Raw genomic sequence first — 115,343 nt, forward strand, 5'->3', positions numbered from 1 at the left:
ACGCTTATGGGCGCGCACTCAAGTGGATGCCTTGGTTGATATGCTTAATAGTTGTATTAGTGAGCTGTTAAACTTAGCCGACAACAACAAACAACATATATTACCCGGTTATACCCACCTGCAACGTGCGCAACCGATTCGTTTTGCTCATTGGTGTATGGCGTATGTGGAAATGCTTAAACGAGATGTGTCGCGCCTAGAAGATGCCAGAGTGCGGTTGAATCAATCGCCATTAGGTTGCGGGGCTTTAGCGGGTACCGCCTACGATATAGATCGTCATGAACTGGCGCAAGATCTTGGCTTTGATGGCCCGTGTATGAATTCGTTAGACGCGGTATCAGATAGAGACTATGTGCTTGATTTACTGTTTGCCGCATCCACAGGCATGATGCATTTATCACGCTTTGCTGAGGATTTAATCTTTTTTAATTCTGGCGAAGCCAATTTTATCACCTTAGGCGATCAGGTAACCTCAGGTAGCTCATTGATGCCACAAAAGAAAAACCCCGACGCATTAGAGCTGATTCGCGGTAAATGTGGCCGAGTGTATGGCGCATTGCAAGGACTGCTGGTGACGCTAAAAGGGCTTCCTCTCGCCTACAACAAAGATATGCAAGAGGACAAACAAGGCTTGTTTGATGCCCTGCAACAGTGGTTCTCTTGCTTAGAGATGACCTGTGAAGTGGCGAACTCCATTGAAGTGAACGCCGCTGAGTGTCTGCGTGCGGCGCGCGGTGGTTATGCTAATGCCACCGAGCTTGCTGACTATTTAGTGGGTAAAGGCATGCCGTTTCGCACCGCTCATGATATTACCGGTGCCGTAGTGTTGTACGCTATCAGTCAAAATGAACCTCTAGAAAACCTGCGTTTAGATGAACTAAGACAATTTTCAGAGCTTATCGACAATGATATTTATCCGGTACTGGAGTTAGAGCATCTCGTTAACAAACGCAGTATTCTTGGTGGTACTGGCATTGAACCGGTGAGTAAAATTATTGAGCAAAATCGTCAGCAACTTGGCTCGACCGATTACCAAGTTCGAGATGCCAAACTCACGGATTTACGGGCGATAGCTAACTTAGTTAACTACTTTAGTGATCGCGAAGAGAATTTGCCGCGTAGTGAAGACGACCTTATTCGCTCTATACGCGACTTTGCCGTTGTTGAAGTCGACAATAAAGTTGTCGCTTGTGCATCGCTATATGTATACAGCACCGGTCTTGCTGAAATCCGCTCGCTAGGTGTTAATAACAACTACCAAGGTAAAGGCTATGGCATTAAGCTATGCGAATTCTTGCTTGATCGTGCTAAGTCCTTGTCATTGTTGAAAGTATTTGTATTAACTCGTAAGCCGAAATTTTTTGAGAAAATCGCCTTTCGGTTAAGTGATAAGGAAACCTTGCCGGAAAAAGTAATGAAAGACTGCGAATTGTGTCCCCGTCAGCATTGTTGTGATGAAGTCGCACTCAAGTACGACTTAAGTGAGCATCAATCGGCGCAGCAGCTTTTTAAAACCATAGAGGTTGCCAACATAAGCTAAGGTAACCATTTTTGTAGGTAGTTATGTAACCAATAATAAATGCTCGCGTATGGTAGTTCCTCTAGGCCCATCATTAGATGGGCTTTTTTTGTACATGGATGTACTTATGCTACCGGGCTAATGCTGTTGTATGAGGATGGTGTTAGGTAGTGATTGTCATGGGTGTAGTTATGTTACTGGACTAATGCTGTTGTATGAGGATGGTGTTAGGTAGTGATTGTCATGGATGCACTTATGCTACTGGGCAAATGCTGTTGTATGAGGATGGTGTTAGGTAGTGATTGTACATGGATGTACTTATGCTACCGAGCTAATGCTGTTGTATGAGGATGGTGTTAGGTAGTGATTGTCATGGATGCACTTATGCTACTGGGCTAATGCTGTTGTATGAGGATGGTGTTAGGTAGTGATTGTACATGGATGTACTTATGCTACCGAGCTAATGCTGTTGTATGAGGATGGTGGTAGGTAGTGATTGTCATGGATGTACTTATGCTACCGGGCTAATGCTGTTGTATGAGGATGGTGTTAGGTAGTGATTGTCATGGATGCACTTATGCTACTGGGCTTATGTTATTAGGTGAAGCTAGACAATCTATAGCAAACACTATTCAAAACGACCTATCACAAATACTTACCCGGTAACGTATTGGTAATGCCGTACAAATACTATACACTGATTTTTGTGTGTAAATTGAGCAATAACAGGGTGCAGATAAGCTATGTCGAGCGATAACAACAAATTAGCAACCAAAGGCAGCATTCGCCTTATCGAAAAAATCGGTAAAAAGATCCCCGATCCTATAGTTATCTTCATCTGGTTTTTGGCGCTGTCGTTTATCCTCACTATCTTTATCGGTGGCTTAGAGTTTCAAACCGTCAGTGGCAGTGGCGAACAGGTTACCCATACCATCAAAAACATGGGCGAGGCAGAGCATACCCGCTGGCTATTTGACAATGCCTTACTAAAAAACTGGTTAGCATTTGGCAACGGTGTACTGGCAGTTATTTTAGTGGTGATGCTCGGTGTTGGGGTTGCTGAACAGTCGGGTTTGTTAACTGCCATTATTAAAAAACTCGGCACCCATTTAAAAGAAAGCTATTTAGCGCCTGCATTGGTTTTTCTTGGCATTATGAGCTCCATTGCCACCGACGCGGGCTACTTGGTATTGATCCCTTTAGCCGGCTTGTTATACGCAGGTCTTGGCAAAAATCCCCTCATTGGTATGGCGGCGGCCTTTGCCGGTGTTTCCGCAGGCTTTAGTGCCAACCTTATCCCGGCGACGCCTGTTGATGTCATTATTGGCGTTAATGCGCAAATTTTTGCCGAAGCGCAAGGTGTACCATTTGAGTCGCGCGATGGTAGAGCGTTAACCCCAGCAACCATGCATTATTACTTTATTTTTGCATCGACATTTCTATTGGTGGTGCTTGGTGCCTGGGTTACTAAACGCTTTGTCGCACCGCGTTTAGAGCAAATGTCGTATCAGCTGCCTGAAGAAATCGACTTGTCAGACTTTGCGGTGTCTGAAAAAGAGCAAAAAGGCTTAAAAGCGGCATTTTGGGGCTTGGTGATAGCCATTGCCATTGTTGTTGGCCTCGCATTAGGGCCTCTTGCGCCATACGTTGATGAGTCTGGGCGCACCATAACGCCATACCTGAATAATGTGATTTTATTGATATCTATGGTGTTCATTATTGTTGGTGTAGCTTTTGGTTATGCCACCGGTAAATTTCGTCACTTGATTGATGTTGTGCAAGCCATGGTGGCGCAAATGAATACCATGGGTTATATCCTAGTGTTGACCTTCTTTAGCTACAACTTTCTTGGCTTGCTGAGCTACTCGGGACTCGGCACCTACATTACCTACTTGGGTGCAACGTTTTTAGAAAATATGGGCCTGCAGCAATTCCCCATTTTGCTTATTGTTGGCTTTATTTTTACAACCGCGTTAATCAACATCTTTGTTGGTGGTTTAACTTCAAAGTGGATGCTATTAGGGCCTATTTTTGTGCCTATGCTGTATCAAGTTAACTCACAAATGACGCCAGATTTGGTTGCCGCAGCGTATCGCGTGGCAGATTCTTCGACCAACATTATTACCCCTATGATGGCTTACGCAGGGGTTATTTTAGCTTTTATGCGTAAATATAAACCGGATCTTACCTTTGGTGATGTGATCATTATGATGATGCCGTACTCGATAGCGTTTTTATTGGTATGGACGACGTTGTTAGTGGCATTTTTCTTGTTTGGTATCCCGCTGGGTTTTTAAGTCGAAGAAACTGTTCGTTTCAACGGTAAGCATGGATTTTAATTGCATGCGAAATATTGGCAATAAATGATGCTTTTTGGTTCTTGTTGTTTGTTGCTAGGTGTAGATAATAAGGGCTTATTTTTAGGTAAACCAGAGAGCAGCCATTTATGCCGGAATCAACAACATCAGCCAAGTTGTTAGCCATATTAACTAAGCATGGCAAAGGTGAGCTTGTTGCCCCAATATTAGCGAGTGTTGGATACCGGGTTGTCACCGAGAGCGGTTTTGATACCGACTCACTCGGTACCTTTTCTGGCGAGGTTGAACGTACGTTGTCGCCGTTAGACTGTGCTAAACAAAAGGCTCGATTGGCGTGTGAGTTAAGCGGCGTCGCTATTGGCTTGGGGAGTGAAGGCAGCTTTGGCAAAGGCCCGTTTCCAGGCATGAATAATTGGAACAGCGAGCTTTTGGTATTGCACGATGCGACCACGGGCATAGACATTGTCGCCAACGCAGAAGGACCTGTATTTTTGCCTAAGTATGTAGGCAGTGATTTACAGGCATTAGAACAAACATTCAAGCAAGGTGACAAACAACAAGCTTGGATATTATCTTTTGCCGATACCATTATTAAAGGCTTAACCAGTTGGCAGCAGATCATAGCACACCTGCCAGATGATTATTCGTCTACTGTTATGACCTTGCAGCCTGACTTACGAGCAATGCATTGCCCACAGCGACAACAATATATTATGCAAGCGGCAGAGCAATTGGCTGAGCGTTTACAAGCCAATTGCCCACAATGTGATAAGGCCAATTTTTGGTATCATCAATACGTAAAAGGACTTGAGTGCAGCGCCTGTGGTAATGCCACTGAGCTTAATAAGGCGCACATTCGTAAGTGTCAGCACTGCGATTATCAACAAACCGAAACAACAACGACTGAGCTGGCTGATCCTTATTACTGCCAGCAGTGTAATCCATGAAAACAGAATTATTAAATGCGAATAATGCCGCTGATGTAACTCGAGCGGTTGAACTGTTACGTGCCGGCGAACTTGTCGCCGTACCAACAGAAACGGTATACGGTCTCGCTGCCGATGCCAGCAATCCAGAGGCGGTGAAAAAAATATTTGCGGCTAAGCAACGCCCGAGTGATCATCCACTTATTGTTCATATCGGTGATATTGAACAGTTATCGCACTGGGCTGAGGATATACCCGATTGGGTTTATCCATTAGCTGAGCAGTTTTGGCCTGGGCCGCTGACCATGATTTTTAAACGTCTGGCAACGGTAAGTCCGGTAATTAATGGTGGCTTACCGAGTGTTGGCATTCGTATGCCAAATCACCCTGCACTATTACAACTACTACAACAAGCGAATATGGCCGTTGCCGCACCATCGGCAAACCCTTATCAAAAGCTGAGCCCAACGACAGCGCAGCAAGTGTTAGCTGGGCTTGACGGAAAAATAGCTGCAGTACTTGATGGTGGCCCATGTGGCGTTGGTACCGAATCAACCATTTTAAAAGTGGAAAACCAGCAGGCGCAGATATTACGCAGTGGTCCTATTAACGCTGTTGATTTACAACCATTCTTTGAGCAGCCGATTGAGATGCCTCGCGTCCATTCAGAAGCGGTATCAGGCAATAAAAAAGTGCATTACCAACCAAATGCTAAGGTGATTTTGTGCCAACCAGAGCAGTTACAGCAACTGAATAACGAGGACGGTCAAAATGCTGCAGCGCTGGTGTATTCGTCTTATCAACAATTGTCATGTGAGCACATCGTAAAATTACCTGCTGATGATGCAGGTTACCGAAAAGCCTTGTATGGCACCTTACATGATCTTGATAAGCTTGGGGTGTCGAAAATTTATGTCGAAATGCCACCGCAGCAATTACAGTGGTTGGATATATTAGATAGATTGAGCCGCGCTGCGGCTAAATAGCTAAAAGTCTCTCGCTTAATAAAAAGTCTTGTTAGAATTTTCTAACAAGACTTTTTTTGATCTATTAGTCTTATTATGAGTTGAGAATTTGGGCTAGCTGGGGATCTATGGTAATTAAAGTATGTAGATTTATTTATCCAAGTGATTTATCGACAGAGCACAGAGTAATGTGAAGCTTACTTGATATAAGCTGTATTGTTAGTTTTATAACAGCGTTATGTTATTCCGCTACCGTGTTTGTCGAGCCTTTGCATTCTCGCTGAGTCAGCAAAAATTTAATGGGATTGGTATTATCATGAAATAGTTTATAGGCATTGTAGCGATTTGATTTTAATGCCAAGAGCGCTTTTCATGATTACATTTTTTGCAGTGGCTATTATTAATTGGATCTTGGGATAAAGGAGCAAACATGAGTGAACAACTATTGTTTTTACTGCCAGCATGTATTGTTACGGTAGCGCTAGTGTATGTGATAATAAAACATAAGCGCTAACTGAGATTATGTTTTGATATCTAGAAAGGAGTTGTTTTGATGGATTGGGTGATTAGTCTGATTATATTTGCCGTATTTTTAATGTATCAGGTGGTGCGGATTCGTTACGAATGCCGCAGAGATAAATTAACACTGGCACAGTGGTGGAGAAAACCTCTCCCTAAAGAAGATGAGATATTTAAAGCATGAATACTACCTCTTTACTGATGATAATAACCGTTTCAACGATAACGTTTTATGTGGCGGTGTATTATCTTATAAAGTCGATACTTATGCGTAAATATATGAACTAATTCGCGCTACCAAGGTGAGGATTTTGAGCAAGCTCTTATTAACGCTGTAAAGTTTATCGGTAACCGTGCTTTCATTGCTCGCCATCGCTGCAGTTAATCTTGCTGATATCATCGTATTGCAGTGTATCGAGACGGACCGTAAAAGGCTCTTGGTTCTCATCTACAGGTTCAATACGTAACGTATGGTTTATCTTATCGACACAATATATAGCATCACCTGCTAGCGACTCTGACCAACGTTCAACAAACTCGCCTTGTAAATTAAAACGCCATAACGATAGTTGACTATATTGCGCCCCTTGGGTGATATGTGTCATGACAGTAAAACCTTGGTTATTGAGATAATATTGTTCGCTAATGTCATTAAGGCTGTGAAGTAACTCATCGTAAAGTTGGTTTTCGTTAAGACATTCTATATCTTGTTTACAGGCGGGAAACGTTAGTTTTGCAGGCAAGTTTGCGATAAAGTCACTCACCAGTTGCCCCGGCGTTTTTATATCATCAATACTTGATGTCATATCGCTTTTACTTTCATAATCAGGTGCTTTTTGATCATTGTCATTCGCAGATTGCTGCTTGACTAGCAGTTGGTATGCCAGCCCTAAAGCAACCACCATCAGTAGTAAAAAAACGGGTTTTATAGGCTTGTTTGGTTTGCTCATATTTATTTTCTTTTTGTCATTCAATACCATTGCACTGTAGCATAAAGACATTACAATGGATGTATCCGGTGATTTAATTGGCAACTTGCGATCGGTATATAAAATCAGCTAAAGCGTTAATATCAAAAGCTTTAATACTAAAGCCTAAACTTTGAAGCACCTACATTGATACGTTAACGTGCGTTGCCTTAGCTTTTAACCTAATTAGTTAATCCACTAAGGAGCACTTATGACCCAATCTAAACAAAAACAAAAACCTCTTCAGCAATGTATCAAAGACCAAGATCCCATTTGCGTTAACTGCCGATATTATGTGAACTTAGTCGGCGTTGGTTTTGGCATTCGTTGTAATCAGCCGCAAAACAGAGGTGATGCGACTATGCCGCCAACGATCCCGTCGAGGTGTCATAGTTGTCAGTATTTTCAGGTGCGCTAACGGGTTGTTGTTTGAGGTTGCATCTTTTATGTCACGATTTATCGGGTGCAATCAACTTAGCTAATGGTAATTAATTGTTGCGATGCTATCTGTTTATCGCCGGTTGGCCGTTTATGAAATTTATTCGCACTGATTGGTGCTATCGAGGATAGTAAGTTCCATAGTCGTTATTTGGCCGGCGCGAAAACGGGAAAGCATGTACTTTGTTTAGTTCAGATAAGCTATTATTTAACCAATAAATCGTTGAATTAATTTGAGATTACGGCGCCATTTTTCGAATACCTGTAGCAGGTTAAACGATAAGCAAACTTAAACCTTTAGCAACTAAAAACAGAGCATCACGTCCCGAACCTGCGCCAACATCAAGCACCATACCATTCAGATGGAATATGTCGTCTAAGCCAGCCTTTATGTACCGGCTAAAACGTTACACTATTTATTGCTACAGATAGTATATCTTGTGTGTTTTGAGAAGCAGGTAATCTTGTTTATGAATTATAAACACTTTCAAAAAATCTAACTTGAACTTTATCCTTTAGCATTATTATCCTGTTGAAAATATCAACAGGGTTTAATAGAACGTGAGTCACTCGACCCATAATCTCATCTTCATTTATAAAGCCAATAACACGAGAATCATCACTAGCAAATCTATTGTCACCCATAACAAAATATTTGCCATCAGGCACTATGACCTCATCCATATTAGCGTACTTGTTGTCGATCCTATTTTGGTAATTCTCTGAGAGACTTTTTTTATCAAGATAGATGACATTGTTTATTCTGCTTCCGCCATTTTCCAGCGGAAAAGTCTCCTCGTAAACGCCAAACTTAACCTTTCTTGTTACTGGGATCTGACCAGACATTGCAATGTCAAGCTCAGTGTACTTCAACTGCAAGGGCTTTCCATTAATGTATAAGACTGCGTTTTTGACTGAGATGGTGTCGCCTCCTACACCAACAATTCTTTTTACTAAAAGTATATCTCTATCGAAAACAACTATATCTCCTCGTAGCGGCTTGTCCTTTTCATTGTACGCTAGCTTATTAAGTCCGATGTAATCCCATTCAACCAACGTTGGGTTCATTGAGCCAGATGGAACTAAATACCAGTTGTAGACAAAAGTTCTTGTCAGTAAAAAAAGAAGAATGAAAATGTAAAATCTTAAATCATCTAAGATATGGGTTAGTACAACACTTTTAATGTGATACCAGGATAGTTTCGAGCTATCAATCCTAAAAAATGAAGAAACTTTTGAAATGCTCAATGCAGATTTTTCCTTGTTATCCGACAACGATTGAATCCTTAATGGCTATCAGGGCAAAGTTTACTCTACAGGTAAATTATTAAAAAGTTTAGTCATAACTAGCATGGCAAAATTGTTTCCGCCCGTGGACACTGCGACGCACTAGTAAAGCGTTTATGGCGAACCTATAAACAAAATTGGCAAACGATTTGTGAAGCCATCAACACACACATTCCGTCTAACCCGCCAATATTGGTAAATGGTGGCACCAGTTGTTGGGTTAAAGGGCCAGATAATCTTGATTGCCGAGAGTTACAACAGCTCGCCAAACAGCATGGAATTTTAATTGAGTTGGGCGATATCGCCTTTGCTGACCCGCAACAAGGTAAAAATTACTTTCGGCTTGGTTTTACCGCCATTGACGAGCAAAGAATTAGCCAAGGTGTTGCTAAAATTGGTGAGATTATTAAGCAGCTTTGCGATTAACTAGTAGTTTCATTCGACTAAAAAAATAGGCTAAAAAAACCTCGTCAAGAGTGGTGACTTACACAACTCACTTTCTGCAAATGGCATTCATTTCTGCACAGGTGAAAAAATATCAACCATAGCGATCTTCGCTAGGCCAAGCGCCACCTGGGTTGTACAAAAATCATCCGAACATAGAGTAACCTTGTCTTGGTGGGGTTGTGCGTTAAATGTACAAACCGATTAAATTTTCAATAGTCCATTTGTGTGATCGGATATGTCCATTTGAGTCTTTACTTTAAACAATTGTTTGATTATGTTGAAGTTGTACAAAAAACAAACTTCGAAGAGGGATAAATCATGTACAACGAAATGTTTAAAGATCTTAATGAGCAATTACAGGCTGGCCTTAAGCCATGGTTACAACTTAACACTGCGGTACTAGAGCAAGTAGAAAGCTTAACTAACGCACAATTAGATTCAGCTAAATTTTACGCTGATCTGAGCATTGCACAGTTAAAGCAACTAACTGCAGTTCAATCGCCAGCTGAGTTATCACAACTAGGTGCTAAGCAAGTTGAACTAGCAAAAGAAGTTCAATCTCGTGTTAAAGCGGATGCTGAAAAATTGGTTGATATTAACAAAAACCTAAAAGAAGCATGTGAGTCTGTGACAAAAGCAGCTGTTTAATCTAAGTGCGAGGAGCTAATGACTAGCTCTTCGCTTTTATGATTCATTTTACGCAAGGGACGAACCATGAATACCTCGCCATTTTCACAGATTTTCGATTCAATGTGTCAGATCAATGAGAAGATGCTTGAGTCAATCTCTAAGTCACAACAGGATACATTCAGTACCTTATTTCAGCAGCAGTCGAACGATGTGTCTGAAGCGGTTTCGAAGCAAGTACAAGATCCGTTTAATTTAATTAACCAACAAATGAAATGGTGGCAAGAGCAAGTTGGTATTTTTCAGAACACCATGTTGCGTGCGTCAGATTCTTCACAGCAGCCACTTATTACTCCTGAAAAGGGTGATCGTCGCTTTAGTAGCGATGAATGGGAATCGCACCCTTGGTTTGATTTTATTAAGCAGTCTTACTTGGCGACCAGTAAAAATATCATGGAGTGGATTGAGCAACTTCCAGATGTTGACGAAGACAAAAAAAATCGAATGCGCTTTTTTGCTCGTCAAAACTTAAGTGCCATGGCACCAAGTAACTTTTTGTCGTGCAACCCTGAATTATTAAAGCTTACTCAAGAAAGTAATGGTCAGAATTTGGTGGATGGCCTGCAACGCATGGCTGATGATTTAAAAAAGAGTGCGACCACCTTAAACGTTAGCATGACCGACAAGAGCGCTTACGAGCTAGGTAAAGACATTGCCGCAACACCGGGCAAAGTTGTTTATAAAAACCACTTATTTGAACTAATCCAATACAAGCCAACCACCAAACAAGTGGCTAAGCGCCCAACTTTGATTGTGCCGCCGTTTGTGAACAAATACTACATCATGGATTTAACGCAAAAGAATTCCATGGTGAAATACCTCGTAGATCAAGGCCAAACCGTGTTTATGATCTCTTGGTTAAATCCATCAATAGAAAATGGCAGCGATATCGACTTTGAAGATTACGTAGTTGATGGTGTGATTGAAGCGTTAACTGCCGTTGAAAGTGCTTGCGGTGAGCGAGAAGTAAACGGCGTTGGTTACTGTATTGGTGGTACAACATTGGTTGCAACTATGGCTTATATGGCTGCACGCCGTATGAAAAAGCGCATTCAATCGGCAACATTGTTCACCACCATTTTAGACTTCAGCCACCCAGGTGAGCTTGGTAACTTTATCAACGAGCCTATGGTATCGGCGATTGAAGCACAAAACAGCGCTAACGGCATTATGGATGGTCGTCAGCTGGCGGTATCGTTTAGCCTATTGCGTGAAAATAATCTGTACTGGAATTACTACGTAGACGGTTACTTAAAAGGTAAGAGCCCAGTTGCGCACGAATTACTTTACTGGAACTGTGACAATACGCACGTTGCGGGTAAAGCGCATTCAACCATGCTACGTCATTTTTACTTACAAAACGAACTGATCCAATCGGGTACCTTTAAAGTTCGTGGTACGCCAATTTCGCTAGAAAAAGTCAATGCGCCAACTTACTTTGTATCGACCATGGAAGATCACATTGCTCTTTGGGAAGGTAACTACAAAGGCATGTTAAAGTTAGGTGGCGAGAAAACCTTCGTGTTAGGTCAGTCAGGCCATATTGCCGGTATTATTAATCCGCCAGGTGGTAAGTATGGTCACTACACTGGTGAGCTTAAAGACGAGCCAAGCGAGTGGTTAGAAAATGCGAGCTTAAATGAAGGCAGCTTCTGGCCAAGTTGGGTTAAATGGATGAGCGATTTAGCGCCTGCGACCACTAAGCCAGTAGCGGCACGTCAATTAGATGAAAAACTAGTCGATGCACCAGGTGAATATGTTCGCCAACGCATTAATCCACTGACTGGTGGTATTGATCATGCAGATGAACTACAGGAGAAAAGCGCATGAGTTTTCAAGTAGGGCAAACCGCTGAAGTCACCAAAAGCTTTGATAAGCTTTCGGTAGAGAGTTTTGCAAAACTGTCGGAAGACTTTAACCCAGTGCATTTAGACGAGGACTTTGCCAAACAAACCCAGTTTGGCGGGACAATTGTCCATGGCATGTTGTTATCAAGCTTAATTTCAGGCTTGTTAGGTTACAAAATGCCAGGTTCTGGTGCGATTTACCTAGGTCAAGAGCTTAAGTTTAAGCGTCCTGTGTATGTTGGTGATGAAGTAACGGCGAAAGTGGAAATTACCCATATTCGCGAAGACAAGCCAATTGCCAAAATTGCCACGCAAGTGTTGGATAAAGACGGCAAGTTGTGTGTTGATGGCGAAGCAGTAGTTATGCTACCAGTTTAAGCAAACAGGTAATGTTTACATGATAAAAGCGGTAAGCGTAAGCTTGCCGCTTTTTGCGTTTAGGGAGCAAACTGTGGCTAATGAGCCAATATTTTTTAGCTATCAGTTTTAATGACTTAGGCCTTTATCAGTAATCGCAAAACAAATGTTTTTTGTCAGTAACATAAAAATATATAGCCGAGTCGTTATCGCTTATACCGCTATAATGTGCTGTCTTAATTTTAAAACAGCCATGTCACAGCTATGAACAATCGCTAATGCGCGACTATTATTTGTTTGACGGCTTTGATTTAACGTAATCGTTTTCAAAACAACTTATTGGTTGGCAATGTCAACAAACCCTAGGGCAGGCATGAATGCGCGCATTTTTATCTTTATACCTTTCTAATTTATTTTTAGTCGGTGGCTCTGGCTTACTCACGACTTATTTGGCTGTCGTATTAGCTCGCGCCGAGGTATCTACCGGTCTTATTGGTTTGCTCTCCTCAATGAACTACCTTGGCCTGTTAATTGGCGCCAAAATTGGTTATATCCTCATTAAAAACGTTGGCCATATTCGTACGTTCGCGGCGAGCACTGCCATCGTTACCACCTGTGTGGCTTTTCACGGCTTATTTGATAACGTCTATTTTTGGTTAGTGTTACGTCTTATTGTTGGTATTGCGATGATGTGTAATTACATGGTTCTTGAAAGCTGGTTAAATGAACAAGCCAGCCCAGAGCACCGTGGCCGCATTTTTTCTGTGTATATGATCACCTCATATTTGGGGATGATGCTTGGCCAAGCATCACTGTCTTACTACCCTGAACTAGGCTTAGAGCCGTTGCTATTGATTTGTATCGCTTTAACGATAGGTATCGTGCCATTAAACATTTCCAGGCGTATTCATCCCAAACCCCTTAAGCCAATAACGGTGAGTTTTTTCTACTTTGTGAAAAAAGCGCCACAAGCACTGGTTGCGGTATTTTTTGCGGGCATTATTAGCGGTAGCTTTTATGGTTTAGCGCCGGTGTTTACGCAGCTCGCAGGCTTTAGTGGTGAGCAAGTGGCACTGTATATGTTCGTCACCGTACTTGCTGGATTTTTGGCGCAGTGGCCAATGGGCGTACTGTCTGACAAAGTCGCCAGAAGTCGCCTTTTACGCGCCAATGCGATATTTATTAGTGTGATTGCCGCCGCCATTTACTTGCTCTCCCAAAACGATATTTACTCGTTTGTATTAACCTTCGCTTATGGCTTATTTATTTTTACCTTGTACCCGCTTTGCGCAGCGCTAGCCAATTCACGTGTAGATGACGAAGACCGAGTCGGTGTGGCTTCAGCATTACTCGTTGCCTTTGGTGTAGGCGCTTCATTTGGCTCAGGTGCTATTGCAAAAATTATGGATGTATTTGGCTATGCGGCACTTTACGGCTCAATCGCCTTGCTTGCTATCGTCATGTTCCTATTACTTACGGTAATTAACGCCAAACAAAAACGCGAAAAACCAAGCGACAACGACTACATGGTGGCAGCATCCGATGTAAATGCATCACCTATGGTATCTGCACTTGACCCGCGTATTGAAGAAGACGTTGCCCAAGAGCAACTAATGGTTACCGAGGAAGAAGAGCTAGCAACCGAGCTTGACCTAGAGGAACAAGAACTTGAGGGGCAGAAGCGATGATGGGTTATTAAATTCTCGTTCGCTTCAACTAAAAAAGCCCCTTAATAACAGGGCTTTCCAATAGCTACTAATAGAAATTATTCTATATTCTGGATCTATTTGGGAATGTTTCCCTCTAGCCCTTATGTAGCCTAGCTTTCCTCGATTTCTCAAAATTCGTCAGTACAATTTCGAGTACAACTCTTCGTTTTATCTGCGCTTTCGAGTTAGTAATAGTAAAACTATATTCTTTATGTTTTAGCATGTCCAATTCTCGGTTCATGTATAGTGTTCTATCAAAGTTAGCATTCGCATTTTTTGGCCAAAGTAATGTAGACACTTTTATTATTTTAATTTCTAGTACTGTTAACGGCTTTTGGCTTTTTAACGATTAATTAGATGCTTAATTTGGAAAGATTGATACAATCTACGTTCGATATACTTAATTAATACACTTATGATTTATTTGGATACTGCCGCATCATACCCGCTGCTACCTGAGGTTAAGGAATGTTTAGCTTTAGCTTTTGATACTGAATATGCGAATTCAGCTTCCAATCATATGCTCGGTGAACAAGTTAATCGGCATATTAATAAAGTGCGAGAGCAGTTAGCGAATGAAATCGGAGCTTATCCTAGTGAGATCGTTTTCACTAGTGGAGCCACCGAATCTAACAATATCGCTTTTAAGAGTCTTCTTTTAGGGCGGGAGCTAAGTACGAAGAAAAAACATATCGTAACCACAAAAATCGAACACAAATGTATATTTGCCATAACGGAATATTTAGCGCGAGAAGGATTTGAGGTTTCTTATGTACAGCCTAATAAAGACGGAATAGTAACCGTTGAGTCAGTAAAAGAAGCATTAAGACCAGATACTGCACTTGTTTCTGTAATGCATGTAAATAACGAATTAGGCACGATAAACCCTATAGAGCAAATTGGAGCATTGTGTTTTGAGCACAGTATTCTATTTCATTCAGATGCTGCTCAAAGCTTCAAGAAGGTCAATATTGATGTTGATGATCTTAATGTTGATATTATGTCATTTTCTGCTCATAAAATTGGTGGCCCTAAAGGGATTGGTGCGGTTTATATCAGGGATCTTAGACAGAAGAATCTAGAACCAGTTATACACGGCGCAGGACAAGAAGAAGGAGTTCGGGGAGGAACTGTTCCTGCTCCTTTGATACTAGGTTTTGGTAAGGCAATAGAAAAATTTAGCTCATATTACGCCGAATTTGAATCCCTAAAAGCAAAGGAAGTACTCTTAAATAAATTGAAAGAGTTAGGTATTAATCATGTGGTTAACGGTTTGAACACTGTACCACACTGTATTTCTATAACATTTCCAGATACGGATACTGAAACATTAGTAAGAGACAATGTACATAAGCTTTGCCTTGCCCAAGGATCTGCTTGCTCATCAAAAGAGATTGAGCCATCCCATGTTTTAACTTCTATAGGTTTAACCAGGACTCTTGCAGATAAAACATTTAGAATTAGTTTTCCACTCGATATCGATGATAAAAAAATAGAATGGTTGTGTTCTGAATTAAAACGACTAAGTTAGTTATAAATACTTTTACTTATTGAAATCTTATTGATCAATTTTGCGGTTTATCAATTTATATTCTGAGATATTAATTGTTTTAATGTTTTGTTCGTTTTTCAATAAACAAGCAAGATCACGAATCAGCATTCTTTCTATTGAAACTCTATAAGGTTCTAATGAGTCAGGTAATACATTGTATTTATAATGAGTCCATGTCGTTTGGCTAGCGTTGTGAGCGTTAAATCTCTTAACCATATCTCTAGCTTCGCCGACATAAATGAGCTTGTTGACGTCATCTAGAAGCATGTAAATAACATTGTAAGCACCGATTTCAAACTTATAATCAGCCCATTGTCTCCAATCTTGTTTGTGAATACTCAAAGTATCTTTATCTAGTTTATCCGCACTAATTTTTTTTAACGGTGCTGAATTAATGAGCTGTTGAAATAGATTTGGGAACTGAGGAGTTAACGGGTAATGCGCTTTTAATATGAATTTTCTATTTTGAAAGTCGAACTCAATGTCTAAAAACTCCCAAAATGAAATTTTTCTTCTACTGCTCTATGATTTAGGCTCTCTGACAACTCTGCTTCAAGACTTCGCATCAAAGTCATTGGATAGGTTTTTCTAAGCTCAGTTGTTAATTCATCATTAAAGTATAAGCGGAACTGATAACCGTCGGGTCTTTTTACTTTAGCAACTTGGCCTGAATAAATTACTTTATTAAAAATAACGTCAACCTCTGCTTCAGGGGCACCTTTAGAGCGAACATTCTCAAATGACTTATCAATATTCCAAAACTTCTTTAACCATTTGGGAATAGGCGTCCAACCATGTTTTATCAAAGTTGAATCGACCTTCTTTCTCCACATAGGGAAATCAACTTGAGAACGTTCGAGCATTAGTTAATTCCTTTTACTTATAGCAAGTGACACAAGCACCACCACCTTCAACTTCGTCATAAATTTCGTCCATTCGCTCTGTATCAGATATCTTTACTTTTGCTCTAAGTAAGTTTGCACGTCGATTTAATTTTTTCTCTAGACGTTTGACTCTTAACTCATGGTTTTCGATGATTTCTATTCGTCGTTCTTCAGTTTCAAGCGTGGATAGAGGGGTGCCTTTACCTAGCCAGTAAAACGTACCATCTCCTTTATCTTCTTCTGCTTTTTTCTCATATGACTTTGCTTCTTCGAATGCTTGAGGATAAATTTCTTTTAGCCTTAGCCATTCGATTTTTTGTTGGTAGAAGCAGAAGGTGCAACCACTTCTGGATCTCCAGCCATAATATCCCGGTTTACCTTCATCTTTAGCTTCTACTATTTTTAATAAAGTTTCGGGAGTTAAGTTTGGCTGAAGCTCTGTAGAATGATTCGCTTGATTCACTGAACGTTTTTCTAAAAGTTGAACCATTAAGGCCATCTTATCTTCTTCTGAGGGCTCTACAGGCTCTCCTGTTGCGGAATTAATGAATAATTTACGGTACTCGATAACTTCTTCTTCATTACCTAGCAGGTCGGCTTTTCTCAATATTTCAAATATATCATCTCTATCTAGCCCATCGTCTCTGAATGGCATCTTAATTGTCAGGTATTCGGACGTAACGGTGTTAGTTAAAAAGCCATCGCGAGCTGGCTCATCAGCCCTAATACCTACATAGGATACCACTTTAGTATAGCCTTCTTTTTCCATTTTCATCTGAATCCATTTTTCGAATGGAACCAACTTCATCTGGATAGTACACCACCGCGCTTGAGGCGAAGGTAAGTAGTTTTTATGCTGCCTTAAGTGATAATCAAAATCTTTTTTCTCTCGATTTGAACTAAAAACTTCCTCATAAGGATCAATAATTTTTCCGACGTAACCTTCGAGTCGATTCACAAAATCGATAACCTCTGGCAACTCTTTACCTGTGTCAGTGAAGTAATATTGTATGTCCAATTCGGGATAATTGTCCCGCATATACATCGCGAGGGCAGCACTATCTTTACCGCCAGACAGTCCCAATACGTGTAAAGTTTTTTCCATGATATGTCTTTACGCCTCCATTAGTTCATCTAACATAGTCATTAAGATGGCTTTCTTTTCTTTTATTTCTAATGAACTAAGTTTGCTATCAATTTCATTAAACTGTTTGTTAAAATCTTTTTTGACATTTTTATAATCAATATCGCCAAAATCAGATAAATAAAGGTCTTTCTTAAATCGCTCAATAATTTCTATTAACTCAGAATTGGCCTTAGAGATTGCATTATCATCCCAGTTTCTTTCGGATTTCCCCGACAATAGTGAAATGATCGCAGAAACCCAATTATTTGAACTAGCGAACTCAGATAACCTTAAAGCAAATGTTTGAACCTTTGAGTGAGTCGTAAAAGTAGCGACCTTTTTACAGTTTTTAACTAAATGCTGATTGAATGCGATATATTCTTTAATTCTGCTCTCAAATTTTAACAGCTCTTTTTCATGAGCTTTTTTGAGTTGCTCAAAAATATTACTGAAATCGTCAGATTTAATGTCTGAAAGCTTTGTATTCTTTCCAAATATCGCTGGTAACTTATTAAATAAGTAATCATTAGGGTCTGAAGCTACTTTTGTTTCATCTTTGAACTTCAACAGCACTTTATCTAATGTTCTTGTGTTTCTCGTCCAAGGAGAAAGTTCGGCATAAAATGCTACCAATGTTTGGGCGATAATCAGTGGAGTTCTGTCTTTTTCGGGTAACTCCAAAGCGGAAGATATCTCATTTAGATAGCCGGTTGTAGAGAGATCTAATTTAACTACCTGAACTCCAATCAAGTGCGGTTGCTTGAATAGTTTCATAGCGAACTCTTCATCAGCTCCATCTATGAAGGTAGGCTTGCTCGTAACTCCGTTATAGTCATAAAAAGCTAAGTGGTGATCATTTGCTTGAAGAAATGCTAAAAGCCAAACAGGAATGACTCCTTTAGAAATTCCAAATGGTTCCTTTTGCCATAGTTCAAATATATCAGAAACCTTAACGATGCCATTTTTTTCAGTTATATAACTTAGGGTTGTCTCAAACAGTTCTAGTAAACGTGATTGTTTATCCGAAGGCATAACAAATTTATAAAGGCCATTATTTTCCAGATCTGGCACATGCAAACCAAAATTGCTTAATGCTGAAAAGTACAAGCCTTTTTCAGCAGGAAAAGTTTTTTCAGGTAACGCTAAATTAGGTTCATCTGCATTCTCAGACATAGCCCTAAGTAGCTTTTTAAGTGCAGCATTCGCACTGCCGGATGGCTTATTTTTATTAATTAACTCATTAATAATGATTGGCGACTTGTTGAATATTTTATTTGCAACCAAAGATGCGATTGAAGAGACTGGTTGCTTTGTAAGCTTGTTATTTAAATATGACCAATCAGCATTAGCAAAGGCTCTGTCTAATTCATGAGATAGCTGCTGCTTAAAAGCAATAATCCTAGAATCAAGCTCTTTCAACGCTATTTTATCTCGTACTACAGAAGCTTCTTCTTTTTTCGCTTTTTCCAGAGCTATTAATTCGATAGAGATATCTTTTAATCGATTAATTGTCGAATACTTGCCAATAACTACACACTTATTTGAAGCTGCTTCTTTGACTAGTTCATCGTACGCTTTATCAGTTACTGCTAGTACAAAGTTTAAGAATAGTTTTCCATGTCTTGGGGTTAAGTTAATTGATGTCAGTAACTTATTATCAACTTTATTAATTAATAATTTGTTAGCCCATCTCATCGCGCCCGTTTTATGATAATGAGATGTTGCTAATACGCTATCGGTTAAGTTACACACCGTTGTCCAATCAATACCTGACTCTAGCTTTTCTTTTTGCTGCTTAATCAACATATTAATATCAATATCACTACCTTCAAAAATGAAGTAACCATTGTGAGCTGGACGGAATATTATTACTGTCCACGATTCAAGCTCTTTTATTGCTTTAGTGATAGCGGCCTTTTTGAAACCCTTCTGCTCGAAGTAATTTTCTAAAAACTCTTTGGTAGAATGAAAGTGTTGATTGAAACCAAACAATGTTAGTAACGCTACAACTCTTGCGATAGACGCGTGTAATTTATTACCTTGCTTTACTGCTCTATCGACTGCATCACAACTTTCTAGCCACGCCTTACTATCTGATGACGTAACAATTACATGATAGAGATTATGGTGTAAGTAATTCCAAAGGGTGTCTACGGTGTATAGTTGATAACCTTTGCTTTCTTTTGTGTAGTACTCAGAAAGAAACTCTCTGAAACCATACTTTTCATGTGATGCTAAAAATCCAAATAGGCTACGCTCGTTCTGTGAAAACCTTCGCTTGGAAATAGGACCTAAGAGTAAACTAACCAAAGGATCCAGCGGTAGTGTTTTATATAAATCTGAGGTGTTTCTAGTCTTGCTTTTGAAAGAGTTATTTACAATGCTCACTAAACTTTTGCTTTGCTTTGCTAATACTTCGTCAAGCAACATAGAAGACTTGCTTATAGCATCTCCTAACAAGAACAATGATTCATCTACAGATGGGTTATAGCCAAGATCTCTATACCGACCTTGCACTTTAGCCCAGTCTTCTTGCAACTTAGATTCTTTATTTTTAGCATACTCTGTAAAGGACTGATGCAGGAAACCAATAATTACGATGTTGTTATCAGATTGTTGAGCGATATCCGCAAGAAGCTGGAAAATATATAGATCTTTATTATTACTTGCACAGAAATCTAGGGCCTTGCCCATTTCGTCTAATAATATTAATACACCATCTTCTTGTACTTTTTTTGAGTTTAAATATTCTTTTAAAAGTTCTAGGCATTCAATATCAGAATAATTTTTAATCTGTTCTTTGTTTATTGTGATACCGAGTGATGTTGCTACAGTGTAAAGTATTGAATGTGCGGGAGATTCCATAGCACATACATGTTTGATAGTTTTCCAGCCCTTAGTAATCTTAAAACGGTTAGGAAATTGCGATCTTAGACCTTCAGCACTATCTAAGGAATCTTCAGCATATTCCCTTTCATCTTTATTTGTAGACAATAATAAAGATAAAAATAATGCTACTGTAGATTTACCTGAGCCATAAGGACCGGTAATAGTATAAGCTCTTTGTTCGCTACCTGAGAAGTCTCGGCTAATAGTTTCAAGGACGTTTATAGCCGTGCCGTGAAGAATGAAGTTATCAATGAATTTTTTACTATCTTCTAACTGACTATCGATTCGAGTAGAGCTTTTATATTTTTGTTTAACTTCTACTAATAACTTAGTCATTTTTTGATCCTTCGTAATAACTGTCTAAAACGCTTTGCTCTTGATTTAGATAAGAACTTTCGACGGAAACTTGTCTTAATCCCATCGAATCGATCCAAGATATGTTTCCTGCTGAGTAATCTTGGGCTTCATCTAACTTCTTACCAAGTCCCTGTTCTGAAAGCCTAAAGATTCTTCCTGGAGATAAAGGGTCCAGAAGCAAAGATTTAAAATTTACTTTTGAAACTTTAGATACTTTTGATTCTTTTTGAACAAACTTAAGTAGAGCGTAAATAAATATTTCAATAGGCAGATCTGACTTGCTATTAAGGTCACTTAGGTAGTAGTTCTTTCCACTTTCTTGAATAAGAGATAGCTCGGATAGAGGAGAGTTGAACTGCTCTTCATCTCCTGATTTAGTGACATGTTTTTTGCTGTAGGAATTGAGAAAAGTATCAATATCCTTTTGAATAGTTGAATCGTTGATCGAGCTATCACTAGGTGTAAGCTTAGGTATGTCATCTGACATATGAGCTAGCAACACTTGTTTTTCGAAGTACTCACCATTGAAAATATTGAAAAAATATCTATAAGCAGTCATTTCTTTATCATTAAAACAAAGCCAGAAATGAATAAGCCAAATAGAGCCTATATGCTCTAAATAGGGGTCTTTTCCAGTCTCATCGTCAAAGAGGTAATTGCCATTTACCGAAGTAATATAATCAATGCTTGATTGTGCTCTTTTACTATTTAGTAATCCAGCTGATTCGGCCCAATAGCGAATAGCATTAACCATGTTTTTACCCACACCAAGCTCAATAATTGCTTGTTGTGTTTCTTCTTCCTTGCTTGTTTGTAATTTTCCACCTGAATTCAAGTGGTTAACAGCCTTGTATAGCCATCCATATCGTAGGGGAAAGGTATCATGACCTGTAAATTTAGCTTTCATTGCAACTCACTATCTCTGGAGGAATCATCCAGAGATAATACTATAGTGAAGGCTTAATGTAATAAAGAGTTTTTTTGTTGATATATGTATAAATAACCAGTATTAATGGCGTGCTTTTAAAGATACATTAGAGTATTGGCTGGAGCTGAATTTTTGCTCATTCAGCTCGTCCAAATTAGATTAGTAATAGTTAGTTGCTATTGCCTCTATTAAAACTTTTATAACTTACATGTTATGTAATAGGAATTCAAATGGCTTGGAAAGTTAATGCATGGATAAAATACCTTGAGGGTTATTGCCAAGGAAAGAATCAAATTCAAGATGAATACGTTAGAAAGGTTGCAGCCAGCCTTGGTTTAGAGGGACCTTTAAATATCGACTTCAAATGGCAAGGTCAAATAATTCAGCAATTTAACTCCAAGGATAGTCAGGGCGTTATTATTCTTACAGGAACAGCCGGAGACGGTAAAACTAAACTATGTAGGGATATTGTTAAGCAAATTGACGGTGACTTATTTAATGAAGACGACTGGAATGCTCGTAGCTATTTTTGTAATGAAGACAGAACAATTGTAAAGGACTTTTCTGAGTTACAAAGTGAAAAATTTGAAGTCATTGAACAATTAATCGATGTACTTACTGCAGGTAAAGCTTCTAAGCCAATATTGATAGCAGTTAATGATGGGATTTTAGTTGAAGAAATTGACAATTACATAAGCCGTGCAAGGAGCGAGGAAGTCAAAAAAACAGCAAGTTTACTAAAAGAAATTATTGAAGATAAAATTAATCTAGGTTTCAGCGACTGTAACCGACAAGAACTTATAAAGTTAATTAACTTATCTAAGTTAAATGCCAAAGATAACTTTTCACTAATTATAAATGAAATAGTAGGACATGCGGGGTGGGAAGGTTGTAACGACTGTGACGGCAAAAAAAATAACCAATGCCCGATTTACTCCAAATATCAACTTCTTAAAACGAGTAAAACCGTACGTGAAAACCTCAGCAATATTATTCTTTTACTTCAGTTGAATAATGAGCACTTTACAATTAGAGAGCTTTTGAACTTAGCGACTAACACTATTTTATCTGCGATACCAAAACCTAAATCGTTGAAAACTTGTTCGGAAGATCTTAATCACTCTGTTTTTAATTGTCTTAGAGTATCCAAAGTTAACAATATAAACGACTACTTTTCGGATACTAGTATTGAAGTTGGCTTTTGGGGTATGAACCTTGGTCCACATAAAATGCTGAACTATAGGCCCTATTCTGAAATTAACAAATTGATGTTTGGGGAGCTTTCTACTAACTATTGGGATAACTATTTAAAGGAAGAGTCGGAACGAGCATTAAAACTTCCACTCGATGCCTTCAATGATATTGTCAATGCTAAGGCGACCAAGAAAGCTCAGGTCGAACCTGAATTATGGTCGGCTGTCATAAGGCGTTCACGGATGCAAGCTTATTGCTATCAGAGTCAGGATCCGAAAGCTTTTTTGCTTCAAAAATATCGTAGTTTTGGTTATTACAAAGATAGAATCTTTGAAAAGTTGCAGCTATCTACTAGGTGTGAAGATTTTGATGTTATCTCGCTAATTATATTAGCACTTAATAGAGTTTTTCATGGTCGCTATATCAATGAACAATCAGGCAAAGACAGATTGTATATTCCAGAAAATGGGCAAGGATCAATAACACCAATTTCAATTTTTCATGCTGACGAAATTAGAGACCGCGATATATACATAAGTAAAGTCACAGGCGATTTTCAGTTAGATGGAGCACGTATTGAACCCGAAGTAGTTTTCGTAATAGATCGGCAAACCTCTTTAAAGTTAAACCTCACAGTAGAGCTATTTGACTTTTTGTATGAAGTAGCAGCAGGGGCTCCACCCAATACAACTAATCCACGACTTTACAAAAAACTACTGATATTTAGATCAAAACTAGCCACGCAAATTCATAAGATAAGCAGAACTTCTATAAATAGGCTTGAAACATATACCATCAAAGATGGTGACTTTAAACCATCAACATTAAAGGTGAATCATGGATAGTTTACATAATTACTCGCCTGAATTGATAAACAAATATGGTGTGAAGCATATCCCAATAATCGAAAATATATGGGGGCATAGATTTAGAAGTGATCAAACGCCCGCACTTCTTTTTTTCGAGTTGCTATGCGTCATTGAAAGCCAATTACAAGCTAAGAAGCATGGATTAATTGAAAATATCTTTTCGCCTTCTAATACAACTTTATACTTTAAACATAGGCAGTTTTTTAAATTAAGAATTTTGTTATATCAAAATGAAATTCTAGAAACCTTGGAAAGTTCAGATCTGACAGATAGTGAAAAATGGGAAAAACAGTTTGAATACTTAACTTCCATTAAAAATGACTTATTTAGCTTTAATGAAGAGGATATTAATCATATTCGTGTTAATTTTTCTTCTTTTGAGAGCTTTTATAACGCTATTAAAATTTTATGCTCGTTAACTTTTGATCCTTTGTCGAAGAAAAGATGGTCTTCAAAGTTCATATACCCAATTTCGATTGACTATGTTTGGTGTGATTTTGATAACAAGAACGGAACAGAAGATCGTCGATTTTTCGCACGAGGAGGAGAGCTTGTATACCTAATGCTTTGTAGAGCAGGGGATGATACAAAAGCTCGGTTAGAGTCTTGCTTTGAAGAGTGGTTAGGAGAGGGAGAAAATGCTTTTACCAAATTAGCGAATCTTCTTGTAAGAAAAGAAGAGAGGATTCCTCTGTCTGAGCAGAAAAGAAAAGAGTTGGGCTTTTTACCGTATACAGCATTAGATATCTTCGATAATTTCGGGCGCGATATCTCAGGTATTATGTCTTTAGATCTTGAAAAACTTGACAAAATTAAGGTAATGATCGATATGGTCGGGTTTCATGTTGGCAATTATATTTACTCGATCGGTGATACGTATAGTAATCAATCTAACCCAAAAGAACTTAGACGACCTTTTTATATTGTAGAGGTTATGTCTAAAGTGACGAACAGTATCCGTAAAACTTCTATTCAATCAATTTCTACTCAAAGGAATAATCTTAAACGCTCACTAGCTCTAGTAAAGGACAACATCTTTAGGCTCTACGAAGATTATTTAAATACTGATGATTTATCTGAGCCTGAAAGACTTAAGCTTATTAAAGAGGAGCTCTCTGCAGCAGAGTCCTATTTAGCAAATCATATATCCAATTACCCCAATATATGCTTTAGGGAGATAGGGTTGTTATCCAAAAAGAATACAAGAAGTTACAGGTACGTGTTAACAGAAGATTTTTTACATTCTCTTGTAGTCACTATTTTGGGAAATGATAAGAGACTAGAATTTAAAACTTTTATCAATGAACTTAAAAGCAGATACTTTATCTTTGTCGATATCCCTCCAAATAACTCATTCGAGTTGATCCAGCGAGACTTAAATCGAAACGTAAAAAATTTAGCGAGTTTATTGTATCAAATGGGCATGCTAAGACATTTATCTGATGCGTGCAGCTATGTCATTAATCCGTACAAGGAGGACTCGGTTTGAGATCATTAGCACAATACTTTTATGCAATTATAAAAAAAGATTATATAAATTGGAAAAAAAATAATCAACGTGATGGGGTGCCAGGAAGGTTGATATTTAAAGAGTTTGACTCCCGGCTTGTCAATGAAATTATCAGCAATTTGATAAATTTGAATGAATTTGAGCTAAAGCCATTGGGATCTGAAGAAGGCTTCATAATTGCAGTAGAAAATCACGAACACTATTCGAGTGTAGCTCGACAAAAGTATGATTTCTCTGAGCTAGCTCACGAAAGAAACCGTGAGGGGAATTACTATTGTTTAATGTTTATAGCTGAAATCAAGCCTACTCTCGAACAAGTCACAGGGATCGATCAAAGCATTGTATTCGAGCGCACTGAACTAAAAGAGTGGATCAAAATAGCGAAAGATCAGCATAAGAATTCCATCGCATTTTTAGAGCAATATGTTGAAGGTCTTTCTAAATTTGTTTTTGAGTTAACTAATCCTAACTGGAATAACAGACCCTTTATTGAAATTGATAAAATAGATGCATTTATAAAAGCTGTTATCGATTCCACTATCACTGATGGGCTTTTTTATGATGCATTAGGACGTAATTGTACTCATCTTGGGGGAATAAATCGCTTAAATGAGTTTACGGTATTGAAAGATGCTAACGGGGCATATCGCAAAGTATTTCGTAGTACGGTAAGCAAAACACTGTTTAAAGATATAGATTGGTGGCGAGCGATTCACAGGGATAAAGAAATAGATATTGACGAGATAAGAGCAAATATTAGACATATAAAAGATTCAACGAATGATTATGATGATTTTTGTAATGTAGTTAAAAACTATTTTGAATCCTATTTTTCTGGAGACGAAAATTCGGCGATAAAATATAAAAATGAGTTACAAAGTAATTTTGACTCGATGAATCCATACTCATCTGTTCTCCAAGCTAAGAGCGCTAAACCTAAGTTTAAATTGGGTGAAAGTACTAAATCGTTTTTGATTGATAGCGATGTATCGGTAAGCGAAGAAGAACTTGAGTTATTAGAATTAATTGATATTGGAAAGCCTAAACCCGATATAAATGAACTAAGAAAATTTTATTTTAATTTCACTAAAGAAATATCAATTAACTCAGCTCTTGATAAGGCATGGTTGAAACAGATAACAACATCTAAAACAACTGTTTGCAGAAATCTGATAGAAGGGCTTCTGACAGTTCTCTCCAAGTCTATATTAATTAATGGCATAGATAGCGATATTATCGAACTAAAGCTTTCAAAAGACAGAACGAAAAACAGCTTATTGCGTAAAAACTGGTTAGCACTTCAATACTTCAATCATGAGTATAAAGACTTAAACGAGTTTTGGAGCTTATTTGGTGATAACTTTAAACTTGATTTAGGCAAACCATTCGTTAAATTATTTGATACTCCTCCGGATAAAAAAGATCAGAAAGAGAGAGATGGTAAAGCGGCGAATGAACTTTCATTTCGTGTTTTAAGACGTTCTGCTTCGTGTGAGAAAACAATAATTGATAGTTGGGAGTTAAAATGGATTTTCAACCCACATGGATTTGAATCTTCTAAATATATAGATTTTCCAAAAGTAGAAGACAGAAAAGGCTTTTTTCATAAGCACCAGCTATCTCTTGATCCTCTATTTTTGAAGCGCTCGGAGAGTACTCCAACAATAGATAATGTCCATATGTTTTTAGCTGTAGCTTCTAGTTTAAAAAAGGGGTGCGTAGTTAAGAAACTAGACAAAGAAGTCGACTTGTTTAGTAAAACACTCGACGAGTTACAAGCCCATAGTTATATTTCTGCGCAAGAGTTAGATAATGTTAAAGGCTTATACGCTAGTTTTGTTGAAGGTTGGATAAATTCTTTAAAATCAGTTTTAGACAGCCCTCTATGCTCAGATCTAACTTCATTTGGAAAGCAATTAGAAGAACTGATTCAATCAATTTTAAGACTAAATATATCAAAAGAAAAAACAGGAGATCTTTTATACGAGCTACTTTCGGCCCATACGATAAATGTTACAGAGAATAAAAATTATTCTGTATATTTACCTTGGTCACCGTACAGTCTATTAATGCAATCTCAAAGAAATTCTATGTTAATAGGGATAGCTGACAGGTTTAGACAAAAGAGGCTAGGGGTAGGTAACAAAAACGATGGTGTACTTGCTAAGGTATTGACAGAGCTATTCGAAAGTCATGGTAAGAGCTTTTATTTCCAAAAAATGCGAGATAATAATTATATCGATTTAATATGCACTAACGTTAATGCTGGTTATTTTGAATATGGAAATATTAGTAGCTCTAAAAATGCAATTAAAGAAACAGAAATTAAGTCTGTGGTTAATGCGACTACTACTAAATTCTTAGAGACTTATCCAAATGAAAGACACCATCTCCAGGTTCTTTGTATCGGCTTATTATCTTATGAACATATTCTAACTGTATACGAGGAATTACTGAGGTTAATTGAAAACCAAGAAGAGCAATTATGGATATCTTTAGGTGTTACGTGTGATGATAGAAACGCTTTAGATACGATATACCAGACTATTTGTGAAAGCTTTGAAAATAATAAAATTGATTCGAACATCACTATACGTGTAGTCAATAAGCTAGATGATATTGAGGATGGTGAAATTGATATTATCTACAATTTTGATCCCTTATTTGCGCATAATAAAGTGGCAAGCTCATCCCCTAAATACAACTATCAAGAACTAGGTGTCTTTAATTGGGAGTATTTAGCTTCTAGGAAAGTTCCTTCAGATCCTATTTCCAAAAAAGTATTATTTTCTCTCAATAATCATGTTCAGGATCGTATAGGTTCAGTTTTTCATTCTGCTATGATGCATGTAAAAGGGCTGCAACCGGAAGATTCACTTTGTAGGGAAGTTAGTAACTCAGGTTTAACTGAAGAAATATCTAAAGGCTTAAGTAAATGTAACTGGTTAGTTATTTATGATTACTTGCTAAATAAGGAAACGCTCTCAGCATGTCAGCGTATTGATACGGATAATAGTCGAAGGGTTTTACGTTATATTCAAGGAGAGGGAAGCAAACGCTCATTGGCAATTGTTACAGATAAGGAAACTCATCATATAACAAGAAGTTTAGCTAATGATATAGAATCCTGGAGCCTTGTTCATCCCGACCAATTATACGCTCTAGTTGATAAGGTATTTAATTTAGCGAATTCGTTTAGTGGAGATACTCTTCTCCGCTCTGTTGGCAATGGAAATTTTTCGCATGATATTGTAGGGACAGCAGGTGCAACTTTCTTACTAGATAAGTTATTTGAGGGCGATGAAAAAATATCCCCAATATTTTGGATTCACTTAGATGACTATATGAGTTGGTTTAAGTCATCAATAGAAGATGATGTATTCAAATCCATAGGACAAGTTGTAAATTATATTTCAGATTTACTAGGTATCTACATATCAGTTGATCAAAATAAAAAAGCAACTATTAATATTTTAATTAGTGAATCAAAGTTAACTCGAGGCTCTGATGAGCAGTCAGAGAAATCACGTAAGCAAGTAAAGTCTACTGTTGAATTGTTACAGTCAATGTTTTATTCGTCCGAAAATATTGACTTTGTTTATTGGATGAATAAATTTTATGAGTTTATCATCGGGCGCTTTAGATTCTCTCCAAATCAATTCAATTTTTATGAGTTAATTTCTCAGAACAAGCTCCGTATAAATGTTAATGTGTATGGGATCTCAGTTGTTTTTCATCACAATAATGATACTCAACCAACAGAGAGCATTGAGCTTTATAATAAAGACTATTTAACGCAGCTTAGTATTAGCTCTACAGATACTAGATCTATTTTTAGAGCTATGATTGATCCTAACTTTGATTTAGACATATTTGAAAGTTTAAATTTTATCCCATTGAGGCTCAATAGAAGAAAGGAAATCGGTCCGAAAGATATTGATATAGGTAGAGAGGTTGATGAAGCTGCAATTATAAATAAGCCGGGTGCTAATGGCGTGCTTGGTTCGGCTCATAGTTCCGGTGAGCACGAATCCGAGCAATTATCAGATCCTGATACTGATTGTCTTAAACCTCAACCCGAATCCCAACCAGCTGAAACCTCTGCTGCTCAGAATAACTCCCTGAAATCAGCATTAGACATAACTCAGTCATGTGTGCATCTTCTGAAAAAAAATAGCGAAGAAAAAGAACATAGTCTCGACATCGATCAAGTTAAAGGAGGGATTCGGGAAATATTTTCTCATGAAAATTTACCATCAGTATTTAAAGAGTGTACGCTTACACCAAACTCAATAGTTGTGAAATTGCAAGGTAGCGTCAATCTTATCCCTGCTAAGGTTATGAAACTAAAGGATAGCTTTTTATCTGTGGTAGGGCTTTCTCTTCGACAAGTTTATCCAGATCCTGGCGTGTTAGTTTTAGTATTTGATCGCAAAGAGCGTGAAAAGGTTTATTTTGGAGATCTTTTGGAGGCTTCACTTGAGGAACGAACGAAGACGATTGAGAGTGATTTTAATAATAAAGTTCTTTTAGGATTAAATGAGTTTAGTAATAAAAACGTATTCTTTAAACTTGATGGTGCTAGTCCGCACGCATTAATTGGAGGACAAACGAAGTCAGGTAAATCTATATTGATGAATAACATGATTGTAGATTTATTAATGACTAACTCTCCTAGTCACTTAAAGTTAAGGCTGTTTGATCCAAAGCAAGTCGAATTTATTGCCTATACTAAAGCCCCTCATTTAGCACATCCTGTCGTACTAGATAAAGATACGGCAGTGTCACGGCTTCAAGAACTAGAAGAATTAATGAATGAGAGATATCGATGCCTAATGACACTAGGGGTTAGAGACTTTGAGGCTCACAATAGAAAATACCCTGATAATCAAATGTCACGCGAAGTCGTTTTTTTTGATGAATTGGCAGATTGGATATTAGATAAGGATTTTAAAGAACAAGCGAAGGATATCATAGTTAAACTATCATCCAAAGGCCGCGCGGCTGGTATTCATTTGATTTTAGCAACTCAAAGACCGAGCGCGGATGTAGTTTTCCCTTTACTTCGGGCTAATTTGGACACCAAAATTGCTCTTAAAGTTGATAGGGATCAAAATTCAGAAATTATCTTGGGTGAGCCAGGAGCCGAGAACTTATTAGGTTATGGTCATGGTATAGTTAAGACAGAGGGTGAGACTCATTTTATTCAAGTTGGATTTACTGAATCATCGGTATTTGATGATTTAGTTGACAAAGTAATTGCGTATTGGTCTTAGGAGATCACTATATAGTTTAAACAGTTCGCTCCAGCCCCTGTGAGAGTTTGCTTTAATTTCACAGGGGTTTATTTCAATGACTAATGGCCAAGTAAAGTTGATTTATGACTTATAGAATCTATAGCCTTTGATTTTGTATTGATTTGATAAAATATCTGCCAAGAAGAGGCTGTTCATTACGGAGTACAAGTCGGCGGCCAACCCTAGCCTCTCAAAAATTTTAGATAATTTTTGATTAAAGTTTTTTTGTTTTTTAAAGTCGTCAAAACTGTCATCGATGTATTCAATTTTATTAAGTAACAAAGGTCGCTTGGCTTCATTGATATAATCAAAAAAATCAACATCTTGATCTACCATTTTAATTTTTACTCTTTCTTTCAACTGAGGTAGCGGTGTGTCATCAAAGCCTGTATATCCAAGCAAAGTCAATTTACCTGAGGTGATATGAATTTTTATTAACTGAATATCATCTAGATCCCCATAAAGCTGAAGTCCGGCATATGTATATATCCGCAATAGTGGAGACAATAAATCCAAAAACGTCTTATGAAAGGTTAAAGAGTGAAGTTGCCCATTTTCAAAGTTTAACTTTGATGCAGGGAGGTAATCATTGGCTTTCATGCATTCTTTCGAAATTTTAGCAACATCAGATATAGAAAATAAAAGAGCTTTAGCTTCATTTTGTGCCGTAGTGTAATTATTAAAGAAAACCTTAATATCTCTTTTTAGATCTTCTGGTTGCTGTGTATAAGGCTTTCTTTTTCCAAATAGCTCTAGAGCGAAATATAGGGTTAAATCCTCTTTACGCATCTTCGCCGATGTTTCAAATTCACTTACGTCATACCAATCACATACAAGTTGAAAAGCTTTCTTATTTGAGCCAATTATTTCATTGATTTCTTTAGTCTTAGAAAATTCACCTTTGGTAGGACATCTACCGTAAGCTAAACAAGTCAGCCAGAATGACTCTAATAGGTCTGAGTTCTTTGTAAACAATAACCTTTTTATCTCTGCATTCGCTGGGGAAGGAGCCGTCTTTTGCTGCCACTGATAATGCCGTTTATTCCTATTTTGGAGGAAGTGCTGTTCTAGCTCCTTATCTCTAAATACATAATATATACCAGGCGAGGCAGCTACCGCCTCAGCATCTAATATGCTCTCGATATATGCTTTTAATTCGGCTTGATTAAAATATTTTTGAAACGTATTCCTTGAGGTAATAACACCGTCTTTATAAGGTGTGAACTGAGATAAGTATGATTCATTAGCCAACATTGCTGATATAACTAGCATCTTATCAGTTAGCTCCCAGGCGCCATGAATAGCCTCTATACGCTCATCCTGATCTTCAATAACATTGATAACATATCCAATGTTAACAATGTCACTAAGTAGCTTATCTGTGTCAGGCCTGAAGTTCGGGTCCCAGCCAATGGCATCTAAACCATGAGCTTCAAGTTCTCTCAGGTCATCCCCTCGACCACAGCCGTAATCAAAAATTGAGTAGTCTCCATTTAGAAAACCATGTTTAGCTAAGTTTTTCATTGGAGCTGATAGTTCGTGCCTAACTAGTGCTGTTTTATGGCGATCTATTTTTTTATTATCAATGTCAATTTGAACAGCTGAGGATCTGAAAAGCCTTCCATCCACTAGTTCATAGCCATGTTTTGCTATTATTCTTTCCCATGAATTTTTAAAGCCTATAACTCGGCTATTTTCATAAAGGCCAGCGGCTTCACCTTCTTCAGTAATCATTTTGAAGGTTTCAAATGCTTCATGCTCCTCAGGGACCATGGTTTCTTTTCTATGGAGTATTGGAGGATTGTCAGTGTCAGAATAGTCAGTCACGCGATGTTTAAGTTTTGATAAATCAATATTCACACTCTTTGTTAGGCAAGGGTATGAATCTTCGAAGAAGCTAGGGTAGTTTAATAGAGAGATTCGAAAATCATTTTTAAATACTTTTACTAAATTCCAATCATTATCATCAATCTTTAAAGCCTTCGCGATGTTTTGGATAACTTTTACTAATACTTGTGGAGTATCTTTGAATGCATCCTTATGAAAATAAATAGAATCAGGTAGTTTCTTTCCGACTTTTATTTGTGCTACTAATTCAGAAAATAGTTTTGCATCCATCACAATAAATCCTTTATAAGTTTAATAGCTTCATCACCATAAGCTTTTCGGCTAGGAATTCTTTTACCATCTTTTGTTAAAGACATTAATTGTAGGTGGCGATGCATTTCGTGACTTACGCTTACATGAATAGGTCTATCTTTTCCATAATAGTAGATTCTGTCGAATTCTAAATTGTTGACAATAAAGTCAACCACACGGTCCATATTCTTTTCGTAGCCGGTTACGTAAAAATCACTAGCTACTCCTCCTCGCTTGCATATTACTTTGTGCTTAGCGTTATGTTCATGACTTGAATGTTGATCTATCGAGGGAGAAGTCCCTACAGGATTATTCTTTTGTATAAAAGTATTTAATTTGCCTGATACAAATCCGTACGTGATAAATATAGTGCCAAGCTCTTTTTCAATGGGTATTAAAATACACTTCAATAATGTAGCTATAGCTTCTACAGATAGACTTGTTTCTGGAAAGTTACTTAACTCAAAATCATGTTTTTTCTCATACCAGTTGATAACACGTTTTGCCAAGTCATGCTTTTTAACAAGAGTAATATCATCGACCTTATAAAGGAATCTGCTCCCTTTTTTTACGAATTCTAGATTCCCCTTTACGCGCTCATGCATTAAATGACAGTCGCTTATGCCAAGTAGGTCTTTTATTTCTGTCGTTGTAAGATACATTGATATTACTTTTGGAGTCTAGATTCATGCTTAATAAATTAGAATATTAGGCTATTTTAGTTGGGTTAGGTATAAGTACTTGAATAATATTCCGATTTTAAAGTCTGTTTTTTATAGAAAAACTGGTAATCATTGGGAACGAAATTTATTTTGGCGTGATATTACTGAAACAGGTAAGCGACTTATAGTTGATACTGAGTTAGATAATTTAATTTACGAGGATTTCAAAACAGATAGATATCTTATATCTAGTTTCTTGGATGCTAAAAATATTTGGCACAAATTCGATAGTACAGCAACAACTTTGAATTTCAATTCATTGATATCAGGTGATAGCTCCATAAGTTTCAGTAATAGCGGGTGGATGACAACATCTAGAGAATTTACACTGCTTGTGTTTTATCAATTTCTCGGTCAACTTGAATGTTTAGCAGCGTTCAGAGAGTTTATTTTTAGGGAGAGGTATGACTATCATGAAGACTGTTGTAATTGTGGCTTTCCGATTATTATCCCCGGTAATATAGAATTAGAACTTCTTGAACATATTGCTCGACGTTAAATTCACAATTTAACTTGACCACTACACTTTATGGTTAGACAAACGAGGACAATATCTTTTAAGCACCTTGTTGAGAGGCGTCTGAAAGTCTTTTAACGACTGATCAAAATAACCAACTAGACTGAACTATTTAACTTTTGTATATATTTTTTGATACAGGAAAATAAAGATTACCTATCGTCATAGGTATGGTGTCATAGGTATGGTTACACCGTCCTCTCTTTCGAAACGCTATAAACGGTTGTTCTGCTGCATCCAAGCCTTTTAGCTATAGCATGTTTTGAGACACCAGTATTAAGCAGCATAATTATTTCTTCCCGCAATTTCATGTTCTTTTGTCTGCCTAAGTGCCTGCCCTCTGCTTTTGCTTTTTCTTGGCCTTCTTTTCTGCGTTGGTTAATACGTTTGCGCTCTAGCTCTGCAAATGTAGACATGACCGTAAAAATAACGTGACCAAGGTCACTATTGATATCAACGTCGCCTAAATCTAGAAGTTTAAGGCCAATACCATTGTCTTTGAGCTGCTTTGCTATGGTGAGGGCATCTATTGTATTTCTTGTTAGGCGATCGGTCTTGGTAACAATGATAGTGTCACCTTCGCGAGCAAAGCTCATCAACTCGTTTAACTTGGGTCTATTTAGTGATTTACCCGATACTTTTTCAGAAAATATTTTTTCACAGCCAAGACTTGTGAGGTAGTCGATTTGAATTTGTAAGTCTTGATCAGTCGTGCTAACTCGAGCATAGCCTAATTTCATTATTTTATCCCCTTGTGTACAAAATGTTTGGTGCAGTTGTGTGTACAGTACAGAAATGCTTATATATAACTTTTTGAACAACCTTATAGTACTTTTTTGATCTGTCCAGAAAGGTACACCTTTTTGAACACTTCGGGTGGGCTTAAATATTATTTGACTTAATGGTTGGCAGTGTTCGCAAAAACTGGAGAAGAAAAAGCCCTGCGTGCGCAGGGCTTTTTTAGTGTTAACTTCTTTACGAGGTATTATTCAATATTCTGAATTTGTTCTCTCATCTGCTCAATCAATACTTTCAGTTCCACAGCAGCTGCTGTGATGTCTGTGTTGATTGATTTAGAGCCTAGGGTGTTGGCTTCGCGGTTGAACTCTTGCATCATAAAGTCTAGGCGTCGGCCTTGTGGGCCACCTTTTTTAAGGATCTTTTGCGTTTCTTTTACGTGGCTGAATAAGCGGTCGATTTCTTCGTCTACATCCATTTTTTGTGCCAGTAATACCAGTTCTTGTTCAAGGCGCGTTGAGTCTGGTTCAATACCTGCGTCATTGAATTTTTCTTGAATGCGTTCACGTTGCCATTTGATGATCTCTGGCATGTGCGCTTTTACTTGGGTTGCTTGCTCGCTAATGGCGTCTAAGCGGTCAGTAATGAGCGTGGCCATGTTGGCACCTTCACTAGCGCGAGCCGCTTTAAAGTCGGTTAGCGCTTGGTCAAAGCCTTTTAAAAGCTCCGCTGAAATGGTATCCATGTCGGCTTCTTCAGCTTCCATCACCCCAGGCCAGCGCATAATATCAACAGGGTTTAAGGTGTTGTTACCGGCTTTTTCGTTGATCCATTTGGCACTGTTGATCAGTTGCTCTGCCAGTTTTTCGTTAATGCTTAAGTTACTTTTGGCGGCAGGGTTGGCATTAAAACGTAGGCTACATTCCACTTTGCCGCGGTTTAAGTGCTTGCGAAAACGCTCTCTTAATACTGGCTCTAAACCTCGGAACTGTTCAGGTAAGCGGAAGTAGGTTTCTAGAAAACGTTGGTTAACCGAGCGGATTTCCCAAACGGCGTTGCCCCAATCGCTTTTTACTTCAAAGCGTGCAAAGGCGGTCATAGAGTGGATCATGGTTGTTACCCTTATTCTGGTTAGTTTGTGTAAGGGCAATCGGCACGCTCTGCGTTATTGCTAATATGGTGCCAATTGCTAACCCGAATTATGCAACAGGCGCTAGCTTTTCGCTAGCGCTAGTTGGTGTTTGATGGCATCGGCAACACGAAAGGCGTTGGCGTAAATGGTGTAGGTGTACGGTACGCTGCCACCTGTTGGCATAAACGAGGCATCGGTAACGTACAGGTTGTCTACATCATGTGCTTTGCAGTTTTTATCGAGTACGGAGGTTTTAGGATCATCACCAAAGCGACAGCCTCCGGCTTGTAAATTCGCGGCAGGGTATGAGCTTACCGACGAACTGATGTTGGTTGCGCCCATCGCTTCGAGTAACGTTTCAGCTTTGTTTGCTAAGTATTCACCTACCTTTAAGTCGTGTTGGTGTGCGCCAATGCGTACTTTGGCAACGGGGTCGCCCCATTTGTCGGTTGTTTCTTGGTCTAGCGATACATAACAGTCGTCGTTTGGTAGCCAGTCGTTAAATACTTCAAAGCGTAATGTTTTGCCAAAATTAAAGGCGTCAAAGAGGTTTTTCTTGAGTTGCTCACCCCATACTAGCTCGCCGTTGTCATCCCATTGGCTACCACCGGCTTTTGATATCGGGTTTTGGTGGAATAAAAAGTCGATGGTGCCACCTTTGGCGGCGTTGCCAAATTGCTTGTCATCGATTTTATACCAGTCTTGCAGGGCTCTGTTTATAAACGGGCCAACAACGCGCAATTGTTGCTCTTGGGTATCGCTAAGCTCTGAAAATAAAAAGTCACCACGGCCGGTGCCGCCGGCAGAAAATAGTAAGTTTTTACCTACTTGATTATGGTTGTTTGCCAAACCGTTAGGGTGTTTATCGCCTTTAGAGGCAAGCAACAATCGTGATGTTTCAATGGCTTGGCAGGCAACAACGTAAATATTGCCGGTGACTTTGTGTTTTCGGTTGAGTTTGTCGTAAAACCATACGCCAGCCACTTTGCCTGTCGCGTCAGACTCAAGTTTGAACACCTTACTGTGTGGTTTTATGGTGCAATTACCGGTTGCTACAGCATGGTTAAGTAAGGCAGCACGGCCACTGCCTTTGGCGCCAGAAGAGCACCCGTAACTTGAACAATAGCCAGAGTATTCACAGCTTTGTCGGCCCATGGCCGGCTTTGATAATACCGCACGAGGTACTGGGAAGCTATGATAGCCAATGTCTTTGGCGGCTTGGTCTATCCATGCCGATATCGGATGTTCAGCGGTTGGTGGAAATGGGTAATCGCCATTGTGAGGCTCAAGGTATGGGTGTTTAACCACTTTACCAGAAACACCAACAACGTTGTCGACCATGTCATAGTATGGGGCGAGCTCATCGTAGCTAATTGGCCAGTCGACCACATTGGCGCCATCAATGTCGCCAAACTCACTTTTAAGGCGAAAGTCCATCGGTTTTAGGCGATGAAAATAGCCACTCATTAAATTCGACGAGCCACCGACCATATTGCCGTTCCAAAAATCCCAGCCTGATTCACTGGTGGCTTCACCTTGCCAGTAGCTGTTACCGTCGCTGTCTTCATATTCTTCTTCGATAACGTGTTGCTCGTCTTCTAGCTTTGGTGAGTAGGTGGTGCGTCTACAGCAAGCAAGTTCGTCTTTGTAAAAATCTTGTTCGGTAAGCCAAGGCCCTTTTTCAAGTACCAACACCTTATAGCCTGCTTTGCTAAGTGTATAGGCAACAGGAGATGCACCGGCACCACTGCCAACGATAACCGCATCGTAGTCGTTGTTTGCGTTGTTTGTCATGGTATGTCCCTATCCTTGTTTTACGTTTATTTGTCCATAGGCGGGCAGTTGCCAATAGCGTTTATCTTTACTTGGCATTGGAAATCCAGCTTGGTGATTTAACCACTGCCAGCCAATGCCGTTTGGATTACCGCCATAAGCGCTTGGCGCAAGCATGGCTTCGAACAGGTAGCTTAATAGGGTAGAGATCCAGTTTTCACCCGCACGGGAGCGGCTTATTTGTTTTAAGGCCTGTTCTTTTTGTGCTGTGGTTAAGTGAATAAATTTAGCGCTCATGTTTTTTTCAGTGTAACCGTTTAACCAGCCAACGCCGTTTTTAATAAACTGCTTTTCGTCTTCGGCTATCGGTTGCTCTGTAATAAGTAAATAAAGGTAGTTAATCGCTGCAAAGTCTTTGGCGCCTGGGCCAGTTTCAGAGCTTGGCAATAGGTGTTGCATGACATGATCTAGGGTTGCCCATGGCTCAACGTTAAAGTCTACGTTAGCTGCTTTGGCCAATGTGCTGGCGGGAAGGGCGGTTATGGCAGAGGTTACGGCTGCTGCTTTTAAAAACTGCCGGCGAGAAATTCTCGCGACAATTGACTTTGGTGGTTGATAGTTGTCATCAAAGAAACTGTTCATAAATACCCATAGCTGTATATTGTGGTTATTATTCGTCGCTGTTGTTTTGTTGGCTTAATTGCGCCTGTTTTTGCAAGTTCGCTTGGTTATTGGCAAATCCGAAGCTATCAATAAAGGCTAACCAACGCTCTTTTGAGTACTCACCATTAATTAAAAATTCAGCAGTATCTTTCGATAGCATCACTTTACCTTGAGCGGTCGATACGTACATATGTGGATAACCCAGTACTGGCGGTAAACCGGCCATAAATGCCGAGTTTTCATTTTCATCGCTAACACTAACCTTTAGGCGAACAAAATTAGCATTTAGGGCGTGTTGAACATCCGGATTGGCTGTTAAAAAGGCGTCAATTTTTTTACACCAAGAGCACCAGCTACCACCAATTTCAATCAGTATATTGCGATCAGTTTGGTTGGCCAGCGTAATGGCCGCTTTAGCGTCGGCAAATGGATCGCGTTTGGCATCGTAAACAGTAGAGTATACGGGTAAGGTTGAGCCACCTTGCCCAGCAACTGTTTGCTGGGCTGATGCTTGCTGTTCACTGGCATTGCTAACAACACTGCATAGTGCCAATAAGCAGGCAATGCTGAACTGCAGGATACGTCTGTTGAATATCATTTTTAGTCTACACTGAGTCTTAGTTGTGGCTTATACCAATTACACAGCATAAAAGCTTTTAAACTCTCACTGAGTGAGCAATAACTTAATGTGATTGGTATTACTGTTACGGAATATGACCTTGTTAGTATTAACTAAATTTCAGTAACTTGCACCTAATAGCAAATTTCGCCATAAATAACCCCTGTACCTGTTAAATAATGGGCGGTTTCTATATAATGCCGCCAGTAAAAATTAATAAATTAGGAATGACTATGCGACCAAGTGGCCGAAGTGCCGGGCAGATCCGCCCAGTAACCATTACCCGTCAATTTACCGCTCACGCTGAAGGCTCAGTGTTAATTGAATTTGGCGACACCAAAGTTATCTGTACCGCCAGTGTTGAAGAAGGGGTACCACGATTCCTTAAAGGCCAAGGCAAAGGTTGGATCACCGCTGAATACGGCATGTTACCGCGCTCTACTCATACTCGTATGCGTCGTGAAGCGACACAAGGCAAGCAAAGTGGTCGCACGCAAGAAATCTCACGCTTAATCGCCCGTGCGTTACGTGCGGCAGTTGATTTAGCGGCTTTAGGCGAAAACACGATTACCGTTGACTGTGACGTTATTCAGGCTGACGGTGGTACTCGTACAGCATCAATCACTGGTGCTTGTGTCGCACTTGTTGATGCACTTGATCACATGCGCGCCAAAGGCATTTTAAAAACTAACCCTCTTAAGCACATGATTGCGGCTGTATCGGTTGGTATCTATGAAGGCGTAGCGGTAGCTGATTTAGACTACCCAGAAGACAGCGCGGCAGAAACCGACATGAATGTGGTAATGACCGACACTGGTAAGCTAATTGAAGTACAAGGTACCGCTGAGGAAGCACCATTTAGTTTTGATGAAATGGCCGAAATGATGCAACTAGCAAAAGCGGGTATTAACGAATTATTTGATGCGCAAAAAGCAGCATTAAACTAAATAGTAAGCAGTCACAGGAAAAACGATGAAAGATTATCAACGCGAGTTTATAGAGTTTGCTCTAGAGAAACAGGTTTTACGCTTTGGTGAATTTACCTTAAAGTCAGGTCGTACTAGCCCTTATTTTTTCAATGCCGGTTTGTTTAATACAGGTCGTGACCTTGCTCGTTTAGGTCGCTTTTATGCGGCGGCTTTGGCTGATTCTGGTATCGATTACGATTTACTGTTTGGCCCAGCGTACAAAGGCATTCCAATTGCAACAACGACAGCGGTCGCGCTTGCTGATCACCACGATACAGACGTACCGTACTGCTTTAATCGCAAAGAAGCGAAAACCCACGGTGAAGGCGGTAACTTGGTAGGCTCTGCGCTAGAAGGCAAAGTAATGCTGGTTGATGACGTAATTACCGCAGGTACGGCAATTCGTGAATCAATGGAAATTATTAAAGCCAATGGCGCTGAGTTATCTGGCGTGTTAATCGCTCTTGACCGTCAAGAAAAAGGTCAAGGCGAGTTATCGGCTATTCAAGAAGTTGAGCGTGACTTTGGTACCAGCGTGGTTGCTATTGTTAGCTTAAACGATGTGATCAGCTACTTAACTGAAAAAGGCGATATGGCACAGCACTTAGATGCGGTTAAAGCCTATCGTGACCAGTACGGTATCGAATAAGGCGTAAATTGTTTAACGTTTGCCCCGTTCTAGAATGGGGCTGTTAATATTATAAAAGTCGCTCATTGCTGATTGATGCAAAAACGGGATCAGTTGATCCCGTTTTTTGTTCTAGCAACGACCTATTCAAGCACTTCGATTAATAAAAAGTACAATAGCTTACGGGTCTTGGCGCTTAACGTTGAATCAATATTAAGATTCTTGGATAGCAATGGTGGCTAGCGCTGGGTCTACAACATAATAAGTGTTAGTTTTTATATCAAGCCCTATTCTGTCGCTTTTGATTAGCTGGTCGATTGCTGACTTAATAGATGATGGTGCTAAATTCAGTTTTCTAACAACGTCAGCGCTTCTCATTTGAGTGTTAATACCTTTAGCAATACCCATAATTACTTTGCGTTCATTTGGTGTTAATGACGTGATTTCATGTGCATTTTCACGAGCTGCAACTTGTATGATGTATTCCCAAGCGTCACTGACATCTTCGGCTGTTGGCGCTGTATCATTAAGCCATAGCTCGTCACACAAGCTGTTGACGTAATAAGGGTGTCTTTGCGTTAAAAACATTACGCGTTCAAATGCCTTGGAGTTAAGTTCTTCATTCCATCGTTTGATGGCGAGTTTATTTAGGTGAACCTGATAATGCTCGGCTTTAATGCGTGATAATTCAAACGTTTGAGTTTGGTTATACAATGGTCTCTTCTGATCGGTCATTGCTTGCCTCATCAGAGCGCGTTCAGAGCCGGCTAAGATAAATGTTGTCGATTTAGCGTCTTCCAAACATTCGCGGATAGCTGATTCCACTTGCATGAAGTTTTTCAACTTTCCAATTTCTTGAAACTCATCAATGAAGAGCACAGCGCGAAATTCAAATTTATTGGCTAGTTTATCCAAGCCTTTTAGTGCAGCTTCTAGAGTGTCCAAGTCGTATGTGATTGTGGTAGAAACTTGCAACTTGGTGTTCTCAATTCTCAAAGAGGGAGTGAGTTTTTGGTACACACTAGAAAGGATTTCAGAGCCTCTATGTAATAGATGGTTTAGATCTTTTGAGTCTAGCTTGCTGGTAAGTATTGAATGGGTGAGGTTGTCGATAGCCGTTATGATTTTTTTAACAACATTATCAATATCCGACGTGAAACGAAGATGAACTCTTTGATAGACTATCTTAATATCATTTGCTGCATGTATGTCATCTATTGTTTGTTCAACAAGGGATGTTTTACCATGCCTCCTGTATTCTTGAATCCAGCAGTGGCGGCCAATTTTTATGTACTTACTTAACTTTGCTCGCTCATTAGTTCTATTACAAAATGCTACGCCAGTAACTTTTGTTTTCGGGAAATAGTCTATATTCATGATCGGTTCCGTCATTGCTAATTAGGTTATTTTAACGTTCAAATAGCCGTGTCGCAAGTTCCGACACGAAGGTTGCGTCACGGAGTGTTTGGCACGGAGATTTCGATTCGCAACCATTTGTTAATTCCCTATCACATCCCTATCACCATGGAACAAAATACAGAAAACTCCCGTTTAGGCATTACTTTTCTGCGCAAAGGCACTGAAAACACCTTAACTTTTGGGTATCTGCTTTTCAGGGATTAACAGCCGATGATGAATTAAATTAATTATCTTGCATAGAGGCGATGATTTGCATCACTTCGGCAATATTACCAGCGCCAATTTTGCCAACGCAGCATTGTTGGTTAACCGCAGCGTGGAGTTGAGCAAGCTCAATCATATTCTCCAGTGTTGCTGTGCCTAGCACTTCGGTGCTTGCCATATTTTGTTGCACAGCAGGCAATGAAAACACGTGACCGTGGCTATCGATAAGCACGTCACGATCGCTAAACACGTACAACAACATTTCTTCATCATTAAGCCAGTCTTGCTCACTGACGATGTAAATCAACTCATCTTCGCCATCGTGTTTAACAACGGCAGGCCAAGCGATCATATATCCGTGTCCCTAGTTGATGCATTAGAATCGCCAACAATATGACTTCTTACGCCATATTGCTGACTTTGTTGATTGCCATCAGCGTGTTTTTTGTCGGTGAGGCCAGCTTGTTCTATGGCTCTAGCAGCGAGTAAGCTTTCCGGTACTTCTTTTATGTATAAGTCGCGCTTCGCGTATGGGATCTCTATATTGTTCTCCGCGAATTTTCGGTAAATGGCATTATTGATTTGATGCAAAATACGGCCACGATCGCCAGGATTTTCAATCCAGCCCATCACTTCAAAGTCTAAACTTGAGCCGCCAAAGGTACGAAAACGCACAACGGGTGGTGGGTATGAGCAAATTTCATCTTCTTCTTGCACTACACTGTTAAGCACTTTTTGTACTAAATCAAGATCACTGCCATAGGCGCAACCGACTTGGGCGCGAATACGTGATTTAGTGCTAGGTCCCGCCGATTCATTAACAATTTTTGTGTTACCCATAACCGAGTTGGGGATGGTAATTTCAATATGATCACGGGTCAATATGCGAGTACTACGTAAACCAATGTTGGTTACCTCACCGCGCTCACCGGATTCTAATACAACATAGTCTTTAATTTTGTAGGGTGAGTCGGCCATGATCAGCACCCCAGAAAATAAGTTGGCTAAGGTGTCTTTAGCGGCAAAACCCACGGCAATACCGACAATACCAGCCGAGGCAAGCCATGCGGTCATATCGATGTTCCATGACGAGAAAATCATATAAATCGAAACAACGAAAATCAGAATCAGCGCCAAGTTTTCAAACAGTGGCAAGGTTTGCATGTGTAAGATTTTAAAACGCCTATCATTGGCTGCAACGCTGTGCAAAATAATGCGGGTAATGCGCATCACAAATAATGTCCACATAATGGCCAGCACAGTGTAAAACATAGGGAATAGGTATTTGGTTACTTCATCAGGCGCTTCAGCAATTTTTGAGGCGATGGCAAGACCAAAGATAACCACCGAGTAAAACAGCGGTTTATGTAACAGTTCAATTAACTGGTCATCAAACTTGCCATTGGTTTTGCTCGCTAACTTTTGAATCCAAGTAATAACGACTTTATCAATAAGCCAAGCAACAACCAGTGAGGCAAGCACGACGACGCCTGCTTGCAAAAATACGTTGTCGCCAAAGTAACTGAGGTAGTCTTTTATCTGGCTGTCGAGTTGTTCCATCTTAGCTCCCTGTACTGCTAATTAATCTTTAGAAATTAATGTTTTATTTTGTGCTTTATTACGCTTTAAGTTCAAGCAAGTATCATTGTATAAGTGACGAAAAAACAATGGTGCAACCTTGAGTGAATCGGTTATGGGTGGTTGATTATTGGCAAGGCGAATGATGTTTTGATAATAAAAACTTATCTGGCCAACAGAGTTCATCGACTTAATGAGCCCTAATGGACTGTTATTGCCCCAAAAACCATCACCAAGTTTGAGTTTATACTCATAATCATCGATGTAGTCGACTTCGGCGTTTATGAGTTTTTGTGAAACGTCGGCATCGGTGCACAAAGGTCTTGCCAAGCCAACCATGTCAACTTCGCCGTCACTAATAACCTGCTCTATCACTTCGCGTGAGCGAAAGCCACCGGTGATCATTAGCGGCACTTTAGCATGTTGCTTTATCGCGTCAGCATATTCTATAAAATACGCCTCACGGCGGCGCGTGCTTTCTCTTACTTCGCTTGCGTCAACGCTAATAAAACTTAATTGCTCGTAGGTACCACCAGAAATTTCCAGCAAATCAATGCCATCTTCACTCAGCCAGCTAGCAACTTGCACGCATTCTTCAAGGGTAAAGCCACCTTGTTGAAAGTCGGCTGAGTTGAGTTTAACGCCAATAGGAAACTCTGGCCCCACCGCTTTGCGTACCGCTTGGACAACCGAACGGGCAAAACGAGCACGGTTTTCAAGGCTACCGCCCCATTGATCTTTACGTAAGTTGGTTTTTGGTGATAAAAATTGGCTGATTAAGTAGCCATGGGCAGCATGCACTTGCACACCACTAAAACCCGCTTGTTTGGCAAGCGCGGCGGTGGTGGCATAACGCTGAATAATGTCATCAATTTCTTGCTGTCTCAGTGCTCTAGGTTTAGAAAACATACCCATGATATGTAGCTGCACATCCGAGGGTGATACCGGTTGGCTATTTACTAGCGTCGCGCATTGTCGCCCCGGATGCGATATTTGCATCCATAAATGATTACCAGCCACTTGGCCTGCTTGAGCCCAAGCTTTAAAGGCATCTAATGCTGAGTCATCTTCAAGAACAACGTTACCGGCACGCTCTAAATAGCGCCGATCTACCATGACATTGCCAGTAATATGTAAGCCGGTGCCACCATGTGACCAAGTGCGGTACAAGGTGTTGTGTTGCTCGGTTGGGCGGTCATAAGGATCCGCTAAACCTTCGGTCATGGCACTTTTACATAGCCGATTAGGTATCACTGCACCGCACGGGAGAGTCAAGGGTTGAGCTAGTGGTGATGTCATGGTGTCCTCAGCAAGTTATTGTTTTTAAATCTTTGTTTTTATTTTGCTAATGGTTACTTTATACCGCTAATCCAATCGCAAAGCACTTGTTTAAATTCATCTTTGTGGGAAATAAATGGTGCATGTGAGGCACCATAGAAAGTATAGCTGTCAGATTGAGGCACTAACTTATCCATTTGCTCAATGACAGCCTTGGGAACTAATGAATCGAGACGACCGTACAAACGCAAAAATGGTATATCAATATTTTGGATTTTGGCGCGTAGATCGACGGTTTCTAATAAACTCAGCGAGGCATCAAGTGTTTCTTTACTCGCATGTGGGCGGCTATCTATAAGTGCTTTTATTTCTTTTATATCGGCACGCACGTGTGCTGCCCCCATGGCCTGAATACGCAAAAAATTACTGATGGTTTTATCGGCGCTTACTGCGAGTTGCTGATGGAAGCCTCTTAATAATTCTGGCTTGATACCCGGCCAATGCTCATCATCAACAAAATAAGGCGAGCTGGTAATGGTTACAACGGCTTTAACTTTGTCACTATGATGCAGGGCAAGTTCACTGGCAACAAGCCCGCCAAGTGACCAACCAACGACAATACTCGGCTGGTCAATTACATCGGCAACTGCCGTTGCAAGGTTGCCTAGACTGTAGTCTTTTAGATGACTATCGACATTATCGCCAAAACCGGGTAAATCGATACAAGTGACGGTAAATTGCTGCTTGAACATATCGACCATAGGCGAAAAAATGGCGCTGTTTAGGCCCCAACCATGGATGAAAACAAGATGCTCGCCGTTTCCTTCGACACGGGAATTAAGCTGTTTTTCAGCTGTTTGGGTCATTATTAACTATGCTTTGATTGATAACGGATAACATTTATTTTACGCAATGGATAGCGACAATGGAAATTTTCCCTTCTGATCAAATCAGTCGACTTTGGCGACGCGGAGCTAAAGCGTTTCAGCGCTTTTGTCCCTCGTTATGTGATTTATGCCGCCAGCCGAGTCATCACTTACCACTTTTATGCAAATGCTGTCATCAGGACCTAGCAGGCTTTGATTATCAACAACTTGCAGGTAATTTACTCAATCACCCGGCAATTGTGGGGCATTTACCAAAAATGGCTTTTCAGCAGTTAGTCTGTGCTTGCCCTTACGTATGGCCTCTTGATATTTGGCTAATGCAGCTTAAGTATCAACGACGGGTAGAGTTAGTGCCAGTGCTTGCTCATTTATTGGTCGCGACACTAAAGCTAATTCGAGAGTCAAATCAGCACCAACAACAAAACCCGTACCATGTGGCAGACCTATTAGTACCGGTGCCATTATCGCCGCTGCGTTTACGGCAACGGCAATTTAATCAAGCGTTATTACTTGCTGACATCATTAGCAGAGAAATTGGCGGATTTGTTGACACTAGCCTTATCGGTCGTAGGCAGAGCTTACAGCGACAAGTTGGTAAAAGTGGTGTGCAACGACGCATGGCACTAAAAAATAGTTTTTATATTACACCGAGCGCGGCTGACACCATAAAAGGTAAGCATGTTGCCATTGTTGACGATGTCCTTACCACCGGAACTACGGCAAATATGATAGCCAAATTATTGCTCAAGCATGGTGTGGCAACGGTATCGGTATATACCGTTGCCTTATCGTTGCCAGTCATGCGCCGAGACTAGTTTCTGTTAACCAGTGATCAACAGCCCGAGCAAATGAATTACGGGATAGCGCTAAATACTTTTGAGAAAAACAAGCTATTAGCGATGATTTTCGCGGTTCCTGGCCAGTAGCCCCGAAATACTAAATTAGCATCACTGGCAATGACTCGACCGCGACCGACATCGTGAGCGATGATGGACGCATTACCAGCAACGAGATCGACAAGTTGTGGTGCGGCATAGCCACTCATAAGCGGATCGCTTTGGTAGCGATTGACTGTAACAAATGGCGTTGCAGGCAAGGTAATAATATCGGTCGAGTTTTTAAAGATGGCTAAGTCGGGTTTATTGTAGCCATAGGCAAGGGGATGCGATAAATCTATTTCCGTTTCAAAAATAGTACCGGCGATGAGCTTTTCGGCATGCAAGGTTTGCTTGTCTTCATAACTCAAGCCATTGGTATTAAAGGCACGATCAATATCGGAGGCTGTGACAAATTCAGCATTGAGGATCTTATGATTGGCGAGATATTTCACCGCACCTTTTTGGGCGATCAGTGTTCCACCCTGCTGAGCAAAATCGGCGAAGCGTTTTTCGCTATTTTGCGGTAACTGCTCATAATTGCCGTCGACCATGATAATGTGACTGTAGTCATTAAAATCGATGTGACTAAGACGATACGTATCGACCACACTTACTGGAATATTTAATTGCGAGTCCAAGTAGTAAAGCATATGACCCGCTTCGTATTGCGATATCCCATGGCCACCAATTAACAACACTTTTATCGGGTTTAATGGGCGCAGCGATGGACTGCCAATATCGATGCCCTGGTTAAAGCCAGTTTCAATCGCGTATAAGTCGATACCAATTTGTTGCTGCCACTGAGTTAACGTGGCAAACCAGTTTTTATTGGTTTGCAAGGCAGCAGGGATAATGATGCTACCGCGGTCAAATGACATGCGCTCGTTTGCGACTAAGGCACTAAATTTTTTGGTATTTACTTTGGCGCGAATGCCCGCATTAAGTAGCTTGTTAAGTAATTTAGGTGCCAGATAATCATCCCAATGAAACGCATAAGCATAGGCGTCACTGGCTGGGCGCATGACGTCGTTGGCCGTTTTTTGCCAAGGCGTTGATGAAATACTTAAGCCCCGATTGGTTTCTACTTTGGTAAAGCTGATGTTATAGGCTAATGGCATGGTCCAGCCGGATACATCATAAAAGGTGTTGTCGTTAAAGGTCGTCACTTTGTTAAACAAAGTCTTTACTAAACGATACTGGGCTTGCTCAAGTGGCACAAAGAAGCTGTGCTGTGCTTGGTAAGTATTATCATCGTCTTGATAATCTTTTTGCAATGGATAAACACTGACTTGGTGCTGGCTAAGCAGTTCTAAAAAGGCATTAAGGCGACTGCGATCATGAGGTTCGGTAAATAAAAAGCCAGCAAAATCATCTTCGTCAGCTAAGTCTTCAATTTGTTGATAAAACTGGTGACGATAGTTGTGCAGTTTGGTTTTGTTATCACTGGCGGCCGTGAGGGTTGAAAACGAGGTGAGTACGTGATTTTTAATACCAAAAGCAAAGGTTAAGATGCCATTAGCCGAATCTGTGATGTAACCTCGAGAGCTTGCTTGCTCGAATAAAATACCAATGGTGCCATTTATGTCAGGATAGGTTGAGCCCTTACCATAGAAAAAGTCATCAAAACTTTCTTCCGAATAATATAAACGGTTCTCGGCATCGAGTGCTTTGGCATGATAGCCGGCAATTAACTTGGTTAAATCGAAGTTTTCGCTTGGCGTTAACGGGTTATTACGTGATGGCACGCCGGGCTGAAAAAAGTAGCTGGCATGGCGGCCCATTTCATGAAAATCACCAAGCACGTTTGGCTTATAGTGATGATATACACGCAAACGGTTACGGCTTTCTTGCTGTGTTAGTGGTAACCAATCACGATTTAGATCAAACATATAATGATTGGTACGCCCCGATGGCCATTGCAAGTGGTGCTCACGATGGTTGTGATCGGTATTAACGCTTTGATTGCGATTGGTATTCACCCAGGTGGTAAATCGGTCCATGCCATCAGGATTCATACTTGGCTCAATAACAATAACAAGGTTATCAAGCAACTTATCGATGTTGTTATTTATCGCCGCGGCTAGTTGATAAGCCACCAAGAGTGACGCGTTAGCACCTGAGATTTCGTTACCATGAATGCTATACCCTAGCCAAACTACCGCCGGATCATTATCAGCTTGCTTAGTGCTACTTTGTCGGTTGCTTAAGATCTCATCTAAACGCGCTAAATTTTGTTGGCTACTGATGGTGGCAATAATTTGTTTACGGTGCTCTTGGCTGTAGCCCATTTGTCTAACTTCAACCAGTTCACTGGCTTGATCCAGTTGCTCAAAGTAATCGATTAATTGGTCATGACGAATATGGCGTTCGCCTACCTCAAAGCCCAATACCTGCTCTGGTGTTGGGATATTTGGGCGGTATTGATCTTGATTGGGAAAATAGTAAGAAAGTGGCGCTGCAAACAGGGTATTTGCAACCAATAATAGCGCCACAGAGCATACTCGTATGATGTTAAACAAAACAAACTCCTTCACGGGTATAGAGGCAATAAACATTTTAATTTTAATACTTTAGCAAAATTTATAAGCAAAGTAGTGGTTAATTTACTGACTCACAGGGATTTATCTTGATAAAAAATGTCAATTAATTTGGAAGTTTGCGCTTGAGAAGCGTATTATAGCCCCCATACTTGAGTTAAATAGTCGGGTATGTTGCAGGGCAACATACTACGCGTGAGATGTAAGCATAAAGCGAGACACAAATGATTAAAATTAGTGATACCGCACAGGAGCATTTCGTAAAGCTACTGTCGCAGCAGGCTGAAGGCACCTGTATTCGTGTGTTCGTGGTAAACCCAGGAACCGCACAAGCAGAATGTGGTGTGTCATATTGTCCACCAGAAGCCATTGAAGAAGACGATATCCGTATTGAATACAATGGTTTTGCGGCGTTAGTTGATAAAGACAGTGAGCGCTTTTTAGAAGACGCTGAAATCGATTTTGTTAGCGATCAAATGGGATCGCAGTTAACGTTAAAAGCACCAAACGCGAAACTTCGTAAAGTTGCTGACGACGCGCCATTATACGATCGCGTAAATTACTTTATTCAATCTGAGGTTAACCCACAGTTAGCCGGTCACGGTGGTGAGTGTCAATTGATGGAAATCACTGAAGATGGTTATGCTATCTTACAATTTGGTGGTGGCTGTAATGGTTGTAGCCAAATTGACTTAACCGTAAAAGAAGGCGTAGAAAAACAGCTAATCGCTATGATGGGTGATGAAATTAAAGGTGTTCGCGATGTAACCGAGCACCAACGTGGTGAGCACTCTTACTATTAATTGGCTGTGGCAATTATTTATTAAAAAACCCGACGTATGTCGGGTTTTTTGTCTTTATACAACGCTTGGCTAATCGCGCGCTTGATCGCCCATACGTTCAGTTTTTAGCGGTTGCATGCGCCTTTTTATATGCCAAGCGCATATTAATGACATCAATAGTACAAACGGTAGCATGGTCAGTACCACGTAATCCCAGCTACTGGTAAACAGCAACCAGCCAGCTAATAATGACGCCAATGCTTGAGTAAAGAAAATAACAAAATCATTGAGCGCTTGTGCTTTATAGCGCTCGTGACTTTGGTAGCTTTCTGGCAGTATCACAGTGCCAATAGTAAACAAGAAATTCCAGCCTACCCCTAGCAATACCAACGCCCACCAATAGTGCATCACATGTTGGCCACTTAACGCGACGATGATGACGAGAGCATACATAATAGTGCCGGTTGCCATCACCGTACCTGTGTGGAATTTTTTAATTAGCAGACCGGTAAAAAATGACGGTAAAAACATCGCCGCAATATGCGATTGAATTACCCACTTGGTATCAGCCAGCGAGTGACCCATCATATCGTGCATACTTAATGGCGTTGCCGTCATCACAAAACTCATAAGACCATAACCGATAGCGCCAGAGCCTAAGGCGATAATAAAGCTGGGTTGTTTGATGATTTGCGATAAATTACGTCCAGCCATGCTGTGCTGTTGTTGTGAGTCTTGCACAATAGGGTTGCTAAATAGCTGAAAACCAGCAAACGAGATACTGATAAGAATCGCTAAACCAAGAAATGAGCCAGCATAGCCATGCTCTGAGGCTATCCAGTCTTTACTAAATAAGGCCATTTCAGGGCCTAATATCGCCGCAAAAATCCCCGATAGCATTAATACTGAGACGGCACTTGCCGATTGTGTGCTTGCCACGCTTTCAATGGCGGCAAAGCGCAGCTGCAAGCTAAAGGCAATAGAAAAACCCATAAACAGGGTTGCTAGCAATAATAGATAAAACCACCCTTGTACGGCTGAGAACATAGCGAGTAAACAGCCAATGAGTGCCAAACCATAGCCTATATTGGTGGCTTGCTTACGACCTAGGCGCTGATTAAGTTGACTGACAATAATGGTGCCTAACGCAGTACCCACAATCATTAAGGTTAACGGCAGGGTTGCTAGCTTTTCGCTTGGTGCAATCTTGGTTGCTAATAAGCCACCAATAAAGGTTACCGTTGGGCCAATACAGGCCAATAATGGGCTGGTAAAAAACAACACACAAATATTACGGGGGTAATGCAATACCTTGGCTAATACCCAAAGGGCGACCAACATTGCGATAGCAATGAGGCTTAGAGTTACGAACATAATATATTCCAATAATTATTGTTATTATCGCGCCAGATGTTACGGCTCGCGATGTTTGGGAATAAAACGATAATGGTAGTGCCAATACAAGGTTATGCCACGACTGGCCATAAATAAGCAAAATGCCAACCATATGCCGTGATTGCCCCAGTGACTGAAGATAAACCAACAGGGAAAAAACACCAAACACGTGGAGACTAGCATGGAATTACGCATGATGCGTCCCTCAGTTAGACCAATATAAATACCATCGTATAAATAACACCAACAGGCAATAATCGGTAGGATAACAATCCATGGCATAAACTCATGAGTGATCGTGATGATGGCATCTATGTCGGTAAGTAGCTCGACGAAAAAATGTCCAAACAGATAAAAAATGAATGAATAGAGTATGGCGAACACTAGATTGTAACGATTGGCGACTTGTACCGATAATTGCATGGCCTCGATGTTATTTTCACCTTTAGCTTTGCCCACTCTTGCTTCGGCACCATAAGCAATGCCGTCGAGACCAAATGAAATCAGCAATAAAAAGTTAAGTAAAATCGCATTGGCTGCGACAACGGTGTCGCCTAAACGAGCACCTTGAAAGGTAATAAAAACGAAGCACGCTTCTAAACATAGGGTGCGGATGACGATATCGCTATTAAGCTTTAGATAAGGAATAAGGCTGCTTTTATTCATCGCCTCTTTGCAGTGTAGCTTGATGTTTATCAGCAATTGTTTACTATGAATTTTCAGTGAGTTGGCGACCATCCACATACCAATAGTAAAACAGCTGTATTCGGCGATAAGCGTTGCATAAGCCACACCGGCAATTTTTAAATCAAAGCCAATAACAAATAGTAAATCTAACAGCAGATTTATGAGATTGGTTATGATCAGTAGCCACATGGCTTTTTTCGCTTGATGCATGCCTAATAACCAACCCAGTATCACTAAATTGGCTAGTGCTGCAGGTAAGCCCCAAATACGAATTTCGCTATACTGCCTAGTGTATGTGAGTACTTGCTCGCTTGCGCCGCTAAGCCAAAGTCCGGCATCAATATAAACATTTTGCAAAAGGATAAAGAGCAAGCCTATAACAATCGCAACCACTAGCCCCCGAGTGAGCACGCTAAACGCATCTTGGCTGGCTTGTTTACCATAAGCTTGCGCGGCGAGTCCGGTGGTCGACATACGTAAAAAACCACAAAACCAAGTGATAACCGATATCAGCATCGCTCCCACAGCACTGGCGCCAAGATAATAGGCCTCAGGTAAATGACCAATAACCCCCGTATCAACCAAGCCAAGTAAGGGGATGGTGATATTAGACAAAATCATCGGGAGGGCTAGAGCAAACAGTGCTTTGCGCTCTTTATTGACAGCGGACAACGGGTTCTCCTGTTAGGTGGTCATTGGATTTAGGTTCGGTCGTATGTTTAAGTGTGCTACTTTGTGGCAAAATTGAGTCTTGCCACTATTCAGTTTTAAGCCTTGGTAGTAAATGCCTTGGGTCAACTGAATATCACGGTTTGTTTAGTTTACAGGAAGGCGTTATTTGGCGCACCGCAATATGAAAAAAATCCTTATATTATTATCATTTATCTTTGCTTTAATGATTTTTGAAAGTCGCGCGACAGTGGTACTGGTTTATCACCATGTCAGTGATTCAACGCCGAAAAGTACCTCAATAACGCCACAACAGTTTGCGAAACACTTACAGTATTTTCGCGATAATGGCTTTAAGGTGATCCCACTTAACGAAATGGTGGATAAACTCAAAGCCAAACAGCCACTAGAAGATAAAACCGTAGTGATCACCTTTGACGATGGCTACAGCGATATTCTCCATAACGGTCACCCATTATTAACCAAGTTTAATTATCCTTACACCGTGTTTATTAATCCCAGCACAGTGCCAGATAAACAAGGCAGCTATTTAACTTGGCCACAAATAAAGCACATGGTTGATGATGGTGTGCTTATCGCCAATCACGGTTTAGCGCATGATTCCTTGATTAAAGTACCTGCGGGTGTTGATAACGATGTTTGGTTGACTGAAAAACTGACGGAATTACAGCAAGCTGAAAAAATTATTGAGCAGCATACAGGTCAAAGCTGGCGTTACTTTGCCTTGCCTTATGGTGAGTACACACCCAAAGCGCAGCAACAGTTAGAAAAGCTGGGCTATGTGGTGTTTACTCAGCAATCAGGCGCGGTTGGTGAGCACACCGATTTAACCGCAATCCCGAGGTTTCCGGCATCTATGCCCTATGATCAAATCGGGCCGTTAAAAAATAAACTCAATGCGTTAGCATTTAATGTGAGTGAGCAAACGCAACGCTCAGCCACTATTGTGCCTTATGGGCAACAGCCGGATACCGAGATAAACCTTGAGGTTAAGGACTTTTATCCAAATATGCTGAGTTGCTTTATTAGTGGTAAAGGAAAAGCTGAGATTAATTGGCAGACGGATAATCAATTTGCGATGGGTTTTGCCGGTGCTTTTGCGCCAGGACGCCAACGCGCTAATTGCACCGCACCAAGTATTGCTAAACCGGGACGTTATTATTGGTACTCAAAACCATGGTTTGTGCCCAATAAGGATGGTAGCTGGTACCAAAACTAAGGCGACAAAGTCAATTTTTGGCGCCAAAGCTGATATACTACGCGCCTATTCAGCCTTTAATTTTTAAATTATGCGTTTACTAAGAACGACCACTCATCCAAGCCTAGAAAACCTATGTGCCAGCAGTTTTCATCGCCAAGCGGCGCGTGCCATTATCTTACGCGGTGAGGATATTCTGTTGCTTTACACTGAGCGTTATCACGATTATACCTTACCGGGTGGTGGCGTTGATGAAGGTGAAGATTTACAACAAGGCTTGGTGCGCGAACTGATTGAAGAAACCGGTGCGCAAAATATTCGCAATATTAAAGCCTTTGGTCGCTACGAAGAATTTCGCCCTTGGTACAAAAACGATTTTGATATCATGCACATGGAATCGTTTTGTTACACCTGTGACATCGATGAAGAGTTGGCAGACACACAGCTAGAACAACACGAAATAGCCAATGGTATGCGCCCAGTTTGGGTCAATATTTTTGATGCGATCAATCACAATGAAAATACCATGGCCAACAGTGACAAAAAAGGTATGTCGATTGAGCGCGAAACCTATTTGCTGAAGCTTATCGTTAAAGAGTTACTTAGCGAGTAGCCTCGTTCCGTAAACCAGCTAAATGCCAAAAATCAGCGCAAGCTCACTGTCTTGTAGCGTGCTTGCTACCTCCTTTATTCGCTGGCTATCCCCTCACGGTCATTTTATCTTTGCTGTTAGTCCTTATTGGTTATGTCTGTATCTTGCTGAGAGGATATTATCGTATAAAAAACAATCTCTAAAGTGTTAGGGAAGCGAATGAGGGAAGAGCAACAATGACTGTTTCGCAAAAGTCTGTAGCAAGTAAACCTAAGAAAGTAAGCGAAATCCAACAATGGCATATCGAAACCGATGTAGCCATTGTTGGCTTTGGTGCCGCAGGAAGCTGTGCTGCAATTGAAGCTGCCGAAACGGGCGTTAAGGTGGATGTGTTTGAAGCAGGCTCTGCTATAGGTGGCTCGACCGCATTGTCGGGTGGCGAAGTTTATCTTGGTGGTAGCGGTGGCACCCGTATGCAAAACTTGTTTGGTTTTAGCGATAGCACTGAAAACCTTTACAACTACCTAATGATGCAACATAGCCCGCAAGCAGACGAAGCGAAAATTCGCGCCTATGCCGAAGGAGCCAGTGCGCATTTTGATTGGCTTGAGGCAAAAGGTATTCCGTTTAAAGAGTCTTACCTTGACGAACGTCTAGTTGAACCATTCAGCGATGATTGCTTGATATGGAGTGGTAATGAAAAGTCTTGGCCAGAGATAAATCATTGCCAGCCTGTGCCCCGTGCGCATGTGGTAAAAATGCAAGGTATGGGCGCTGGTAAAGTGTTTATGGAGCACTTAGAGCAAACAGCAATTGAACTTGGGGTAAATGTTCATCTTGAAGCTCGTGCATTGTGTTTGATTCATGACGACAGTGAAAACGTTATTGGCCTTGTGGTGCGCATTAATGGTCAAGAGCTTAATGTAAAAGCAAATGGTGGGGTGATCCTATGTGCCGGTGGTTTTGTGATGAATCAAACCATGTTAAAGCAATATGCACCGCGCTTTGCTCGTTGTAATACGCCTATTGGTAACCCAGGAGATACCGGTGCAGGCATACAAATGGGTATGTCGATGGGCGCTGCAGCGATAAACATGCATGAAGGCTTCGCTAGCTTACCATTTTACCCGCCGTCGACGTTAACGTATGGCATCATCGTCACCGACAAAGGTCAGCGTTTTATTAATGAAGACGCTTATCATGGACGTGTGGGTAGTCATTTACTTGAACAAAATAGCGATCGTTTCTACTTGATTGTCGATGTCGAAGCCTATGGTGATTACGAGCAAATGAACTTCCTTAATGCCGATGTCGTCGCCACCGCAGATAGCGCTGAAGAACTCGAGCAAGAGCTAGGTTTGGCTGCGAATTCGTTATCACATACCATGAATTTTTATAATGAGCATGCCGCACAAGGTGAAGATCCGCTGTTTCACAAACAGCCTGAGTGGCTGCGAGTGTTAACACCGCCATTGGTCGCCTTAGATATCACCCCTGAGCGTGGTGTGTATATGCCCTACTTTACCTTAGGTGGGCTGGATACTGAGCCCACAGGTGAAGTGCGTAAAACTGATGGAACGTTAATTTCTGGATTATATGCCGCTGGGCGAACCGCCTGTGGTGTACCTCGTCGAGGCGCGGGTTATAGCTCTGGTATTAGTATTGGTGATGCCAGCTTTTCTGGGCGCAGGGCAGGGCTAGCGGCAGCAAAGCGTGCCAAAGCGAGTGGCGCATTGTCGCGTCAACAACAAGCGCATGAGCCATCGTTACGGTAAGCCGGTGGCACAGCTAGGTGGCAACTAGCCAAAATAAGACAATAAAAAAGCCAACACATGTGTTGGCTTTTGTTTGCATAGTTAACGCTTGCTGAGTGCTTAGCGTTTTACTTCAGCGTTGTGGTAGATGTTTTGTACATCGTCGCTATCGTTTAGCATGTCCATGAATTTATCAAACATTTTGATGTCTTCAGGATCTGTGATTTCTTTGTAGTCTTGCGGGATCCATGTGATCTCGTCAACTTCAAAGTTGATATCACCTAGCTCTGCTACCAATGCATTTTTGGTCGCGAAGTATTCAGTTTGCGGTGCCGTTACCGTGATAATACCGTCTTCTGCTTCAACGTTGCTTACGTCAACATCGGCCATCATTAAGGCTTCAAAAATCGCTTCGTCGTCGTCGCCTTCAAAACAGAATAAAGCAACGTGATCAAACATGAATGCCGCAGAGCCTTGCGCACCAATTTTTGAATCAGTTTTGGTGAATGCTTGGCGTACGTCTTTGATGGTACGGTTTGGGTTGTCGGTTAGACAGTCAACAATCACCATAAAGCCGCCAGGACCAAAACCTTCGTAACGTGCTGGCTCGTAGTTTTCACCACCTGCACCGCTTGCTTTGTCGATTGCTTTGTCAATTACGTGTGTTGGTACCTGATCTTTCTTTGCTTTATCAATCAGGCGACGCAGTGCTAGGTTACCGTCTGGATCTAGACCACCATTTTTTGCACATACATAGATTTCTTTACCGTATTTTGAATAAATCTTAGTCTTCAGACCGGCGGTTTTCGCCATAGACTCTTTACGGTTTTGGAACGCTCTACCCATTGTTCATGTCTCTTGTCGGTAATGTGTGATAAATTTTCGCCAATTTTAACAGGCTTTGCGCTTGCTGTGTAGAGGCGAGTAGGGTGTTTACTCGCCTTGACTGGCTATATGCAATAGATGTGGTTAGTATGGCGAAAATTCAAGGCTCTACTGACTTTGCTGATAAATCAGTTTGAAGTCGGCTAACATGGCATCGGCATTGATGCTTGGCACAACACCAGGTTCTCCCTGAATGGGCTTAAAAATCGCATGAACTTGGCCATTTGGATTGGTCATTACTATCGATGCGCTATGATTGACCAAGTAATATTCATCTTCGCTGTCTTCGGCGATGGCATACATTAAACCAAGGTTACGGGAAAAAGGAAACAACACATCGTGACCAGCGCGCAATGCCAAAAAGTCTTTATTAAAATACTTCACATATTCGCTTAGTACCTCGACGCTGTCGCGCTTTGGATCTGCAGTGATTAGCGCCACTTGCATATTATTACCGCTAACTTGCTGAAGTTCGGGGTAAATGCTATTGAGTTTTTGCATGGTAATCGGGCAAATATCTGGGCACGATGTATAACCAAAGAAAAACAAGGTCCATTTACCGAGCAGTTGCTCATTGCTAAAGGCGCGGCCGTGGTGATCGGTTAATTCAAATTTGGCGAGAGTCCTTGGTGTTTGATACATCAAGGCATGCTTAGGTTGTTGCTGTTGAAACTGACTTTGATAAACAAAAGCACCGGTAGCGATAGCTACCAGGGCAATGATGGCGAATAACACTTTATTCATAGGGTAATTAATTCTCTGTTTAATCGCTTAAAATATCACATGGCCGGTAGTGCATAGTGATCCACCAGTAAAATAATAAACAGCAACATCAAATGGACAATGGAGAAACGAAATGTTTGCATCGCTGTTTGCTCGTCGGCATTAAACTTTAGTTTCCAAGCATATGCAAAGAAAATAAGGTTTAAGGTGACGCTACCAAGTAAATAAATCCAGCTGCTCATACCGACTAAGTAAGGGATTAAACCGACCACAAACAATAATATGGTGTATAGCAAAATTTGTGTTTTGGTAAACTCGATACCGTGAGTCACTGGTAACATTGGGATATTCACTTTGGCGTAATCATCGCGACGATGAATCGCCAGAGCCCAAAAATGTGGTGGTGTCCAAGTGAAGACGATTAACACCAGCAATAATGCATGTGGGTGTACTTCGTTGGTCATTGCCGTCCAACCAAGTAACGGTGGTATAGCACCGGCAAGACCACCAATGGTGATATTTTGCGGCGTGGCACGCTTTAGGTACATGGTATAAATCACCGAGTAACCGACTAAACCTGCGAATGTTAACCATGCAGTGAGTGGATTAACGAAACCATAAAGTAGTGCAAAGCCGACCAGCGCTAAACTGCTGGCAAATACAATGGCTGCCCGGTTACTGACCCGGCCATTCGCTAATGGTCGATTTTGCGTGCGCGCCATTTTCGCATCTATCTGCTGGTCAACAATATGATTGATAGCTGCTGATGCAGAAGACAGTAAGCCGATGCCAAGCATTGATGGGATTAGTATTTGCCAAGGAATCGCTCCGGGTACCGACAAGCTCATGCCGACTAAGGCTGTTAATACCAAAAGGGCGACCACCCGAGGTTTGGTCATTTCATAATAATCGCGCCAACTTATTTTGCCGGTAAGGCTGGTCTGATTGATGGGTAGTGCAGATGATTTAGCCATAACAACTCCTATATTTTACGACGCAAACTGTAGGTTAAGGTAATAAGGGTGAGCATGAGTAACGCCGCAACAACGTTGTGGGCGACCGCTACCGCAAGCGGTAAACTAAAGACAATATTTGATACGCCTAAACTAACTTGTATCAGTAGCACCACTAAAATTACACTGGCGGTTTTCTTAAAGAATGCAGACTGCGCTTTAAACAATACGCTAAATGCTAACCAGCCTAAATATACAGCGGTAATGATGGCGCCAATACGGTGCACGGCGTGAATGGTAACGCGCTCTGCATGGGTAAGAAAACCAAACTCGTAACTGTCGAGTTTCGGTGGTATTGGATCAAATGAATTAGCAAAGCTGAGTTGTTCGAGCCAGCCATCCTGACAAATTGGTAACTGGGTGCAAACTAGCGCGGCGTAGTTACTTGATGTCCAGCCACCAAGCGCTATTTGTGCAGTAAGAATAGCTATGCCAATAACGGCATAAACTCGATATTTACGCAGGCCAGTGTCGCCACCTGCGACGCGATAGGGGGTTAACCGTAAATAGAGTAAATACAGTAAACACAGGGTTATAAAACCGCCTAATAAATGCCCCATAACCACAATTGGCATCAGTTTCATGGTGACGGTCCACATGCCAAGAGCAGCTTGAAAAATCACCGTTGCTAAGATGGCAAACGGCAAAAATAGTGGCCCACCTTGTTGGCGATGTTTAAACGCAAGGATAAATATCGCAGCAATAAGCAAGCCTAAGGTACCGGCAAAATAGCGATGGATCATTTCGTTCCAAGCTTTTTGTACTTCCACTGGTCGTTCAGGAAAAGCCGCTTGCGCTTTAGCGATTTCAGCTTCGGTTTTTGGCACATCGAGTAAACCGTAACAACCTGGCCAGTCGGGGCAGCCAAGACCAGCATGTGTTAAACGAGTATAAGCGCCAAGCGTAATAACAACGATTGCCAATAGCATGGCAAGGAAAACTAATTTACGGGTACTGTTCATTAACCAATCCTCGATAGCTTTAATACTTTTTTCAGATCACTTAGCATGGCTTTGCCAAAGGCTGGAATAGCTTGCTCGGTCGTTGGTTTATCATAGGTCAAGACAATATTGCCCAATGGATCAACGACATAGACTTTATTGGCAGATAAGCTGTGCTCTTGTTGGGTAACATGCTGCCAGCTTTGCTGGTGAATAATTTGCTGATACTGATCACTAAGTTGTGTAGCGCTAATGACAATAGGTGTGACACGGTGGGTTTCACGGCCTAAAGCTAAGTAGGTGTTATCCATACCTGACAAGGTAAAAGCACAGCGCTCATCGCAGTTGTCGGGCAAAGCGGTAATGAGTAACCATTGCTTATTGAGGTCAACTTTAATGCCTTTTTCATTAAGGGTTTGTGGCTGGTTTAGTAAGGCGCCTTGATTGGTTACACCATAGTTAAACCATTGGTACTCTAGGGCTAGCTTGGCCAAGATCACCGGGAGAATAAATACGCCAATAAGTAGCAATAGGCTACGTCGATTGTTTTTTACAGCTTTGCTCATAATCTGCCTTATTGTTATGGTTATGTTGATACAGTTATTGCCTTTTCAGGTTATCGCGATACGTGTTTGTGTGTTGTTCGGTCCTCGTTTGCTTCGTGATTCTCTGCGCCGTTGTTTTGGTTACTATCGATATTTCGACGCAGATGCATTTGATAACTAGCCACCAACATCAGTAATAGCCATGCCCCTGCTAAGCCGCCCCATTGCACCGCGTAACCAAAGTGTTTTTCTGGCAGCATAACAATAGGTTGCCACGTTTTTTTGTAACCGATTTGCTCATCTTCATGTAAAAATAAGCTAAATGGTAATAGGGGAAGATCAATCAGTTGTGAAAATCGCTGGCTATCAATTTGCTGCACTCTTAACGGCCAGTTTAGTTGGCTAAATGTGGGCTGTTGCAATACCAAGCCAGATTGTTGGATACGAACATGGGCGATTAGTTGTTGTTTATTTTTAGGTAGTTCAATGAGTGGTAATTGAGTTCGGTCAACGGAACCTGCGACCCAGCCTAAATTAACCAGTACATGTTGTGCACTAGGCTCATCAAAAAATATGGCGTAGACTTTGTAGCCAACTCGCCCCGAATCGACTTGGTTATCCAGTAAAAACACTTGCTCGGCAACAAAGTAGCCACGGATAGTAACCATCACGTCATTGTATTGCGCAAAGATGTCGGCGGTTGATGACGCGGATGTATTATTACTCTGGGCATTATCGATAATACGCGCCATGGGCTGCGCTTGTTGCTGATTAAATTCAGCAATGCGCTCTAACCGTTGTTGTTTTTCGATACCCCGTTGGTACTGCCAAAAACTTAACTTGATTAATAATGCAAATACCGCCAAGGTAATAACGACCCATAACAGGCGCCAGCTTTTTACGAACTGGAAAGTGTTGGTTTTTATTATGGTTTGGGTCATTGCTTGCACAGGGTTACTACTAAAACAAATACTTAAATAAAGGGGCTGCTGAGAACAATATGATCATTAAAATTGTCATCGTTTTGTTATTACTGTTGATGATATACAACCTGTTTAAAGCAGGTGTCAGCATGAACAGCAATGACTCTAAAAAGCCACCCATGTCAAAATACATCGGACGACGGGTGCTGATATCGGCATTAATTATTTTGCTATTATTTATTGGCATTGCCACCGGCATCATTCAGCCCAACCCTCGACCTTATTAACGGTTTACCACCTGTTTAACAGCCATAAAACGACAGCTTTTGTGCAAGTAGTAAACCGTTAATAAGGCGTCGCCAGTTGCTCGGACGTATTGACCTCTGTTTAATAAATCTACTGAGAGATAAAATCGTTTTAATCAAGGCAAAAGTCATGTTATTTAGTCATCTAAATTCATCAGTTTTAACGCAGAGTCAAACGATTTTAGCCTCAGCCCAAGGGGCAATGGCTATTTTTCGCACTAGCGGCATTAGAGCTCTCTCATTTGGAATAACCAAATTTCGCTTACTCTGCTTTGCTATTACAAAAAATAGCTTATTGTAGAAAATACAAACAAAGGTGAATACGTCCGTGACGACACCTTATTTTGTTTACGCTATAGAACGTAAACAAACACGAATAACAGCACCCAGACCACATCAACAAAATGCCAATACCAACTTGCCGCTTGGAAGGCAAAATGGTTATCTGGGCTAAAGTGACCTTTTAACACTCTTAAAAACATAACAATCAGCATGATGGTACCCAAGGTCACGTGCAGACCATGAAAGCCTGTAAGCATGAAAAAGGTATTACCATATACACCACTGGCCAAGGTCAGGCCCATCTCGGTGTAGGCATAAATATACTCTTCAACTTGTAATGCGAGGAAGGCAACACCCAAAGCAATGGTTACGCCAAGCCAAAATTTAAGCAGGCCTCGTTTTTCTTGCTCTAATGCAACGTGAGCAAAGTGAGCAGTAAAAGATGAGGTTAGTAGTAAAATGGTGTTATAAAGGGGTAATCCAGTCCAAGGCATGGCTTCGGTAGTTGTACCATCTGGGGTCACTTCTAGTGGCCATACCGCGGTAAATTCAGGCCATAACACTTGCCAAGTCTCTAGGTTATTACCTTCACCACCAAGCCAAGGCACAGCGATCACTCGGGCATAAAATAAGGCACCAAAAAATGCCGCAAAAAACATCACTTCAGAGAAGATAAACCAGCTCATACCTTGGCGGAATGAGTTGTCCATTTGCGCGCTGTATTTGCCTGCTAATGACTCATCAATAACATTGGAAAACCAACCAATAACCATGTAAATGATTAAAGCGATACCGGCAAGTAATACCCAGCCACCAAAACCGTCTCCTGTTTTTAGGTTAGCAACATAGCTACCAGCACCAATGGCTATCAAAAATAGCGCAACGGCACCAACTATTGGCCAGTGACTTTGTTCTGGCACGTAATAGCTTTCGTAATTTTTCGTTTCACTCATTGTCTTTTCCTCGTACGCCTAGTGAATCAGTTTAACGGTGTTTAGCTGGCTTCGGTTATGTCATACAAGGTGTATGATAAGGTCAGCTCTTCAATATGCTCGGGTAACTCTGGATCAACGTAAAACTGTAGTGGCATCCATACATCGTTATCGGCTTCTAGCGGTTGCTGGTTAAAACAAAAACATTCAATTTTTTGAAAGTAATTGGCCGCTTGCCCTGGCGATACTGAAGGTACCGCTTGCGCGACACCGTATTTGTCTGATTGATTTTTGGCGTAAAATTTTACGAATTTCATTTCACCTGGGTGAACGTCAATAAAGTTCTGCTCGGGTTCAAATTGCCAAGGTGCGCCCTTAGCGATACGACTGATAAACTGCACCCGCACAACCCGCGAGGTATCAATACCATCTTGGTATACCTCGGCAGCCGTTTCATTGGTTTTACCGTTCAATCCAGTAATGTCACAAAACACGTCATAAAGTGGTACCAAAGCAAAACCAAAGGCAAACATGGCAACCACAGTGAACACTAATTTGCGTACACTTTTATTAACTTGTTGGCGTTTATCGTTAGGCTCGTTGGTATCACTCATGACGACTCCTTAATGATTATTTCACTTCTGGTGGTGTAGCGAAGGTGTGATATGGCGCTGGCGAGGCCACTGTCCACTCTAAACCTTCTGCGCCTTCCCAAGACTTCGCTTCGGCTTTTTCACCGCCGCGAATACATTTGAGTACCACATATAAGAAGATCAGCTGTGATAAGCCAAAGGCAAAACCACCTAAACTTACCCACATATTCATATCGGCAAATTGCAACGCATAGTCAGGTACCCGACGAGGCATACCAGCAAGACCAATAAAGTGCATAGGGAAGAACAGTACGTTTACTGAAATTAACGAGCACCAAAAATGCAGCTTACCGATTTTTTCGTCGTACATGTGCCCCGTCCATTTTGGTAACCAGTAGTAAGTTGCTGCGAATAAACTGAACAGCGAACCGGTAACCAGTACATAGTGGAAATGAGCTACAACAAAGTAGGTGTCATGGTATTGGAAGTCGACTGGTGTCATTGCCAGCATTAACCCTGAGAAACCGCCAATGGTGAACAAGATGACAAAAGCAATAGAGAACAGCATAGGCGTTTCAAAGGTCATCGCCCCTTGCCACATGGTTGCTACCCAGTTGAAGACTTTAACCCCAGTAGGCACGGCAATGAGCATGGTGCAGTACATAAAGAATAACTCACCGGCCAATGGCATACCTGTGGTAAACATGTGATGCGCCCAAACGATAAACGATAAAAATGCAATCGATGCTGTTGCATAAACCATTGAGCTATAACCAAATAGGCGCTTACGAGTGAACGCTGGGATAATGGTTGAGACAATACCAAAGGCTGGCAAAATCATGATGTAAACTTCAGGGTGACCAAAGAACCAGAAGATATGCTGGAACATGACGGGGTCGCCACCACCTGCAGCATCAAAGAATGAGGTGCCAAAGTAGGTATCGGTTAATACCATGGTGACCGCACCGGCAAGTACCGGCATAACGGCAATTAATAGGTAAGCGGTAATGAAGAACGTCCAAACAAACAGGGGCATTTTCATGTAGGTCATACCTGGAGCGCGCATGTTCATAATGGTGACGATGATATTGATCGCCCCCATAATCGACGAGATACCCATAATGTGTACCGCAAAGACAAAAAATGCGGTGCTGCCGTTAGAGTACGTGGTTGATAGTGGCGCATAGAACGTCCAACCAAAGTTTGGTCCACCACCTTCTAAAAACAAGCTTGCAAGCAAGATAGAAAAAGCAAATGGTAAGATCCAAAACGACCAGTTATTTAATCGTGGCAGAGCCATGTCTGGGGCACCAATCATCATTGGAATCAGCCAGTTAGCTAAGCCTGTAAAGGCAGGCATAATGGCACCAAACACCATGATAAGACCATGGACAGTGGTCATTTGGTTAAAAAAGTCTGGCTCGACAATTTGCAAACCAGGCTGGAATAACTCGGCACGGATAACCATGGCCATGGCGCCGCCAGTAAGTAACATGGCAAAGCTGAACCAAAGGTACAAGGTACCAATGTCTTTGTGGTTGGTGGTTAGGATCCAGCGCATGATGCCCGCTGGCTTATGATCATGATGATCGTGAACATGATCTAACGTATTAGTAGCACTACTCATAATCATTCCCCCTTATTTGGCTACGTCTTTAGCTTGCACGGTATCACCGGTGTCATTTCCCCATGCATTACGCTCATAGGTAATGACTGCGGCCATTTCTTGTGGTGTTAACTGGCTGGCATAACCCATCATCGCTGTACCAGGTTTGCCATTAACAACGATATCGATATGACTGGCGATATCACCCGTGGCGATAGGGCTACCAATGAGTGATGGGAAGGTAGGTGGTAATCCTGCACCAGAGGCTTGATGGCATGCTGCACATTTCGCAAGGTATACTTGCTCACCTTTTGCCATGAGTTGCTCCATGGTTAAATCGCTCATATCAACCTGAGCTTCAGCAGCATTGTCGCTGGCATTTTCAGCCGTCACGTCGTTACTAACTGGCTCATTTTCTGTCGCTTGCTCAGCTTCTGTAACTGCCGTATTGACGCTGACAGCAGCAACCTCGACAGAGTCACTATTGCTCGATAATTGCTGAACATCTTTAGCCTGAATCGCATCGCCAGTGTTATTACCCCACGCATTACGCTCATAGGTAACGACAGCGGCAATTTCTTTAAGACTTAGTTGCTTACCAAAGGCTTGCATACCGGTACCGGCACGACCATTGACGACAACATCGATATGCTCATTTACTTTACCGCCATCGATAGATATGCCACTGCCGGCTAATGCCGGAAATGCTGGTGGTAACCCTTTACCATTAGGTTGATGACATGCGGCACAGTGTGCCATGTAGGTGCTTTCGCCTAGCTCCATCAGGTCTGCCATCGACATTTCTTGATTAACAGACGCCGCTTCTGCTTGCTTAGCTTGGGTTAGAGCGATTTTTTGTTCATTTATCCAGCGCTCGTAGTCCGCTTCTGAGCGAACATCTACAACAATTGGCATATAACCATGGTCTTTACCGCATAGCTCGGCACAGCGGCCGCGATAAATGCCGGGTTCATTGACTTTAGTCCATGCTTCGTTGATAAAACCAGGATTAGCGTCTTGTTTTACCGCAAAGGCAGGCACCCACCATGAGTGGATAACGTCATCTGAGGTAATAAGGAAACGTACTTTGCGATCGACAGGGATAACCAAAGGCTTGTCGACTTCGAGTAAGTAGTTCTCACCTTTCTCATCGCCTTCGCCTGCGCGGTTGTCGAATTGAGTTCGAGGAGTGGATAAAACACTGTAAAATTCAATGTCTTGATCAAAATACTTATAATGCCATTTCCACTGAGAACCGGTAACTTGAATGGTGATATCAGAGTTGCTGTTATCTTCCATATCAATTAGGGCAGTGGTTGCTGGCCATGCCATACCGATTAAGATCAAAACAGGAATGGCTGTCCAAAGAATTTCAACTTTGGTACTTTCGTGGAAATCGGCCGGCTTGACGCCTTTAGATTTGCGATGAAAAATCATCGACCAGAACATTGCACCAAATACAACCACACCAATTGCTGTGCAAATCCACAGCACCATCATATGGAGGTCATAAACGTTTTGGCTGACGTCTGTCACACCTTTAGTCATGTTCCATTGTGATTCAGCCCAAGCTGGACTAGCAAATATACCTGCCAATCCTAGCCAACCTAGGTTACCTCTCTTCACTCGACATCTCCTTCTGCTTAACAAGCCTAAGAAAATACAGAAAAAGGACAGGATACATCTTCACTCGATGTCGCAAATTTCCGTAAATTATTGTTTTTGTTATTAGACTAAATACTTCTGGAATTCAGTCTATTACGTACGACCAATCTACGTTTGGGTATAATTTGAATGGTGTAGATTTAGCGCGCTTTGTTGTTATTATTCAATGGCTCTATCTACGCGTTAAGCTAGACAATGAGTCATTTTTGTTTATTTCATGAACTAGGATTACTTAAAATTTGAACAAGATCTAGTGTTTTGATTGAAAAAAAGAAATATTTTCAAGGGGTAGGAGCTAGAGTAAATACTCTCAAAATGCTTGAGGCAAGCTTGATGAAAGAGTTGTAGGAATCGAGTTTGATGATAAAGCTAAGAAAAAGACCGAGTCTGTTTGCTTGTTTTTTGAACAGCGAGCTAACTAATCTAGCCCGCTAGTTGTCGATATTGATTTACATCCAATCAGCATTGCGAACAATACCAACAGCAATACCTTCAATATTAAACGGCGTTGATGCTAGATCGACAACAATCGGTTCAAAGGCTTCATTTTCAGCATGTAAGTACACAACATTACCTTCGCGTTTATAACGTTTAACGGTGACATCATCGTCGACGCGAGCAACCACAACCTGACCATTATGAATATCTTTAGTTTGATGCACAGCAAGTAAATCGCCATCCATAATACCGATATCTTTCATACTTTCGCCGTTAACACGCAATAAATAATCGGCTGCTGGATGAAATAAGCTGGCGTCTATTTTGTAATGATCTTCAACATGCTCTTGCGCCAAAATTGGCTCTCCAGCAGCGACACGACCAATTAGAGGTAGACCTTCTTCTTCAATATGCTCTTCGGCTAATTTTATACCGCGCGAGGTACCCGGCAGCATTTCAATAAAGCCTTTTTTCGCAAGTGCTTTTAAATGCTCTTCGGCTGCATTGGCAGATTTAAAACCAAAGAAATTGGCAATTTCTGCGCGGGTTGGAGGCATGCCGGTAGCGGCGATTTTTTCTTTGATAAGATCAAATATTTGTTGTTGTCTGGCTGTTAGGGCTCGCATGCGTAGTCGCCTGTCTATATGTACAGTAACTGTTAGTATATACAGCTAGCAGTAATAAGCAACCGCTAAGCGTTTGTTTTATTTAAATAGACTTCGTTGCCGCATTTCTCTTAGTAGGAAGGTATATAAGGATGACTTTGTCTTATTGTTTTTTTAGGATAAAATGCGCCAAAATATTTTATTCAGTTGGTATATTCTTGTGCAGTTTAGAAAAGATATCAATGGTCTAAGAGCCATTGCAGTAATAGCTGTTGTGTTGTTTCATTTTAATGCGAACTGGATGCCCGGAGGTTTTGCGGGAGTAGATGTATTTTTTGTTATCTCCGGTTTCCTAATGACGGGGATAATATTTAAAGGGATCGAGCAAGAAACTTTTTCGATATCGAAGTTTTACCTTGCAAGGGCTAATAGGATCATACCTGCATTAGCGGTTCTTTGTTTGGTCTTACTGGTGTTCGGCTTATTTTTCCTGACTCCGTTAGATTACAAAGCACTAGGAAAGCATGTACTCAGTAGTATGACCTTTTTATCCAATATCGTATATTGGACAGAATCTGGCTACTTTGACACAGCTTCACACGAAAAATGGCTTTTACATACTTGGTCTTTATCTGCTGAATGGCAATTTTACATACTCTACCCTCTAGCCCTTATTGCGATGAGAAAGCATATGTCATTGATGGCTATGAGAAAGGCCATCTTAGCAGGAACTGTAATCGGGTTTTTCTTATGTGTAATAGCAACCTACCACTGGGCTAATCCTTCATACTATCTATTGCATACTAGAGCGTGGGAGATGATGATTGGTGGTGTTGCATACCTCTACCCGTTAAAACTTGCAGAGAATAGAAAAAAAGCCTTTGAATGGCTTGGGTTAGTACTAATAATCTTATCTTATACATTCATATCAAAAGACAGTTTATGGCCAGGCTATTTAGCTTTAATCCCTGTTGTAGGGACGTTCTTGCTAATCCAAGCTCAAAGAAATGATAGTTTCGTCACAGGTAATATTATATTTCAGTATCTAGGTAAATGGTCTTACTCTATATACCTTTGGCATTGGCCTTTTGTTGTTGCGATATTCTACTTTTCTTTAACGGAAAATTTTATATATTTAGGCATTTTAGCATCGGTCTTCTTGGGTTTTCTCAGTCACAAATATATAGAGACGATTAAATTTAGAAATGATTTCTCGCAATTATCGCAATACTTAAAATGTAAACCTATTGGCCTTGTTTTCTCGATAGGTTTATTAGGGCTGATTGTGTTGGTGAATAATGGTTTTTTAAAGCTTGCTCCTCATCATTATCAAGAATTAATTGGTAAATCAGTTCCAAGCCCATACAGAGACACCTGCCATATCGGTTCTTATCAAGAGCCTTCAAAGTCGTGTGAGTATTTTGGTGAAAATATATCTTGGGCTATTTTGGGTGACAGCCACGCAGTAGAAATTGCTTATGCGTTAGCTGATAAATTACAGTCTGACGAGGTTGGGTTAAAGCATTTTAGCTATTCTGGGTGTATACCATCATATAAGAAATCCGCCGATTTTAGTGAATGCTCTAAATGGTATAATGACAGTATCAACTATATCATCGAAAACGATAATATAAAAAATGTGGTTTTTAATCACCGTTTTACAGCTCACCTTTTGGACGGCAACGCTGATAATTATACCGATGAGAGTGAGCCTGATATTTCTAGGGAAGCTTTATCTCTTGTTGAGCAAATAGATGAGTTAATTTCTTTATTAGCTTCTAAAAAAGATAATGTTTATATTTTCTACCCAATACCGGAGCTTCCGAAGCCAATAAACCAGCTGATAGACAATAAGCTTCATAGCGGGGAAAGTTTAGATAACATAGTTGGGACGAGCCTAAACTGGTACAAGAATAGAAACGTGCATATGATTAGGCATTTTAACAATTCAAAATACCCTGATAATGTTCATTTGATAAACCCAGAGAAAATCTTTTGCGATCAAACTGACTGTTATGCGGTGAAAGATGGGGTACCTCTTTATTTTGATGATGACCATCCGTCGATTCTTGGGGCATTTAAGTTAGTGGAAATGATTGAAATATCGAATTAAATAATCGAGGGCTATATTTAGGTATTGTATTCGTGAGGCTGTAGCTGAATATAACAAACCAGATTAATGGGATGAAGTTATAGAGAATTTGTAAGCCCGAAAGATAGATCGCTGTATCATGGTGTTAAGGGCTTACAAGATTGCTCAAATAGCGTTAAATAATTAACGCTTATTGAAAACGTTTGACTTGATTTTACGAATAGCCTTTCTAATTTTTGAAAAAAAGCTGCCTTTTTTATAGCGACCTTTGTCTTCATGACGAATAAAAAATACATTCGTTAATTCAATTGGTTCACCTTGAGGTTGATTGATTAACCATCGAAAAGCTCTGTCATCGTAGGTTTTTCTCCAGCGCTCTACAGTTGTTTGGTAGATTTTTAAATCGTCACAATAGCCACATGCTCTTGCTACATCGCCATGGGTAATTTGTATTGGCCCCGTCGCCCGACTAAAGAATAATTCTTTAAACTTACTTTTATCTATTTCTTTTATTGCTGGAGAATTGTCCGTCTGTTCGAGTAAAGAATCACTTTTAGATAGCAATTCAGTCGCAAATAATTTTTCTGGGTAGACAAGATAATCTTGACGATTGACGAGTTGCTCAGCTAACTGGTCGAGAGAACCTTCGTGGAAAACAACATCACAGTCGGTAAACCAAACCCAATCTGCCTTGGTATTTTTGGCTGCGATATTGCGGCCTATCGCACGACGCATAAGTTGTTCTGTCGGCAATGGAATAAAGTTCCATGTAAGGTTGTTGGCCTCTTGTGTTTTAAAATACTCAATAAGTTGAGTCGTCTCAGAGTCATCAACGGAGTAAAATACAGTATGGGTTACTCGTACATTATTTAGAGGGTACTTTACTAATGAGCTTAGTTGATACGTTAATAGGTGTGAGTAGTTCCAACAATGCGAAACAATTTCCAAATTTAAAGGCAGTTGAGCTAGGGTCAGTTGTTCCTTAGGAGGTAAATTTTTATTAAACCAAGTATATGGTATTAGCCCTTTTGTGGCTGCAAAGCGAAAAAGAAACTCTTTGATGCTATCAATACGAGTGAATGGAGGATAAGACTGAGGCTTCATTAACGTATATTCTTTCAAGTTTAGGATCGATCGTTGTATGATACCAGATTTTAAAAAGGAGACGTAGATATTAAGAGCTCTTCGATTGATTCATACCACTGCTTAATAATTACAGAGTTTTCCTATTTATATATCTAGTGTTTTTTCTTGATAGTCAAAATACTTAAAATACGCAGGATGCTGTTGCCCGCTTAGGTCTTGGCAACAGATGCCGACAAACGCACCTGTGAAATTAGCATCACCGCCACCTTCGCCAACTTCATCACTTAATACGCTGTAATCAAGAGGAAACGGTAATTTATGCCAATCTTCGCCGTCCACTGCCCAAGAAAACCATAATAAATCATATTCAACTTCCGCTTTTAGCTTGATCTCCCCATGCGCTGGTAGCGAAATCACGTCATCCATCGGGTATAGCGTTTGCCAGTCACTGCAACACATCAGCAAATCCAGCACGCGGCCTTTGTCAGGATCGTGAGTAACGTGTAAATAGTAGTGTTTTTTGGCGTTGTAATAGCAGACGAGTCCGGCCATTTGCTGGAAGTTTTTTGGCTTAAAATCGAGTTGGGTTTCAACGCTATAGCAAAATGCTTGTTGGCGTCTGGCAATCAATGCTTGCTCAAACCATGAGCCTAATGATTGCTTTCCGGCAAGGCGCAAATAACCTGGGCGCTCGTGTTGCGACATGACCTCTTCTGGCAACGGATAACGCAGTGTTTGAAAGTCTAACGGCAATGGTGAGCCGTCAAATTCAACGCGTTGTTGCCTAGCTCGTGCTGGGCTTTGTTTATGGTTTTTTATGTCAAATTGGCTAAGGGGAGCATGACCGCCGCCTTTTAAGCGAGGCCAACCATCATTCGACCATTCAACAGGCTGAATCGCAGTTTCTCGGCCCATGACAGAACGACCTCGATAAGCTAATGGGCGACTACAGAGATGTACAAGAAAGTGTTCACCAGAGGTGGTTTCAACCAAATCACCATGACCAGCCCGTTTTAATTCAGTTAACGGCGAACGCGCTGAGCTTAACATTGGACCTTGTGGGTCAACTTGATATGGCCCCCAAATTGATTTAGCGCGGGCAAAGGTGACCGCATGGTCTTTTCCGGTGCCGCCTTCGGCAACCACCATGTAGTAATAACCGTCGCGCTTATATATATGCGGACCTTCTGACAGGCCAATGGCGGAGCCGGCGAATACATTCTTTGCGTCGCCAACAAGTTTGCCGGTTGCAACGTCTAATTCTTGCACCATAATGCCGCCAAAATACTTGTGCGGTAGCCAATTATTGCGTCCTGTTACTTTGCGATGATCCCAGAGCATATTGATAAAATATTTTTTGCCATCGTCATCATGAAAAATAGACGGGTCAAAGCCACTGCTATTGACGTAGATAGGATCTGACCAATCGCCTAAGATATCGTTTGTGGTAACGTAGAAGTTAGGGGTGTCTTTGACATCACCGGCAAAACGTTTGGTATCGGTAAATGCCAAATAAAAGGTGCCACTGTCGTAACTTAAGCAAGGTGCCCAAACGCCACAAGAGTCTGGATTACCGCGCATATCAAGTTGTGATAAACGCGTTAGTGGATAGGTAACTAATTGCCAATTGATAAGATCTTTCGAGTGATAAATCGCAACACCTGGATACCATTCAAATGTTGAGCAAGCAATGTAATAGTCATCGTTAACGCGAATGATTGAAGGGTCAGGATTGAAACCTGGAATAATAGGGTTATGGACAGTTGTCATGACAAATCGCTCTTATGGTTATCAATGTGGGAGGTGTCTATCAGACCTTATTTTTACCATAAATACTGCTTTTATGCTTGCTGTTGGCGAGACTTTGTTTTGTACAAAGAACATATTTTATTATGTGAGCGGGCCAGCTCAATAAGGTACGCAGTTCGCTTTGACTCATTATTGGTAGTTAATAAGTTGGCTAAATAGATATTTCGCTGTTCAATTTATAGCGAGTTTGGATATACTGGCTACATTACAACAACAATGTTAATGGATTATTACAATCAATGAAGCTTTCCCCCGTACTTCTTTATACCATTATAGTGTCGCTTGGCGGCTTTATTTTTGGTTTTGATGCATCAGTTATCTCGGGCACCGCTAATTATTTAACCAATGAGTTTCAGCTTGATGATATTCAACTCGGTTTTGTGTTTAGCGCACCAACACTCGGGGCGATAATTGCCACGTTAACCGCAGGTGTATTATCAGATATTCTAGGTCGTAGAAACTTATTGCGTATCATTGCGGCTTTATATTTGTTATCGGCCATAGCATCAGCCTTCGCACCTACTTATTGGACTTTGGTTGTTGCCCGTTTTATTGGTGGTTTAGCATTTTGTTCACTGATGGTCGCGCCAATGTATATTGCTGAAATTAGTCAGCCAGAAAAACGCGGTAAAATGGTATCGATTAATCAATTAAATATCGTTGTTGGCTTCTCTGCTGCTTATTTTGCAAACTATTTCTTACTTGATGCGAGTCAAAATCCAACCGAATTAATTCGTTCGCTAGGTATCGACACCAACACCTGGCGCTGGATGTTGGGCTTGGAAATCCTGCCGGCTCTTGTGTGGTTAATTTTATTGTTTTTTATTCCACCAAGCCCACGTTGGTTAGCTCTGAAGAATCAAGATTTGGCTGCCGAAAAAGTTCTAAAAAACTTGCACGGTGATAGTGCTGAGCATTCTTTTAAAGAAGAAATTGCGGAAATTCGTGAGTCGTTAGCTAAACAAGACAGATCACTTAAAAGCAGTCTAAAATTCCTGTTTGGTTCAAAAATGCGTTTTGCTCTCGTTATCGGTTTAATCGTTGGTATCGCTCAGCAAGTAACGGGTATTAATGCGGTGTTCTTTTATGCACCAAGTATCTTTGAACAAAGTGGTGTTGGTACTAACGCAGCGTTTTCGCAAGCGGTATTGGTAGGCCTTATTAATGTTATCTTTACCGTGGTTGCTATGGCGTTAATCGATAAATTAGGTCGCAAGCCACTGTTAATATTTGGCTTGGCAGGTGTTGTTATGTCAATGGCGCTTTGCTCATATGGCTTTAGCCAAGCAACGTATAAATTGCAGCAACAAGATATCGTTCAAATCGCCGAACAGTATCCTCAAATAAAAGATTTGAGTGAATTTGAAGGAGTGACTTATCACTCCGATGTGGCGTTTAAAAATGCGCTTATCGATACGCTCGGTAAAAGCGATTTCAATAAAGCCCAAGGCGAGATTTTAAAACTTGCTAGTAATATGAATGCGACCGTTATCTTGTTAGGGATTTTAGGTTTTGTCGCGTCGTTTGCGGTATCACTCGGTCCAGTGATGTGGGTTATGTTCTCGGAAATATTCCCTAATCACATTCGTGGTATTGCCATTTCGTTTGTTGGGGTAATCAATTCAATGGTGAGCTTTACGGTTACCTTAGTATTCCCTTGGGAGTTATCGAATTGGGGCGCCGCAACAACATTCTTTATCTATGGCGCCAGTGCGTTGTTAGGTTTAGTACTTGTGATGAAGCTATTCCCTGAAACCAAGGGCAAAACTTTAGAACAACTTGAGGTTGAGTTAAGTCGAGCTTAATCGTCATGAAAGTATTGAGTTAGGGTTAGCCCAATAGAATAAGCAAAAGGGTGTTGCAGTGGCAACGCCCTTTTTGTTTCTATAACCTAGTTGAGCTGCATGCCATTAAAGGAACTTTTACTGACTGTTTGATTACTTGTTTTAACGGTGGCTTGCAATCGGGTTTTACTTTATTTTTACAAACTCGGGTGGTAGATTGCTATAGGTGGCGTGTTAGATTGTGGCGAACCCCCATTTTGTTTCGCGAACCTTTGATATTAATAATAATTTTAGTGGCTCTTAGTTTGGGATTATAAGCATGCGTGTGAATAGATTGGCGATATTGATATCTATTATCACTCTTGTGTGTTCCAGCATGGTGAGCGCTAGTAATTTTATTGGCTTTAAAAGGCTTGATGATGTTAGCGGTCTTTTAAATGCGCAGATCAATCGTATTTACCAACAATCTAATGGATACATTTGGTTGGCGACCGCCAAGGGTGTTTTTCGTTACGATGGCCATGATTTTCAGCATTTTTTTTATTCACCAGGTGAAGCTCACCATATTTCCAATAATTTTGTTCTTGATATTGTCGAAGACGCCGATGGTTATTTATGGTTAGCAACCGAAGCGGGCTTAAATCGAATTAAAGCGGGTGGCGAAATTGATGTATACGATACCCGCCATGGCCTAGGCTCTGCTTGGGTTTTACGCTTGCATTATAGCGAGAAGTTAGGTGTTGTTGCTGTCACTCAAGAAGGGGTATTCACATTCAATAAAGAGCAGCAATATTTCCAACCGCTTGGTGATGCATCATTTGTCAGTGAAGTCGTCGCTGAAGATAACCTCGGTAACCTTTATTTTCCAACACCCCAACGCTTAATTAAGTTTGATGTAGAACGTAATCAATATCAATACTACCCCTATCAAGATTTTCCAGTGATTGGTGGGGTTTATTCAAATGCAGCTAAATATGTCGGTGACTCGCTATTTTTTGGTGTGTTGAATGTCGGTCTAATAGAGTGGAATAGTAAAACTCAGCAAACAAAAGTTTGGGACATTGGCGCCGGGTTTAAAAAGGATGTGATTTCAGATATTGAACTCTATGACGATGCGCTTTGGTTAAGCTTCCACAGTTCGGGATTAATGACTTTCGACTTGTCAACTCAACAAAAACAGCTTTATCAAAGTAATAAGTTTGATCCATACAGCTTACCTTCTAATGGGGTACTCGATATTCACTTTGATCATCAAGGCAGTATATGGTTAGGGCTCGAGGGTGGTGTGGTCCAAGCTTTTCCAAATAGCGACATCGCCCTTTATCAGCCTGATGCACAATTTAACGTGCCGATTACTAATCAAACCTTCACCACCCATGTTATAGACAACGAATTGTATGTTTCAACCGTGAACAATGTCTTAAAGTTAGATATTGAAACTGCACAATGGCAAAAAGACGTTTTTGGTTTTCAACAAACAGGATTTAACGGAGAAGATTTATCAGTTTGGGCAATTGACCATAATGAGCATTATATATGGTTTGCAACCGATCACGGATTGTTTAAGTTCGAGCGAGATACAAAACAACTGAAGTTTTTTAGTAACGAAATAGGTAATCCTCACAATTTACTGAACCGCGAAATATATACAGTATTAGTCGATGGCGATGGGGTTTGGATCACGGGTTATATTGATGTTGGCTTAGCTTATTTTAGTGAGGAGAATGGGGTAAGTCGAACCTTACTTAAAGAGCCGGATAATCTTTACAGTAAAGAAGGCAACTTCACTTATAAAAAGATTCGGGGTAAAGACGGACGTATTTGGATGGCAACAACCGATGGTATTTTTGTTGTCGATTCGCGAACCAATGATGTTACCCATTTTAAATTGGGGAATGGCGCAGGTTACGTTCGTGCCTCAGATATTGCCCAAGATAAAGACGGTACGATTTGGGTTAGCACCCAAGGTGAAGGTTTGGTAAAGATCCTATTACAGCCCGACGGAAACCTGGCTAAGGCACGCCTTTCTTATGTTGATTTGCCTTCTTTGCCTTCTAATGATTTGTATTCGCTTTCCCTTACCCAAGATAGTGTCTGGTTAACATCATCTAATCGTATTATTGAGTTGAATAAACAAACCTTGCAGACGGATATTATTTTACCTCCTTTGGCTTTAGGCGCTTTAACTTGGGTGGAAACATCTTCATCGATTCTGAATGATAAGTTTTTACTTGCGACCAATTATGGTGTTTTAACCGCAAATTTAAGTCGCCAATCAGCGATTAATCATCAAGCGCTTGCTCTTGTGTCGATACAAAATGATGGCGTTGAGAAAGTCGCAAGGCTCAGCCAAGATAAGCCGATAAATTTATCTGGTGATCATATAAAAATTATGATGTCGGCATTTAATTTTGCCACCAGTGAAGCGACTAAGTATCGTTACCGCCTAAATAGCTCTGAGGATTACCAACTGATTAGTGGCAATACCATTGAGTTTCATAAGTTATGGCCTGGTCAATATCAGTTAGAGTTATCGCATACTGGTATCGATGGCAAATGGCAAACGCCGTCAAGCACGTTTCGCTTTAACGTGATTATTCCAGCTTATTACTATTTGATCGTGTTAAGTTTGGTGTTGTTTATTATTGGCGCGGCCTCATATACATACACTCGTCGCAGTCGTTTGGCAATGTTGAAACTGCAAGCGGTAACCGATCCTTTAACAGGCTTGAAAAATCGTGAAGGGTTTAATGTCTTTTATCAACGACTATTGTTAAGGCGCCAGCCTTTTACATTAATTCTTTTTGATTTAGACCGCTTTAAGGATGTCAATGACCTGTATGGTCATAAAATTGGCGACAAATATATTCAGGCAATTGCTAAGTGTCTAGGTGCTAGTATCCGTGACCGTGATATGGTTGCTCGGTTAAGTGGCGATGAATTTGCGGTGATTTTAACGTCTTATGAATCAGGGTCACAGATTAAAGACATTGTTCAGCGCATTCACAATAAAGTACAGCGCCAATACGCCATTGATGGTATTAATATTGATGCGAGTCTAAGCGCAGGCGCTGCGGTATATATGCTTGATGGTGAAAATGGTGAAACACTATATAACCGTGCCGATGCAGCTTTGTATGAATCAAAAAACTCTGGACGCGGTCAGTTAACATTTTTTAATGCCGAGATTAAAGAGCAACTGCGTAAATCCATCCTTGTTAAAACGGGCTTGAAATCGGCAATCGAGCAACAACAGTTTGAATTATATTATCAGCCGAAAGTGTGCTCGGCTACGCAACGAGTAGAAGGTTATGAAGCCTTAATACGTTGGCAACACCCGAAAGAAGGCTTTGTATCACCTGAATTTTTCATTAAAAAGGCGGAAGAAAGTGGTGATATTTTAGAAATTGGTCGTTGGGTGCTTGAGCAAGCATGTGCTGACGCTAAGTTGTTAAATGACAGAGGCTTACTGGCCACTTCTGTGTCAGTGAATATTTCCGCGGTACAATTAAAATCACAGCAATTGGTTGAGCAGGTAGCCAGCGCGCTTGCCAAACATCAATTGCCAGCAGACAAACTAGAGCTGGAAGTTACCGAAACCAGTTTGATTGATAATATGGGAATGGCTAGCCAAGTCATTAAAGACTTGCAAGTATTGGGCGTATCTATTGCTCTTGATGATTTTGGCCATGGTTATTCATCACTTAACTATTTATCGAAAATTCGCTTTAATACCCTCAAATTAGACCGTAGTTTAATCGATGAGATAGAACATGACGAAGAAGCGCTAAGACTGTTAAAAACGGTATTTAACTTAGGAGCGGAATTTGATTTTGACATTGTTGCTGAAGGTATTGAAACCAATCGACAGTTCGAGATCATAGCTGAACTACCCAAGTGCCGATTACAAGGTTACTTATTTTCTAAACCAGTACCACTTAAATATATTGTTAAGCGCAGTGACGACGTTGCAGCATCGGCGATTTTGCAGCAAAGTACCGTGTTTTAAGATTATTAATTAAAGCTAGGGAGTTTTTATGGCTAAGGTCCGTTGGGGCATTGTCAGTGCTGGTAATATCAGTCATACCTTCGCTAAAGATATTATTTATGCGAAAAATGCCGATTTGGTCGCTGTTGCTGCGCGTCAGTTATCTGCGGCTAGCGCCTTTGCAAGCCAATATCATATCGGCAAAGCTTATCAGGGATATGAGGCACTGTTTGCTGATCCTGATGTCGATGCGGTCTATATCTCAACGCCACATACCCTGCATTTTGACAATGCCAAAGCCGCGTTGCTTGCGGGCAAACATGTCTTATGCGAAAAACCAATAACGACAAGCCCTGAACACTTATTGCAATTAAGTGCGTTAGCGAAGCAGCAAGGTTTGTTTCTAATGGAGGCTATGTGGACGTATTTCTTACCAGCTATCCAGCAAGCTAAACAATGGGTGGATGATGGTCGCATCGGTGATGTGACCCATATTAAAGCCGATTTTGGCTACCCAATGCCTTATGATCCTAATTCTCGGCCGTGGAATATCAACTTAGCGGGCGGTTGCTTGCTCGATATGGGCATTTACCCGCTCGCGTTTAACTATCTATTTAATTCGAGTACAGACTACAGCCCCCATATTATCGGTCGCCGTGCGCCAAATGGTGCTGACCGTGATGTTGTGATGGCATTGGATTACGGCAAGCAAGTATCGCAGCTACATACATCGTTTGATGTGCGTTTACCAAACTGTGGAGCGGTGGTTGGCACTAAAGGCCATATTATTATTCCTGATTTTTTCCGTGCGCGCGAAGTGTCGCTTTATCACATCGATGAGCGCGTGGAGCATTTTGTTGATAACCGCCAAGGGTCAGGTTTTGAATTTGAAATTACCACCGCAAGTCAGGCTATTTTAGAAGGCAAGCAGGAATCCCCTATCATGCCACACAGTACAAGTTTGCATTTACAGCAGCAAATGCAGGATATCTTGGCAGCGTTTTAACTGTTTGGTTTGAATTTTTAAGGTTTTCAAAGGTTTGCATGGCGCTGGCTGTCAATCGATAGACGTGTTAACTCCCTTATCGATAGCAACGCATCAATAGCAAACTAAGGCCAGAGCTTGGCATGTACAGACACTCCGATTAAGTTGTGCGTACATTGACCTGTAAGTCTAAAATCAATTTTCTCGATTACCACAATCTAATCTATTTATTTTTCTATTGTTCATAGCTTTCCTAGACTTACTAGTGCATTAAAGGACTGTTAATTCAGGTCAGGGTACCTTACCTCGTACCTGTGTTCGCACTATATAAACGATAGCGATAATACTATCCGCAAAGGGGGAGCTATGTTAACTAAAACTAAGTTACAGCAAGCAATGTTAATGGGTTTATCATCACTGGTGCTTGTTGCCTCGGCAAGTTTTGCTGAGCCACAGTCGAGTAAACCGAAAGGTGCGATGGGCTCTGGTCATGCCGCATCGGGACAAGCAAAAACCAATCAATTTTGGTGGCCTGATCAACTGGATTTGTCACCACTTCGTGATCACGATAGCCGGTCAAACCCTTATGGTGAGGATTTTGATTATGCTAAAGCGTTTGCCAAACTTGATATGGCAGCCCTGAAGAAAGACTTGAACGAATTATTGACAACGTCTCAAGATTGGTGGCCAGCGGACTGGGGTAATTACGGACCGTTATTTATCAGGTTAGCCTGGCATAGTGCAGGTACCTATCGAACATTAGATGGTCGCGGTGGTGGTGACGGTGGCCAAATGCGTTTTGATCCTCTCAATAGCTGGCCTGATAACGGTAACCTCGACAAGGCCAAGCGCTTACTTTGGCCACTGAAGCAAAAATATGGTGCAAGTATTTCGTGGGGAGATCTGATGATCCTCGCAGGCACGGTTGGTATGGAGAATATGGGGTTTAAGACCTATGGTTTTGCTGGCGGCCGCGCAGATGACTGGGAGCCAGACTTGGTATATTGGGGCCCCGAAGTGGAAATGCTAGCCAGTGACCGAGAAGAGCGCGACGGTGAATTACAACGTCCTCTTGGTGCCACGCACATGGGATTAATTTATGTTAATCCAGAAGGGCCTAAGGGTAAACCGGATCCAGTCGGCTCGGCGAAAAATATTCGCGTAGCCTTTGGACGCATGGCCATGAATGATGAGGAAACGGTTGCGCTAATCGCTGGTGGTCACACATTTGGTAAAATGCACGGTGCCCATAAACCGCAAGACTGTGTTGGTACAGAGCCGGGTGGGGCGGCGATTGAAGAGCAAGGTTTAGGGTGGAAAAACAAATGTGGTAAAGGCCACTCTGAAGACACAGTAACCAGTGGTTTGGAAGGGGCTTGGACACAAGCGCCTACTAAGTGGACGACATTATATTTGCAGAATCTATTGACGTTCGATTGGCAGCAATCTCGTAGCCCTGCTGGTGCGATTATTTGGATCCCAACCGATGAATCAGTACACAACGCGGTGCCAGATGCGCATGTGGAAGGTAAATTTAATCCGCCGGTAATGACTACGGCGGATTTAGCATTGAAGTTTGATCCTGAGTACAAAAAAATTGCCGAGCGATTTTTAGCTGATCCAGAAGAGTTCCGTCTCGCCTTTGCCAAAGCGTGGTTTAAATTAACCCATCGTGATATGGGGCCGAAAGCGCGTTATTTAGGTAATGAAGTGCCTGATGGGGAGTTTATCTGGCAAGATCCTGTAACTATGCCTGAAGGAAAAACAATTTCGTCCAGTGATGTCAGTAAACTGAAAAAAGCCATCCTCGATACCGATTTAACGGTCCCTGAATTAGTGAGAACGGCTTGGGCATCAGCAGCGAGTTTTAGAGCGTCGGATATGCGCGGTGGTGCTAATGGTGCTCGTATTATGTTAGCGCCACAAAAAGACTGGGCTGTAAATAACCCGCAAGAATTAGCGAAAGTAATTGAGACACTGCAAGGCGTTAAAAATGACTTTGCTGACAACGTCTCTATGGCTGATTTAATTGTTATTGGTGGCGCTGCCGCGATAGAGAAAGCTGCCAGTAATGCAGGTGTAAACATTACCGTGCCCGTTGTTCCTGGTCGTGGTGATGCCAGCCAAGCGCAAACTGATGTTGACTCGTTTGCGTTACTCGAGCCAGCAGCAGATGCCTTTAGAAACTACTTCGATGTAAGTAAGAGCTATCGTTCCCCTACTGAGATGTTGATTGATAAAGCAGAGCAATTAACATTGTCGGTACCTGAAATGACCGTTCTTATTGGCGGTTTACGAGTGTTAGGCGGTAATGCACCAGATGTTACTCACGGTGTGTTTACTGATCAAATAGGAACCCTAAGTAACGACTTCTTTGTCAACTTAATGGATATGGGAACACAATGGCGCAAAGCAGCAACACCAGGCCTGTACGAAGGTTTTGATCGAAAAACCGGAAAGAAAAAGTACACGGCAACATCGGTTGATTTGGTCTTTGGTTCTAATTCGGAATTGCGCGCAGTGGCCGAGGTCTATGCCTATGACAATACAAAACAAAAATTTATTGAAGACTTTGTAAAGGCTTGGACAAAAGTGATGCAACTGGATCGCTTTGACTTGCGTCACTAGCTGTAAAGTTTCGTTCCTTTAAATTCAAGGCGATTAGTTGCATGGCTGCTAATCGCCTTTTTACTGCGTTAGTGTCTAGTTATTGGCTTTATCTATGTGACTAACAATGGTGATACTGATTGATATGGCTTATCGTTTATAAGCTGTAACAAGCGAATTCCCTGCTGGAATTATGGCTATTGTGGTCATTCACTCGATAATAGTGGTAGAATTGCATCAGTTTTTTCTATTCGATTGACGATTAAAGATACACCAATGAGAGCTCTGTTTTACTTTTTACTGTCATTGCCAGTAAAACTATTGGTTCGCTGCAAAGTGATCCCTGAAGATGTTGAGAAAATTAAAAAAGACGACAACAAAGATGTCTTTTATGTGGTGCGCTATCAATCAGCAAGTGACTTGTTAGCGTTAAAGCATACCTGTAAGTCACTCGGTTTGCCTGACCCGTTAGAAAAAGTAACGGTTAATGGCGAGACCATGGAGCGCTGTATCTGTTTAGAAAAACCACGCTCGTTGTTTCCATTTTTTAAACGTGGCAAAACTAAAGCTTATCAACAAGGCTTAGCCTTGTTACAAGCCCATGATAACGATCCTAACCTAAACACTCAGCTTATTCCGGCTAATATCTTGTGGGGTAATAAGCCTGGTAAAGCCAAGGTCAATGTTAGTGACGTGATTGCTGACGAAGCAGCGCCAAATTTTTTGCGTAAATTCTTTATTGTTTTATTTTTAGGTCGCGATTCCTTGCTACGCTTTAGTGATGCTATCTCCTGTCGGGAAATGGTTGAAACGCAAGGGAGTGATAAGATTGCTACGAAGAAATTGATTCGTATGGCTAGAATTCACTTCCATCGACAAGCTGTGGCACTTAAAGGGCCTCGTTTAATGGAATTACAGCAAACCTTTACCGCTTTGTTTGCAACACCGGCGGTTAAGCGAGTCATTAAAGAAGAAGCGAAAAATAAAGGCGTAAGCGAAGATAAAGTCAAACAAGATGCATTAGCAATGATGAAAGAAATTGCTGGTGACTATCGCCCTGTGATTATTCGTTTAGGAGATCGCGTCCTTAGTTGGCTATGGAATCGCTTATACAGCGGTATCGAAGTAAAGAATGGCGATCGTTTACGTCAGTTGTCTGAAGATGGGCATGAAATTATTTATGTGCCATGTCATCGCTCGCATATGGACTACTTATTGTTGACCTATGTGATTTACCGCCAGGGCTTAGCGACACCGCGTATTGCCGCCGGTATTAACTTAAACTTTTGGCCAGCAGGGCCGATATTCCGTAAGGCCGGTGCGTTTTTCATTCGCCGAAGCTTTGGTGGTAACCGTTTATATTCAACCATCTTCCGCGAATACTTAGGACTGCTATTTGCTCGTGGTTATCCGGTTAAGTATTACACCGAAGGTGGTCGTAGTCGCACCGGGCGTTTGCTTGCACCAAAGACCGGTATGATTGCTATGACGATGCAAAGTATGCTCAAAGGTATCGATAGGCCGTTAACATTAGTGCCGGTTTATATTGGCTATGAGCATGTTATGGAAGTGGCCAGTTACCACAAAGAATTGAAAGGCAGTGGTAAGCAAAAAGAGTCTGCATTTGGCGTGATAAAAGCGATTCGCAAGCTCCGTAACTATGGTAAAGGTTACGTAAACTTTGGTGAGCCTATTAGCTTAAATAAGTTTATGGATGATAACGTACCGCAATGGAAAGAAAGTATCGATCCAATTGATCCGCCTAAACCACAATGGTTAACACCAACCGTAAATCAGGTTGCCAACCAAGTGATGACGGAGATCAATAAAGCAGCCGCGCTGAATTCCGTGACGTTAATCGCGTTGATTTTGTTAACCGCAGAAAATCGCGCCATGACCCGCAAGGAACTTGAAGAGCAACTGAACTTTTTCTTGTCGGTACAACGTGCGGTGCCATTTAGTGATGAGCTTTATATTCCTGAAGAAGATGGTAAAGAGTTAATCGATTCGGCAATCAAACTTAATAAAGTTGACGTTATTGACGATAAGCTTGGGCAAATCATTTCGTTGTCTGAGCAAGCTAGCTTAGAAATGAGCTATTACCGCAATAATATACTGCACACCTATATGTTGCCGTCGGTGGTTTGTCGCTTGTTGAAAACGTATGACAAGCTAACGACTGCTGAAGTTGATAGCAAAGTAGAGCAATTGATGCAGCTCGTAAAAGCCGAGCTGTTTTTGTGGCAAGATCATCAAGAGATCTCTCGTCAAACAGAAGCCATCTTGGCCTTTTTAGCTGATCAAGGTTTAGTCAAGCACACTCAAGCCGGTTATTGGAGTATTAATAATGACAGTGATTTGGTTTATATGCTTAATATCATCTCATCGTTAATCAGTGAGACTGTGCAGCGTTACATGATTGTCGTTAAGCTATTGGATAATAGTAGTTCGATTACGCGCTCAAAATTGGAAGCTGATGCAACCGCTTTGGCTGAACGCATGTCGAAGTTGCATAATATTAATGCGCCAGAATTTATTGATAAAAAATCGCAAGCCGCGGTGGTTAATGCATTAAAAGAGTATGGTTACATTGGCTCGGATGATACCGGCAATTATATTAAAACCGACAAGCTTGCTGACTTAGACGAAACATTGAAACATCTCACCAGCAGCGATGTGCTGCAGAGTATCTTACATTCATAACAAAATACGAAGAGCACCTAACGGTGCTCTTTTTTTAGAACAAGGACTTCTTTATGCATATATGGGTTGATGCTGATGCTTGCCCTGCAACCATTCGAGAGATTTTATGCCGTCTTGCCGACCGTAAATCATTGTCTTTAACCTTTGTTGCCAATCAGTTTATTCCGACACCACCATCTAAATTTATCAAAAGCATTCGTGTTGCCAGTGGTTTCGATGTTGCTGATAATACGATTGTTGAATTATGCTCGGTTGGCGACTTGGTGATTACTTGCGATATACCGTTAGCTGATGAAGTGATTAGTAAAGGTGGTTTAGCATTAAGCTGGCGTGGCGAGTTATTTGATCGTAATAACATTAAAGCCCGGCTAAATATGCGAGATTTCTACGACACCTTGCGTAGCTCGGGTATTCAAAGTAAAGGCCCTGCGCCTTTATCTGCGGCAGATAAGCAAGCATTTGCCAATCATCTTGATCGCCTAACGGCAAAATATTAATAACCTATTTATAAGAATTAAGAGGCAACTATGAAACGCTTTTGTTTGCTTGTAACTGTAGTAATCATCACTCACATTACGGTAATAGAATACGTTTTGGCTAATGCGTTACCAGAACTCCCTGAGCCGGTAACTAACAATGCGGTTGCAAAAGTGAGCACTCAACAGGGCGATTATATTGTCAGCTTTATGGGGCTGGGCGTGGGCAAAACTTATCAAGATGTACATAACAAGGTGTGGTCACTAAAGCTAGGTGACAATGAGTGGCAAGCCAAAACACCCGTGCCATCAAGTTTACCATTAAAGGGACGCTTAGCATCTATTGCAGCACCGGTTGGTGATTACATTTACTTATTTGGCGGTTACACAGTTGGAGCAGATCATAGCGAAATTTCATCACCCGATAGTTTTCGTTACGACGTAATCAATGATCAGTATCAGCCTATTGCGACAATGCCGGTTGCCGTTGATGATAGCGTCGCATTGGTATACCAAAATCGATATATTTATCTTATTAGCGGTTGGCATAATGCTGGCAACGTTAATTTAGTACAAATTTATGATACCCAGAGCAACACTTGGCAACAAGGATCTCCTTATTTAGGGGAACCTGTTTTTGGTCATGCGGCCGCTATTAGCGATAACGTCATCGTGGTATGTGATGGCGTAAAAGTGCAAGCAAATTTATTGCAACGTCGTAGCTATGCGATGGTAAATCAATGCTTAAAAGGTGAGATAGAAAGCGGCTCACCAGCGCGTATAGATTGGCAGCAGATTCCTCACCCTACCCAAGTTGGCCGTTATCGCATGGCGGCTAGTGAGTATCGCGGTAAAATGATCTTTGTTGGCGGCTCTACTAATGCTTATAACTACAATGGTATTGGTTACAACGGTGAGCCATCACAGCCCACCTCACAAATATGGTTGTTTGATGCTAAAACCAATACTTGGCAAGTCGCCCGCGATGTGGTGAGTAGCATGGACCATCGTGCTTTATTGCAGTTGGATAATCAGCTAGTGACTATTGGCGGTATGCAAGAAAATCAGCAAGTGAGTCAAAAAGTTTTAGTACATCGTTATCAACATCAAGAAAATTAAAAGCATCATGCAGGTTAGATAAAATATATGGCTTAAATAGATTAGAGCGTGTTGATCTTTTGAGGTTGTTTTTGCAGCAATTTATGATGTTTTTATACAAGGCAGAACGTATGTTGTGTGGTTACTCCACATAAGTAATTGATAACACAGTAGAAAGGCGTCATAAAAGCTGTCCTTTGGATTCGTTTAAATGCATTTTTTTCATTGTTACTTGCTCTGTGCGTAGAATAACTATGCGTATCACAAGTGCCGCGATAAAAATGCATTTAATTCGAACAAAATTTAACCCTGAAAGTTCAACACGCTCTAGTTAGGCGATGGCGCTATTAACCCGATACTTGATCTGGATCACAAAGCCATAAGGTGGAGTTTTGTAAGCTAAGTGCGAATACAATATGCACTGGAGGTGTTATGGACAATCTTAGCTTTTTACTACAAGACCCTATTATTTGGATTTCTGCGACTGGCTTAACAACAGTATTAGCTATTTGTAGCTACTATATTTATTTTTTCGTCAAACACATCAACGAAAGCGAGCAAAGCTAGCTCGCTTTTACTGCCCTGTGTGCCAATATGCTAACGTCGTTTTTGTCGCCGGAGATTACTGTTGCAGACGTTATGTTGCCTCCTTAATTGTTACCTGCTCATAGCCACTTTCTTATACTGCTACTCGTTAACCTTTAATTAAGAGGTATTTGAGTGTGCTGGTGATTTTTGCCAACGATGGCTGTTACTCCCGTTACCCGAAATGTTTTTCATATTTGGGCGACGTTGTCAGCACAAGTTAAGAATAAACTTTAGTTGTGGTGCATTATATTGATGTGCGCTTTACCATTGTGAATTGTCTGTTAATTTTATATCTTTAGGTAAGCGCTAACAAAAATAACAACGAAGCATCAAGATTATGATCAACGCAATCGCAATACGGCAACATTGTAAGGCAATAACGTACTTTGCTAAAACGTTGTGCGTGCTTGTTGTTTTTTTACCAACAATGGTTGCTGCAAAAGTCACGTCGCACACGGTTAACAGTAACACCGCAATGACGATAAAAGGTCAAGCTTATGAGGTTATTGCTGGCGAGTTTGAGTTTGCGATAGACCCCAATAATAAAGTTAATCGGGTCATCGTTGATATTTACCAGGCTCCGACAAACAGCGACGGCATGGTTAGCGCCACAGCCACTTATCTGGTTATTCAACCGAAAGATCCGAGTAAGCGCAAAGGCGCACTGCTGGAAGTTTCTAATCGGGGCGCTAAGGCCTCATTACGCTACTTTAATTACGCCACATCCAAAGATGATATCAGTAAAGCTTGGCAACTTGGCGATGGCTTCATTCAAGAGCTTGGCTTGTCGTTGGTGTGGGTTGGTTGGCAAGCGGATGTGAAAGCGAACGCATCGGTATTAAAAGCCGAATTACCCCGTGTAGCTGGCGTTGAGGGGACTGTCCGCAGTGATTGGACTGTTGATAAACTCACGACCCGTCTCGAGTTAGCTCACCGCCCACAACTCGATACTATCTATCCTGTTAATGTGACTAAAAAAGACCAAGCGTTACTGACCAAACGTTTAACTCGTGATGGTTTAAAAACGGTGGTGCAAGCCAAAAATTGGCAATTTAGTGCTGATGGCAAAGCGATTGAGGGGATTTTTCAACCGGCTATTTATGAGTTAAGTTACCCAAGTAAAGATCCGCAGCTAGCAGGTTTGGGCTTAGCCATCGTCCGTGATACTGCGGAGTTTCTTAAAGATGAAGCAAGCCCTTACTGGGTGCCATATACGATAGCATTTGGCATATCGCAAACGGGGCGCTTTTTACGACATTTTTTACATCAAGGGTTTAATGAGACGGAAACAGGTAAGCTCGCTTTTGATGGTATGTTTATTCATAGTGCAGGGGCTGGGCGAGGAAGTTTTAATCATCGTTTTGCTCAGCCATCTCGGGATGCGCATCGCATGTCGGCATTCTTCTATCCAACAGATGTGTTTCCGTTTACCAGTAGGCGGGTACGAGATCCTGTGAGTAAGAAAAAGCAGGGTTTATTGGTGCGACATCACCAAGATTTTTATCCCAAAATATTTTATAGCAACACCGGTTATGAATACTGGGGGCGGGCGGCTGCGTTAATTCATACACACGATATTTACGATGTTGAGCCTTTGCCGAATGAGCGCATTTTTCACTTAGCGTCTACGCAACATTATATTGAGAGTAGCGACAAGCTGGTTGCAATCGCCGAGCACGCAGGATTATATCAAGGTAACCCAATTGATTTTCGAGTCCATTTAAGAGCACTAATGGCGGCACTTACCAATTGGGTTGTAGAGGGGCAAAGCCCTCCCAATAGTCGTTACCCAACCTTTGCTCAGCAAACGTTAATCAACTTTGGTCATTTTGAAATGCCCAACTGGATGAATATTGCCACGCCTTTTAAACCGCATACAGCTTATGCGTTGAACTATGGTAAGCGTTGGGCCGATGGTATTATTGATAATCAACCACCGAAAATTCACAGCGAGATTATCCCAGCAGTCCCTAATACCGATAGCAATGGTCATGAACTCGGTGGCATTCGTCATCCGCTGATTGAGGCTCCAATCGCCAGTTTTATACCATGGAGTTTGCGTTACGGTTTGTTCGCGAGCAATGAACTTAAAGATTTTCGAGGCTCGATGCTAAAGTGGCCTCGCAAGCGTATATTGCAGCGTTATGGTAGCGAACGAGACTACTTATCTCACATTAACAAAATGATCGACGCGAGCGTGCAAGAGGGCTGGATATTAGCCCGAGATCGCGCTCGGGTTCGCCAGCAAGCTCGTTGGTTGTGGGAGTGGAGTATGTCAGCCAATTAAGTACTTATACCGTTTGCTTGTTTGTCGGCTTACCTCACCGTACTATAGTAGCATTCAGTTAATAACAAGATAGTAGCCTTTTATATGAAAAATTTAATGACAAGAGCATTGCTTGCAGGGTTAGCCAGTTTCACTAGTACAACGGCAATCGCAGCAAGTCTTGAAGGTAGCAACGCGACAGTTTCGATTAGCAGTCAAGATGCATTTTTTCAACAGATTAAACGATACTGTGGTAAAGCTTTTTCGGGTAAAGTGACGGTTGATACGCCAAAAAGTGACGGTTTTGAAGGGAAGCTAGTGATGCATGTGCGACAATGTAGCGATACGCAACTGCATATCCCGTTTCATGTTGGTGAGAATGCGTCACGTACGTGGATTATTAGCAAAACGGGCTCAGGACTATCGTTAAAGCACGATCATCGTCATAAAGACGGGAGTTCAGATGTTTCAACCATGTATGGTGGTCATACCGTTGATGCTGGCTGGCCACAAGTACAATCATTTCCTGCTGATCAATACTCAAAAGAGCTATTTGTGACATTGGGCATACCACAGTCGAATGATAACACTTGGCAAATGTTTATTTACCCCGAAACATTTACCTATCGGATGATACGTGATGGTCGTGAATTTCGAGTCGACTTTGATTTAACAAAAGAAATCACACCACCCTCTGCGCCTTGGGGTTACACAGATTAATCAGCATCAAACAGTAAGCGATAAATCGATAAGCTCCTAATAACTTATCGGTTTATCGTTACTGATCGCTTACCGCTGTCGCATGGCTGCTACCTGAGCTTTGCTTTTTTAGCATGATCCAAGCGCTCGCGTAACTTGGCAAATGCTTGTTAGCTTCATAATAATCTTTCCAGCCGAAGTAACTGTCAACCAGCAGATCTAACTGAAATAAGTTGTCGTCAAAAGCTCCTCCGGTATCCGCTAGAATCGCCATTTGGCTGGTTGATTGCTGTTGGTAAGGGTAGTTAATCATGATCAACTTGCCTAAGCCCAGTTGTTTCACATTACCGGCAAAGGTCGCATGAGCTCTAACTGGCGTTTTCGCTTCAATTTTATAACCATGGCCCATAACTGATGGCACTTCGGCAAAATACCAATAACGATCTTGGCCATATTTCCCTTTAGCATAGTCATAAGCGATACCGTTATTTCGATGGACATTGAAATAACGGACCTTACCATCAACTTCTAGCACTCCAGTACCTTGTAGCAAGACATCATGCAAGCTTTCCTCGCTAAGCCATACCAGTGGTTTCGCCAAGTTTTTGCGTTCTAATACGCCGTCGATTATTTGTTTTCGAGTGTATTTAAAACGGGTTAAACGGTGCTTATGTTGCTCAGCTTGTTGTTTGCTCATGCCTTGCTCGTCATAGGGCAAGGCATATAGCGCTTGATTGAAATGTTCCGTTTTATGATTACTTGCGGTCAGTCGCTTACTGTAATATTTGGTGATAAACAGCTTATCGTCAGGGATATCGTTTAGTAAGCGGGTTTTAACTTCATTATCACTGCGCAAGGCTATTTCTGTGGCACGCTGCTTATCGGGATACCAACGGTAGAAATCAAAGTGTTGCTTTAAAAACTCACTATCATGTAAACGGCTTTGGCGGTTTGCCCGCACATCTTGTCGATAGACTTGGCAGATAAACGTCAAGGTGTCTTTAACTCTTGCAAGCTCAAACTGTTGGCCAAACAAACTACCGCCGTGTACCGCCTCCTTGTCCATAGTGATAGCTTTTGGGTTGTTCAAGTAATCATGTGCATTACTCGCCACGGCACACAAATCACTACTTTTTTGCAGCAGCATTTGACCAATATTGGGCATTGGCTCTAAAACCAGTTTCCCTTGTAGCTTGTTAAAGGTTTTGCTGGTTGCTGTGGTTGTTAAAGGCATAAGCGTGGCCAATAACAGCACAAAACGCGGGATTATAATAAAGCGCATAAATCTTAATTGTTGTTTGTTAATGTTCGCTTAAAAGCTCTTGATAAACTCGATTAGCTTGTTGATGCTCTTCCATCACCGTGAGTAATTTAGCGTATGTTTGTAAGTCATTTTTGTCTTGCTTAATTTTCAATAGACTGACAAAAGCCTTGTGCGCTTTCGAGTACTGTTTATCAGCAAAACACAAATGCGCTAAGGCGCTTAACCACATAGTATTATGCTCATCTTTTTGTAATAACGCTTGAATGCTGTCAATAATATGTTGTGCATGGGTCAGTGGCAGTTTTTGCATGGCTTTAATAAAGCTTGGTGACGACTTTTTGTTGATAAGCGGCAGTAACAGGCCTTCTAAATCATTGTGCATACCGTTACTTGCCAAGCAGTCAGCGTAGGCGAGAATTAAACCTTCGCTGTGTTTTTCTTTACGTGACAAGCCTTTAAAGTGTTTGTTGACAGCATCGACGCTTTGCGTCACCGCTAATTGCTTATAGAACCCTGAGTAAACGCGATACTCTAAATCGTAGAGCGCTTCGTTGCTAAAGTTTTTTTGCTTACGTAAGCTTTTTAATTGTTCCATACATTGTGGGTATTGCTGTTGGGCAAGATGAACTTCAACATTCAGAGCCATGAGTCGTGCATCGTGACTGATCAGTTTGTGATTTCCATCCAGTAATGCCCTCGCTTTGTCAATGTGTCCAGTTTTTAATTGCAATTGAGCAGCGAACAGCAAGGTTTCAAAGCTAAAGCCGTGTTGGGCTGCTGGGTGCTCGTTGACCAGTTGTAGATAGTTTTGGAGTTTGCCACGATCGTCGAGCTCCAGCGCTGATTGTGCGGCCATCAACCATGCAGAATTCGCCATGTCACTGCCTTCAGCACCATCAGCAAGTAACTGTTCGGCACGCTGATAATCGCCTAACAAGTATGCTGAAACCCCTTGTTGGTATAGTTTTTTGGCTTTGCGGGAGCTAGTGAAAGCCATTTTTCGCCATGTTTTCGAGCTAAACTTTAAAGCTAAGCGAATAGGCCACAGCACCAACATGCCGATAAAAATCATAGCCGATAAAAACAGTAGGGCACCCGCAACGGTCATTTCCCAAGCCATATCATCAATGGAAATGACAATATAACCTTTTTGACCAAGCAGCACGGGTGCTAAGGGAATGACGATTAAAATAGCCAGCAGTAACAACAGCTTTTTCATTAGATGTTACCCTCGCTGATCTGTTCTGGCTTAGGCTCAGAGATAACGTCAGGCTCGGACTCCGCTGGTGGGACTGGCTGAGTAATATTTTGCTCAATAAGTTGTTTAAGAGCCTGTTGCGATGCTAATTCATTTGGATACTGCACAGTAATTGGCGTGTTTTTCAGCTCTACCAAGCGGGCATTAAATGTCTGTGTCTGGTGCTGGGTACGATCAAAGTATTGGCCAACCCAACTACTAATGTCGGAGATTGTTTGTTGATAGGTTTGCGTATCACCTCGACTTGCCGCCCATATAGCCAGTTGGAATTTTAGATCGATGTTTTGATAAAGATTTTTCTCAAGATCGGCCGACATAAGTGGCTCAACTTGCCCCTTTAAACGGCGGGGAATAATAAATTCTTCTTTAAAACGCTGCCATGTTTTTGCAAGGTTTTCGCGCCAGTCGTTCACATCGTTAGACAATGCGGTACTGTCGACAAGTTGGGCTACCTCCGGTTTTAACACCTCAGGACGGGGTAAATCGCTAACTTGCTTGCTTAGCGCCATTAAGGTCAATATGGTTTGATCGAGTTCTAATACCGGTAACGCTCTAAGCGCTTCAATATCTTCATGAATAAGCTCTCGAACGCGATAAAATCGTGCATCTTTTAAATCTTTCAGACGAGCGTCGGCATCTTGCATCAAATTAATGGCTGTTTTGGTATCTTTGTCTAGCCACAAGGTACGTCCCGCCATACGCATAAGGTATTCGGCTTCTGTTACTTGCCAGTTTTCTGGCTGACGCTCCAATAATTGTTGGATTTGTGCTTCAAGGGTGGCAATTCGCTGCTGGGTTTGCTCTTCGATTACACTCAACGATTGCTGTAATTGCTGTTGTTGCGAGCTGTTTTGGCTGCGTATTTGCTGTTGCATATATTTTTCTAATTCAGCCACTTGCGCCTGAGTTTTGGTTAATAATGCGTTGCTTTGTTGCTGATCTTGTTGTTGTTGCCACCAATAGCTAGCAACAACACCTGCGCCCGCGAAAACGGCCACTAGCAGGGCGATAACTGCTGTTTTTGAGCGTTTACGTGTTGTATGGGTGACGGTGTTTGATGGTTTGATGCTTTTGGTTTGTGCTTTGTTTGTTGGCTTGGTGATTTTTGCCGTCGAGGCTTTATCTGTGTTGCTGGCACTCGAAGCGGGCTTATCGCTTGATTTGTTGTCTTGATTGGCTTCTACATGGCGTTTAGCATCTGCCGCTATTGTCGCAGCGTCGCTTGAACTCAATGATGGTGGCTGAGTTGTCTTTGCAGTTGATGGTTTATTTGAGCTGTTGGACGAATCTTGCTTTGCTGATTCGGTTTTATCGTTTTTGCTCTGATTTTGCTTATCTTCAGTCATGCTTGTTAGGTCACTATATCTTGAATAGCTTTGCTGATATTTTTATGATTGGCTCCAAAGCTATTTATTACCTTATCCAATCCATAGTCTAATGCGCGTTCCTTGATGCGATCACTGACCACTATCCAATGGCATTGTTTGGCAAATTGTTTATCATCAATAAGTTGCCAACATCGCTCGAGTAACTGCATTGATGTTACCACAATACAATTAATTTGTTGTTGGCGCCATTGTTCTATTGTTTGGCTTTTACTCAAAGGGACTAATTGGCGTTGATATACTTCATTATAGGCGACTTTAGCGCCCCGCTCTTGCAGTTTGGTGCGAATATGCTCTCGGCCACCATTACCACGAATGATTAATACCCGCTTGCCGGCGACATTTTGTAAACATGGTTCAGTCAGTAATCCTTCACTGGTTTCTATGTTAGGGGCGATCACCCGAGTGATACCCTGCTGCTCTAAGGCTTGTTTTGTGCTCGTCCCTAAAGCGAGAACTTGGCATTGCTGCAGTTGTTTGCTGGTAATGACCTTAAAGGCGTTGCTGACGGCATTGGGACTGATAAAAATAACCACATCAGGTTGCCATTGCGATAATTGCCCTGATAATAGGTGTTGTTGGTGGCCATTTTCAATGGCCAATAATGGGCAGATGGTGGTGGAATGGACAAAGGGAGCGAGCCAGGATGCAAGCTCCCTAGATTTTTCTTCAGCTCGAGTGAGCAAGACATTTAATGGCGCTTTAGAGGATGTCGCCATAAACTTCTGTTAGAATTTTATCAGCGCCACTGCTTAATAGGCGCTCAGCAAGTTGTTGGCCAAGGGCTTCGCCTTCGCTGATCTTGCCATGTACTTCATCTTGAAGAATATCACTGCCATCGATAGCACCTACTAAACCACGCAAGTGCAAGTTATCGCCTTCAACAGTGGCATAGCTGCCGATAGGTACTTGGCAACCGCCTTGTAACGCACGATTCATCGCGCGTTCGGCTAACACTCGGTGACGTGTTTCGCTGTGCTCAAGCGGTGCAAGTAGTGCTTTAACACGCTCGTCATCGCTACGACATTCAATACCTACCGCACCTTGACCGTTCGCTGGTAAAATCATTTCTGGGGCGATGAATTCTTTAATGCGCTCTGGCATTTCTAGACGAATTAAGCCCGCAGCGGCAAGAATAATTGCGTCGTATTGGCCATCATCAAGCTTGGCTAATCGGGTGTTCACGTTACCGCGCAGATCGCGAATATCTAAATCTGGGCGCATGGCTTTAAGTTGACATTGGCGGCGTAAGCTTGAGGTACCAACGATCGCCCCTTGAGGTAAATCGGCTAAGCTAGCGATAGTGTTAGATACAAAAGCATCGCGTGGGTCTTCACGCTCGCAAATCACTTGTAAACCTAAGCCTTCTGGAAAATCTACCGGCACGTCTTTCATTGAGTGAACTGCAATATCGGCACGGCCTTCAAGCATCGCTACTTCAAGCTCTTTAACGAATAACCCCTTACCGCCGACTTTCGCAAGAGGTGAGTCAAGAATGATATCACCCTTAGTAACCATTGGTACTAACTCAACGTGCAAGTCAGGATGAAAGTGTTCAAGCCGCGCTTTTACGTATTCAGCTTGCCATAAAGCGAGAGCACTTTTACGTGTTGCGATTTTTAGTGTTTGTTGCGTCATGGTCGATATCTTTGTGTTATTGCTCGGTTAGGGTTAGGTCTGTTTCGGCCTGAATGCTGGTAGCTTTTGATAAAAATTGCCAAAACTCACCACCACCGCGTTTATCAATCCATTGATCATCGGTAAAAACAAAGTGATGACCGTTGAATTTCGTCGCTACCCAAATCTCATGTAACGGTGCCTGCTTGTTGATAATGATCTTACTACCATTGGTAAAAATAAGCTCTAGCAAGCCACCTGCCGTTTCATAATCGATTTCAACATCACATTCTTCAATGGCGTCTTCTACGGCTAGGAGCAATTCATCGGCGAGTAAATTGTATTGGCTGTCATTCATGCTAAAACCTTTTTCATTCTTTGTTCTGACAAAATGTTTTAAGTTGCGTTGTTCGCTGCGCTATTTTAACTTGGTATTTGTGCGCTTAAGTGCGATTATAATGCTATTACCTAATCAATGCGATCAATAATATGCTGAATAATAAATTGTTAGCGATTCTAGGAGTTATCTTGCTAATAAGCCTGTCTGGCTGTGGTCAAAAAGGCCCATTATATGAAGTGCCAGAGGTACCGAGTAACGAGCCAGTAACTGTGGATAATGAACAACAATAACGTGCTGAATATACGTATCGAACATTATAAAGTCAGGATATAAGAGAATGGACTTTTTTACCCGTAACCAGGATCTGCTGTTTGCTGAACAATGTAGCGTCGAAGAATTAGCAAAAACCTATGGCACTCCGCTGTATGTTTATTCTCGCGCCACGATTGAGCGTCATTGGCACGCGTTTGATCAGGCTGCAAAAGGTACCGATCATCTGATTTGTTATGCGGTAAAAGCCAGTTCTAATTTAGCTATTTTAAATATTCTTGCTCGCTTGGGCAGTGGCTTTGATATCGTTTCAAAGGGTGAGCTGGCTCGAGTTATTGAAGCGGGCGGCGACCCGAGCAAAGTGGTGTTTAGTGGTGTGGGTAAGACATCGGATGAAATCGCTTATGCATTAGAGCAAGGGATTCATTGCTTTAATGTTGAATCGGTTGCTGAGCTCAGTCGTATCAACGCGGTAGCTGGTAAGCTAGGTAAAAAGGCGCCAATATCACTGCGTGTGAATCCTGACGTCGACGCAGGTACCCACCCCTACATATCGACAGGTTTAAAAGACAATAAATTTGGTATTGCGATCGAACAGGCGCCTGCGGTTTATCAGCAAGCCGCCGCAATGGAACATTTGCAAATCAGAGGCGTTGATTGTCATATTGGTTCGCAGCTTACCGAGTTGCAACCGTTTTTAGATGCGCTAGAGCGTGTCTTGTTATTGGTTGATAAACTGGCTTCTTTAGGGATTAAATTAATGCACCTTGATGTTGGTGGTGGCCTTGGTGTGCCGTATCAAGGGGAAAGGCCTCCACATCCGCAAGAATATGCCAAAGCCATTGCTGATAAAATGCAAGGCTATGATTTACAGCTTATTTATGAGCCGGGGCGGGCGATTATGGCCAATGCTGGTATTTTGGTCACCGAAGTTGAGTTTCTAAAAACCAATGAAGACAAGCGTTTTGCTATTGTCGATGCGGCAATGAATGACTTAATTCGGCCGTCTTTATACCAAGCATGGCAAGATATTGTTCCTGTACGTATTAATGATACAGTACCGCTTCACGATTACGATGTCGTGGGGCCAGTGTGTGAAACCGGCGATTTTCTCGGTAAAAACCGTCAACTGGCTATCGCCGAGGGCGATCTGCTTGCGGTTCGAAGCGCGGGCGCTTATGGCTTTACCATGAGCTCTAATTATAACTCTCGACCTCGTGCTGCTGAAGTTATGGTCGATGGTGAGAACAGTTACTTAATTCGTCAACGAGAACCGTTGCAATCGTTATGGATGGGCGAACATTTATTGCCGTAATGCCAGCATTAGATGATCGTTATATGAGGTAGGACAGACAATGTTGATGAACTTTTCGAAAATGCATGGCTTAGGCAATGACTTTTTGGTGTTAGATAACGTCACGCAAAACATTTTCTTATCACCAGAGCAAATACGTCGCCTTGCCGATCGTAATTTTGGTGTGGGATTTGATCAGTTGTTGGTGGTTGAGCCGCCGTATGATCCTGATTTGGATTTTCATTATCGCATTTTTAACGCTGATGGCAGTGAAGTGAATCAATGTGGTAACGGTGCCCGTTGTTTTGCTCGATTTGTGAAAATGAAAGGCTTAATTAATAAAAATAAAATTCGAGTATCAACAGCTTCGGGCAAAATGACGTTACATATTGAGCGCGACGGGCAAGTCACTGTGGCTATGCCTGTTCCCGAATTTGAGCCGGCGAAAATCCCCTTTACCGCACAAAAAGTCGAAGGTACCTATATTCTGCGCACAGATAACGAAACGGTATTTTGTGGTGTCGTATCTATGGGTAACCCGCATTGCGTGATCAATGTCGACTCTGTGCAAGATGCACCGGTTGCCACGTTAGGGGCTGAATTAGCCATACATGAGCGCTTCCCACAAGGTGCGAATATTGGTTTTATGGAAGTTGTTAACCCTAAATATGTAAAGCTACGTGTTTATGAGCGCGGTACTGCAGAAACGCTCGCGTGCGGTAGTGGTGCTTGCGGTGCTGTCGTGGTCGGTATCACCCAGAAAAAGTTGGATAATCAGGTTACGGTAGAATTACCAGGTGGCAAGCTGAAAATCTTTTGGAAAGGTCCAGGGCAACCCGTGAAAATGACTGGTCCAGCCGAGCATGTTTTTGATGGATATTTACATTTATAAATGAGACGAGATTTGGAAAATAATAATAATTTAGCAACGCCCGTGTGTGACGATGAAACACAATTGCTTAACGATGAATTAGTGGTTACTTATTTGCAAGACAACCCCGACTTTTTCCTGCGTAACCCACAGTTAGTATCATCGATTAAATTTGCTGACACCCAGCGCGGGGTTATCTCCTTAGTCGAGCGCCAACAACAAGTACAGCGTCAAAAGATTCATTTGCTGGAAGAAGAAATCACTCAACTATTGTCGGTAGCCAATGTTAATGAGCGCTTATTTGCGATTTATAACGACCTGTATTTGCAATTGATCGCCAGCCAAAATCTGACCGAGTTCTTTGATTGTCTGGCACAAACGACGACACAATTATTGAATCTGTCGGCGGTAAAACTGTATTTAGTTGAGAAGCCATTAGCGATTGAGCACCCGGTGCTCGTCAACGACAATTGCCAAGATCTATTAAGCAAACGCTTAGCCGATAGTGATTACTATTTTGGTCGCATTCAACAGCAAGAAAGGCAACAAGTATTTGCGGATGTGGCTGTAGGCTCTGTGGTAATGATCAAGCTGAGTGAAGCGGATAAAACCCGTGGCTTTATCGCCTTTAGCTCGGTTGATGCGGATCATTTCAATCCAGCAATGGATACTTTGCTGTTAAATCAGTTCCGTACTTTAGTGGCTAAATTACTGGTGCAACAGCTTGCTAAGTAGCCATTGACTTAGCTAGCAACTACATTATCTAATTGTGCACTATCATACAAAGACAGGTTGTTAACGTGCGATTTTATAAAAAATTAGCAAAATTTAAGGCGATTAGCTTCGATTTAGACGATACCTTATATGATAATCATCCGATCATCAGTAATGCCGAGCGAGCTTTACAAAACTTTCTTGAACAACAGGTACCTGAAAGTGCTAACTTGGGACGGCAGTTTTGGTATCAACATCGGCAAGCCTGTTTACGGCAAAATCCGCACTTGTGTCATGATGTGAGCGCTTTACGATTAGCGTATATGCAATCAGGCATGTATGCACTTGGTTATAATCAAACAACAGCCAAACAACTTGCTAATGCCGCATTTGAGCACTTTTTATCGCATCGCAATAATTTGCAGGTTCCCAGTTCAGTCACTCAACTATTAGCGCGACTTGCTGAGTGTTTTCCTTTAGTGGCGATCTCCAATGGTAATGTTGGTATTGCTGAGATAGGAATCAAAGACTATTTCCAAGAGTGCTTTTTTGCTGGTGCTGGTAATTTACAAAAACCAGAAAATGATATGTTTTACAAAGCAGCTGCCAGTTTGCATATAAAACCTAGCGAGATGCTGCATGTCGGCGATTGTACACATGCCGATATTTATGGTGCTTTGTCGGCGGGCTGTCAGACGGTATGGGTGAATAACAACGAGTTTGGTATTCGCAAAAAGCCCTTAAAGGTATTACCTCATGCAGAGTTCGACTGTGTTGAACAGTTAGCTTTGTTGCTCCCATCAAGTTAGCCGCTAATCATTATTAGGCATACTTTGGCGCAGTGTCACGTCGCGGCGCGTTTTTTATAGTTGCTTATGTGAGTGCGCTCTATGTAACTGCATTTACGTAACGGTCTGCGATATGAGTATGTTTTATATGATGTCGCGAAGCATATAATGCACCTTAGTCAAGATCCAATCTATTACACGACAGCTGGGTTATAAACCGCTATCAGTAACTGCAATTTAACACGTCAGTGACGTTGCTCATCGAGAACTAGTTAAATATTTGTCTGACTTGCTATAGAATCGGTAATTATTGAAATGATTACCTTTTTCTGGAAGCACTATGAGAATAACACTACCCGCCATTATAGCCACCTTGGCTTTGGCATCCGCTTCACTGACAAGTACCGCCAAAAGCAGTGATTACAGTCGCGACATTGCGATTGATAGCAATGTTGTGACTGAGCATGAAACCGAGGTTAATGGCGACAGTTTTGCTTACACAGCGACAACGGGCACCCAACCGGTTTGGAATGATGAAGGCGATGCTATCGCTACTTTGCATTACACCTACTATCAGCGTGAAGATGTCAAAGATAGAGCATCACGTCCTTTATTGATTTCTTTTAATGGTGGTCCAGGCTCAGCGTCAGTTTGGATGCATGTTGCTTATACCGGACCACGGGTATTAAACGTTGATGATGAGGGCTATCCATTACAGCCTTACGGTGTTAAAACGAATCCATATTCAGTACTCGATACCGCAGATATTGTCTTTGTAAACCCGGTGAATACCGGTTACTCAAGGGTTCTGCCTGATAGCGACGGCAAAATGCCGAGCAAAGATGCACAACAAAAAATGTTCTTTGGCGTTAATGCCGATGTGAAATACTTGGCAGAGTGGTTAAATACTTTTGTGAGTCGCAATAACCGTTGGCGCTCGCCTAAATATTTGATTGGTGAAAGCTACGGTACAACGCGCGTTTCCGGCTTGGCATTAGAGCTACAAAATCGTCAATGGATGTACTTGAACGGGGTGGTTTTAGTGTCGCCAACCGACATCGGTATCGACCGTAAAGGCCCAGTAAAAGCGGCCAATCGCTTACCCTACTTTGCCGCGACGGCTTGGTACCATAAAGCGCTAGCGAGCGATTATCAACGTATGGATCTGCTCGATTTCTTAGCGGAAGTTGAACAGTTCACTATTAATGAATACCTACCGGCATTAGCTATGGGCGGTTTTATTGAGCCTCAGCGCAAAGCGAAAATAGCTACCAAGGTGGCTAAGTACTCGGGTTTAAGTGAGCAAGCTGTCTTGCGCTCTAATTTAGACGTTGATACCCGTTATTTTTGGAAAGAGTTATTGCGTGAACGTGGACAAACGCTTGGACGTTTAGACTCTCGTTACTTGGGTATTGATAAAAAGGATGTTGGCGATAGCATCGATTATTATCCAGAGTTAACCTCGTGGCTACACTCGTTCACACCAGCCATTAATTACTACTTGCGTGAAGAACTAAACTATAAAACCGATATTAAATACAATATGTTTGGTTCGGTGCACCCATGGGATCGCACTAATAACAATACTGGTGAGAATTTACGCCAAGCGATGGCGCAAAACCCTTACCTTAATGTATTAGTGCAGGCGGGCTATTATGATGGTGCGACCAATTACTTTGATGCCAAATATACCATGTGGCAGCTAGACCCAAGTGCCAAAATGCAACAGCGCTTGAGCTTTAAGGGTTATCGCTCAGGGCATATGATGTATTTGCGCCATGAAGATCTAAAGCAGTCTAACCAAGATCTAAGAGAGTTTATTGAAGCGACCCTGGTCGCCAAAGATAAACCGGCTAAATACTAAGACTGACTTTTTAACCAGCTGAAAGACCGCTTAAGATGGAATCTTAGGCGGTTTTTTTATGCTTAAACGAAGCCTCACTAAGTGAATAATTTTACTGTTATTAAATACAGTGGCTTAATTGCTTGTTATACTAGCTGACAAATTTTTACTATCAACAACAGCAATAAGCACAGTCATTATGGATGTATCTGAATTACTCGACTCGTTAAATGATAAACAGCGTGACGCCGTCGCCGCACCAGCGGATAATTTATTGGTTCTCGCGGGAGCAGGCTCTGGTAAAACGCGGGTGTTAGTACATCGTATTGCGTGGTTAATGCAAGTTGAGCAAGTATCGCCGCACAGTATTTTGGCGGTAACCTTTACCAACAAAGCTGCAGCGGAAATGCGTGGCCGAGTAGAGCAAGCTGTTGGGGGCAATGTACATGGTATGTGGGTTGGCACCTTCCATGGTTTAGCACACCGTTTGTTGCGCTTGCACTTCCAAGAAGCCAATTTGCCACAAAGCTTTCAGGTGCTTGATTCCGATGATCAACTGCGCTTGATTAAGCGGGTGATTCGCTCATTGCAGTTGGATGAAAAAAAATGGCCTGCAAAGCAAGCGATGTGGTACATCAATGGCAAAAAAGATGAAGGCTTAAGGCCACAGCATATTGATGGGCAATTCGATCCGACCGAGCAAACTTTTATCAAAATTTATCAGGTTTATCAGGAAACTTGTGACCGTGCGGGTCTTGTTGATTTTGCTGAATTGTTGTTGCGCGCCCATGAGCTGTGGCTCAATAACCCGCTATTACTTGAGCACTATCAACGTCGTTTTAGCCGTATTCTTGTCGATGAATTCCAAGATACGAATGCGATTCAGTATGCGTGGCTTAGCATGTTGGCGCAAAAGCATGGCAATATGATGATTGTTGGCGATGATGACCAATCGATTTATGGTTGGCGTGGTGCCAAAATTGAAAATATTCAAAAGTTTATTAATGACTTTGATGCTAAAACGATTCGCCTTGAACAAAATTATCGTTCTACGGCGAATATTCTTAATGCGGCCAATGCTTTAATTGGTAATAACAATAATCGTTTAGGTAAAGATCTTTGGACCGATGGTGAGCAGGGCGAAACCATTTCGGTATATACCGCTTTTAATGAGTTAGATGAAGCTCGCTTTGTTGCCGCGCGCATTAAGCAATGGCTTGATGATGGTCATTCTCTTGATGACGTCGCATTACTGTACCGCTCTAATGCGCAATCTCGTTTGCTTGAAGAGGCGTTATTGCAAGCGCAATTACCTTACCGTATCTACGGCGGTCTGCGCTTCTTTGAACGTCAAGAAATTAAAGACGCGCTAGCCTATTTACGAGTAATTAATAATCGCAATGACGACGCCTCATTTGAACGTGTCATCAACACACCGACACGCGGTATTGGCAATCAAACCTTAACCAATATTCGTGATTGTGCTCGTAGCCAAGGCTCGACAATGTGGGCTGCTTGTAAACACATGTTAGCCCAAAATGAGCTGACGGCGCGTGCCGCTAAGTCGTTACAAACCTTTGTTGATTTAATTGATGCGCTTGAAGATGATATCCGAGATTTAAACCTTGATGAACAAGCGAAAAAGGTTATTCACAATACTGGCTTGCATGCGATGTATCAGGCTGAAAAAGGTGAAAAAGCTGCCGCTAGAATTGAAAACTTAAATGAATTAGTTACCGCGTGTTCAACATTTGAACCCAATGATGATGAGCAAGAGATGACGCCTCTAACGGCGTTTTTGACCCATGCAGCATTAGAAGCTGGGGAATCGCAAGCCGATGACTACGAAGCGGCTGTGCAGCTTATGACCTTGCACTCGGCAAAAGGGTTAGAGTTCCCACTGGTGTTTATGGTTGGTATGGAGGAAGGTATGTTCCCGTCTCAGCAATCGAGTGAAGACATTACTCGCTTGGAAGAAGAGCGTCGACTTTGTTATGTCGGTATGACTCGCGCCATGCAAAAACTGTATTTAACCCACGCTGAAACTCGTCGCTTATACGGTCAAGAAAAGTATCATAGACAAAGCCGCTTTTTAAAAGAAATCCCTGATCAGTACTTAGATGAAATTCGCATGCGTAATCAGGTGACTAAGCCGAAAACAACGGGTCGCTTTAGCAATACGATTTCTCTAGATACCTTCGCTGACACCGGTTTTAAGCTTGGCCAGCGGGTTCAACACGCTAAATTTGGTGAAGGTGTTGTATTAAACTTCGAAGGGGCAGGGAAGCAAGCGCGTGTTCAAGTTAATTTTGCCGAGGCTGGTAGTAAGTGGTTGGTTGTCGCTTACGCAAATTTGCAACCGCTGTAAACTATTTTAGATAAGCTGCTACAAAGGAAGGCCTATATGCGATAAAGCATGTAGGCCTTTTTTATGCCTTGATGACGAATTACCAATAAATTGGCGGGTAATTGCGATTTGTATAATCTGAAAAGAAGGTATAGGGTAAATAAACATTATCAATAGAATGCAACTGCTCACGATAGCCTCGTATTATCAGTAAATAGAGAGCTCGTGAAATGCATCGATTGGATACCGGATGAATCTATTTAGCGTTTACCAAAAATGCCTTAAAAATGCAGGGCTCAGCGAGCCTTGCCTGATTGTAGACCAGCAAAAGCTGCAAGCGAATATCCGCAAGCTGAAGCAAAATGTTGGCGAGAAAGCGGTGCGTTTAGTTGTGAAGTCGTTGCCATCGATTCCGCTATTGCAATTTGCTAGTGAGCGTTTAGGCACCAATCGCTTTATGTGTTTTCAAAAGCCCTTTGTACTGTCTATCCTAGAGCACTTTGATGATGCAGACATCATGCTCGGCAAACCATTACCGACAAATGCGGTAGAGAGTATCGTGCAAACGCTTATCGACAACGGCGATGCTAAGCGTTTGGATTGTATCCATTGGCTTGTGGATGATCTTCAGCGTTGTCAGCAATTATTGATGGTGGCAAGAAAACACAATATTCGTTTACGGGTCGCGATTGAACTGGATATTGGTATGCATCGCGGTGGTGTTGATAAGCCAGAGCAACTGACCGAACTCGTCAACTGTATAAACGCTAATCGCAAGCAATTACAATTGTCTGGCTTAAGTGGCTACGATGCCCATGTTGGCAAAGCATTTTGGCCGTTTATCGATGCACAACAGGAATTCGCTAAAGCGAATAATCGCTACCAACAATTTATCGATGCATTGGCCGATGATGCCGATAAGTTAATCTTTAACGGTGGTGGCTCACTTACCCATACGTTGCATAAAAACTCATGTTGCAACGAAATCAGCGTAGGTTCGGTTTTATTAAAACCTGCCGACTTTAATACACAACTATTACAAGATTATGAAAATGCATGTTTTATTGCAACGCCTGTGATTAAACGTTTGCCTGGGGTAACCGTGCCGTTTCTGCCAGACAAGTTTAATAAACTGCTTTATCAAGACTTCGACAGTATTTTTCTCTATGGCGGCCGTTGGTTAGCTCAGCCTATGTACCCAGATCTAAGAGCTTCTCGGTTATATGGTTTAAGTGCCAGTCAGCAACTGATGTTGGTCGCAAAATCAGACAAGCTTGCGGTTGATGACATGGTGTTCTTTTTACCTACGCGTACTGAGTCAATTCTATTGCAGTTTGGCTGTATGGTGGTGCTCGCTGAAGACAAGCAAATGCGGGTCAGTGGTTGTTGGCCGGTGTTGCATCAAGGTGGTAAGGTCGATACAGAGCGGCGTACCCAAAGACAACGCAGTCGGCAGAAAAACGAGGTAGACGAGGAGCTGCGGGCTCGCGATGTTGTCATTGAGCAGACTAGGCGTTAGCGCTTAGGTTACCAGCCTGCTCTATAATCTCAATTAATGGGGTTATAACGGTGCCGCGCTTTTTCTCTTTTTACGCTTACGCAAAGAATCAACGCTATAAACCACTAATGCACCCCAAATAAAGGCAAAGGTGAGCATTTTTTCAAACACTAATTGTTCTTGATACAAGGTAATGGCAAGAACAAACATGATACTTGGACCAATGTATTGGAAAAAACCCATGGTGGTCAACGGCAAGCGTTTTGCGGCAGCGGTAAAAAACAGTAAAGGTGCAGTGGTTACTGCGCCAGCTGCAATCAAGGTGACATTTAACGATGCACTATTTTCCAGCATGTTGGCACTGCCGGAATCGATAAATAACAACCAGTAGAGCAGAGCAAATGGCAACATCCACGCCGATTCAATAAGTAGTCCCGGCATAGAGTCAACCGGCCGTTTTTTACGAAGAAGACCGTAAATGCCAAAAGTCGACGCTAATGCCAAAGCGATATAAGGTACTGTCCCTAAACTAAACAGTTGAATAACGACACCAGTACAAGCAAGCACAACAGCAATGCCTTGCCACTTGGTTAAGCGTTCACCCAGAAATAGTACGGCTAACGCGACACTCAACAACGGGTTTATATAATAACCAAGACTTGCTTCCAAGATATAACCATTATTCACTGACCAGATAAATATCAACCAATTACAGGCGAGAATGGCGCTGGTGAGCAATAAATATCCGAGTTTTTTCGGTTCGCGATAAATGGCACGCACTTTTGACCAATTGCCCATGGCTAAGATAATCACCAGTAGCAAAACAAAACTCCATACGATGCGATGCACCAGAATTTCAGCCGCTGATACCGAAGACAGTAACTTAAAATAAATGGGGGCGATACCCCATAAAGAATATGCACAGATGGCGTTAATGACGCCTGTTTTGTGTTCGCTTGTTGGTTGCATGGATGGTGCTTGATTTAAATAATAAAATTAAGGTCGCGAAGTTTACCATGCTTACTATTCATACGACTATATAACTCAGTGTATTTTATTAAACAATATATGTCCCAGTTCCGAAGGCTATATGCTGTTGTTGCTCATTATGCAATTCCATGCGAGCAACAGCAACTTTGTTACCGTGGCGAATGATATGGGCACTGGCGATGAACTTTTCACCTTTACCAGGTCTGAGAAAATCAGTACGTAAATCGATGGTTGCCATGCGCGCTAATTTTTTCTTAATGGATGCTTGTGAAGGTTGTTCAAGGGTGCTGATAACATTGGCTGCAACAACTACGCCACCAACCATATCCAGTACTGAAGCTGTTACCCCGCCATGCAAAATTTTTTGTACCGGGTTACCCATTAACTTGTCGTGCCAATTAAAGTGTATTTCAGCATAATCTTCGCGCATGATAACGATCTCAAATCCCAACAGCCGATTGAAGGCAATGTGTTGATTCCAAACGGTAATTATTTCATCAAAAACGTGGCTTAGTGACATGGCTGTGTCCTTTGTGGTTTTGGAACGAAGTCGTAAAAAATAAATTGAAAAAAAGCTTACCTTAGCAGCTATCTGTTCAGTAAAATAGCCACAAATACCTTATATACAGAACAGCCGTGCATTCCCCTACATCTGTCGAACAAGATAACTCTCAGCGCATTGATTTGCCTAAACAGCTCAGCCATTACTTTGGTTTTGATAGCTTTCGTTCAGGTCAACAGCAGGTTATCGAGCAGTTATTAGGGGGGCGAGATTGTTTAGTATTGATGCCAACCGGTGGTGGTAAGTCGCTTTGTTATCAGTTACCAGCGACGATATTACCTGGGCTGACGATTGTTGTTTCACCCTTGATTGCATTGATGAAAGATCAGGTCGATGGATTACAACGACAGGGAGTCGGTGCTGCGTATGTTAACTCATCTCAATCTGCAGAGCAGATTAATACCACCATGCAACGTATTGCTAGTGGTGAAGTTAAAATTTTATACGTCGCACCCGAGCGTCTACTAAGTGCGTATTTTCTGCAATCTTTAGCAAGCATGCACATCGCCTTTTTTGCCATTGATGAGGCGCATTGTATTTCTCAGTGGGGGCATGATTTTAGACCATCGTATACGCAACTGGGTCGCATTAAAGAATCTTTTCCGTATACGCCAATTATGGCGTTAACAGCGACGGCTGATGTTACCACGCGGCGTGATATTTTAAATCAGTTGCGTTTGCGAGATCCGCATGTGCACTTAGACAGCTTTGATCGCCCCAACATTCGTTATACGTTGACAGAGCGCTACAATGGCGAACGACAAATCCTCGACTACTTGCAACAAAATCCAGAAGACAGCGGCATTATTTATTGTTCAAGCCGCTGGCAGGTCGATAACTTATGCAAAAAGTTGGCGCAGCAAGGGGTGGATTGCGCGGGGTATCATGCCGGTATGGAAACCGATATTCGCAATGTCATTCAAGAAGGGTTTACCAAAGATAATATCCGCGTTGTTGTCGCCACCGTTGCGTTTGGTTTAGGGATTAATAAACCGAATGTGCGCTTTGTTATTCATTATGATATTCCTCGCACATTAGAGGCTTTTTATCAAGAAACTGGCCGTGCAGGGCGCGATGGTTTGCCTGCAGAAGCGTTATTCTTGTTCGATAGCCAAGATATCGACAAGGTTAAAAAGCGTATAATGCAAAATGATAATGAACAGCGCGCTAATGTTGAAATGCAGCGTTTTGCTGCCATGACAGGGTTTGCTGAAGCGCAAATATGCCGTCGCCAAGTGTTGTTAAATTACTTTGCCGAGTATACCGAGCAAGGGTGTGGTAATTGCGATATTTGCCTTGATCCGCCGAGCAGTTACGATGGTACCACCGATGCGCAAAAGGTGTTGTCATGCGTGTACCGTATTCAACAGCAAGGGGATATTCATTATGTTATTGATGTATTGCGTGGTCGTGATACCGACAAAGTGATCAAAAATGAACATCATCAAGTGTCGACGTTTGCCATAGGTAAGGATAAAACCCGTGGTTATTGGTTTAGTGTTATTCGACAGTTGATTCACTTAGGTTTATTACAGCAAGATATTGAGCAGCAGTCAGCATTAGTGTTGACGAACGCTGCACGACCTGTTTTGAAAGGCGAAACTCAGTTGCTAATGGCAAGACCACGATTACAGAGTCAAAGCTACTGGCAACAAAATAAAGCGAAAGTTAGCTACGATAAACAGCTATTTAAACAACTGCGTACGTTGCGTAAAGAAATCGCAGACAGCGAAGACATTGCGCCGTTCATTGTATTTAACGACGCGACACTAATTGAATTAGCTAAATACCTGCCAAGCAATGATAATCAATTCTTAGCAATCAGCGGTGTAGGACCGACTAAGTTAGCGCGTTACGGTAAGCCGTTTATGGACCTGATCCGCGAGTACAACGAGCCTAAGCGTTAACCGCATGACAGTGTATCAACTAGACGTTTAGCTCAATATCAACGCCATGCTAGGGTCAGCAGACCCTAGCAAAGCCGAAATATATTAATTTGGGCTTAAGTTACATATTGAAATGCGATACCCATTAATACCGCTAATAAGCCATAATGATTGTTTAAAAATGCCTTAAAACATGCTTCACGTTGTCGGTTTACTATTAATCGTTGTTGATAAACAAAACCGATTGCAGCAAGCAATAACCCAAGGTAATAAAACATATTAAATTGTTGGATTTGGCCGACTTTAAATAGCATCGTTAATGCCATGGTCTGCAGTAGAGCAATGATAACTTTGTCAAATCGACCAAATAGAATCGCAGTTGATTTAATTCCCACCTTGAGATCGTCGTCCCGATCAACCATTGCATATTGGGTATCATAAGCCACTGTCCACAGTAGGTTAGCGAAAAATAACAACCACGCAATGGTCGGAATGCTACCGTAAGCTTCGTTGAATGCCATGATCATTCCCCAACTAAATGCGGCACCTAACACGACTTGTGGGAGATGGGTGTAGCGCTTCATGAAGGGGTAGCTAGCGGCTAATAAAACCGCGATAACAGACAATAAAATGGTTGACCACGATAGGGTCAGTACGAGTGCAAACGCAGCTAATAGTAAGCTGACAAACAAGACTAAGGCTTGTTGCTCGCTCATTAAACCGCTAACTAGAGGGCGTTCGCTGGTGCGCTTAACGTGGCCATCAACATGACGGTCGGCGTAATCGTTGATGACGCACCCGGCACAGCGCATGATAAACACTCCCATGACAAACACGATAGTTAAATGCCAACCAGGAAAACCGTCGGCAGCGATCAGTAATGCCCACAATGTTGGCCAAAGTAGTAAGTAGGTACCTATGGGTTTATCCATGCGGGTGACCAGCTTAATGGCCTGCCATGAGGGGAAGATATTATTCATATTATGCTGTAGCTAAGTTTGTTGTTAGTAATGCAAAGTGACCAGAATTAATGATCCATACATTGACGTCGTGATTACTGTTCGCCAATTGCGTGCGCTTATCTTATACAACTTAAGAGGTTGAATAAACCTTATCTAAATATTTACCCCGCTGTTTTATCAGCTCATATGGAAATTGTCGTCTGACTTATTGAAAAACGGTTAAGTAGGCAGATACGAAAATGGCTAAGCGAATAACTTAGCCATTTTGATAAGTATTACTATTTGGCATTGAGATCACAGCATTGCCTACTCGCAGTGCAACGTGAGTCACAATGCATATCAATACTCCTATTTCGCGCTAACCATGATGACAATGTTATGATCAACGCCTGCACTTAGGTCGATAATATCGACACTGTCATCAATTTTATACTTCCAACTGGTATGGTGATTTAAATAATTAAAGGTATCATCTGCGCCATACATTGCGGTGAACTTAACGATATCGACGTCATTACAAAGGATCGTTTCTGACACCATTTTTACTTGTGCGCCAGGCGAGCGTAGGGTACTGCCTGTCATACGTCGCATTAAGCTTTTGGTCGTTTGTAGATCATTTTGCACAGCATTGACGCAAAGTTTTGTTGGCATTGAATTATCGGCAGCAACAAACGTGACGTTACCAGCATATGCCGTGGGTAATGTCATAAGACTAAAGGCACAACATGTCGCTACGACTAAACCGGACTTAATTTTCATGAGAGGCTCCTTACTATTGTGGTCCACAATCTTTTTCAATCTGGTAAGCAACTAAAGGTTAGGCATGGGCTTAAGCATGCAATCTATAAACGATGCGATCAGATTGGAGACGCAGTACCAGCGGTGACGTTAGATAATCACCTAGCTCAGTATAGGGAGAGCCTGCCTTAGTTTTATCTTGAATTTAAAAAGCTTAAGCAATTGTTGGTTAATTTGTTTTAGCCTAAAAGCTGATGATTATCAGGTGCTTGAATCAATAATCAGATAAAACTAAGAATTTTAAGGTAACTTTAAGGGGAAGGTTACCGAGGTTCGTACGCTTTGGCACCTGGTAAGAATACCTCGGCAACCATAAGCGGTTTGTTTTCGATATAAAACAAAGAGCGACGCCCCCATAGGTTGTGGTTGACCTGTAAACTCAGCGAGGTTGCTAATTGGGCGACACGGTGCGATGGCTCAATTTCAGCAACTTGGACAACATCACGGCGTAATTTAGGATTGTTAAAAAGGACTTGGCCAAGCGGTTGCTGTCCGAGGTTGGCTAATGCTCGTTGCTCTCCGGTCAAGCTTGTTAACGGCAATAAACTGCGCGCAAAGACGTGCGGCTGTTGATCACAAAATAGTAGTACTTCACGCACTAATACTTGCTCGCCTTCGGCAATATCGGCATTGGCTTCGTGGGCTTGGCAAGATTCAATTCGTTGCCCGAGTAGCTCAACTTTAAATTGTTGGCAATGTGAAGATAAGCGGGCAGTTAATGACGATGGATCCAGCAACCAGTCATGGAGAATAGTTGTTTTAGGCGCTTTAGTGGCACTTACCCAGTTAATATCTAAACCGATAGGAAACTGCTGGGCGAGTTGTAAGATCTGTTTTTGTATCTGTTGTGCTGTCGCTTGTTGCATGGGCTCTTTCATCGGCTTTGTTAGCCTTTGTTTTTATAATAATAGGCAAAACCAATACCGCTAATTAACCCCAATAAATGAGCTGTGTTAGCGACATTTAAGGGGAGCAGTCCAGTAAAACCGAGTACCAGCCAAAACAACATAAAGCCAATAATCGGTCTGGATAATTCGATGCCTCGGTCAGGGTTTAGGTAGCCATAAATCCAAACAAAACCAAAAACAGCGTAGACGACACCTGATAAACCACCAAAGTATTCTCCTGAGACGAGAAACTGCCCTGTGTTGGAAGCAAGAGCAGAAAATGCAAATAGTGATAATAAACACAAGCTACCAAATTTTCGTTCGATTTGGCCACCTAAATACCACCACCACATGGTGTTAAAGGCGATATGTAATAACGAAAAGTGGAATAAAGCAGGCGTAATAAGGCGCCAAGGTTCGCTTAAGGTTTGTGATACATCGCCATATTGATTGAACTTTAGGAATTCAAATACAGGTGCACCAATAAATACAAAGGTGGCCATAAAGACAACCCAACAGAGAATAAAAACGCTGATACTTAGTGGACCAGCTTGGCTGATAAAACTATGTTTAAGCGTTTTTAAAAAGCCAGTGCTGTGCAGATCAAATGATGCACCGCTATTCCATGCGGACTGCTGGTAACGTGCTGCACTTGGGTTACTAACAAATTGGCGGAATTCTTCTCTGGCTTGCTCTACGTGTTGCTCAGCGCAAAATAGGGTGTAACCATCTCGCTGGCCATGATCATCAATAGCCGGACGCAACCGGCTGTCGATGCCAATTTGTGCCAAGTAGCTTTGAAACACCTGGGCAACGGATTTATTGGCGATATGGACGAATGGCTGCATCATGGCTATTAATCTTAAACCTAACGGTAGATTAGCGTTCGATATGATCAGGATAGGTGCGAGACCAAAGGTCAAAACCACCGTCTAGGGTATATACGTCGCTAAAATCATGACCAGCAAGGAACTGTGCGGCTTGCACACTAGAGATACCGTGATAACAGCACACAACGGTCGGTGCATCAAAGTCTGCTTCACGTAAAAAGTTGGCTAAGTTGTCGTTGGTTAATTGCGTTGCGCCAGGGATGCGGCCATGGGCAAATGCTTGAGCATCACGAATATCAACAATAACAAACTTCTTTGATTCCAAATCGGCGTATACATCGTCAACGTGTAAGTGACGATAGTCGGCGGCTACATTTTGCAAAATACACTTCCTACTAAAGGTTAAAATGATAAGGTCTTAGCATTTTCAGTGAATGTGCGATTCTTTACAGTAATGACTATCAGACCTTATCGTCGACATTGTTTGATTGTATCATAGCCGTGCCAACAAAAAAGCCAGAAGAGTGAACTTCTGGCTTCGCTTGATGATGGTTAGCTTGTCAGTTTAACCGGCTAATCCCAGTTAAGGATAACCTTACCTGAGTTACCTGATAGCATGGCATCAAAACCTTGCTGAAAATCATCAATGTGGAATTCGTGGGTAATGATTGGGCTAATGTCTAAACCAGATTGCACTAAACTTGCCATCTTGTACCAAGTCTCAAACATTTCTCGACCGTATATGCCTTTAATAATCAGACCCTTAAAGATGACTTTTGACCAGTCGATAGCCATGTCTTGACCCGGTATACCGAGCATGGCAATTTTACCACCGTTGTTCATGCTATCGAGCATGGCATGGAATGCTGACGGCACCCCTGACATTTCAAGGCCGACATCAAACCCTTCCGTCATGCCCAACTCATTCATGACATCGTTAAGGTTTTCGTTAGCAACGTTAACGGCTCGCGTGGCGCCCATTTTACGCGCAAGCTCTAAGCGATACTCATTAATATCGGTGATCACGACATGACGAGCACCAACGTGCTTAGCGACCGCCGCAGCCATTATGCCGATAGGGCCAGCACCAGTGATCAGGACATCTTCACCAACCAAGTCGAATGACAAGGCGGTGTGCACAGCGTTGCCAAATGGGTCAAAAATAGATGCTAGCTCGTCAGATATTTCATCCGGCAATTTAAATGCATTAAATGCTGGGATCACTAGGTATTCAGCAAAACAACCTGTGCGGTCAACTCCAACACCAATGGTGTTATTACATAAATGTGTACGACCACCACGACAGTTACGGCAATGCCCACAAGTAATATGCCCCTCACCAGAGACGCGATCGCCTTTACTAAAGCCTTTTACTTCGCTACCCATGTCGACCACAACACCAGAATATTCGTGGCCAACTACCATAGGTACCGGAATGGTTTTTTGCGACCATTCATCCCAGTTGTAAATGTGAATGTCGGTGCCACAGATTGCCGTTTTCTTAATTTTAATCAGCAAGTCATTAGGGCCAATATTAGGCATGGCAGAATCGGTCATCCAAATGCCTGGTTCGGCTTTTAATTTAGCTAAAGATTTCATCGTTGTCTCCGCTTAGATAATGCCCATTTCTTTACCTATACGGGTAAAGGCATCGATAGCTTGGTCTAGTTGTGCTTGGCTGTGAGCCGCTGATATTTGTGTACGAATACGTGCTTGCCCTTTAGGCACAACAGGGAACGAGAAGCCGATTACGTAAATACCTTCAGCTAACAAGCGATCAGACATTTCGGCAGCGACTTTAGCATCGCCTAACATAACTGGTACAATCGCGTGATCAGCGCCTGCACAAGTAAAGCCTGCAGCTTCCATTTTACTGCGGAAGTAGCTGGCGTTATTTTTCAGCTTAACGCGCAAATCACCGCTTTCGGCAAGCATGTCTAATACTTCAATCGACGCACGGGCAATCGCCGGTGCCAGTGAGTTTGAGAACAAGTATGGACGAGAACGTTGGCGTAACCATTCAATAATTTGTTTTTTACCTGAGGTGTAACCACCTGATGCGCCACCCATGGCTTTACCTAAAGTACCGGTAATGATGTCAACACGATCGATAACATCACAGTATTCATGTGAACCTCTGCCGTCTTCACCAACAAAACCAACAGCATGCGAGTCATCGACCATAACTAACGCGTTATACTTGTCAGCTAAATCACAGATACCTTTTAAATTCGCAATCACGCCATCCATTGAGAAAACACCATCGGTGGCGATGAGTTTATAACGCGCACCAGCTTCATCAGCGGCGATAAGTTGTGCTTCTAAATCGGCCATGTCGTTATTGGCATAACGAAAACGCTTGGCTTTACATAAACGCACGCCATCAATAATCGATGCGTGGTTTAGGGCATCTGAGATGATCGCATCTTCAGGTCCTAAAATGGTCTCGAATAGGCCGGCATTGGCATCGAAACATGACGAATACAAAATAGTATCTTCGGTACCTAGAAAGTTGCTAAGCTTTTCTTCAAGAGCTTTGTGAACATTTTGCGTACCACAAATAAAGCGTACTGAGGCAACCCCAAAACCGTGTTCATCTAAGCCTTGTTTGGCGGCCTCGATTAGGCGTGGGTGGTTTGCTAAACCAAGGTAATTATTGGCACAAAAATTAATAACTTTCTCGCCGGTACTTACCGCAATATCGGCTTGCTGGGCAGTGGTGATCACGCGTTCAGATTTATATAAACCTTCATCTTTAACCTGATCTATTTGTTGTTGTAGGTGATTTAGAAAATTCGTTGACATCTCAACCTCAATACGTTGTTGTAACTTTCGCTTGCCAATATCTTGGCGGAAAAATTTGGCCGCCATTGTACGCATTATAGATGACGCTGCCTAGCCAATTCTTGGCGTTCGATAAAATTGATAAAG

Annotated in this window: 93 protein-coding genes (1 of these 93 cut by a window edge); 43 read left to right on the forward strand and 50 right to left on the reverse strand. The window is 41.7% G+C overall.

Annotated elements, in window-relative coordinates; translation table 11 throughout:
- From argH to ACAX20_RS01030, 5 genes are all read left to right on the forward strand, one after another.
- A protein-coding gene (gene argH / locus ACAX20_RS01010) for an argininosuccinate lyase (protein WP_371187796.1) crosses the window boundary here: on the forward strand, window positions 1–1,540 show its 3' portion. It extends 350 nt beyond the left edge of the window; 1,540 of the gene's 1,890 nt are visible here — the last part of the coding sequence; its start codon lies off the left edge, out of view; its stop codon occupies window positions 1,538–1,540.
- A 722-nt stretch (window positions 1,541–2,262) separates the two neighbouring features.
- Window positions 2,263–3,816: an AbgT family transporter gene (locus ACAX20_RS01015; protein WP_371187798.1), complete on the forward strand. Its 1,554-nt coding sequence runs from the start codon at window positions 2,263–2,265 to the stop codon at window positions 3,814–3,816.
- 149 nt (window positions 3,817–3,965) lie between these two features.
- Entirely contained in the window at window positions 3,966–4,784 is an 819-nt protein-coding gene (locus ACAX20_RS01020) for a DUF6671 family protein (protein WP_371187800.1), read from the forward strand.
- Window positions 4,781–5,749 (forward strand): L-threonylcarbamoyladenylate synthase, encoded by a 969-nt coding sequence (locus tag ACAX20_RS01025; protein WP_371187802.1) that lies wholly within the window; start codon window positions 4,781–4,783, stop codon window positions 5,747–5,749. Before ACAX20_RS01020 ends, ACAX20_RS01025 begins: the two co-directional genes overlap by 4 nt.
- 532 nt (window positions 5,750–6,281) lie before the next feature.
- Complete coding sequence (locus ACAX20_RS01030; RefSeq protein ID WP_371187804.1) at window positions 6,282–6,431, forward strand: hypothetical protein; 150 nt, start codon at window positions 6,282–6,284, stop codon at window positions 6,429–6,431.
- 175 nt (window positions 6,432–6,606) lie between these two features.
- Here the strand turns inward: ACAX20_RS01030 and ACAX20_RS01035 are convergent, their stop codons facing one another.
- Window positions 6,607–7,197 carry a hypothetical protein gene (locus ACAX20_RS01035; RefSeq protein ID WP_371187806.1) on the reverse strand — a complete coding sequence of 197 codons (591 nt, stop codon included), beginning with the start codon at window positions 7,195–7,197 and terminating at the stop codon, window positions 6,607–6,609.
- Between the two features lie 229 nt (window positions 7,198–7,426).
- Here ACAX20_RS01035 and ACAX20_RS01040 point away from each other — a divergent pair, with 229 nt between their 5' ends.
- Complete coding sequence (locus ACAX20_RS01040; protein ID WP_371187808.1) at window positions 7,427–7,633, forward strand: hypothetical protein; 207 nt, start codon at window positions 7,427–7,429, stop codon at window positions 7,631–7,633.
- Window positions 7,634–8,121: 488 nt separating this feature from the next.
- On the opposite strand, the gene lepB is transcribed toward ACAX20_RS01040, so the two are convergent.
- Window positions 8,122–8,928: a signal peptidase I gene (gene lepB, locus ACAX20_RS01045; RefSeq protein WP_371187810.1), complete on the reverse strand. Its 807-nt coding sequence runs from the start codon at window positions 8,926–8,928 to the stop codon at window positions 8,122–8,124.
- Window positions 8,929–9,132: 204 nt separating this feature from the next.
- Between lepB and ACAX20_RS01050 the strand changes: the two genes are divergently transcribed.
- The 6 genes from ACAX20_RS01050 to ACAX20_RS01075 all read left to right on the forward strand — a co-directional run bounded on the left by ACAX20_RS01050 (window position 9,133) and on the right by ACAX20_RS01075 (window position 15,518).
- Entirely contained in the window at window positions 9,133–9,366 is a 234-nt protein-coding gene (locus ACAX20_RS01050) for a hypothetical protein (RefSeq protein ID WP_371187812.1), read from the forward strand.
- 339 nt (window positions 9,367–9,705) lie between these two features.
- On the forward strand, window positions 9,706–10,035 hold the full coding sequence (locus tag ACAX20_RS01055) for a phasin family protein (protein WP_371187814.1): 330 nt from the start codon (window positions 9,706–9,708) through the stop codon (window positions 10,033–10,035).
- Between the two features lie 66 nt (window positions 10,036–10,101).
- Entirely contained in the window at window positions 10,102–11,904 is a 1,803-nt protein-coding gene (phaC, locus tag ACAX20_RS01060) for a class I poly(R)-hydroxyalkanoic acid synthase (RefSeq protein ID WP_371187816.1), read from the forward strand.
- On the forward strand, window positions 11,901–12,299 hold the full coding sequence (locus tag ACAX20_RS01065) for a MaoC family dehydratase (protein ID WP_371187818.1): 399 nt from the start codon (window positions 11,901–11,903) through the stop codon (window positions 12,297–12,299). Before phaC ends, ACAX20_RS01065 begins: the two co-directional genes overlap by 4 nt.
- A gap of 356 nt (window positions 12,300–12,655) precedes the next feature.
- The gene (locus ACAX20_RS01070; RefSeq protein ID WP_371187820.1) at window positions 12,656–13,966 is read left to right on the forward strand and encodes an MFS transporter; all 1,311 of its coding nucleotides are present in this window, start codon (window positions 12,656–12,658) and stop codon (window positions 13,964–13,966) included.
- 436 nt (window positions 13,967–14,402) lie between these two features.
- Entirely contained in the window at window positions 14,403–15,518 is a 1,116-nt protein-coding gene (locus ACAX20_RS01075) for a cysteine desulfurase family protein (RefSeq protein ID WP_371187822.1), read from the forward strand.
- 27 nt (window positions 15,519–15,545) lie between these two features.
- Here ACAX20_RS01075 and ACAX20_RS01080 read toward each other — a convergent pair whose 3' ends face one another.
- From ACAX20_RS01080 to ACAX20_RS01100, 5 genes are all read right to left on the reverse strand, one after another.
- The gene (locus ACAX20_RS01080; protein ID WP_371187824.1) at window positions 15,546–15,881 is read right to left on the reverse strand and encodes a GIY-YIG nuclease family protein; all 336 of its coding nucleotides are present in this window, start codon (window positions 15,879–15,881) and stop codon (window positions 15,546–15,548) included.
- A gap of 143 nt (window positions 15,882–16,024) precedes the next feature.
- Entirely contained in the window at window positions 16,025–16,402 is a 378-nt protein-coding gene (locus ACAX20_RS01085) for a hypothetical protein (RefSeq protein ID WP_371187826.1), read from the reverse strand.
- Window positions 16,403–16,415: 13 nt separating this feature from the next.
- A complete protein-coding gene (locus ACAX20_RS01090; RefSeq protein ID WP_371187828.1) occupies window positions 16,416–17,528 on the reverse strand; it encodes a phosphoadenosine phosphosulfate reductase family protein in 1,113 nt (370 codons plus the stop codon).
- A gap of 9 nt (window positions 17,529–17,537) precedes the next feature.
- Window positions 17,538–20,774 (reverse strand): hypothetical protein, encoded by a 3,237-nt coding sequence (locus tag ACAX20_RS01095; RefSeq protein ID WP_371187830.1) that lies wholly within the window; start codon window positions 20,772–20,774, stop codon window positions 17,538–17,540.
- Window positions 20,767–21,702 (reverse strand): DUF4007 family protein, encoded by a 936-nt coding sequence (locus ACAX20_RS01100; RefSeq protein WP_371187832.1) that lies wholly within the window; start codon window positions 21,700–21,702, stop codon window positions 20,767–20,769. The genes ACAX20_RS01095 and ACAX20_RS01100 overlap by 8 nt, the downstream gene beginning before the upstream one ends.
- 251 nt (window positions 21,703–21,953) lie before the next feature.
- On the opposite strand from ACAX20_RS01100, the gene ACAX20_RS01105 reads away from it, so the two are divergent.
- From ACAX20_RS01105 to ACAX20_RS01115, 3 genes are read left to right on the forward strand one after another with little or no spacing between them, the layout of a single operon-like run.
- On the forward strand, window positions 21,954–23,762 hold the full coding sequence (locus ACAX20_RS01105) for a hypothetical protein (protein WP_371187834.1): 1,809 nt from the start codon (window positions 21,954–21,956) through the stop codon (window positions 23,760–23,762).
- Window positions 23,755–25,275 (forward strand): hypothetical protein, encoded by a 1,521-nt coding sequence (locus tag ACAX20_RS01110; protein ID WP_371187836.1) that lies wholly within the window; start codon window positions 23,755–23,757, stop codon window positions 25,273–25,275. Before ACAX20_RS01105 ends, ACAX20_RS01110 begins: the two co-directional genes overlap by 8 nt.
- On the forward strand, window positions 25,272–30,572 hold the full coding sequence (locus ACAX20_RS01115) for an FtsK/SpoIIIE domain-containing protein (RefSeq protein ID WP_371187838.1): 5,301 nt from the start codon (window positions 25,272–25,274) through the stop codon (window positions 30,570–30,572). The genes ACAX20_RS01110 and ACAX20_RS01115 overlap by 4 nt, the downstream gene beginning before the upstream one ends.
- A gap of 102 nt (window positions 30,573–30,674) precedes the next feature.
- Here ACAX20_RS01115 and ACAX20_RS01120 read toward each other — a convergent pair whose 3' ends face one another.
- On the reverse strand, window positions 30,675–32,711 hold the full coding sequence (locus ACAX20_RS01120; protein WP_371187840.1) for a DNA phosphorothioation-associated putative methyltransferase: 2,037 nt from the start codon (window positions 32,709–32,711) through the stop codon (window positions 30,675–30,677).
- Entirely contained in the window at window positions 32,711–33,394 is a 684-nt protein-coding gene (locus tag ACAX20_RS01125; RefSeq protein WP_371187842.1) for a hypothetical protein, read from the reverse strand. The genes ACAX20_RS01120 and ACAX20_RS01125 overlap by 1 nt, the downstream gene beginning before the upstream one ends.
- Window positions 33,395–33,473: 79 nt before the next feature.
- On the opposite strand from ACAX20_RS01125, the gene ACAX20_RS01130 reads away from it, so the two are divergent.
- Window positions 33,474–33,953 carry a hypothetical protein gene (locus ACAX20_RS01130; RefSeq protein ID WP_371187844.1) on the forward strand — a complete coding sequence of 160 codons (480 nt, stop codon included), beginning with the start codon at window positions 33,474–33,476 and terminating at the stop codon, window positions 33,951–33,953.
- A gap of 206 nt (window positions 33,954–34,159) precedes the next feature.
- Here the strand turns inward: ACAX20_RS01130 and ACAX20_RS01135 are convergent, their stop codons facing one another.
- The 5 genes from ACAX20_RS01135 to ACAX20_RS01155 form a co-directional block, all read right to left on the reverse strand.
- Window positions 34,160–34,711, reverse strand: a complete 552-nt coding sequence (locus ACAX20_RS01135; RefSeq protein ID WP_371187846.1) for a recombinase family protein — start codon at window positions 34,709–34,711, stop codon at window positions 34,160–34,162.
- A gap of 245 nt (window positions 34,712–34,956) precedes the next feature.
- Window positions 34,957–35,820 (reverse strand): YicC/YloC family endoribonuclease, encoded by an 864-nt coding sequence (locus tag ACAX20_RS01140; protein ID WP_371187848.1) that lies wholly within the window; start codon window positions 35,818–35,820, stop codon window positions 34,957–34,959.
- 102 nt (window positions 35,821–35,922) lie between these two features.
- Entirely contained in the window at window positions 35,923–37,635 is a 1,713-nt protein-coding gene (locus tag ACAX20_RS01145) for a GMC family oxidoreductase (RefSeq protein WP_371187850.1), read from the reverse strand.
- Window positions 37,636–37,644: 9 nt separating this feature from the next.
- Entirely contained in the window at window positions 37,645–38,256 is a 612-nt protein-coding gene (locus tag ACAX20_RS01150; protein WP_371187852.1) for a gluconate 2-dehydrogenase subunit 3 family protein, read from the reverse strand.
- A gap of 28 nt (window positions 38,257–38,284) precedes the next feature.
- The gene (locus ACAX20_RS01155; RefSeq protein WP_371187854.1) at window positions 38,285–38,875 is read right to left on the reverse strand and encodes a thioredoxin family protein; all 591 of its coding nucleotides are present in this window, start codon (window positions 38,873–38,875) and stop codon (window positions 38,285–38,287) included.
- 254 nt (window positions 38,876–39,129) lie between these two features.
- On the opposite strand from ACAX20_RS01155, the gene rph reads away from it, so the two are divergent.
- Both rph and pyrE read left to right on the forward strand, forming a co-directional pair.
- A complete protein-coding gene (gene rph, locus ACAX20_RS01160) occupies window positions 39,130–39,843 on the forward strand; it encodes a ribonuclease PH (RefSeq protein WP_371187856.1) in 714 nt (237 codons plus the stop codon).
- Between the two features lie 25 nt (window positions 39,844–39,868).
- Window positions 39,869–40,513: an orotate phosphoribosyltransferase gene (gene pyrE / locus ACAX20_RS01165; RefSeq protein WP_371187858.1), complete on the forward strand. Its 645-nt coding sequence runs from the start codon at window positions 39,869–39,871 to the stop codon at window positions 40,511–40,513.
- A 192-nt stretch (window positions 40,514–40,705) separates the two neighbouring features.
- Here pyrE and ACAX20_RS01170 read toward each other — a convergent pair whose 3' ends face one another.
- From ACAX20_RS01170 to bioH, 5 genes are all read right to left on the reverse strand, one after another.
- Complete coding sequence (locus ACAX20_RS01170; protein WP_371187860.1) at window positions 40,706–41,869, reverse strand: hypothetical protein; 1,164 nt, start codon at window positions 41,867–41,869, stop codon at window positions 40,706–40,708.
- Window positions 41,870–42,134: 265 nt separating this feature from the next.
- Window positions 42,135–42,467 (reverse strand): DUF4144 family protein, encoded by a 333-nt coding sequence (locus ACAX20_RS01175; RefSeq protein ID WP_371187862.1) that lies wholly within the window; start codon window positions 42,465–42,467, stop codon window positions 42,135–42,137.
- Window positions 42,464–43,675, reverse strand: a complete 1,212-nt coding sequence (locus tag ACAX20_RS01180; protein WP_371187864.1) for a mechanosensitive ion channel family protein — start codon at window positions 43,673–43,675, stop codon at window positions 42,464–42,466. Before ACAX20_RS01180 ends, ACAX20_RS01175 begins: the two co-directional genes overlap by 4 nt.
- A gap of 21 nt (window positions 43,676–43,696) precedes the next feature.
- Window positions 43,697–44,992: an NADH:flavin oxidoreductase/NADH oxidase family protein gene (locus ACAX20_RS01185; RefSeq protein ID WP_371187865.1), complete on the reverse strand. Its 1,296-nt coding sequence runs from the start codon at window positions 44,990–44,992 to the stop codon at window positions 43,697–43,699.
- Window positions 44,993–45,045: 53 nt separating this feature from the next.
- On the reverse strand, window positions 45,046–45,837 hold the full coding sequence (bioH, locus tag ACAX20_RS01190) for a pimeloyl-ACP methyl ester esterase BioH (RefSeq protein ID WP_371187866.1): 792 nt from the start codon (window positions 45,835–45,837) through the stop codon (window positions 45,046–45,048).
- Between the two features lie 59 nt (window positions 45,838–45,896).
- Between bioH and ACAX20_RS01195 the strand changes: the two genes are divergently transcribed.
- Window positions 45,897–46,673, forward strand: a complete 777-nt coding sequence (locus ACAX20_RS01195; RefSeq protein ID WP_371187867.1) for a ComF family protein — start codon at window positions 45,897–45,899, stop codon at window positions 46,671–46,673.
- Between the two features lie 38 nt (window positions 46,674–46,711).
- Here the strand turns inward: ACAX20_RS01195 and ACAX20_RS01200 are convergent, their stop codons facing one another.
- Window positions 46,712–49,255 carry a M14 family zinc carboxypeptidase gene (locus tag ACAX20_RS01200; protein WP_371187869.1) on the reverse strand — a complete coding sequence of 848 codons (2,544 nt, stop codon included), beginning with the start codon at window positions 49,253–49,255 and terminating at the stop codon, window positions 46,712–46,714.
- Between the two features lie 242 nt (window positions 49,256–49,497).
- Between ACAX20_RS01200 and nfuA the strand changes: the two genes are divergently transcribed.
- The gene (gene nfuA, locus ACAX20_RS01205) at window positions 49,498–50,076 is read left to right on the forward strand and encodes a Fe-S biogenesis protein NfuA (RefSeq protein WP_371187871.1); all 579 of its coding nucleotides are present in this window, start codon (window positions 49,498–49,500) and stop codon (window positions 50,074–50,076) included.
- A gap of 69 nt (window positions 50,077–50,145) precedes the next feature.
- Here the strand turns inward: nfuA and ACAX20_RS01210 are convergent, their stop codons facing one another.
- Window positions 50,146–51,429: an MFS transporter gene (locus ACAX20_RS01210; protein ID WP_371187873.1), complete on the reverse strand. Its 1,284-nt coding sequence runs from the start codon at window positions 51,427–51,429 to the stop codon at window positions 50,146–50,148.
- Window positions 51,430–51,468: 39 nt separating this feature from the next.
- Window positions 51,469–52,809, reverse strand: coding sequence for an MATE family efflux transporter (locus ACAX20_RS01215; RefSeq protein WP_371187875.1), 1,341 nt, complete (start codon window positions 52,807–52,809; stop codon window positions 51,469–51,471).
- Between the two features lie 181 nt (window positions 52,810–52,990).
- Between ACAX20_RS01215 and ACAX20_RS01220 the strand changes: the two genes are divergently transcribed.
- From ACAX20_RS01220 to ACAX20_RS01230, 3 genes are all read left to right on the forward strand, one after another.
- Window positions 52,991–54,046, forward strand: a complete 1,056-nt coding sequence (locus ACAX20_RS01220; protein ID WP_371187877.1) for a polysaccharide deacetylase family protein — start codon at window positions 52,991–52,993, stop codon at window positions 54,044–54,046.
- A 70-nt stretch (window positions 54,047–54,116) separates the two neighbouring features.
- Window positions 54,117–54,638: an NUDIX hydrolase gene (locus ACAX20_RS01225; RefSeq protein ID WP_371187879.1), complete on the forward strand. Its 522-nt coding sequence runs from the start codon at window positions 54,117–54,119 to the stop codon at window positions 54,636–54,638.
- Window positions 54,639–54,853: 215 nt separating this feature from the next.
- Complete coding sequence (locus tag ACAX20_RS01230; protein WP_371187881.1) at window positions 54,854–56,392, forward strand: FAD-dependent oxidoreductase; 1,539 nt, start codon at window positions 54,854–54,856, stop codon at window positions 56,390–56,392.
- Between the two features lie 99 nt (window positions 56,393–56,491).
- Here the strand turns inward: ACAX20_RS01230 and ACAX20_RS01235 are convergent, their stop codons facing one another.
- The 6 genes from ACAX20_RS01235 to ACAX20_RS01260 all read right to left on the reverse strand — a co-directional run bounded on the left by ACAX20_RS01235 (window position 56,492) and on the right by ACAX20_RS01260 (window position 61,419).
- Complete coding sequence (locus ACAX20_RS01235) at window positions 56,492–57,217, reverse strand: YebC/PmpR family DNA-binding transcriptional regulator (RefSeq protein ID WP_371187883.1); 726 nt, start codon at window positions 57,215–57,217, stop codon at window positions 56,492–56,494.
- A gap of 147 nt (window positions 57,218–57,364) precedes the next feature.
- A complete protein-coding gene (locus ACAX20_RS01240; protein WP_371187885.1) occupies window positions 57,365–58,000 on the reverse strand; it encodes an SCO family protein in 636 nt (211 codons plus the stop codon).
- Between the two features lie 35 nt (window positions 58,001–58,035).
- Entirely contained in the window at window positions 58,036–58,953 is a 918-nt protein-coding gene (gene cyoE, locus ACAX20_RS01245) for a heme o synthase (RefSeq protein ID WP_371187888.1), read from the reverse strand.
- 8 nt (window positions 58,954–58,961) lie between these two features.
- Complete coding sequence (locus ACAX20_RS01250; RefSeq protein ID WP_371187890.1) at window positions 58,962–59,954, reverse strand: heme A synthase; 993 nt, start codon at window positions 59,952–59,954, stop codon at window positions 58,962–58,964.
- Window positions 59,954–60,499 carry a hypothetical protein gene (locus tag ACAX20_RS01255; protein WP_371187891.1) on the reverse strand — a complete coding sequence of 182 codons (546 nt, stop codon included), beginning with the start codon at window positions 60,497–60,499 and terminating at the stop codon, window positions 59,954–59,956. The genes ACAX20_RS01250 and ACAX20_RS01255 overlap by 1 nt, the downstream gene beginning before the upstream one ends.
- 50 nt (window positions 60,500–60,549) lie before the next feature.
- Window positions 60,550–61,419, reverse strand: coding sequence for an SURF1 family protein (locus tag ACAX20_RS01260; RefSeq protein ID WP_371187893.1), 870 nt, complete (start codon window positions 61,417–61,419; stop codon window positions 60,550–60,552).
- Between the two features lie 59 nt (window positions 61,420–61,478).
- On the opposite strand from ACAX20_RS01260, the gene ACAX20_RS01265 reads away from it, so the two are divergent.
- Window positions 61,479–61,688 (forward strand): DUF2909 family protein, encoded by a 210-nt coding sequence (locus tag ACAX20_RS01265; protein ID WP_371187894.1) that lies wholly within the window; start codon window positions 61,479–61,481, stop codon window positions 61,686–61,688.
- A gap of 371 nt (window positions 61,689–62,059) precedes the next feature.
- Here ACAX20_RS01265 and ACAX20_RS01270 read toward each other — a convergent pair whose 3' ends face one another.
- From ACAX20_RS01270 to lexA, 5 genes are all read right to left on the reverse strand, one after another.
- A complete protein-coding gene (locus ACAX20_RS01270; RefSeq protein WP_371187895.1) occupies window positions 62,060–62,941 on the reverse strand; it encodes a cytochrome c oxidase subunit 3 in 882 nt (293 codons plus the stop codon).
- A 41-nt stretch (window positions 62,942–62,982) separates the two neighbouring features.
- Entirely contained in the window at window positions 62,983–63,534 is a 552-nt protein-coding gene (locus ACAX20_RS01275) for a cytochrome c oxidase assembly protein (RefSeq protein WP_371187897.1), read from the reverse strand.
- A 16-nt stretch (window positions 63,535–63,550) separates the two neighbouring features.
- Window positions 63,551–65,140: a cytochrome c oxidase subunit I gene (gene ctaD / locus ACAX20_RS01280; RefSeq protein ID WP_371187899.1), complete on the reverse strand. Its 1,590-nt coding sequence runs from the start codon at window positions 65,138–65,140 to the stop codon at window positions 63,551–63,553.
- A gap of 12 nt (window positions 65,141–65,152) precedes the next feature.
- Window positions 65,153–66,667: a cytochrome c oxidase subunit II gene (gene coxB, locus ACAX20_RS01285; protein WP_371189543.1), complete on the reverse strand. Its 1,515-nt coding sequence runs from the start codon at window positions 66,665–66,667 to the stop codon at window positions 65,153–65,155.
- Window positions 66,668–67,233: 566 nt separating this feature from the next.
- Window positions 67,234–67,848 (reverse strand): transcriptional repressor LexA, encoded by a 615-nt coding sequence (gene lexA, locus ACAX20_RS01290; protein WP_371187901.1) that lies wholly within the window; start codon window positions 67,846–67,848, stop codon window positions 67,234–67,236.
- A 163-nt stretch (window positions 67,849–68,011) separates the two neighbouring features.
- On the opposite strand from lexA, the gene ACAX20_RS01295 reads away from it, so the two are divergent.
- Window positions 68,012–69,940, forward strand: a complete 1,929-nt coding sequence (locus ACAX20_RS01295) for an acyltransferase family protein (RefSeq protein WP_371187903.1) — start codon at window positions 68,012–68,014, stop codon at window positions 69,938–69,940.
- Between the two features lie 162 nt (window positions 69,941–70,102).
- On the opposite strand, the gene ACAX20_RS01300 is transcribed toward ACAX20_RS01295, so the two are convergent.
- Together ACAX20_RS01300 and ACAX20_RS01305 are read right to left on the reverse strand one after the other, a co-directional pair.
- On the reverse strand, window positions 70,103–71,041 hold the full coding sequence (locus ACAX20_RS01300; RefSeq protein WP_371187905.1) for a glycosyltransferase family 2 protein: 939 nt from the start codon (window positions 71,039–71,041) through the stop codon (window positions 70,103–70,105).
- A gap of 108 nt (window positions 71,042–71,149) precedes the next feature.
- Window positions 71,150–72,775: a glycoside hydrolase family 43 protein gene (locus ACAX20_RS01305; RefSeq protein ID WP_371187907.1), complete on the reverse strand. Its 1,626-nt coding sequence runs from the start codon at window positions 72,773–72,775 to the stop codon at window positions 71,150–71,152.
- A gap of 278 nt (window positions 72,776–73,053) precedes the next feature.
- Between ACAX20_RS01305 and ACAX20_RS01310 the strand changes: the two genes are divergently transcribed.
- The 9 genes from ACAX20_RS01310 (at window position 73,054) to ACAX20_RS01350 (ending at window position 90,029) form a co-directional block, all read left to right on the forward strand.
- Complete coding sequence (locus ACAX20_RS01310; RefSeq protein WP_371187909.1) at window positions 73,054–74,619, forward strand: sugar porter family MFS transporter; 1,566 nt, start codon at window positions 73,054–73,056, stop codon at window positions 74,617–74,619.
- A gap of 298 nt (window positions 74,620–74,917) precedes the next feature.
- The gene (locus tag ACAX20_RS01315; RefSeq protein WP_371187911.1) at window positions 74,918–78,607 is read left to right on the forward strand and encodes an EAL domain-containing protein; all 3,690 of its coding nucleotides are present in this window, start codon (window positions 74,918–74,920) and stop codon (window positions 78,605–78,607) included.
- Window positions 78,608–78,635: 28 nt separating this feature from the next.
- A complete protein-coding gene (locus ACAX20_RS01320; protein WP_371187913.1) occupies window positions 78,636–79,592 on the forward strand; it encodes a Gfo/Idh/MocA family protein in 957 nt (318 codons plus the stop codon).
- A gap of 375 nt (window positions 79,593–79,967) precedes the next feature.
- The gene (katG, locus tag ACAX20_RS01325) at window positions 79,968–82,199 is read left to right on the forward strand and encodes a catalase/peroxidase HPI (RefSeq protein WP_371189544.1); all 2,232 of its coding nucleotides are present in this window, start codon (window positions 79,968–79,970) and stop codon (window positions 82,197–82,199) included.
- Between the two features lie 255 nt (window positions 82,200–82,454).
- Window positions 82,455–84,881 carry a glycerol-3-phosphate 1-O-acyltransferase PlsB gene (gene plsB / locus ACAX20_RS01330; RefSeq protein WP_371187914.1) on the forward strand — a complete coding sequence of 809 codons (2,427 nt, stop codon included), beginning with the start codon at window positions 82,455–82,457 and terminating at the stop codon, window positions 84,879–84,881.
- A gap of 53 nt (window positions 84,882–84,934) precedes the next feature.
- Window positions 84,935–85,378 carry a YaiI/YqxD family protein gene (locus ACAX20_RS01335; RefSeq protein WP_371187916.1) on the forward strand — a complete coding sequence of 148 codons (444 nt, stop codon included), beginning with the start codon at window positions 84,935–84,937 and terminating at the stop codon, window positions 85,376–85,378.
- A gap of 30 nt (window positions 85,379–85,408) precedes the next feature.
- A complete protein-coding gene (locus ACAX20_RS01340) occupies window positions 85,409–86,476 on the forward strand; it encodes a Kelch repeat-containing protein (RefSeq protein WP_371187918.1) in 1,068 nt (355 codons plus the stop codon).
- 904 nt (window positions 86,477–87,380) lie between these two features.
- Window positions 87,381–89,330, forward strand: a complete 1,950-nt coding sequence (locus ACAX20_RS01345) for an alpha/beta hydrolase domain-containing protein (RefSeq protein WP_371187920.1) — start codon at window positions 87,381–87,383, stop codon at window positions 89,328–89,330.
- Between the two features lie 96 nt (window positions 89,331–89,426).
- On the forward strand, window positions 89,427–90,029 hold the full coding sequence (locus ACAX20_RS01350) for a hypothetical protein (protein WP_371189545.1): 603 nt from the start codon (window positions 89,427–89,429) through the stop codon (window positions 90,027–90,029).
- Window positions 90,030–90,087: 58 nt separating this feature from the next.
- On the opposite strand, the gene ACAX20_RS01355 is transcribed toward ACAX20_RS01350, so the two are convergent.
- From ACAX20_RS01355 to cyaY, 6 genes are all read right to left on the reverse strand, one after another.
- Window positions 90,088–91,242, reverse strand: a complete 1,155-nt coding sequence (locus tag ACAX20_RS01355; protein WP_371187922.1) for an MltA domain-containing protein — start codon at window positions 91,240–91,242, stop codon at window positions 90,088–90,090.
- Window positions 91,243–91,309: 67 nt separating this feature from the next.
- Window positions 91,310–92,491: a heme biosynthesis HemY N-terminal domain-containing protein gene (locus ACAX20_RS01360; RefSeq protein WP_371187924.1), complete on the reverse strand. Its 1,182-nt coding sequence runs from the start codon at window positions 92,489–92,491 to the stop codon at window positions 91,310–91,312.
- Entirely contained in the window at window positions 92,491–93,876 is a 1,386-nt protein-coding gene (locus tag ACAX20_RS01365) for a uroporphyrinogen-III C-methyltransferase (RefSeq protein ID WP_371187926.1), read from the reverse strand. Before ACAX20_RS01365 ends, ACAX20_RS01360 begins: the two co-directional genes overlap by 1 nt.
- A gap of 5 nt (window positions 93,877–93,881) precedes the next feature.
- On the reverse strand, window positions 93,882–94,634 hold the full coding sequence (locus ACAX20_RS01370) for a uroporphyrinogen-III synthase (RefSeq protein WP_371187928.1): 753 nt from the start codon (window positions 94,632–94,634) through the stop codon (window positions 93,882–93,884).
- Window positions 94,618–95,553, reverse strand: coding sequence for a hydroxymethylbilane synthase (gene hemC / locus ACAX20_RS01375; RefSeq protein ID WP_371187930.1), 936 nt, complete (start codon window positions 95,551–95,553; stop codon window positions 94,618–94,620). The genes ACAX20_RS01370 and hemC overlap by 17 nt, the downstream gene beginning before the upstream one ends.
- 16 nt (window positions 95,554–95,569) lie before the next feature.
- Window positions 95,570–95,890: an iron donor protein CyaY gene (gene cyaY, locus ACAX20_RS01380; RefSeq protein ID WP_371187932.1), complete on the reverse strand. Its 321-nt coding sequence runs from the start codon at window positions 95,888–95,890 to the stop codon at window positions 95,570–95,572.
- 131 nt (window positions 95,891–96,021) lie between these two features.
- Between cyaY and lptM the strand changes: the two genes are divergently transcribed.
- The 8 genes from lptM (at window position 96,022) to ACAX20_RS01420 (ending at window position 105,518) form a co-directional block, all read left to right on the forward strand.
- Window positions 96,022–96,162, forward strand: a complete 141-nt coding sequence (lptM, locus tag ACAX20_RS01385; protein WP_371187934.1) for an LPS translocon maturation chaperone LptM — start codon at window positions 96,022–96,024, stop codon at window positions 96,160–96,162.
- A gap of 47 nt (window positions 96,163–96,209) precedes the next feature.
- Window positions 96,210–97,457 carry a diaminopimelate decarboxylase gene (lysA, locus tag ACAX20_RS01390; protein ID WP_371187936.1) on the forward strand — a complete coding sequence of 416 codons (1,248 nt, stop codon included), beginning with the start codon at window positions 96,210–96,212 and terminating at the stop codon, window positions 97,455–97,457.
- 40 nt (window positions 97,458–97,497) lie between these two features.
- On the forward strand, window positions 97,498–98,328 hold the full coding sequence (gene dapF, locus ACAX20_RS01395) for a diaminopimelate epimerase (protein WP_371187938.1): 831 nt from the start codon (window positions 97,498–97,500) through the stop codon (window positions 98,326–98,328).
- Between the two features lie 12 nt (window positions 98,329–98,340).
- Window positions 98,341–99,042 carry a DUF484 family protein gene (locus ACAX20_RS01400; RefSeq protein ID WP_371187940.1) on the forward strand — a complete coding sequence of 234 codons (702 nt, stop codon included), beginning with the start codon at window positions 98,341–98,343 and terminating at the stop codon, window positions 99,040–99,042.
- Window positions 99,043–99,107: 65 nt separating this feature from the next.
- Window positions 99,108–99,830: an HAD-IA family hydrolase gene (locus tag ACAX20_RS01405; RefSeq protein ID WP_371187942.1), complete on the forward strand. Its 723-nt coding sequence runs from the start codon at window positions 99,108–99,110 to the stop codon at window positions 99,828–99,830.
- Window positions 99,831–100,149: 319 nt separating this feature from the next.
- Window positions 100,150–101,673 carry a S10 family peptidase gene (locus ACAX20_RS01410; RefSeq protein ID WP_371187944.1) on the forward strand — a complete coding sequence of 508 codons (1,524 nt, stop codon included), beginning with the start codon at window positions 100,150–100,152 and terminating at the stop codon, window positions 101,671–101,673.
- Window positions 101,674–101,851: 178 nt separating this feature from the next.
- Window positions 101,852–104,020: a DNA helicase II gene (gene uvrD, locus ACAX20_RS01415; protein ID WP_371187946.1), complete on the forward strand. Its 2,169-nt coding sequence runs from the start codon at window positions 101,852–101,854 to the stop codon at window positions 104,018–104,020.
- A gap of 229 nt (window positions 104,021–104,249) precedes the next feature.
- A complete protein-coding gene (locus ACAX20_RS01420) occupies window positions 104,250–105,518 on the forward strand; it encodes an alanine racemase (RefSeq protein WP_371187948.1) in 1,269 nt (422 codons plus the stop codon).
- A gap of 42 nt (window positions 105,519–105,560) precedes the next feature.
- Here ACAX20_RS01420 and rarD read toward each other — a convergent pair whose 3' ends face one another.
- Together rarD and ACAX20_RS01430 are read right to left on the reverse strand one after the other, a co-directional pair.
- A complete protein-coding gene (gene rarD / locus ACAX20_RS01425; protein ID WP_371187950.1) occupies window positions 105,561–106,466 on the reverse strand; it encodes an EamA family transporter RarD in 906 nt (301 codons plus the stop codon).
- Window positions 106,467–106,554: 88 nt separating this feature from the next.
- A complete protein-coding gene (locus tag ACAX20_RS01430; RefSeq protein ID WP_371187952.1) occupies window positions 106,555–107,007 on the reverse strand; it encodes a thioesterase family protein in 453 nt (150 codons plus the stop codon).
- A gap of 116 nt (window positions 107,008–107,123) precedes the next feature.
- On the opposite strand from ACAX20_RS01430, the gene recQ reads away from it, so the two are divergent.
- Window positions 107,124–108,956 (forward strand): DNA helicase RecQ, encoded by a 1,833-nt coding sequence (gene recQ, locus ACAX20_RS01435; protein ID WP_371187954.1) that lies wholly within the window; start codon window positions 107,124–107,126, stop codon window positions 108,954–108,956.
- Window positions 108,957–109,051: 95 nt separating this feature from the next.
- On the opposite strand, the gene ubiA is transcribed toward recQ, so the two are convergent.
- The 7 genes from ubiA to ACAX20_RS01470 form a co-directional block, all read right to left on the reverse strand.
- Window positions 109,052–109,915 (reverse strand): 4-hydroxybenzoate octaprenyltransferase, encoded by an 864-nt coding sequence (gene ubiA / locus ACAX20_RS01440; protein ID WP_371187956.1) that lies wholly within the window; start codon window positions 109,913–109,915, stop codon window positions 109,052–109,054.
- A 330-nt stretch (window positions 109,916–110,245) separates the two neighbouring features.
- Window positions 110,246–110,656: a hypothetical protein gene (locus ACAX20_RS01445; RefSeq protein WP_371187958.1), complete on the reverse strand. Its 411-nt coding sequence runs from the start codon at window positions 110,654–110,656 to the stop codon at window positions 110,246–110,248.
- Window positions 110,657–110,958: 302 nt separating this feature from the next.
- On the reverse strand, window positions 110,959–111,573 hold the full coding sequence (locus ACAX20_RS01450) for a chorismate lyase (RefSeq protein ID WP_371187960.1): 615 nt from the start codon (window positions 111,571–111,573) through the stop codon (window positions 110,959–110,961).
- Window positions 111,574–111,581: 8 nt separating this feature from the next.
- Complete coding sequence (glpG, locus tag ACAX20_RS01455; RefSeq protein ID WP_371187962.1) at window positions 111,582–112,433, reverse strand: rhomboid family intramembrane serine protease GlpG; 852 nt, start codon at window positions 112,431–112,433, stop codon at window positions 111,582–111,584.
- A gap of 28 nt (window positions 112,434–112,461) precedes the next feature.
- Window positions 112,462–112,794, reverse strand: coding sequence for a thiosulfate sulfurtransferase GlpE (glpE, locus tag ACAX20_RS01460; RefSeq protein WP_371187963.1), 333 nt, complete (start codon window positions 112,792–112,794; stop codon window positions 112,462–112,464).
- Window positions 112,795–112,985: 191 nt separating this feature from the next.
- Window positions 112,986–114,011: an L-threonine 3-dehydrogenase gene (gene tdh / locus ACAX20_RS01465; RefSeq protein ID WP_371187964.1), complete on the reverse strand. Its 1,026-nt coding sequence runs from the start codon at window positions 114,009–114,011 to the stop codon at window positions 112,986–112,988.
- A gap of 12 nt (window positions 114,012–114,023) precedes the next feature.
- Window positions 114,024–115,217 (reverse strand): glycine C-acetyltransferase, encoded by a 1,194-nt coding sequence (locus ACAX20_RS01470; protein WP_371189546.1) that lies wholly within the window; start codon window positions 115,215–115,217, stop codon window positions 114,024–114,026.
- Window positions 115,218–115,343 lie beyond the last annotated feature (126 nt).

The organism is Thalassotalea sp. Sam97, from assembly GCF_041379765.1.
Classification (GTDB): Bacteria; Pseudomonadota; Gammaproteobacteria; order Enterobacterales; family Alteromonadaceae; genus Thalassotalea_A; species Thalassotalea_A maritima.

What these genes read in the sequence shown, in the direction of transcription:
- ACAX20_RS01015 (WP_371187798.1), top strand. Translation starts at nt 2,263, where the DNA reads ATGTCGAGCGATAACAACAAATTAGCAACCAAAGGCAGCATTCGCCTT.
- ACAX20_RS01020 (WP_371187800.1), top strand. Translation starts at nt 3,966, where the DNA reads ATGCCGGAATCAACAACATCAGCCAAGTTGTTAGCCATATTAACTAAG.
- ACAX20_RS01025 (WP_371187802.1), top strand. Translation starts at nt 4,781, where the DNA reads ATGAAAACAGAATTATTAAATGCGAATAATGCCGCTGATGTAACTCGA.
- ACAX20_RS01030 (WP_371187804.1), top strand. Translation starts at nt 6,282, where the DNA reads ATGGATTGGGTGATTAGTCTGATTATATTTGCCGTATTTTTAATGTAT.
- ACAX20_RS01035 (WP_371187806.1), bottom strand. Translation starts at nt 7,197, where the DNA reads ATGAGCAAACCAAACAAGCCTATAAAACCCGTTTTTTTACTACTGATG.
- ACAX20_RS01040 (WP_371187808.1), top strand. Translation starts at nt 7,427, where the DNA reads ATGACCCAATCTAAACAAAAACAAAAACCTCTTCAGCAATGTATCAAA.
- ACAX20_RS01055 (WP_371187814.1), top strand. Translation starts at nt 9,706, where the DNA reads ATGTACAACGAAATGTTTAAAGATCTTAATGAGCAATTACAGGCTGGC.
- phaC (WP_371187816.1), top strand. Translation starts at nt 10,102, where the DNA reads ATGAATACCTCGCCATTTTCACAGATTTTCGATTCAATGTGTCAGATC.
- ACAX20_RS01065 (WP_371187818.1), top strand. Translation starts at nt 11,901, where the DNA reads ATGAGTTTTCAAGTAGGGCAAACCGCTGAAGTCACCAAAAGCTTTGAT.
- ACAX20_RS01070 (WP_371187820.1), top strand. Translation starts at nt 12,656, where the DNA reads ATGCGCGCATTTTTATCTTTATACCTTTCTAATTTATTTTTAGTCGGT.
- ACAX20_RS01075 (WP_371187822.1), top strand. Translation starts at nt 14,403, where the DNA reads ATGATTTATTTGGATACTGCCGCATCATACCCGCTGCTACCTGAGGTT.
- ACAX20_RS01085 (WP_371187826.1), bottom strand. Translation starts at nt 16,402, where the DNA reads ATGCTCGAACGTTCTCAAGTTGATTTCCCTATGTGGAGAAAGAAGGTC.
- ACAX20_RS01090 (WP_371187828.1), bottom strand. Translation starts at nt 17,528, where the DNA reads ATGGAAAAAACTTTACACGTATTGGGACTGTCTGGCGGTAAAGATAGT.
- ACAX20_RS01095 (WP_371187830.1), bottom strand. Translation starts at nt 20,774, where the DNA reads ATGACTAAGTTATTAGTAGAAGTTAAACAAAAATATAAAAGCTCTACT.
- ACAX20_RS01100 (WP_371187832.1), bottom strand. Translation starts at nt 21,702, where the DNA reads ATGAAAGCTAAATTTACAGGTCATGATACCTTTCCCCTACGATATGGA.
- ACAX20_RS01105 (WP_371187834.1), top strand. Translation starts at nt 21,954, where the DNA reads ATGGCTTGGAAAGTTAATGCATGGATAAAATACCTTGAGGGTTATTGC.
- ACAX20_RS01110 (WP_371187836.1), top strand. Translation starts at nt 23,755, where the DNA reads ATGGATAGTTTACATAATTACTCGCCTGAATTGATAAACAAATATGGT.
- ACAX20_RS01120 (WP_371187840.1), bottom strand. Translation starts at nt 32,711, where the DNA reads ATGGATGCAAAACTATTTTCTGAATTAGTAGCACAAATAAAAGTCGGA.
- ACAX20_RS01125 (WP_371187842.1), bottom strand. Translation starts at nt 33,394, where the DNA reads ATGTATCTTACAACGACAGAAATAAAAGACCTACTTGGCATAAGCGAC.
- ACAX20_RS01135 (WP_371187846.1), bottom strand. Translation starts at nt 34,711, where the DNA reads ATGAAATTAGGCTATGCTCGAGTTAGCACGACTGATCAAGACTTACAA.
- ACAX20_RS01140 (WP_371187848.1), bottom strand. Translation starts at nt 35,820, where the DNA reads ATGATCCACTCTATGACCGCCTTTGCACGCTTTGAAGTAAAAAGCGAT.
- ACAX20_RS01145 (WP_371187850.1), bottom strand. Translation starts at nt 37,635, where the DNA reads ATGACAAACAACGCAAACAACGACTACGATGCGGTTATCGTTGGCAGT.
- ACAX20_RS01150 (WP_371187852.1), bottom strand. Translation starts at nt 38,256, where the DNA reads ATGAACAGTTTCTTTGATGACAACTATCAACCACCAAAGTCAATTGTC.
- ACAX20_RS01155 (WP_371187854.1), bottom strand. Translation starts at nt 38,875, where the DNA reads ATGATATTCAACAGACGTATCCTGCAGTTCAGCATTGCCTGCTTATTG.
- rph (WP_371187856.1), top strand. Translation starts at nt 39,130, where the DNA reads ATGCGACCAAGTGGCCGAAGTGCCGGGCAGATCCGCCCAGTAACCATT.
- pyrE (WP_371187858.1), top strand. Translation starts at nt 39,869, where the DNA reads ATGAAAGATTATCAACGCGAGTTTATAGAGTTTGCTCTAGAGAAACAG.
- ACAX20_RS01170 (WP_371187860.1), bottom strand. Translation starts at nt 41,869, where the DNA reads ATGAATATAGACTATTTCCCGAAAACAAAAGTTACTGGCGTAGCATTT.
- ACAX20_RS01175 (WP_371187862.1), bottom strand. Translation starts at nt 42,467, where the DNA reads ATGATCGCTTGGCCTGCCGTTGTTAAACACGATGGCGAAGATGAGTTG.
- ACAX20_RS01180 (WP_371187864.1), bottom strand. Translation starts at nt 43,675, where the DNA reads ATGGAACAACTCGACAGCCAGATAAAAGACTACCTCAGTTACTTTGGC.
- ACAX20_RS01185 (WP_371187865.1), bottom strand. Translation starts at nt 44,992, where the DNA reads ATGACATCACCACTAGCTCAACCCTTGACTCTCCCGTGCGGTGCAGTG.
- bioH (WP_371187866.1), bottom strand. Translation starts at nt 45,837, where the DNA reads ATGACCCAAACAGCTGAAAAACAGCTTAATTCCCGTGTCGAAGGAAAC.
- ACAX20_RS01195 (WP_371187867.1), top strand. Translation starts at nt 45,897, where the DNA reads ATGGAAATTTTCCCTTCTGATCAAATCAGTCGACTTTGGCGACGCGGA.
- nfuA (WP_371187871.1), top strand. Translation starts at nt 49,498, where the DNA reads ATGATTAAAATTAGTGATACCGCACAGGAGCATTTCGTAAAGCTACTG.
- ACAX20_RS01210 (WP_371187873.1), bottom strand. Translation starts at nt 51,429, where the DNA reads ATGTTCGTAACTCTAAGCCTCATTGCTATCGCAATGTTGGTCGCCCTT.
- ACAX20_RS01220 (WP_371187877.1), top strand. Translation starts at nt 52,991, where the DNA reads ATGAAAAAAATCCTTATATTATTATCATTTATCTTTGCTTTAATGATT.
- ACAX20_RS01225 (WP_371187879.1), top strand. Translation starts at nt 54,117, where the DNA reads ATGCGTTTACTAAGAACGACCACTCATCCAAGCCTAGAAAACCTATGT.
- ACAX20_RS01230 (WP_371187881.1), top strand. Translation starts at nt 54,854, where the DNA reads ATGACTGTTTCGCAAAAGTCTGTAGCAAGTAAACCTAAGAAAGTAAGC.
- ACAX20_RS01235 (WP_371187883.1), bottom strand. Translation starts at nt 57,217, where the DNA reads ATGGGTAGAGCGTTCCAAAACCGTAAAGAGTCTATGGCGAAAACCGCC.
- ACAX20_RS01240 (WP_371187885.1), bottom strand. Translation starts at nt 58,000, where the DNA reads ATGAATAAAGTGTTATTCGCCATCATTGCCCTGGTAGCTATCGCTACC.
- cyoE (WP_371187888.1), bottom strand. Translation starts at nt 58,953, where the DNA reads ATGGCTAAATCATCTGCACTACCCATCAATCAGACCAGCCTTACCGGC.
- ACAX20_RS01250 (WP_371187890.1), bottom strand. Translation starts at nt 59,954, where the DNA reads ATGAACAGTACCCGTAAATTAGTTTTCCTTGCCATGCTATTGGCAATC.
- ACAX20_RS01255 (WP_371187891.1), bottom strand. Translation starts at nt 60,499, where the DNA reads ATGAGCAAAGCTGTAAAAAACAATCGACGTAGCCTATTGCTACTTATT.
- ACAX20_RS01260 (WP_371187893.1), bottom strand. Translation starts at nt 61,419, where the DNA reads ATGACCCAAACCATAATAAAAACCAACACTTTCCAGTTCGTAAAAAGC.
- ACAX20_RS01265 (WP_371187894.1), top strand. Translation starts at nt 61,479, where the DNA reads ATGATCATTAAAATTGTCATCGTTTTGTTATTACTGTTGATGATATAC.
- ACAX20_RS01270 (WP_371187895.1), bottom strand. Translation starts at nt 62,941, where the DNA reads ATGAGTGAAACGAAAAATTACGAAAGCTATTACGTGCCAGAACAAAGT.
- ACAX20_RS01275 (WP_371187897.1), bottom strand. Translation starts at nt 63,534, where the DNA reads ATGAGTGATACCAACGAGCCTAACGATAAACGCCAACAAGTTAATAAA.
- ctaD (WP_371187899.1), bottom strand. Translation starts at nt 65,140, where the DNA reads ATGAGTAGTGCTACTAATACGTTAGATCATGTTCACGATCATCATGAT.
- coxB (WP_371189543.1), bottom strand. Translation starts at nt 66,667, where the DNA reads ATGACTAAAGGTGTGACAGACGTCAGCCAAAACGTTTATGACCTCCAT.
- lexA (WP_371187901.1), bottom strand. Translation starts at nt 67,848, where the DNA reads ATGCGAGCCCTAACAGCCAGACAACAACAAATATTTGATCTTATCAAA.
- ACAX20_RS01295 (WP_371187903.1), top strand. Translation starts at nt 68,012, where the DNA reads ATGCGCCAAAATATTTTATTCAGTTGGTATATTCTTGTGCAGTTTAGA.
- ACAX20_RS01305 (WP_371187907.1), bottom strand. Translation starts at nt 72,775, where the DNA reads ATGACAACTGTCCATAACCCTATTATTCCAGGTTTCAATCCTGACCCT.
- ACAX20_RS01310 (WP_371187909.1), top strand. Translation starts at nt 73,054, where the DNA reads ATGAAGCTTTCCCCCGTACTTCTTTATACCATTATAGTGTCGCTTGGC.
- ACAX20_RS01315 (WP_371187911.1), top strand. Translation starts at nt 74,918, where the DNA reads ATGCGTGTGAATAGATTGGCGATATTGATATCTATTATCACTCTTGTG.
- ACAX20_RS01320 (WP_371187913.1), top strand. Translation starts at nt 78,636, where the DNA reads ATGGCTAAGGTCCGTTGGGGCATTGTCAGTGCTGGTAATATCAGTCAT.
- katG (WP_371189544.1), top strand. Translation starts at nt 79,968, where the DNA reads ATGTTAATGGGTTTATCATCACTGGTGCTTGTTGCCTCGGCAAGTTTT.
- plsB (WP_371187914.1), top strand. Translation starts at nt 82,455, where the DNA reads ATGAGAGCTCTGTTTTACTTTTTACTGTCATTGCCAGTAAAACTATTG.
- ACAX20_RS01335 (WP_371187916.1), top strand. Translation starts at nt 84,935, where the DNA reads ATGCATATATGGGTTGATGCTGATGCTTGCCCTGCAACCATTCGAGAG.
- ACAX20_RS01340 (WP_371187918.1), top strand. Translation starts at nt 85,409, where the DNA reads ATGAAACGCTTTTGTTTGCTTGTAACTGTAGTAATCATCACTCACATT.
- ACAX20_RS01345 (WP_371187920.1), top strand. Translation starts at nt 87,381, where the DNA reads ATGATCAACGCAATCGCAATACGGCAACATTGTAAGGCAATAACGTAC.
- ACAX20_RS01350 (WP_371189545.1), top strand. Translation starts at nt 89,427, where the DNA reads ATGACAAGAGCATTGCTTGCAGGGTTAGCCAGTTTCACTAGTACAACG.
- ACAX20_RS01355 (WP_371187922.1), bottom strand. Translation starts at nt 91,242, where the DNA reads ATGCCTTTAACAACCACAGCAACCAGCAAAACCTTTAACAAGCTACAA.
- ACAX20_RS01360 (WP_371187924.1), bottom strand. Translation starts at nt 92,491, where the DNA reads ATGAAAAAGCTGTTGTTACTGCTGGCTATTTTAATCGTCATTCCCTTA.
- ACAX20_RS01365 (WP_371187926.1), bottom strand. Translation starts at nt 93,876, where the DNA reads ATGACTGAAGATAAGCAAAATCAGAGCAAAAACGATAAAACCGAATCA.
- ACAX20_RS01370 (WP_371187928.1), bottom strand. Translation starts at nt 94,634, where the DNA reads ATGGCGACATCCTCTAAAGCGCCATTAAATGTCTTGCTCACTCGAGCT.
- hemC (WP_371187930.1), bottom strand. Translation starts at nt 95,553, where the DNA reads ATGACGCAACAAACACTAAAAATCGCAACACGTAAAAGTGCTCTCGCT.
- cyaY (WP_371187932.1), bottom strand. Translation starts at nt 95,890, where the DNA reads ATGAATGACAGCCAATACAATTTACTCGCCGATGAATTGCTCCTAGCC.
- lptM (WP_371187934.1), top strand. Translation starts at nt 96,022, where the DNA reads ATGCTGAATAATAAATTGTTAGCGATTCTAGGAGTTATCTTGCTAATA.
- lysA (WP_371187936.1), top strand. Translation starts at nt 96,210, where the DNA reads ATGGACTTTTTTACCCGTAACCAGGATCTGCTGTTTGCTGAACAATGT.
- dapF (WP_371187938.1), top strand. Translation starts at nt 97,498, where the DNA reads ATGTTGATGAACTTTTCGAAAATGCATGGCTTAGGCAATGACTTTTTG.
- ACAX20_RS01410 (WP_371187944.1), top strand. Translation starts at nt 100,150, where the DNA reads ATGAGAATAACACTACCCGCCATTATAGCCACCTTGGCTTTGGCATCC.
- uvrD (WP_371187946.1), top strand. Translation starts at nt 101,852, where the DNA reads ATGGATGTATCTGAATTACTCGACTCGTTAAATGATAAACAGCGTGAC.
- ACAX20_RS01420 (WP_371187948.1), top strand. Translation starts at nt 104,250, where the DNA reads ATGAATCTATTTAGCGTTTACCAAAAATGCCTTAAAAATGCAGGGCTC.
- rarD (WP_371187950.1), bottom strand. Translation starts at nt 106,466, where the DNA reads ATGCAACCAACAAGCGAACACAAAACAGGCGTCATTAACGCCATCTGT.
- ACAX20_RS01430 (WP_371187952.1), bottom strand. Translation starts at nt 107,007, where the DNA reads ATGTCACTAAGCCACGTTTTTGATGAAATAATTACCGTTTGGAATCAA.
- ubiA (WP_371187956.1), bottom strand. Translation starts at nt 109,915, where the DNA reads ATGAATAATATCTTCCCCTCATGGCAGGCCATTAAGCTGGTCACCCGC.
- ACAX20_RS01445 (WP_371187958.1), bottom strand. Translation starts at nt 110,656, where the DNA reads ATGAAAATTAAGTCCGGTTTAGTCGTAGCGACATGTTGTGCCTTTAGT.
- ACAX20_RS01450 (WP_371187960.1), bottom strand. Translation starts at nt 111,573, where the DNA reads ATGAAAGAGCCCATGCAACAAGCGACAGCACAACAGATACAAAAACAG.
- glpG (WP_371187962.1), bottom strand. Translation starts at nt 112,433, where the DNA reads ATGATGCAGCCATTCGTCCATATCGCCAATAAATCCGTTGCCCAGGTG.
- tdh (WP_371187964.1), bottom strand. Translation starts at nt 114,011, where the DNA reads ATGAAATCTTTAGCTAAATTAAAAGCCGAACCAGGCATTTGGATGACC.
- ACAX20_RS01470 (WP_371189546.1), bottom strand. Translation starts at nt 115,217, where the DNA reads ATGTCAACGAATTTTCTAAATCACCTACAACAACAAATAGATCAGGTT.